Origin of the sequence: Pseudomonas anguilliseptica (genome assembly GCF_021375795.1) — a bacterium.
Classification (GTDB): Bacteria; Pseudomonadota; Gammaproteobacteria; order Pseudomonadales; family Pseudomonadaceae; genus Aquipseudomonas; species Aquipseudomonas anguilliseptica_A.
Window position 1 is genome coordinate 902,237 of the sequence record NZ_JAEIOI010000001.1, and the last position, 113,655, is coordinate 1,015,891.

Below are 113,655 nucleotides of genomic sequence, written 5' to 3' on the forward strand. Positions count from 1 at the left end.
GCAGGACTTCGTCCTTTAGCTGATAGTCGATTCAACCCTGGTTTTGCGGGGTTCTTAGCCGGTGGCGTTGGTAACGTATCTCTTCTGAATGGCTCGCCTGGCGAAGATCTTCATGGTTATCGTCGAAAAGAAATTACTCAGTTCCAAACTACTTTCACCCATTTCTTTGATCAAGTGATGGGGGCTAGCCGTCTTACCTTAGTTGGTGAGATTGGTATCGCTCATGTAGGTGGTTTGGAAGATACCAGTGATGTTCGTTATGGTCGTGATCCTATTTATGGACCTGGGCCGCTTCCTGGGAATTACGCCATTGCTGGTGTAGGTGTGTTTGATGCATGTACTGGTCTTAACGTTGCTACCTTGGGGAATAACACTAAGGCTAAGAATGCTAGTAAGTATTGTGAAGATGACGGTTTTGTCACCTCTACTTCCTGGGGTTATCGCGCTCGTGCTATCTGGGACTATCCAGATGTATTCGCGGGTGTGAACCTGCGTCCAAGCGTTACATGGTCGCATGACGTAGACGGCTACGGCCCGAACGGTCTGTTCACTGAAGGTGCCAAGGCTGTCAGCCTGGGCCTGGATGCCGACTATCAGAACACCTACACCGCCAGCCTGGCTTATACCGATTTCTTCGGTGGCAAATACAACACTCTTGTTGACCGCGACTTCGTTGCGCTCAGCTTTGGCGTGAACTTCTAAGTAAGCGGACGAGATTTTGAGGACGACTATGACTATGAAAACAACAAAAAGTCTGCTGCAAACCGGTGCGCTGACACTCTCGCTGCTGGCTAGCGGTGTGATGGCAGCGGTATCGCCGGATGAGGCTGCCAAACTGGGAACCACTTTGACGCCGCTGGGCGCAGAGATGGCGGGTAATGCTGACGGTTCGATTCCGGCCTGGACGGGCGGTCTGCCGGCCAATGCGGGTACTGTGGATGGCGCAGGTTTCCTTTCGGATCCGTTCCCGAGTGAGCAACCGCTGTTCACCATCACTGCCCAGAACGTGGATCAGTACAAAGACAAGCTGACCCCTGGCCAGCTGGCGATGTTCAAGCGTTATCCGGAAAGCTACAAAATGCCGGTATTCGCGACTCATCGTTCGGCCAGCGTGCCAGACTTCATCATCGCGGCTACCAAGAACAACGCCACCAACACCAAGCTGGTCGAGGGCGGTAACGGTCTGGAAAACTTCGAGCAGGCTAACCCCTTCCCGATTCCAAAAGACGGTCTGGAAGCCATCTGGAACCACATCACCCGCTACCGTGGTGGCAGCGTGAAGCGTCTGGTAACCCAGGCTACTCCGCAGCCGAATGGCTCTTACAGCCTGGTTTACTTCCAGGATGAGTTCACCTTCCGTGGTGCACTGAAAGATGCCGATACCAGCAAGCCAAGCAACGTACTGTTCTACTTCAAACAGCGCGTAACCGCTCCTTCGCGTCTGGCAGGTAACGTACTGCTGGTACACGAAACCCTCAACCAGGTGAAAGAGCCGCGTCTGGCATGGCTGTATAACGCCGGTCAGCGTCGTGTGCGTCGTGCTCCGCAGGTTTCCTATGACGGTCCAGGTACCGCCGCTGACGGCCTGCGTACTTCCGACAACTTCGACATGTACAACGGTGCTCCTGACCGTTACGACTGGAAGCTGGAAGGTAAGAAGGAAATTTACATCCCTTACAACAGCTACCGTCTGGACTCGCCGAAGCTGAAGTATGATCAGATCATCAAGGCTGGCCACATCAACCAGGATCTGACTCGTTACGAGTTGCACCGCGTATGGCATGTGACCGCAACCCTGAAATCGGGCGAGCGTCATATCTATGCCAAGCGTGACTTCTACCTCGACGAGGACACCTGGCAAGCAGCTGCCATCGACCACTACGACGGTCGCGGTACCCTGTGGCGTGTGGCTGAAGCCCATGCTCAGTACTACTACGACAAGAAAGTGCCGTGGTACAGCGTAGAGACCCTGTATGACCTGCTGTCTGGTCGTTACCTGGCTCTGGGTATGAAGAACGAAGAGAAGAGCGCTTACGAGTTCGACTACCCGGCCAAGGAAAGCGATTACACCCCAGCGGCCCTGCGCCAGGCTGGCGTGCGCTAAACCTGAGTCATGCTGCATAAAGAACCGGCCCTTGTGGCCGGTTTTTTTATGCGCAGGCTTTTAGCGCGGTGGTTGGTCGTTGTCGCGTTTGCGACTTTGCCGATATGAAACCGCTAACCGTCAGTTTGTCTGGCTCGCGCCAGCACTATGCGGCAGATGGATAAGCAATCATTGCAGTTTGCTACCTGATGGCGGCAGGGGCTTCAAATGCGTGAGTCAAGGCGCTAGGCTGCGGGGCATTGGTAGTGCCTCTGCCTGACTACTACAAGAAACCGGCTGATGACTGATCTGTCCCGCATTCCTGGCTTGGTAGCCGCGCCCAACATACTGGGTGGGCACTTCTATCGGCCGCCGTTACCTGCCAGCTATGTGCCGCGTCCGCGTTTGTGTGAGCGTTTACTCGGTGGTTTGGCAGGGCGCTTGTTGCTGGTCAGCGCGCCGGCCGGGTTTGGCAAGAGTTCACTGGCTATCGAGTTCTGCGAGCACCTGCCGGAGCAGTGGCAAAGCCTGTGGTTGGGCCTTAGTCCGCGTGACAGTGATCCGGGGCGGTTTCTTGAGCGCTTGCTCAGCGGGCTGCAGCAGTTCTTCCCGGGCGTTGGCCAGGAGGCGCTTGGCCTGTTGCGCCTGCGTCAACGGCACCAGCCGTTTGCCTTTGAGGAGTGGCTTGATGGCCTGCTCGATGAGCTGGCTGTGCGCCTTGATCCGCAGCAGCCCTTGTTGCTGGTACTGGATGACTATCACCTGGCGCAGGGCGCGGTGCTGGATCGTTGTCTGCAGTTCTTTCTCAACCATCTGCCGCCGGGCCTGCTGATTCTGGTGACCAGTCGTCAGCGTCCGGACTGGCACCTGGCGCGTTTGCGCTTGTCGCGTCAGTTGCTGGAGTTGCACGAGCAGGACCTGCGCCTGACCGATGCTGAAAGCACTGCGTTGCTCCGCTTGCAGGGTGCCGAGCTGTCGGCAGATGCGCTGGCCGCGCTGTTGCAACGCAGTGAGGGCTGGGTCGCGGGGCTGCGCTTGTGGTCGCTGGCCGTCAGTGAGGCGCAGGAGTCAGCGGCGTTACCGGCGTTGGTGCAGGGTGGTGACGGGCTGATTCATGATTACCTGCTGGAAGAGGTGATCGAACGCCAGCCGGCTGATGTGCAGGCTTTTCTCTATGAGACGGCCAGCCAGGAGCGCTTCTGCGCTGAGCTGTGCGATGCCCTGCGTGATGCCCATGACAGCGCGGCGATTCTCCGTCACCTGCAGGCGCATCAGGTATTTCTGGTGCCGCTGGATGAGCAGGGCAAATGGTTTCGCTATCACCACCTGTTTTCCGATTTGCTGCGCAGTCGGCCTCAGCCAACCCCAGGCCTGCATTTGCGTGCGTGTCGCTGGTTCAGCGTCGAGGGCCTGCTGGATGAAGCCATCGAGCAGGCGTTGCGCGCGGGTCAGCCGGACGTAGCGGCGAATCTGGTGCAGAACCTCTCCGAAGAACAATTGCTGGCCGAGCAGAATGTCGCCACTTTGCTGCGCTGGAAGATGGACTTGCCGGACAGCCTGCTGACCAGTACGCCACGTCTGATTCTGCTCTACGGCTGGGCGTTGGCGCTGGCCTGTCAGCTGGATGCCGCCGAAGAACTGCTGGCTGAACTGGGGCGCTTTCTGCCGGCCCGCGAGCACAGTGAGCAGGAAGGTCTGCTGGCCCAGTGGCTGGCCCTGAGTGGCGTGATTGCTCGCGGTCGTGGTGACAGCAGCAAGGCTCAGGCCTATTGCAGTGAAGCGCTGAGTTGCTTGCCGCTGGATCGCTACGGGCAGCGCCTGATGTGCCTGTCCAGTCTGGCCAACCTGGCGATCGTGCACGGTGATCTGTGGCGGGCGCGTGGGCTTAATCGCGAAGCGTTGGAGCTGGCACAGCGGGTCGGTAACCCGCTGTTTGAGGCTCTGGCCCACTACGACCGCGCACGGGTGTTGCAAGCCCGTGGTGAGGTTCTGCGGGCGCTGGATGAGGTGCGCCAGGGCCTGCAGCGTTTGAGCAGTCTACCTGCCCAGCGGCAGTACGCTGCACGCGGACGACTAACCCTCTACGAAGGCTATCTGCTGAGCCTGCGCCTGCAATCACAACAGGCACGTCAGCGCCTGCTGGCCGGAATTGCCGAAGCGCGGGGTTGCCGCGATATCAGTGTGCTGATCGGTTATTGCGTGCTCGCCAGTTTGGAAGGGCGCAACGGTAACCTGCCAGAAGCTTTTGCCCAGTTGGCCGAGGCCGAGCGGTTGATGCATATCTGGGACATTCCGCCGATCTACTACCTGGCGATGATCACCCTTACCAAATGCGAGCTGTGGTTGCGTCAGGGGCAGACCGAGCTAGCCGGTGTCTGGCTGAGTCGTTTGCTGGATGCCTATGGCGGTGAACAGGCGGCTGCCGCGCCGGAGTTTCATCCACAGCTGCCGTTGCATGTGCTGCTGCACCTGGCCACTTACGAGCGTTTGCAGGGCGAGGATGAACAGGCCGAGCGACGTTTGCGCGGCTTGAGTCAGCTGGCGCAGAACGCTGGTGGACAGTTGCTTGGTGCGATTGCACAGATGCAACTGACGGAGCTGCTGCGTGACGTCGGGCGCGAACGCGAGGCCCAGCAGCAGTTGCGCAGTGCCCTGCAAGCGGCGGCCGGTGGTGGCTTGCTGCCGTTCCATGGCTTGCTCACGCGACAGCCCGAATGGCTACGTGAGCAGTTGCTGGGGCAGGAGGCCGGTCCGCTGATCGAGGCCCTGCAACAGCATTTGCCGCAGGCACAGCCGCTGGTCAGTCAGGATGATTATGCCGCTGTGGTCGATGCACTCAGCTCGCGGGAATTGGCTGTGTTGCAACTGATCGCCCAGGGCTGTTCCAACCAGGAGATCAGCGACAGCCTGTTTATCTCCCTGCACACGGTCAAGACTCACGCCCGCCATATCAACAGCAAGCTTGGGGTGGAGCGGCGCACCCAGGCCGTGGCGAGGGCCAAGAGCCTCGGCCTACTGCGCTGATTCCGCCGGCACTGACAGATCCAGACTGCGTGCCGGCGCTTTGCGTGGTTGCGCCGCTGCTGCGGCCAGTTTGGCCTGTACATCCTGCTGGATGCTCAGCAGCACCGGCTGCAGTTCGCGCATGTTCTGCTGCACCTCGGCATAAGCGTGCTGCTGCGCCAGTTGTTCGACGCGTTGCAGCAGGGTTTCACGCACCTCACCGCTCAAATGGATAAACAGCTCGGGCAGCTGCTTGCTCAGTTCGGCGCTATAGAGCACCAGTTCTTCACGGCCAAACTGTTTGGTCAGGCCCAGATAGTCCAGGGCGCTGGAGGTAAGCATGGCCGCGGCTGCCTTGGTTTCATGCAGGCCTTGCAGGCGCACCGGGTTACTTTGCTCGCTTTCCGAGAGGGTCATCCAGAATTCGGTGGTCAGGGTAAACAGCACGGCTTGCTGGCGCAGTGAATAACTCATCAGGCCCAATGCTTCGGCGGCATAGGGCTGTTGCACGGCGCGGAAATCAAAATACAGGCGCATCAACTCCTTGAGGCGGAATAACGCTTCGCGGGCTTCGTTCTGTCGCAGTTCCAGCGGGGCGTAGATGTTCAGCTGCGGGCGAAAATTCTCTTCGCTGACCATGCGCTGATAGATCGGCCCGGTGAACTCGCCACTGCGCCGGGGCAGGGCGTTGAGCTGAGTGTTGTCGACCTTGTTCAGCGCTTCCAGCAGTTGCTGGTAGTCGGCGCTGTTCCAGGGCTTGTGGATATCCGGAATCTTCTGCCCGAGGTAGAACAGTTCGGTGGCCTGCACGGGCGCAAGCAGAACCAGCAAAAGGATGGCCAGCGGTAGGGTACGGCGTGATGGTAGCGTGTGCGGCACAAGAACAATCCTGCGGAGTAGGCGTGGCCCAGCGTAACCAGCTTGGCGGCTCGCGTCACCCGCGCCTTGGTTGGGAAGTGTGCGATGCAGCAGGCGTTGGCAGAACTGGGTGCCGTTCGCGCGGTATTTGAAGACCTTGGCGGTTACGGCGCGGTGGCCCAGCAGCAAGAGCAGGATGGCGACGGGCCACTGATCGGCCACCTGCAGCGCACCAATATCCAGCTGGCGGCAATTCCGGTATTTGCCCGCAAGGGCCTGGCAGACACCACGGTCAATGACCTGCTGGCGGCGGCCAATGTGTCTCGGCGCACCTTCTACAAATACTTCGAGAACAAGATGCAGGTGCTCGAAGGCATCTACCAGACGGCGGTATCCCTGCTGCTGTCGCGCTTCAGTGAAATGCAGAGCATTGCCGGCAGCCCACAGGCCTGGTTAGAGGGCATGGTCGGGCGTTACTTCGACTATCACCTGGCGGTCGGGCCGATTATCCGCCTGATGCAGGAAGAAGCCCTGCGCGCCGATTCACCGCTGGCCGCACATCGGCAGCGTGCGCACACGGAGATGGCGCGGTTGCTGGCCGAGCGCCTGCATGGCGCGACCCGCGCGGCGGACCCACTGACCTACCGTGCACTGATCTGGGCCATGGAAGCGGCCTCGCTGGAGCTGCTTGGCCGCGCTGCCAAACGCGAAGAAATCGAACAGGCCAAGCGTGTGCTCAGTGAGCTGCTGATCGCCTCGCTGTGTCCTGCGTCCGGCTCAACCTAGGTTAGGCGTCAGCTCTAGGCGTACATGCTCTGATAGCCCGGATGTGTCTTTCTCATAACAACAATCTAGAGGTGCCTGCATGTCTGCTTCCAGTCTCTCGCTGACGCCACCGCTGGCGGCCGGTTTTGCCCGCCTGGGCTTCGGTGCCCTGCCGCTGGAACGTCTCAAAACGCGCTATGGCAATGCCGCCAACGGCTCGCGCTATATCGAACTCGACGGCTTCAACCTGCACTACCGCGACGAGGGCAGCCGCGACAAACCAGTGCTGGTCCTGATCCACGGCGTAGTCGCCTCGCTGCACACCTGGGATGACTGGCTACCAGCCTTTGCCGCTGATTACCGGGTGATTCGTTTCGATGTGCCGGGCTTCGGCCTCACCGGCCCGGCCCGTGATGGCGTGTATTCCGCCGAGCGGATGATCAAGGTATTCGGTCTGTTGCTCGACTACCTCGGCGTGAATAAAGCCTCGATTGTTGGCAATTCCCTGGGCGGCTATATCGCCTGGAACTTTGCCCTGGCACAGCCACAACGTGTGGAGAAGCTGGTGCTGATCGACCCGGCCGGTTATCACATGCACAAGGTGCCGTGGATGATTGCCGCCGCTGCTTTACCCGGTGCCACCGTGGCCATGCCGCTGTGGATGCCACGCGCGTTGATCGCCCAGGGCATCAAGGAAGTCTACGGCGAGCCGGCGCGGATCAAGCCGGGTGTGGTGGACCGTTACAACGATCTGACGCGTCGGCCGGGTAATCGTCGGGCGATGATGGATATCTTCCGCGTGCTGCTCAAGGTCAACAAGGAAGAGCTGCACACCACGCCAGCGCGGGTGGCGCAGATTCAGGCACCGACGCTGCTGCTGTGGGGCGAACGTGACCGCTGGATTTCGCCCAAGCATGTGCCGCTTTGGCAGCGCGACCTGCCGGGGATTCAGGTGAAAACCTATCCGGGTGTTGGGCACATTCCGATGGAAGAAATCCCGCAGCAAAGCGCGGCCGATACCCTGCGTTTTCTTCAGGGCTGATCGAACAGAAGTCGATTGCGGTGGCAACAGCTGCCGCAGTCGGTGAGCAACAGAGGAATAAAAAAGGGAGCCATCTGGCTCCCTTGTTGTTTGGCTGCAGCGCCCGCCTCAGGCCGCCTGGCTTTGTACAGGCAGATCGAACTCCGTACGGGTCTGGTAGAGCAACTCCAGGTTGTTGTGCTCCCAGGGGTGGAAGTTGGGCTTGAAGAAGTCGCGATAAGTGCTGATCAGCGGACGGAACACGCCTTCCTTGCCCCACATCCACTGAATGCCGTCGCGCCATACGCGCCAGTTCCACAGCAGGCCGTCCTGCTTCAGCATATGCGCCAGGCCGCGGGTGGTGTCGAGTACGAAGAAGAAGGTGCCCATCATCATGGCCCTGCGCAGCAGTTTGCGGCTGCCGCAGACCTGGTTGTACACGTCGAAGGCCACCGCCTTGTGCTCGGTTTCCTCCAGCGCGTGCCAGCGCCACAGCCGCACCATGGTGGGGTGTGCGCCCTCCAGATGTTTCGGGTCCTTGAGCAGGCCATCGGCCATGATCGCGGTGATGTGTTCCAGCGCGGCGGTGGCCGCCAGTTGCCTTTGCGGCGAGAACTTCTTCTGGGTGTAGCGAATCCGTGCCTGGGCGCGTTTTTCGATACGGGTGATGTTGTAACCCAGGTCTCGCAGACGATTGCTGTACTCCAGGTGCTCGCGGCTGTGGTGGCCTTCCTGACCGATAAAACCACGGATCTGCTCTTTCAGCACCGGGTCATCAATCTGGTCGCGGAAGTGCCGCACCGAGTCGATAAAGAAGCGCTCGCCATCGGGGAACAGCACCGACATGGCATCAAACAAATGGGTCTTGAAGGCATCGCCGCTGTGCCAGTGGCGGGGCAGCGGATTGGGAAAATCGAAATCCATATGCCGTGGACGAATCTGCAAACCTTCCGGGGTAGTGCTAACCATGCTGACTCCCTGAGTCTGTGACTGAAGCGTGGTCTCACTATGGATTCACCAGGCGGCTCGGCAAAGGTTCACAACAGCCAATGTTTCGGTCATATATGGCCAATTTTGCACGAGTGTACCAAGCGCTGTGAGGCTTTCTGAGCACCATCGGCATGCTCTATTGCCCAGGCTAGAGCCATGCCTCAGCGAAAATCAGCTCCTGTGACGGCCGCGCCCTGCATGCGCCCAACCTTCGGTTGTGGTGATTGCCTGAACAAGCCCCGAGTATGGAGCGGGCCATGCAGCGACTGCACAGACTGAATAAGGCGATGGCTGTGCCGCAGGGCGGCCCTTGTCGGTTTTTGTCGAACAGGGTTATCGTCGCTGTCGGTGGTCATATCTGGCCAGATAATAAGAAAACCATGAAGCCATCACTGAATTTCTCTGCCGAACTGGTTCCTGTTGCCTACGCCGCTGCCTTGCTCGACCTGGTCGAGGAACTTGGCGTACCGCGTGCGCAGCTGTTTGCCGAGGCGCGGGTGCGCCCCGAAGTGCTGGGCAATCCGCAGGGGCGTTTGTCCTTTATCGATTTCACCCAGCTCACCAGTAGCGCTCTGCGCCTGTGTGACGAGCCGGCGCTGGGCCTGCTGCTCGGGCAGCGGCTGAATGTCTCGACTCACGGCATCCTCGGTTATGCGGTGCTGTCCAGCGCCAACCTGGGCAAGGCCATGCAGTTCGCCCTCAAGTATTACCGTGTACTGGGCCTGACCTATGAACTGGAAATGGTCGAACTGGGTGCGCGCATCGAGTTGCGCGCCAGCGAGTCGATGCCGCTGGGGCCGCTCAGTCGTTTTGCAGCCGAGGGTTTGCTGACCAGCCTCTACACCATCGCGCGCTTTCTGGTGGGCGAGCGCTTGCAAGAGGTGGAGGTGGGCTTTGCCCATGCCGCACCGCACTACGCCGAACGCTACGAGCGTCTGTTTGGTGTACCGGTGGCGTTTGAGCAGCCTTACCACCGCCTGAGCATGCCGATCAGCTATCTGGACCGGCCCATGGCCCTGGCTAACCCGGCCACGGTGCAGATGTGCGAGCAACAATGCGAAGCGCTGTTGGCCAGCCTGGATGTACAGGATGGTCTGCTGACCCGCGTGCGTCGCTTACTGCTGGCGCGGCCCGGTGACTTCCCCGACCTGGCCAGCGCCGCCGATGCCTTGCACACCAGTGGTCGCAGCCTGCGCCGGCACCTGTCGAGCATGGGCACCAGCTACCAGCAAGTGCTTGATGAAGTACGCAAGAGCCTGGCCTTGCAATACCTCACCACCACCCACTTGCCGCTCTACGAAATCGCTTATCTGCTGGGCTTCAGCGACCCGTCGAATTTTCGCCGTGCGTTCAAGAAATGGACGGGTAAACTGCCCAGCGATTACCGCGCTGAGGAATAACCATGAGTTCTGCCGCATCCCCGACCCTGATCCGCGAAACCTTCCCCGTCGGGCCTTTGCAGTGCAACTGCACGATCATCGGCGACCCTGTGACCAAGAAGGCCATCGTGGTCGATCCGGGTGGTAATCCTGATCTGATCATGGCGCGTCTTGAGGCCCATGGGTTGAAGGTGGTGAGCATCATTCATACCCATGCCCATCTGGATCACTTCCTCGCCTCCGGGCAGATGAAGGAGAAGACCGGGGCGACGCTGCATCTGCATAAAGAGGATCAGTTCCTCTGGGACAGCCTGGAAATGCAGTGCCGCATGTTCGGTGTGCCTTACACGCCGGTGCCGGCGCCGGATCAGTGGTTGAGTGATGACGAGGAGCTGGCCTGCGGTTGCGGCGTGGCCTTGCATACACCGGGGCATACGCCGGGTTCGATGAGCTTCTGGTTCCCCCAGGACAAGCTGCTGATCGCTGGTGACACGCTGTTCAAGCGCGGTATCGGCCGCACGGATTTGTGGGGCGGTGATTACTCGACCATTGAGCGCTCGATCAAGCAGCGCCTCTATAGCCTGGACGAAGATGCCACGGTGGTCACCGGCCACGGCCCGGATACCCGCCTGGGTGATGAAATGCGCGAAAACCCGTTTATCCGCGCCTGATTACACTGGGTTGCCAGGCGTTACTGCAGCCAGAAAAGGAACTTCATGGTGGGTTTTCGTTCGAAACCACAGGTGAAAACCTCTGTATTCGAATTGAAAAAGGAAGTGCGCATGAACCTGTGGCGAAATCTTGCAGTTGTAATCCTCGGTGTCAGCGTCCTGGCTGGTTGTACCACCAACCCTTATACCGGTGAGCGTGAGACGGGTAAGGCGGGCATCTACGGGGGTGTCGGAGCGGTGACTGGCGCGGTGGTCGGTGCAGCCACGTCGAGCAAGAAGGACCGTGCCAAGGGTGCCCTGATTGGCGCTGCAGTCGGTGGTGCGGCCGGTGGTGGTTACGGTTATTACGTCGACACCCAGGAAGCCAAGTTGCGCCAGACCCTACAGGGCACGGGCGTGCAGGTGCAGCGCAACGGTGATGACTTGAAACTGATCATGCCGGGCAATATCACCTTCGCCAGCAACTCGGCGGATATTTCCAGCAGCTTCTACCCGACGCTCAACTCGCTGGTCACCGTATTCAAGGAGTTCAACAAGAACGGCGTGGACATCGTTGGCCATACGGACAGCACCGGCTCGTTCGAGTTGAACCAGAACCTCTCCAACCGCCGGGCGCAGAGCGTGGCGTCCTACCTGAGCGCCAATGGTGTAGCCGCCTCGCGCTTGTCGTCCTACGGTGCAGGCCCGAGCCAGCCGATTGCCAGCAATGCCAATGAAGCTGGCCGTGCGCAGAACCGTCGCGTCGAGATCAACCTGCGTCCGCTGTAAACCGCAGCACAACACAAGCCGCGCATTTGCCCGAATGCGCGGCTTTTTTATGCCGACGATTTACCTCCGGCCACCTGTGAAAATCGTGACTAGACTGCTGGCAGTGGTTCACCTCAACCCTGCTGTTCCGGCACGCTCGTCTGCGCCGGACATGGATGATGACTGGAGATCGCATGGACGAACGGCTCGCCTTTCTCGCCCGTAAACCCTGGTTACCGTTGTGGGTCACCCTGATTCTGCTGATCGGCCTGGGCGGTCTCTCGCTCTGGCAGTGGCAGGCGCTGGAACGACGTGAGCATGAGCAGCGCCAGCAACGTTTCGAGCAGGAAGCGCAGGACATCAGTCAGCGGGTGGTCAGCCGCATGCAGGCCTATGAGATGGTCCTGCGTGGCACCTCGGGGCTGATGACAGGCAGCGAGCATGTGTCCCGCGAGGAGTGGGAGCGGGCGCTCGATCAGCTGCAATTGCAGGATCGTTACCCCGGTATTCAGGCCCTGGCCTGGTCGCGTTATATGCAGGCGGATCAGCTTCAGGCGTTTGTGGCCGAGGAGCAGGCTCGCGGTCGCACGGATTTTCGTCTGTTCCCGCCGGGAGCGCGCGAGCACTATCTGCTGATCGATTACATCAGCCCGTTGGATTGGCGTAACCGCCGCGTGCTGGGCTACGACATGCTCAGCGAGCCGGTGCGTCGTGCCGCCGTGCAGCAGGCCATCGACAGCGGGGTAGCGACCCTCAGTGCCCCCGTCACCCTGCGTCAGGAAACCGAGGAGAACGTGCAGGCCGGGGTCTTGCTGTATCTGCCGGTGTATCAGCCAGGTCGACCGCTGAGCACGGTTGAGGAGCGGCGAGCGGCCTTGTTTGGGGTGGTGCATGCCGCTTTTCGCAGCTATGACCTGATGGAAGGCATTCTCGGTGCACAGACCAGCCGCTTCGATATCACCCTCAAGGATCAACAGACCCCGGATACCCCTCTGCTCCATGGCGAGTCGCATGGCGCGGCGATGAACCCGGCATTTCGCCATGTGCTGGAACTGCCGCTTTACGGCCGCAACTGGCTGTTGGAAGTCAGCAGCACGGCGGTCTATGAGGCCGCACAGTTTAACCGTGGCAGCAGTTTCAGCCTGTGGCTTGGCTTGGTGGCTGCGGCTCTGCTGGCATTACTGGTTGGCGGTTACCTGTACCTGCGTGAGCGCGAGCTGCACACCAACCAGCTGGCCACCGACAAGCTGCGTGAGCGTGAAGAGCGTTTCCGCCTGCTGATTGAGCGTCTGCCTGTGGCCACGTTGTTGTGCAATGCCCAGGGGCGGATCGAGATGGCCAATCGCAGCGCCGCCGAGCTGCTTGATTGCACCGTCGAGGGCTTGGTGGGCGAGCGGGTCAAACGCTTTCTGCCGGCGGTCGAACAGCTCAGTGAGCTGGTGATTGGTGAGGAAAGTGCCGAGCTGGCCAGCGAGTACCAGGCTCGCCGCGACCTCGGTGAGGAAGTGCCGGTCGCGCTGAGCCTGAGCGTGCTGGCCGACTCTTCCGGGGTCAATTACCTGCTCAACCTGGTCGACCTACGCGCGCGCAAGGGCGCCGAGGAACGCTTCCGGCTGGTGGTTGAGGCGTCGCCCAATGCCATCGTGCTGGTGGACCGCAAGGGCTGCATTGCCATGGTCAACCGTCAGACCGAGCAGATGTTCGGTTACCCCCGCGATCAGCTGCTGGCGCAGCCGGTGGAGGTGCTTTTGCCGACCGCCTTGCGCGGCAGCCATGTACCGATGCGCTCGGCTTACCAGAGCAACCCTGAGCCGCGTCGGATGGGCAGTAACCGCGAGCTGTTCGGCCAGCACCGCGACGGGCGGCTGATTCCGTTGGAGGTGGGCTTGTCACCGATCAAGGGTGGCGACGATGCGCTGGTACAGGCGGTGATCATCGATATCAGTGAGCGCAAGGCGGCCGAGCAGCGCCTGCGTGACCAGGCCGAGCAACTGATTCTGGCCAACCGCTACAAGTCGGAATTTCTCGCCAACATGTCCCATGAGCTGCGCACGCCGCTCAACAGCATCCTGATTCTCAGCGATCAGCTGCGGCAGAACAGCGCTGGCAACCTGACCGAGAAACAGACCAAGCATGCCGACATCGTGCATCGGGCCGGCAGTGACCTGCTTCAACTGATCAACGATGTACTGGACCTGGCCAAGGTCGAGTCCGGGCGCATGCAGCTCAAGCTTGAACCGCTGAGCATGCAGGACATTCTCGTGGAGCTGGATGCCAGCCTGCGGCCGATGGCCGAGATCAAGGGCTTGCGTCTGCACACGCAACTGGAAGCGGGCGTGCCGCGCGTGATCCACAGTGACCGCATCCGTCTGCATCAGATCCTGCGCAACCTGCTGTCGAATGCCCTGAAGTTTACCGAGCATGGCGAGGTCAGCCTGACGGTGGCCTGTGCCAGCGGTGAGTCGCAGGAGGGCCATGAACTGCTCGACTTCAGTGTGCGTGACAGTGGCATCGGCATCGCGGCTGATCAGCATGAGCAGATCTTCCAAGCCTTCCAGCAGATCGATGGCTCCACCAGCCGGCGCTTTGGCGGCACCGGACTGGGCTTGGCTATTACCCGTCAGCTGGTTCTGGCAATGGATGGCGAGATCAGCTTGCAGAGCGCCCCGGGCGAAGGTTCCTGTTTCAGCGTGCGCCTGCCGGTGCGAGTGGTGCCCCAGGCTCAGGACGAACCGACAGAGGAAGGGCCACAGCGCAGTGGCGAAGGCCCGGCCGTGCTGATCGTTGAAGACGATGCGAACTTTGCCGCCGTGCTGGCTGAAGAGGCGCATGCCCATGGCTTTGCCAGCGTGCACTGCCGCAGCGGTGTGCAGGCGCTCAACCTGTTGCAGAACGAGCGCTTCAGTGCGGTGATCCTGGATATCCTGCTGCCGGATATCAGCGGCTGGCAGCTGTTCCGCCGCCTGCGCGGCAACGCCAGCCATCGCCTGACGCCGGTGCATATCATTTCCTGCGTACCGCAGCCGGTGGATTGGAATGACGATGGCACGCGCTACCTGGTCAAGCCCATCCAGCGCGCCGATCTGGAACAGGTGTTTGTCGACCTCCAGCAGCAGGACGCGCAACCGGCCCAGCGGCTGTTGCTGGTGGAGGACGTCGAGGTCGAGCGTGAGCATTACCGCGAACACCTGCAGCAACTGGGCTTTACCGTGCGGGCCTGCTCCCGCGCGGATGAGGCGCTCAGCGCCTACGCTGATGAAGCATTCAACGCCCTGGTGATTGATCTTGATCTGCCGGATCAGGATGGCTTTGAACTGCTCGAAAGCCTGGATCGCCAGCGCCCCTTGAACGGCACGCGGGTGGTGATCAACACCGGTGTCGATGTCACCCGCCAGGCGCTGCAACGCCTGCGCCGCTACAGCGCGGTGGTGGTGCATAAGCATGGTGAAGATATGCAGGGGCTCAGCGAGGCCGTACAGGGTTTTCTCGGTGGCGTACGCGACCCCGGCCGCCAGGCAGCCGGTCGGCTGGACAATCCGCTGGAAGGTCGCCGCGTGCTGCTGGTCGATGATGACGTGCGCAACGTCTACGCCATGAGCGCGCTGCTCGATGAGGTCGGGCTGATCATCAGCTCCGCCAAGGACGGGCTCGAGGCCATTGCCTGCTATACGCGTGAGCCGTTCGACCTGATCCTGATGGACATGTCCATGCCCACCATGGATGGCTACACCGCCACCCGGATACTCAAGACCGAACATGCTTGCAGCATCCCGATCATCGCCCTGACGGCCCATGCCATGAAGGGCGATCGTGAGAAATGCATGACTGCCGGCGCCGATGACTACCTGGCTAAACCGGTCACCCGCGACGCCTTGCTGGATATGCTGATGCGCTGGTTGCCCCATGCCTCTGGGGCAGCCACTGTGCCAACACCGCCGCGTGCGACGCCCCGGTAGTTTTGCCGAGTGCTGCTAACCTGAACTTCAGCAGGGGTAAGACGGCCAGGGACAAGGGAGGAAACATGGCACATGTGCAGATGAAGGTCGCCGCCACGACCCAGACGCTTCTGGTGGTTGATGATCGCCCTGAGAACCTTGCGGCCATGGAGGCCTTGCTCGACGAGGGCGATTGGCGGCTACGCTGCGTAGATTCCGGCGAGGCGGCATTGCAGTGTCTGCTGGAGGAGGATGTTGGGCTGGTGCTGTTGGATGTGCAGATGCCGCACATGGACGGTTTTGAAGTGGCCCGCCTGATGCGCGGCAACCCGCGCACCCGCTACACCCCGATCATCTTCGTTTCCGCCATCGCGCAGACCCAGGATTCGGTGCTCAAGGGCTACGCCACCGGGGCGGTGGACTTCATGCTCAAACCATTCGACCCCAGTGTGCTGCGCCACAAGATTCACGCCCTGCTTGAACATGAGCGCAACCGCAGCGAGCTGCTGCAACTCAGCCAGCAACTGGACAGCGCACGTGCCTTCAATGCCTCGGTGCTGGATAACGCTGCCGAAGGCATCATGGTGGTAGGGGAGGACGGTCGCATCAGTTTCGCCAACCCGGCCATGGCTCGCATGCTCGACGGCTCCGTGAGTGATCTGGAAGGCAGTGAAATGCTGTCCTACCTAGTCACCCCGCAGGTGACCTGCGAGTGGCGTCTGTCCGAGTTTTACCAGCAGTGGCGGCGTGGCGAGGCCTACCGTCTGCACGATGCCAACCTGCGCACCCTGAGCGGTGGCCAGGTGCCGGTGGCGCTGTCCTGCTCGCCCTTGCAGCGTCTGCAGCATGCCATGGTGGTCATGGCGCTGGATATGTCGGTGGTGCGCAACCTGCATCAGCAGCTGGAGTCGCAAGCCATCACTGATGCGCTGACGGGGTTGCTCAATCGCCGAGGGTTTTACCAAGCGCTGGACTCGGCGCTGGCGCGGATTGATCGCAGTGGCCAGCGCATGGCCGTGCTCTACCTCGATCTGGATGGTTTCAAGAGGATCAATGATTCTCTCGGCCACGATGCTGGCGACCAGTTGCTCAAACGTGTGGGTGAGCAACTGAAGACCAGTCTGCGTCCTTATGACAGCCTGGCGCGCATCGGCGGCGATGAATTCACTGCATTGCTCGACAGCCTGGAACACCCGGAGGATGCCGCGCGGATTGCCGAGAAGCTGATCGAGCAGGTTTCGGTGCGGCATACCATCGACGGCATGGACGTGACCCTGGGGGCGAGCGTCGGGATTGCCTGCTTCCCCGAGTGCGGACAGAACGTCGAGGGCCTGCTGCGCGCGGCGGATATGGCCATGTACGAGGCCAAGCGAGCAGGGCGTCAGCAGTACCGCTTCTTCTCGCCGGAAATGAATGGTCGTGCGCGTTCGCGGCTGATGCTTGAGGAAAGCCTGCGCAACGCCATCGACAATGATGACTTTGTGCTGGTCTACCAGCCTCAGATCTACCTCGACAGCGGACGCTTGCGCGGCTTTGAAGCCTTGCTGCGCTGGCAGCACCGGGTGGCCGGGACCGTGGCGCCGGGGGTGTTTATTCCGCTGCTGGAGGAAACCCGGCTGATCAACCGCCTGGGCAGCTGGATCTTTCAGGCCGGAGTCGAGCAGTGCCGGCAGATGAGCCAGCAGTACGGCAGTGATTTGGTGATCAGCCTGAATGTCAGCCCGGTGCAGTTCGGTATGCCGCAGTTGGTCGAGGACCTGCGCCGGGTGCTGGATGAACAGCAGCTGGCACCCCAGCAGCTGGAAGTGGAGGTCACCGAAAGTGCGCTGATGCAGGACCTGGACACCAGCCGCGAACAGCTGCGCCAGTTGCGCCAGCTGGGGGTGAAAATCGCCATCGATGACTTCGGCACCGGCTACTCGTCCCTGGCCTATCTGCGCCATTTTGAACTGGACACGCTGAAGATCGACCGCCTGTTTATCTCCAATATGCTCTACTCGCCGCGCGATGCTGCGGTGGTTAGCACCATCATCGACCTGGGACGCAACCTGGGGTTGGAAGTGATCGCCGAGGGTGTGGAAACCATGGCCCAGCGCGATTGGTTGGCGGCACATGACTGCGCAATCATGCAGGGTTTTCTGGTCGCGCCAGGGTTGAGCGTGGAACAGGCCAGGGCGTTTCCTGCGCAACTGGACTGGCATAATCTGCCGCTGCGTAATGAAAAGCCGGCCGGATAGACGGGCTTGGGTGCTGCGCAGACCAGCCTACGGTTCAGCACCTAAGAAAAAAGCCGCTGGCCTGTAACAGGGCAGCGGCTTTTTGCTTAACCAAAGGGTATTAGGCTGGCTTGCCGGGATAACGCTGCTTCAGCTCTTCGAGCTGCGCATCCTTGTCCAGCCACAACTGGTTGACCCACTGCTGGAACTGCAGGCGATAGGCTTCGTCCTGGTCGTAGTTGCCGCCGATGAATTCGGTGGGAATCTGCAACTCCTCGAAACGCACCACCACCTGATTGACCCGGCCACACAGCAGGTCCCAGAAGCCGGGATTGCCCTGTGGGTAGTGGATGGTGACGTTGATCAGGCTGTGCAATTGCTCGCCCATGGCGTCGAGTACAAAGGCGATCCCGCCAGCCTTGGGTTTGAGCAGGTGCTTGAACGGTGACTGCTGTTGCGCGTGCTTGGCCGGCGACAGGCGCGTGCCTTCGAGGAAGTTGAATACCGAGACCGGGTTGGTCTTGTAGCGTTCGCAGGCTTTGCGCGTGGTGGCCAGGTCCTGACCGCGTTTTTCCGGGTGTTTGGCCAGGTATTCCTTGCTGAAACGCTTCATAAACGGGAATTCCAGCGCCCACCAGCACAGGCCGATCACCGGCACCCAGATCAGTTCCTGCTTGAGGAAGAACTTCAACAACGGCATGCGCCGGTTGAGTAGGTACTGCAGCACCAGAATGTCCACCCAGCTCTGGTGGTTGCTGGTCACCAGATAGGAGTGCTGTTTATCGAAACCGCTTAGTCCTGCGACATCCCAGTGGGTTTGGCCGACCAGCTTCATCCAGAACTTGTTGGTGCTGATCCAGAACTCGGCAAGGCCATGCATGACAAAGCGCAGCGCCCGTTGGATCGGGGCAATTGGCAGCAGCAGCTTGAGCAACGCCACAGCGAACAGCGGCCAGCAGCAGATCAGGGTGTTCAGGGCGAGGAGCAAGCCGGCAAGTAGGCCGCGCAGCGGAGCAGGCAGAAAATGCAGCATTGGGGCAGGTGCCTCCAGCAAATGGGGCAGGCTGCCTGTGGCCACTGCCGTGGCGTTCAAGCGGCCTGATCCCGACTTATCTACGCCTGCGGTTTTGTACCGCAGATCGGTCGGCGCACAGGTTAACGTCTGTACACCGAACTGCAACCCCCTCGAAACGCTGGTGATCGCTGCGTTTCGCGGATTTTTACCGCTGATCCATGGCCTGTGCGGCTTCTGCTGCCGGTTATTGCGGCAGATTGGCGGCCTGAATGGCGGTCAGGGCGATGGTGTAGACGATGTCATCGACCAGCGCGCCGCGTGACAGGTCATTCACTGGCTTGCGCAGGCCTTGCAGCATCGGCCCGACGCTGACGCAGTCGGCACTGCGTTGCACCGCCTTGTAAGTGGTGTTGCCGGTGTTCAGGTCAGGGAAGATAAACACCGTGGCGCGCCCGGCCACCGGACTGTTGGGAGCCTTCTGCCGGCCGACACTTTCAATCGCTGCGGCGTCGTATTGCAGTGGGCCGTCGAGCAGCAGTTGTGGGTCGAGGGTGCGTGCCAGACGGGTGGCCTCACGGACTTTCTCGACTTCTTCGCCGCTGCCGGAGTCACCGGTGGAGTAACTGAGCATGGCCACCCGTGGGGTGATGCCAAAGGCGCTGGCCGAGGCCGCGCTCTGCAGGGCGATTTCCGCCAGCTCCACCGCGCTTGGATCAGGGTTTACCGCGCAGTCGCCATACACCAGCACCTGGTCGGGCAGCAGCATGAAAAATACCGACGACACCAGCTTGTAACCCGGTGCAGTCTTGATCAGCTGCAGGGCCGGGCGGATGGTGTTGGCCGTGGTGTTGATCGCCCCGGAGACCAGGCCATCGACTTCATCCAGGGCGAGCATCATGGTGCCCAGCACCACGGTGTCTTCCAGCTGCGCTGCAGCCATTGGTGCGTTCAACCCTTTGCCCTTGCGTAACTCGACCATGGGCTCGACATAGCGCTCGCGGATCAGATCCGGGTCGAGGATTTCCAGCCCTTCTGGCAGCTCGATGCCATGGACGCGGGCCACCGCGTGGACATCTTCCGGCTTGGCCAGCAGCACACAGCGGGCAATCCCGCGAGCCTGGCAGATGGCCGCCGCCTGCACGGTGCGCGGTTCGCTGCCTTCGGGCAGGACGATACGCTTATTGGCGGCCTTGGCGCGTTGCACCAGTTGGTAGCGAAACGCTGGCGGTGACAGGCGCAGCTCGCGGGGACGGCCGCAGCGGGCGAACAGCCACTCGTGATCGATATGACTGGCGACGAAGTCGGCAACCTTCTCCGCGCGCTCTTTGTCATCAACCGGGATTTCCTTGTTCAGGCGGTTGAGGTTGGTCGCGGTGTCGTAGGAGCCGGTGCTGACGGTCATCACCGGCAGGCCGCCCTGCAACGCCCCCCGGCAAAGCTCCATGATCCGTGGGTCGGGGGCGAAGTCGCTGCACAGCAACAAGCCGGCCAACGGCATGCCGTTCATCGCGGCCAGGCTGGCAGCGAGGATGATGTCGTCGCGGTCCCCCGGCGTCACCACCAGGGTGCCGGGCTTGAGCAGCTGCACGGTGTTGGCCACCGCGCGGGCACAGAGCACGATCTTCAGCATGCGCCGCTGCTCGTAATCACCGGCGTTCAGCACCCGCGCGCCGAGCAGGTCGGCGATGTCGCGGGTGCGTGGCGCGTTCAGCTCGTCTTGCCAGGGGATGCAGCCCAGCAGGCGGAAATCATCGGTCTTGAGCAGCGGGGAGAGTTCCTTCAGGCGGCTGGCGAACGCCTCGGTGCCGTCTTCACTGCGCACTTTATTGAGGATAACGCCGAGTACTTTTTCGTCTTTCGGCCCGCCGAACAGCTGCGCCTGGATTTCCACCCGGTCACTCAGTTCGCTGAGGCTTTCCTGCTCTGGCGCGGAGACCAGAATCACTTCGGCATCCAGGCTCTTGGCCAGGTGAAAGTTGACCCGCGCGGCATAGCTGGCCTGACGGGTCGGAACCATGCCCTCGACGATCACCACGTCTTTGCCTTCACCGGCCTGCTGATAGAGGCTGATGATTTCTTCCAGCAGCTCATCCAGCTGGCCGTCGCCAAGCATGCGCTCGACATGGGCCAGAGGCAGCGGTTTGGGCGAGTGCAGGCCATGGGTGCGGGCAATCAGCTCGCTGGAGCGTTCCGGGCCCATGTCGCCTTGGTGCGGCTGGGCGATGGGTTTGAAAAAACCGACCTTGAGCCCAGAGCGCTCCAGGGCGCCGACCAGACCCAGGCTGATCGAAGTCAGGCCGACACCGAAGCCGGTAGGGGCAATAAAGAAGGTGTGCATGGGGCTTCCTTTATAACTGGGGCGGGCATGCCCGTGAAAATCGTGGTGCAGGTCGTTGGTTATTCAGACGTCGAGTAGGGCCAGGGTGTCGAGGGCGATCTGGCGCTCCTCGTTGGTTGGTACCACCATGACCCGTGGATGGCCCGCTGCCTGGATAGGGCCAGATGCGCCGCGCACGGTGCGGGCGTTGGCCGGCTCGTCGAGGGTCAGGTTGAGCAGTTTCAGGTGAGCCACGGTCTTGCTGCGAATCAGCGCCGAGTTCTCGCCGATGCCGCCGGTAAAGACCAGACCGTCAAGCTGCTGCAGACCGCAGCTCATGGCTGCCAGGGATTTGGCCAGGCGGTAACAGAACACTTCGATGGCCAGGGTGGCGCCGGCATGGCCCTGCTCACGGGCTTGCTCCAGGGTGCGCATGTCGTTGGATAGGCCAGACAGGCCCAGTAGGCCGCTGTCTTTATTGAGCATGGCTTCGATCTGCTCCAGGTTCCAGCCCAGGGTGCGTGCCAGGTGGCTGTGCAGGTTGGGGTCGACATCGCCGCTGCGTGTGCCCATCACCAGGCCTTCCAGCGGGGTCAGGCCCATGCTGGTGTCGCGGCTTTGTCCATCGACAATGGCGCAGGTCGAACAGCCATTGCCCAGGTGGGCCACCAGCCAGCTACTGGCATTCACCGGCAGGCCGGCCAGTTCGGCGGCACGCTGGCTGACATAACGGTGACTGGTGCCGTGGAAGCCATAACGGCGCACACCGTGTTCGCGGTACAGGGCATCGGGCAGGGCGTAGCGGTAGGCGTGCTCGGGCAGCGTCTGGTGAAACGCGGTGTCGAATACCGCCACCTGGGTCAACTCAGGAAACAGCTTGATTGCGGCTTCGATGCCTAACAGGTTGGCCGGGTTGTGCAGTGGCGCCAGTGGTGCAGTGGCGCGAATCGCCGCCAAGCTAGCTGTATCCAGGCGACAGGCTGCAGTGAAATGTTCGCCGCCATGCACCACGCGGTGGCCAATGCCATGCAGTTGACCACCTGCGGCGGTTTGCACCAGAGGTAACACCTGGGCGAGGGCGGCGCGGTGATCGGCATGGGGCAGGATCAGGCTGTCTTTGTTGTCGCCGTGTTGCCAGTGCACTTGCGCATCCGGGCTGCCCAGGCGTTCGGCCAGGCCGCTGAGGATAAAGGCATCTTGCGTTTCGTTGATCAGGGCAAACTTGATCGATGAGCTGCCGCAGTTGATCACCAGAATATTGCGTGCCGGCATTTACCGCTCCTTGTTCAAATCGTGGTGCGCGTGCTCTATCTGCGCCGCGCGTGCGTCATGTTCGGCGGTGCACCAGCCGCAGAGGAAGGCTTTGCCCAGCTGCGCCTGGCGCAGCTGGGCGTCCAGCACCCAGGCACGATTTTGCCAGGGCGGCTGGTGGCGCAGGTGCTGGGTATGGCCGCAGGACAATACTGCCACCCAATCGCCATGCTCATCCTGACGAAAATCAAGCAGGCGCACGTAGACGGAGTCTGCCCGTCCGTCTGCACCCGGTTCGCTTTCGCGCGTGCCCTTGGGTAAACTTGCCCGCTCTTTATTTCCAAGCAAAGGTCTCGCCCCATGCTGATCGCCGCCAATAAGGCTGTCTCCATCGACTATACCCTGACTAACGATGCCGGTGAGGTGATCGACAGTTCCGCAGGCGGCGCGCCGCTGGTTTATCTGCACGGCGCCGGTAACATCATTGGCGGCCTGGAAAAGGCCCTGCTGGGCAAGCAGGTTGGCGACGAGCTGGACGTTTCCGTTGAACCGGAAGATGCCTACGGCGAATACAGCGCTGAGCTGGTAGCCACCCTCAACCGTTCGATGTTCGAAGGTGTGGATGAGCTGGAAGTTGGCATGCAGTTCCACGCTTCCGGCCCGGACGGTGGTATGCAGATCGTGACCATCCGCGAACTGGACGGCGACGACGTAATCGTTGACGGCAACCACCCGCTGGCCGGTCAGCGTCTGAACTTCAAGGTCAAGGTTGTCAACGTGCGTGATGCCAGCGAAGAAGAAGTCGCGCATGGCCATATCCATGGCGAAGGCGGTCACCATCATTGATGGTTTAGCCTTATGTGGTAGCCGCGAGTCGACTTATGGTCGTATCAACCGCTGGTTCCACTGCTAAGCTGCAACAGAAGAAAGGCGCCTTCAGATAGGCGCCTTTTTTATGAGCCACCATCCTTGGCGGCTCAGCCAGCGGGCCGTCGCGGTGCGACGTTAAAAATGGCTCCTGGCCACTTTTTTGCCCGCTACACGTAACCTGTGTGTTCTCAAGGAGTTCGCCATGAGTGCCTTTCACGACCTCAACCTGCGTGCACTGGATGGCCAGGATTTGCCGCTGGCACCCTTCAAGGGGCAGGTGTTGCTGGTGGTCAATGTGGCCTCCAAGTGTGGTCTGACGCCGCAGTACGCCGGGCTTGAGCGGCTCTATCAGCAATACAAGGATCAGGGTTTCAGCGTGCTGGGGTTGCCGTGCAACCAGTTTGCCGAGCAGGAGCCGGACAGTGAGGAGGCGATCCGTGCGTTTTGCAGCCTCAACTACGGTGTGACCTTCCCATTGGGCAGCAAGCTTGAGGTGAATGGGCCGGAGCGTCATCCGTTGTACCGTTTGCTGGCGGGTGAGGGCGCCGAGTTTCCGGGGGATATCACCTGGAATTTCGAGAAATTTCTGGTTGGCCACGACGGCCGCGTGCTGGCGCGTTTCTCCCCGCGCACCACGCCGGATGACCCGAGCCTGATCCAGGCGATCGAAAAGGCGCTCGGTTAAGGCCATTTGCGCCAAGGCTGCGGACTAAGCCGGTACACGGCTTGTTCGTGGCTGGGCATCGCGGCTTAATCGGGCAACCTGCCGAGGATGCCCCCGATGAGCCTGTTTCCTGCTGATCCCGCCATTTCCCCTGCCACCCCCGCTGCACTGCGTAAGCTGATCGAGAGCCGCCGTGCGGTACGCCGTTTTACCGCCGATCCAGTACCTGATGAGGTGGTGCGTGATTGCCTGGAGCTGGCGGTGCTCGCGCCCAATTCCTGCAACCTGCAGCCCTGGAGTTTCCAGGTGATTCGCGATCCGGCGTTGCTGGCGCGGCTGCACCCGGTGTGCATGAGCCAGAATGCCGCCAAAGCGCCGCTGATTATTGCTGTACTGGCGCGTCCGGACACCTGGAAGCAGGCCTGCCAGAACATCATCGATTACTGGCCGGAACCTGAGGTTCCAGCGCGGATTCGCAGCTTCTACAACAAGACCGCACCCTTTCAGTACAACCAGGGACCATTCGGCCTGCTAGGGCTGTTCAAGCGTCAGTTATTGCGCGTGGCTGCCTGGCGCAAACCGTTGATGCGCGCGCCTAACAGTAAGGCGCAGATGCGTATCTGGGCGGTGAAGTCCACGGCGCTGGCGGCGCAAAATCTGATGCTGGCCTTCCAGAGCCATGGCTATGCCACCTGCCCGATGGAAGGCTTCGATGAGGTGCGCTTGCGCAAGACTCTGGATATTCCGCGTCAGGCGTTACCGATCATGCTGCTGGCGGTGGGCAAGCAGGATGAGAAGGGCGTGTATAACCCGCGCCTGCGCTTTCCGCTGGAGCAGCATGTGACGTGGTTATAGCTGTAGGTTGGGTCGGGGCGCGTAGCCAGAGGAGCAGCGCGACGAAGCCCAACGTTACATGCCAATGTCTGTTGGGCTTCGCTGCGCTCAACGCCAACCTACGTCGGCATAGCCAGCGCTAGAGAACGCCGGCCTTTTTCCAGGCCAGATAATTGCTCACCAGCTGCGGGCCCAGCTCGCTCGGGCGTGCATCAAGCACCGGCACCTTGTGGGCAATCAGGCGTTCATGCAAGCCAGCGCGGGCGTTCAGGTAGTCCAGGGTGCCGCAGTAATCCAGGGCGCTGGAGAGGTCCTGTACCGGGGCGTGGCGCAGGGTATCCAGCACTTCTTCACGCAGGCTGGCGACCAGTACGCGGTGCTGGCGGCTCAGACGTTTGACCGCGCCGAGCAGGGCCTGATCATCCTCATCCCGCAGGTTGGTCACCAGCACCACCAGGGCGCGACGGCGCTGACGGCTGAGCAGGTTTTCCACCGCGGCGGTGAAGTCCGCCGGCTGCTGGGTGCTGCGCAGGTCGTACAGCGCATTGAGCAACACATTCAGCTGCGCCTGGCCTTTGACCGGGGCGAGGAAGCGGTTCTGCTCGCCGGCAAAGGTCGACAGGCCCACCGCATCGCCCTGGCGCAATGCCACGTAGCTGAGCAGCAGCGAGGCGTTAAGGGCGTGATCGAAGTGCGACAGCTCACCGTCCTGGCTGCGCATGCGGCGGCCGCAGTCGAGCAGGAAGACGATCTGCTGGTCGCGCTCGTCCTGATACTCGCGGGCAATCGGCGTGCGTTTGCGCGCGGTGGCCTTCCAGTCGATCTGCCGCAGGGTATCGCCGTCGCGAAATTCGCGCAGTTGGTGAAATTCCTGACCCAGGCCGCGGCGTTGCTGCTGGCGTACGCCTAGCTGGCTAAGCCAGTCATCCACCGCCATCAGTTGCGCGCCGTAAAGCCGGGCGAAATCCGGGTAGACGCGGGTTTCACCAGCCACGGGCAGATAACGCCGGGCGCGCCACAGGCCCATGGGGCTGGGCAGGCTGACTTCGCACTGCGGGAAATGGAAATGCCCGCGCAGCAGTGGGCGCACGCGGTAACTGACCTGGGTCTGTTCGCCGGGGTGCAGATCAACCTTGAGCGGCAGGTGCTCGAAGGCCATATCGCCGGGCAGATGGTCGAACACCTCCACCTGCAGCGCACGGGTGTAATTGTGGTGCAGGCTCAGCCGCACATCGCTCCAGCGCCCCAGCGGCAGGTTGCCGGGTAGCTGGCGTTCGATGCGCGGCGAAGGTACTTGGCGCAGCAGCAGGGCGTCGATCAGCGTCAGGCCGAGCAGTACCAGCAGCAGGCCCCAGTAAATCGGCGTGAAGCTGCGCGGCACGGCAACGCCCAGGGCGCTGCAGATACCCAGGGCGATACCGAGCACGAACAGACCGGCGAGCAGCGCCAACAGCGCGCGCGAGGGCTTCATGCGGGAGCGCCTTTAAGTGCGGGCTTTTGCCAGGTACGGGTCATAGGCGCGGTGCCGGAACCTGGTCGAGCAGCTGTTGCAGCACCTGATCCACCGACAGGCCTTCGATATCCAGCTCCGGCGACAGGCGTACGCGGTGGCGCAGTACAGCCAGGGCGCAGCCCTTGATGTCATCTGGCAGCACAAAATCGCCGCCGCGCAGCAGTGCGCGGGCGCGGCCGCAGCGTACCAGGGCAATCGAAGCGCGTGGCCCGGCGCCGATGGCCAGGCCAGGCCAGGTACGGGTGGCACGAGCAATACGCACGGCGTAGTCGAGTACCTGCTCATCAATCGGCAGGTCGCTGGCAATCTTCTGCAACGCGAGTACATCGCGGGCCTGCAACAGGGTGCGCAGCGGGGTGACTTCGAGCATGTCGGCTTTGCTTGAGCGCGCCACCTGGCGAACCATGTTCAGCTCTTCGCTCTGCTCGGGGTAATCCATGCGCAGCTTGAGCATAAAGCGGTCGAGCTCGGCTTCCGGCAGCGGGTAGGTACCCTCCTGCTCAATCGGGTTCTGCGTGGCCAGCACCATAAACGGCAGCGGCACATTCAGGGCGCGGCCTTCCAGGGTGACCTGGCGTTCCTGCATGACTTCCAGCAGCGCAGCCTGGGTCTTGGCCGGGGCGCGGTTGATTTCATCCGCCAGCAGCAGGTTGGTGAATACCGGGCCCTTGCGTAGTTTGAACTGCTCGCTCTGCAGGTCGTACACGGCGTGGCCGGTGACGTCGCTGGGCATCAGATCCGGGGTGAACTGGATGCGTGCGAATTCGCCGCCGAAGCAGCGCGCCAGGGCACGCACCAGCAGGGTCTTGCCGAGGCCGGGAACGCCTTCGACCAGCACATGGCCGCCGGCGATCAGGGCGCTGAGTACGTCGTCGATCACCGCCGTCTGGCCGATCAGGGCTTTCTGCAGTTCACCACGCAGGGCCTGAGCCAACTGGCTGGCGCGCTGGCGCTGCGCGTTCGGATTCGCCGCTGCGGCTGCCGGGGCAGCTGGTGCTGGGGCCGGTAGAGGCGTTTCGCTAGCCGCCGCTTCGACGGTTTCAGCGCCGACAGGGGCTGATTCGATCTCGCTTTCCGACTGTTCGGGGGTGTGTTCGCTCGTCATAGGGCATTCCTGAGGGTTTGCAGGTTGGCGACCTGGCGGGTGAAGTCGGCGGCGGCCAGACGCTGCTTGGGCAGCGGCCGCATGGCTTGGCTGATAACGCTGGAAGGCTGGCGGGTCAGGCGGCTCAGCACCTGCCACTGCTCGGCCACGGCGAGGCGTTCGAAACCGGGGTGACGATGGCGGGCGCGGCGCTGAATATCCTGCTGCAGGCCTTGCAACAGGCTGTGCTGGCCGTTGTGGCGCAACAGAAAATCGGCACTGCCGCGCAGGTGTTCCTGCAACTGCCGGCGATTGCGGCTGGCGGGCAGCAGCAGCGGGCCCTGGCGCATGCCCAGGTGCCACAGGCCGAATGCCAGCAACAGTGCCAGGGCGACCAGCGCCTGAGGGAAGTGTTCGAGCAGCAGGCTGAACAGATCATTGCGGTCAGCGCGGTAGAGCAGGGTGACTTGGCTGTCCTGGGTCATGTACCAGAGCAGCCAGGCATTGTCGTATTCGCCGATACCCTGGTTCTGCCAGATCCAGCTGTCGCTGACCACGCTGATCAGGCCGTCGCCATGGTAGAGCTGTAACAGATGGGTGGCGGCGTCGCTGTTGGCCCAGGCGTGGGCGCGGTTTTCGGAGTCGTAGAGGTGGAAGTCGGTGTCGAAGTTGAAGTAGGCCGGCGCCTCTTCATTTTCCAGGTACAGCTGGGTCAGCTCCGGGTAGGCGTTGTCTGAGCCTGTGGTTGCCTCTGCCGTAGCCTCTGGTTCGGTTTGTGGCTCCGCGTCGGTCGTGTCTTCTGCAGAGGCGTCTTCTTCCGCTGCTTCGCTGGCGTCTTCGTCGAGTTCTTCGCTCTCGTATTGCTGGATGCCCAGGCTGTCGAGCAGCAGATCGCCGCTTTTGCCTTCTTCTTCATCCCACAGGCGCTCGGCAACAAACAGCAGGTGGCCGCCTTTGGCGGTCCAGGCCAGCAGGCGTTCGGCCTGTTTGGGCGTCATGCGGTTGCGGTCACCGAGTAGCAGCAGGGTTTGTCCGGCGCTCGGTAGGTCCTTCATGACCTCCAGGCCATCGGCGCGTTGCACCTGCAGGCCCTGTTTGCGCAGGAAATGTTCGGCAGCCAGATAAGGGTTGGCCCGGGCCTCGGGTGCGGGGCCATGCTCGAGTGTTTCCTCATAGGGCGTGAGTTTACCCAGCAGGTAGATGCCGAGCAGGCCGAGTAGCAACAGCAGGCCGGCACCGAGAAGGAACTGGAAACGCCGGTTCATGCCTGCGCTCCCTGTTCGAACAGGCGTCGCCAGGCATTGCACAGGCCCTGTTTAAGTGCCGCTGGTGGCAGTCGATGGCCGTAGGCGAGGTTCTGCCAGTGGCGGGTCAGGGCCTGGCTGAAGTGACTGAGGTCTTTCTGCTGCAACGCCTGCACCAGTTGCAGCACTTCGGCTTCGGTGTGCGAGCTTTTCAGCGGCAGGCGCTGTTCGTGCAGCATGCGACTGAGCAGGGCGCGGTAAAGCAAGCCGAGGGCTGCGCGTGGCTGCTCATCCCAAAGCCGCTCAACCTCGCCGGGAATATCCGCTGGCAGGCTTTGTGGCGCCACTTCCAGGCCGAACAGTTGTTCAGGTGGCTGATAGGTGCGCCCCTGCGGCAAACGTAAGCGTCCAGCAAAGGCATTCAGCCAGTCGCGGTAACGCCACAGTAACCAGGCGATCAGGCTGAACAGTAGTGCCCACAGCAGCACCTCGAAGAACAGTGCCACAGCATCGACGCTCTTCCAGAACTCGGTGAGTTTGAAGAACTTTTCCAGCAGTTCGAGCAGGGCCTTGGCGTCTTCCTCGCTCGGCTCCTTGGGTTCTTCGCCGAAGCGCCAGCGAGTGACGGTTTCGCGGTGCTCGAAGGGCGGTTGATCGAGCAGTTGGCCAATGCTCTTTTGCGCTTCGGCACTGTTCAGCGGTTGTTTGAGCAGGCGTTCTGCTTGCGGTCCTATGGGGTCTTCAACCGGCAGCGGGCAGCTGTTTACGGATGTGGCTGCCATGGCGCTGCTTGGCATCTGCATTAGCAGAACGCCGCAGCCCAGTAGCAGGGCATAGGCTACGCCCGTCAGGCGCTGGCGTAGCTGACGGAAGACCAGTTCGATGTCCCAGGCTTCCAGAGCGGTGCGGCGATTCAGGTAAAGGGTAAAGCCGCAGGCGACGTAGATCGGTTCCCAGAGAATCAGCAGCAGAACGTAGGTCAGGTTGGACAGGTGCTCCAGCCACAGCCATTCGCCCGACGCTGCATTCACCAAGCTGTCCCAGCTCCAGTCCAGTTCCATCTGTGCCGGCAGGAGCATGTAGAAGAAGCTGATGATGCCGAACCACAGCGCCATTTCCAGGTGTACGCCGACGATGGTGAGCCAGCTGGCTCCGCCGGCATCGCGTTGGCCGAGGACGATCAGGCGTTGGCTGCGCGCCTTGCCGGACAGTCCTTCCAGCTGCATCACCGGTAGGTCGAAGCTGCGTGTGGGGCTCAATCGGCGCCAGGTCAGGCTGGCCAGCAGTTGCGGTTTGAGCAGGCCGGGCAGGGCTTTTAGCGCCTGCTTGAGGCTCGGTGTGGCGCCGAACAGGGCATGCGAGAGGATATACAGCGGCAGGCGCTCAAAGGCCGGTTTCAGCCACCAGAAAATCAGCACGGCGATGCTTGGGTAATCCCACAGCAGCAGGCATAGCAGGGCAAAGACCGGCACCGTTACCAGCGCCCAGCTGAGCATCAACAGGCCGGCATGCTGCTTGGCGAGCAAGACGCCGAGATCCATCGCTTCCCAGGCACTACGCGGGCGTATGGCCACGCTGGCATCAGTCAGGCGCATGTGCACCTCGCCCGGCCAACAGCAGATAGGCCAGTACCAGCAGCCAGAGTGCCGCGCCGACCGCATACTTGATGGTCGGGCTGGCCAGGCTCATGGAAGACCAGTAAGCCTCGATAAAAGCGGCCAGCAGGAGAAACACAATCACCCCGCCGATCAGCCGTACGCTGCTGCCCGCCGCTACCCGCAGGGCTTCACCGCGTGGTAGGCGTCCCGGTACCAGCAGTGCCCAGCCGAGCTTGAGACCGGCGGCACCGGCCAGGGCAATGGCGGTGAGTTCAAATGCGCCATGACCGACGACGAACGACCAGAAGGTTTCGCCATAACCGATCTGCGTTAGGTGGCCGGCCACCGCGCCAATCATCAGGCCGTTGAACAGCAGGTAGAACAGGCTGCCCAGGCCAAACAGCAAGCCGCTGGCAAAGGTCTGAAAAGCAATGCCGATGTTGTTCATGATGTAGTAGCCGAACATCATCCAGTCATCACCGGAGTCGCGCTCGCTGAAGCGGCCGATGCGCCTGGCGTCGGGGTCATACATCTTTTCCATCTCGGCCACCTGATCGGGCGCCATTACGCCGTAGACCAGGTCGGGGAAGTGATACACCAGCGTGCCCATCAGCAGCAGGCTGCCGAAAAACAACAGGCTGGCGGTGAAGACAAAGCGCCATTCGGCGCGAACCAGGCGTGGGAAACCGGCCAGGATAAACCCGAGCAGCTGTGCCCCCAGCGGGCTGCGGTGGCGATAGAACTGCTGATGGCCACGCATGGCCAGTTGTTGCAACTGCTCGATCAGATGGCTGCTGTAACCGCGGCTCTGCGCCAGTGCCAGGTGTTGGCACAAGCGCCGGTAAGAGGCAGCAAAACCTTTGCACTGCTGGCTGTCGGCCTTGCCGCGCTCAAGGCTTTCGAGCTGGCTGGCAAAGGCTTGCCATTCGGCTTGGTGCTGGTGCTCAAACAGGCTCTGTTTCATGTCGGCCCCAACAAGCCACGGGCGATGCCGTTGATCTGTTGTTCGGCCTGTGCGGCAGGCACCTGCAGAGGTTCTGCAAGGATGCTCGCCAGTTCCTGGCGACGTGCAGTGGACAGGCTTTGTGCGCGCTCGGCAAAACCAAGCAGGGCGCGTTGTTCATTAAGACTCAGGCTGAACGGTGCCCGCAGGGCGTCTGCCGGCGGCAGTTCGGGAGCGGCTGGCGTGCTGTCGCGGTAGACCACCAAGGTGCCGGCGGCGATATCGCCCAGGCGTTTGAATGCTGGGTGATTCAGACAGCTGAGAATTCCCAGGGTGTAACCAAAAGGCAGGATGTCGACGAAGCGCAGCAGGTTGCGGGTCAATGAAGCAGCCCAACCCACTGGTGTGCCATCGTCATGCACTACCCGCAGTCCCATCATCTGCTTGCCGGGCGAACGGCCCTGGTTGAGCACCTCAAACAACACCATGTACCACCAGGTCACCAGGAACAGCAGGATGGTACCCAGACCCATGCCGAATTGGCCGAGTAGCGCCAGTACTGTGAACAGCGCACCTAGCAGCGCACCGCGAATCAGCAGGTCGATGGCGAAAGCCAGGGCGCGTGGCACTACGCCTGCCGGACGCAGGATCAGGTCGATGCCTTCCGGTGTTTCCACCTGATAACGGGTATCCAGCAGCGGGCGGGCAGCGGCTGAATCGGGGGTTGGCGTGAGCGGCATCGGCAGACTGCGTCGAGGAAAGCCCGATGCTAGCCAGCAGCAGGCAGGGAAGCAACCGGCTCAATCGCTTGAGCCGGTAAGCACGGCGTTAATTTATTGCGGTACCGGTAGTACGCCGAAGATGGTGCGATAGAGCACACCGATAGCAATGGTGAACAACGGGATGGTCCAGACCAGGCCGATGCCCAGCGGGATGGCGCTGATACCAGTGATCAGGCCAAGCAGCAGAAACAGGCCGAAGACCTTGAACCAGTGTTGGCTAATCGCCTTGCGCGAGGCTTCCAGGGCTTGCCAGGGGCTAAGACCGCGCTCGACCACCAGAGGAATGGCCAGCATGTAGGCGATGGCCAGATACAGGCCGGGGATGATCAGCAGGATCATGCCGAGGTAGATCAACACCATGCTGATAATGGCGGTGATCACCAGCGGTACAGTGCGGCCGAAGTGGCTGAAGATGTCGTTGAAACTGATCGGCTGGTCGGCGGCGCGACGGATGCCGACCATGTTGATCCCGGCCATAAAGGGGTAGGCCAGCGCCGAGGCGAAAATGCCGACGACCATCTCGACCACGACACTCAGCATTGGGCTGTCACTGACCATGCCCAGGATGCCGAAGAAGCCACCAATCAGAAAGGATGCTACGAGGAGTACAGCGTAGAACACCAGAAAGCCACCGATGATGATGCCCTTGGTGCCTTTTACCCGTTGCCAGGCTTCGCTGAGCAGGTCACTGATGGTGAAGTCGTAACCGCGACTCAGGGCTTCCTCAATGCTTGGTACCTGACTATCGCGGGGCGTTTCCTGCAAGGCACTGGCGGGGGCGGCATAGGGGTTGCTGGAGCTGATATCACTCATGGGGCGTCCTTGATCATGGAGTGGTGGCTGACGTTGCACACTTTAGTCGGCGGCCAGACGCCCGACAAGGCGCGCCGGGTGCTGCGGGCGTGAGCTGGTGCAAGGTTCTGCGTTTGAATGTGCGGCAGCAGCAGGGTGTTAGACTGCCAGCGCCCCAGCATCAGGATGCCACTGTGACTTCCAGCCTTTTTTGGTACGACTACGAAACCACAGGTATTGACCCGCGCCGCGACCGCCCGCTGCAGGTTGCCGGAATCCGTACCGATGAACAGCTCAATGAAATAGGCGAGCCGTTGAATATCTATTGTCAGCCCAGTGACGACATCCTGCCGCATCCGGCTGCGTGTCTGGTGACTGGCATTACCCCGAGCATCCTGGCGCAGCGTGGGCTGGATGAGGCCGAATTTATGAGCCGCGTGCATGCCGAGCTGTCGCAGCCAGGCACATGTGGAGTGGGCTACAACAGCCTGCGTTTCGACGATGAAGTGACGCGCTACAGCCTGTACCGTAACTTCTATGACCCCTATGCCCGTGAGTGGCAAGGGGGCAACAGCCGTTGGGATCTGATTGATCTGGTGCGTACGGCTTATGCATTACGTCCGGAAGGCATCGTTTGGCCTGAAGAGGACGGGCGGGTGACGCTCAAGCTGGAACGCCTGACCGCTGCCAATGGTATTGAGCATGGCCAGGCCCACGATGCGTTATCCGATGTGCGGGCGACCATTGCTCTGGCGCGCTTGCTGCGTAGTAAACAACCCAAGCTGTACGACTACTTGTATCAACTGCGCAGCAAGCAGCGCGTGCAGGATCAAATACGCTTGTTGCAGCCACTGGTACATATCTCCGGGCGTTACGCCGGCGCGCGTCACTACCTGGCGGTGGTTTTGCCCCTGGCCTGGCACCCGCGCAATCGTAATGCACTGATTGTCTGTGATCTGCAGGCCGACTGCGCACCGTTACTCAATGAGTCCGCCGAAACGTTGCGTACGCGCCTTTACACACGCCGCGAACAGTTGGCTGAGGGTGAATTACCAGTGCCGCTGAAGTTGCTGCATATCAACCGCTGTCCGGTTGTGGCGCCCATGAATGTATTGCGTGTGCAGGATATTCAGCGGCTGCAACTGGATCTTCCTGCGTATCAGGCGCAGGCCGAGCAGTTACAGGTTAATGCGGCGGTTTGGCAGAACAAACTGGTGCAGGTATATGGCGAAGAACAATTCGCGCCGAACGAAGATCCTGAGCAGCAGTTGTACGATGGTTTTATTGGTGACCGTGACCGGCGTTTGTGCGAACAGGTGCGGCGTGCCGAGCCACAGCGTCTGGCTGATGCAGCCTGGGCATTTGATGATGGGCGTTTGCCTGAGTTGCTGTTTCGTTACCGTGCGCGCAACTTTCCCGCGACCTTGAATGCTGATGAGCAGCAGCGTTGGAGAACATTTTGCCAACAGCGCCTGAGTCATCCGCACTATGGTGCACCCAATACCCTTGAACAATTTGAGCAAGCGCTGGTTGATGCGCTGGCCGGAGTGGATGCCGCGCAGCATGCAGTATTACTGGAGTGGCGTGAATATGCCGAGCGCCTGCGCCAGCAATATGCCCTCTGATATGTAAGGGTAATAGTGCGCTATTGCTATGCGATGTGCCTGGGCCGATAACAGTGCATGTATAGCGTGGCGCGAAGAGCGGCTGCCATGAATGGCCGATCATAAAAAACGCCAGCAAAGCTGGCGTTTTTAGGTGTGGCAAATGTGGCGTGTGCGGCTTAGCCCAGCAGGGTAGCCCAGCCTTCAACAACGTCACCGCCCCACTTGGCTTTCCACTCTTTCAGCGTTTTGTGGTTGCCGCCTTTGGTTTCGATAACTTCGCCAGTGTTCGGATTTTTATACTGCTTAACTTTGCGGGCACGCTTGCTGCCAGCAGGTTTGGCGGCACGAGTGGCTTTGCTGCTTTTGGCTTCTGGGTCAAACATGGCAATGATGTCGCGCAGGGACTTCTGATATTCGCCCATCAGTGCGCGCAGTTTGCCTTCGAACTCCAGTTCTTTTTTCAGCTTGTCGTCTTGCGACAGATTTTTCAGGCGCTCTTGCAGCTCTTTGATGGCTTCTTCGGTGGCGCGGTATTCGTTGATCAACGACATGTGAGTTACCTGTATTCGGGGTTGACGATAAAGTGATAGCAATAGTAGTCAGGCACTTTTCACAAGTAAACCGCTTTATCAATATTTTTCATGAATTGTATTGTTAAGTTACGCATACATACGCTGGCTTAATTCTGGATTGCTGATTGTTACCGTCATTCGGATTAGTTTTGCGCAGACGCTTAGTTGCAGGTCTTTACATATTTTGAGCGCTGAATGGCGCTGCCACGGCCCTGGCGGGTACTGCAGTTTTTCTGCGCAGTGACTAGAATGGCCGACTTTATTTGTGTGCTGGAGCCGCTGATGCGTACTTTTCGATTGGTCATTGCCTGTCCGGACCGGGTCGGGATCGTGGCCAAGGTCAGTAATTTTCTGGCCACTTACAACGGCTGGATTACGGAAGCGAGCCACCATTCGGATAATCAGAGTGGCTGGTTCTTTATGCGCCACGAGATTCGCGCCGATTCCTTGCCCTTTGATCTGGATGGCTTTCGCCAGGCCTTCGCGCCGATTGCTCGCGAGTTCTCCATGGAGTGGCGAGTAACCGACTCCGCGCAGAAAAAACGCGTGGTGTTGATGGCCAGTCGCGAATCACATTGCCTGGCCGATCTGTTGCACCGCTGGCACAGCGATGAACTCGATTGCGATATCCCCTGCGTGATCTCCAACCATGATGACCTGCGCAGCATGGTCGAGTGGCATGACATCCCGTATTTCCATGTGCCGGTTGATTCGCAGAACAAGCAGCCGGCGTTTGATGAGGTCGAGCGGCTGGTCAAGGCACACGATGCCGATGTGATTGTTCTGGCGCGTTACATGCAAATTCTCCCCGCGCAGTTGTGCGCCGAGTTTTCCCAGCGGGTGATCAACATTCACCACAGCTTCCTGCCGTCCTTCGTTGGTGCCAAGCCCTACCATCAGGCCTCGCTGCGTGGGGTCAAACTCATCGGTGCAACCTCGCACTATGTCACCGAGGAACTGGACGCCGGGCCTATCATTGAGCAGGACGTGGTACGCGTCAGTCACCGCGACAGTATCGAGGAGATGGTGCGCCTGGGTAAGGATGTCGAGAAGATGGTGTTGTCCCGTGGTCTACGCTATCACTTGGAAGACCGAGTGCTGGTGCACGACAACAAGACCGTAGTATTCGACTGAGGTGCAGGCTGCGGTTCGGCTCAGGACACGCCAAGAGGATTTGCCGATGCTCAAGTCAATCAAGGTACGTGATTACATGACCCGTAACCTGGTGACCTTTCGTCCCGATATGAACCTGTTCACTGCCATCAATCGCATGCTGGAACACCGTATTTCCGGTGCGCCGGTGGTCGATGGGCAGGGCCACCTGGTGGGGTTGCTGTCGGAGGGTGATTGTTTGCGCGGCATTCTTTCCGGTGCTTATTACGAGTCGGCTGGCGGTGATGTCAGCGCTTACATGACCAGGGATGTCGAAGTGATCTCGCCCGAAGCCGACATCATCGAGATATCCGAGCGTTTTCTGCGCGGTCGCCGCCGGCGCTTGCCGGTGGTTGAGGGCGGTCGTCTGATTGGCCAGGTCAGCCGTAGTGATGTGCTGCGAGCGGTCAAGGAGTTTGCCCAGCATGATCAGGGGCGCATGGGGCTCAATTGATGGTTGGAGGGGTGAAGCATGAGTGATCCGCACGAGCGTGGTACCGCTACGGCACCGCCGATAGTCGGCGAGGGCTGTACGCAACGTTATGATCCCCAGGCCCTGGACCCGGAAGATGGCACCGAGTTTGCCGATGCTGCCGAGTTATGGCGTCAGTTGCAGCAAACACCGGCGGCAACCGATCCACAGAAATGAAAACGGGGCGCTCACTGAGCGCCCCGTTGCTTTTATGTTCAGCACGTCCATGTGCTTTACCCCTCAGGGCCGCCGCTATAAGACGTTAAAGTCGATCAGATGCGGAAGCTGTCAACTAGGTGCTTGAGGCGCAGCGCCTGTTGCTCCAGATCACCGCAGGCCCGCAGAGTGGCATTGAGGTTTTCCACGCCTTCCTGGTTGAGGGTGTTGATTTCGGTGATGTCCATGTTCAGCGCCTCGATCACCGAGGTCTGTTCTTCGGTGGCGGTGGCTACCGATTGGTTCATGCCATCGATCTCGCCAATGCGCTCCGTGACGCTGCTCAGGCGGGAGCCGGCCTGGTTGGCGATTTCCACGCTTTCTTCGCTGTAGCGCTGGCTCTCCGTCATGGTGGTCACCGACTCGCGCGAGCCAACTTGCAGCTCCTCGATCATCTTCTCGATTTCCTGGGCCGACTCTTGAGTGCGGTGCGCCAGGTTGCGCACTTCATCGGCCACCACGGCAAAGCCACGACCTGCTTCACCGGCGCGCGCCGCTTCGATGGCGGCGTTGAGTGCCAGCAGGTTGGTCTGTTGGGAGATGCTCTTGATCACTTCAAGAATCTGCCCAATGTTCACCGTCTTGCTGTTGAGGGTTTCGATATTGCCGCAGGACGCGCTGATTTTGCCGGACAACTCATTCATCGCCTGGATGGTTTTTTCCACCACCTGGCGGCCGTCTTCGGCCAGTTGGCGCGCATCGGAAGCCTGGTTGGACGCGTCGGCGGCGTTGCGGGCAATTTCCTGGGCGGCGGCGCCCAGCTCATTGATGGCAGCCGCCACGCTGTTGGTGCGACTGGCCTGTTCATCCGAGTTGATCATCGACGAGTTGGAGGCGCCGACTACCAGCTTGGCGACTTCGTTGACCTGGCTGGTGGCTGACGATACTTCGCGAATCGAGCTGTGAATCCGTTCGACAAAGCGGTTGAAGGCATTGGCCAAACGGCCGAATTCGTCATTGGACTGGATGCTCAGGCGCTTGGTCAGATCGCCTTCGCCCTGAGCGATGTCCTCCATGGCCTTACCCATGACATTCAGCGGTTGCATCAGCACGCTGATCAGCATGCTCAGCAGCAACATGATCAACACCACCGCAATGATGGTGGCGATGATCGCCGAGGCACGGAACTCGCTGAGCATTGAGTAAGCTTTGCTCTTGTCGACCGACAGGCCCACGTGCCAGCTCACCGAAGGCAGGCCTTTGACCGGGGCGAAGGTGAGAATACGGGTTTCGCCATTGAGCTCGGCTTCGCTGAACTCGCCGCTGATCCGTGGCGTGTTTTGTGGATAGACCTCGCGGAGGTTCTTCATCACCAGAGACTTGTCCGGGTGCACCAGAATCTTGCCGTCAGCACTGACCAGAAAGGCATAACCCATACCGGCAAAGTCCAGCGAGTTGATGATGTCGACCAGTGTGGTGAGGCTTAGGTCGCCACCGACGACCCCAGCCGCTTTGGCGGGTGTCGCAATGGTAATGATCAGCTCGCCAGTGGCGGCATCGACGTAGGGTTCGGTGAGGGTGCTACCCCCTGCGGCCATGGCGTCCTTGTACCAGGGGCGTTGGCGCGGATCGTAGCCATCCGGCATCTTTTCGTCCGGACGCATGGTGAAGCCGCCGTCGGCGCTGCCCAGATAGGTGAAAGCGAAGGTGGAGGCCAGCACCTTCTGCTCCAGCAGGCCGGTCAGGGCTTCACCGGAAGCGTCGCGGGCGACCGATTGAGCAACGTTTTCCACCAGCAGGATTCGTCCGGATAGCCAGTTAGAGATGTTGCTGGCGGTAACATTGCCCATTTCCTGCAGATAGCTTTCCAAGTCTTCCCGGATCGCATTGCGTTGCAGGTAGTCGTTATAGAGGGTGAACAGGGAAAAGGCTGCGATGACCACCAGCGCGGCGGCGAGCAGAATCTTGTGGCTGAACTTGAGGTTGTTGGTCATGGCTTCTTGCGTCCGGTGAGTTCTGGCATCAGTCTTGTGCTGATGTACGGCAATCGCTGTCGCAGAGGCTGCGGCAATGCTGATTATGTCGGCCTGATTGCAGTAAAGCTTTAACCACGGAGATAACAAGATGGCAGAACTCGACCCGTTTGTTGTGGGGGCCGATCCACAGGGCCTGCCGGTGGGGCAGCCGCTGCGCCTGGCGAACCGCCACGGGCTGATTGCCGGTGCAACGGGCACCGGTAAAACCGTGACCTTGCAGCGCCTGATCGAAACCTTCAGCGATGCCGGTGTGGCGGTGTTTGCCGCTGATGTCAAAGGCGATCTCTGTGGTCTGGGCGCCGCCGGTGCACCGCAAGGCAAGGTGGCTGAGCGGATCGCCAGCATGCCCTGGCTCAACCATCAGCCGTGCGCTTACCCGGTAACCCTGTGGGATGTGCATGGCAAGAGTGGCCATCCGCTGCGTACCACGCTGAGCGAGATGGGCCCATTGTTGCTGGGCGCGCTGCTGGAGTTGACTGACAGCCAGCAGGCGGCGCTGTATGCAGCGTTTAAGGTGGCGGACCGTGAAGGTTTGCTGCTGCTTGATCTGAAAGACCTCAAGGCATTGCTTGCGCACCTGAAAAACCACCCTGAAGTGCTAGGTGAAGACAGTGCGCTGTTTACTTCGACGTCTTCACAGGCCCTGCTGCGCAAGCTGGCCGGGCTGGAACAGCAGGGTGCCGAGGCGCTGTTTGGCGAGCCGGCACTGCAACTGGAAGATATTCTGCATCCTGACCGAGATGGTCGCGGGCGCATTCACCTGCTGGATGCCAGCCGTTTGGTGCATGAGGCACCGAAGGTTTATGCGACTTTCCTGCTCTGGCTGCTGGCGGAGCTGTTCGAGCAATTGCCGGAGCGTGGCGATGCGGACAAGCCACTGCTGGCGCTGTTCTTCGATGAAGCACATCTGCTGTTCGCCGATACGCCCAAGGCCTTGCAGGAGCGCCTTGAGCAGGTGGTGCGTTTGATCCGCTCGAAGGGTGTGGGGGTCTACTTCGTCACCCAGTCGCCGGGCGATCTGCCGGATGCCGTGCTGGCCCAGTTGGGCCTGCGTATTCAGCATGGTCTGCGTGCCTTTACCGCGAAAGAGCAGAAATCGCTGCGTGCAGTGGCAGATGGTTTTCGCCCCAACCCGAGTATCGACACGCTGGCAGTGTTGACCGAACTGGGTATTGGCGAAGCGCTGGTCGGTACGCTGGAAATCAAGGGCACCCCGGCCATGGTGCAGCGAGTTGCAGTGGCACCGCCGCAGTCGCGGATCGGGCCGCTGAGTGAAGCCGAGCGCGCGGCGCTGATCCGCCAATCACCGCTGCTGGGGCGCTATGACAAACCGATTGACCGCGAGTCAGCCTATGAGTTGTTGATGGCACGCGCCGAGCAGGCTGCTGCGCAGCAGGCCGAACAGGCCAAGCCCAGTGCGACCGGCAAGAAGGCTGAGGGCAGTAGCCTGGGCAGTGCGGCGGGCGAACTGCTCGGTGGTTTGGCCAGCCAGGTGGTGAAAACCGCCATGCGCCAAGCCGCCAATCAGATCGGTCGGCAGTTGGTACGCGGCCTGCTGGGCTCGCTGATGGGCGGTAAAGGACGTTGAATGCCAGGCCATCCCCGTGCGGGGATGGCCTGTAGACCTCGCGTCAGCTGGCGGCCTCGTCGGCTTTGCTGCGCAGTTCCTTTTCGATTTTTTCCAGTTCTTTTTCAAACGCTTGATCAAGAAGGTTGGCCTTCTTGCGCCACGGCTTGCGCTCGGGGTCCGGTTGAGCGGCGTAGGTGATGACTTCCCCGCCGTAAACATCCTTGTAACGCTGCGCCTGGCGCTCGAGTTCAGCGCGCAGTTCGTCTTTCGTCACGTAGTTACCCATGGTCTTGAAGCAGAAGTGTTGGCTGAATGTCAGGTGGTTGCCTGAGCATTTGAGGCGGCCAATCAGGTTCAATTTGCACGCTTATTGAGGCGGGGTGAATAGTTTTAGGGGCTATTGCCGCCGTATGTAAACCCTTCAATAGGTTATTGAAAGGGCTGCTTAGTACGCGCCGGGTAATTATGGCGATGCCAGGTTAAATGTCCAGCCCGCCAAGGGCTGGCATAACGCCGCAGCGCTTTTTGTTGTGAGGCGGCTTAGGCAGCATTATTCGATATGGCTTTTCTGTTTTGTTACATATCTGTTTGATTATTATGAACTTTAAATAGGATTAATTTGGCGCCAATTTTGCGGCGTGCTCGCCGCATTAATTCGACACCACCCGCTTCCGCAATGCTTATACACAAGGGCGTTAGATGTCGGCTGAGCAGTGAGGCATTAGCCAATAGATCGGGTAATGGATTATTTCGCTATGCGGGGTTGTGGCGGCCATAAACTCTGATGCATCTGCTTATCTGCGGTTCATATTGGCCTGCTTGGGGTATATGCCGCCATTTACTGCTGGCATGTTCGCAGAGTACGTGTGCTGTGGTCTTGAAATACCTTGCAACCTCTGCGCGATTGAGGAAATCCATGCGCCTCTCTACATTTGCGCCCGCAACGCCGGGCCCCTCTGACAGCTAACCGCTGCCATGTCGGAGTTGCAGTTTGTACAACTTCGACACTTAGAGGAGGGGCTCATGACTGCCCTAGAACCGTTCTTCCTGGCCGAATTTCTCGGCACTGCCACCTGGTTGTGGTTGGTCTTTATCACCATCGTCGTCAGCCTGCTGGTCTTTGACCTCGGGGTGCTGCACCGTGAGCATCGAGAAATCGGCGTTCGCGAAAGCCTGTTGCTGTCCGCTGGCTACATCACCGCAGGCTTGCTGTTTGGCCTCTGGGTCTGGCAGGTCAAGGGCGGTGACGCCGGGATGGATTTCTACACCGGCTTTCTGATTGAGAAATCGTTGTCGATGGACAACGTATTCCTCATGGCGATGATCTTCAGCTTTCTGGCCATCCCGCGTAAGTACCAGCACGAGGTGCTGTTCTGGGGCATTCTCGGGGTTATCGTGCTGCGCGCGATCATGATTGGCTTGGGGGCGGCGCTAATCGCCGAGTTCAGCTGGATTCTCTACGTGTTTGGCATCTTCCTGCTGCTGACCGGGGTGAAGATGTTGTTCAGCAAGGTCGATGCCCACCCTGACCTCAGCGAAAACGCGCTGGTGAAGTTCCTGCGTAAACACATGCGGGTGACTGATCGTCTGCATGAAGGGCGCTTCTTCGTCCGTCAGGCGGATGCCAGCGGTAAATCCGTGCTATGGGCGACGCCGTTGTTCCTGGCCCTGGTGCTGATCGAGTGTGCCGACCTGGTATTCGCGGTGGACAGCGTGCCGGCGATCTTCGCCATTACTCAGGACCCCTTCATCGTCTACACCTCGAACATCTTCGCCATCCTGGGCCTGCGGGCACTGTATTTCGCCCTGGCGGCGATGATTCACCGCTTCGCCTACCTCAAGTACGCCCTGGCATTGGTGCTGGTATTTATCGGCGGCAAGATCTTCCTGGTGGGCATCATCGGCAAGATTCCGGCTGTGATTTCCCTGAGTGTGACCCTGGGCCTACTGCTTGGCGGTGTGCTGCTGTCGTTGTGGAAAACCCGTGGTCAGGCCCCGGCTGAGCCGCAGGCCTGAATGCAAACCGGTGGCGGTCGCAGTCGGCAGCCACCGATCAAATCGGCAACATTGAGCAATGGAGACAGTGATGAGCAAAACGCTGCAGATGACGGCCCTGGGGCTGGTGATGATTGGCCTGGTCGGCTGTGAGGCCGCCGAACAATCGGCGCAGAAACTCGCCGAGAAAGCAGAACAGGCGGTGCAGGATGTAGCCCGCGAAGCGGTCGACGAGACCTTGCAACAACTCAACAAACAGGTGGATGAGGTTCAGCAGTCGACCAATGAATGGCTGGGCAAGCCGTCCGAGGACGCGCAGCCGGATGATGCGGCGAAAGAGCAGCCTCCGGCCCGCGAGTCAGCGGAGCCGATCGACAACACGGCGGTTGAAACCTGAGGCCGCTCAGGGTGTCTTGCTGAGCGCCTCACAGCTGGGCGTGTAGTTCTGCTGGCAGGCACTCTGGAATAAGGCCCTGGCCTGCAGTGGATCGCGCGGTACGCCTTGCTCACCCGTCAGGTAGAGGTTGCCGAGGATGTGCTGAGCCATCGGGTTGCCCCCCGCCGCCGACTGATTCAGGTATTTGAGCATCTGCTGCGGGTTGTGGAACTGCGGGTTGTCGCGGCCGGTGTACAGGTAGGCCAGGCTCACCGCGGCCATGGCGTGGCCCTTGTCGGCGGCCTGTTTCCACCAGTGTTCGGCTTGCTTGAGGTCTTTGGGCTGGCGGACGAAATACAGGCTGCCGAGCTGGAACTGGCTGTCGAGGTCGCCACGGTTAGCCTGACGCTGCAAGTCAGCCTGGGCCGCGGCGGCATCGTGCTGCCCGGTATCGGTCTGGGTTGCTGGCGGCTGAGAGGGTGGTGTGCTGGCACAACCGCCGAGCAACAGCCCGCTGCACAGCAGCGTTGCGAATAGATAACGAAGCACCATGCGTGGTGTTCTCCTGTGCTGAGTGGGGCGTTAGCAGCAGACTGCCTGTGCGCCAGCAAGTTGCGCCTAGATGCAATTCATATCAGTTTGTCGCTTGCAGCGTTTCCCTGTGTGCAGAGAGCTGCGATTCTTGCAGCCAGTCGCCACCATCGGCCTGCGAGGCACCCATGCAGATCAGCTCCAACTTCGACAGCGGCAATATCGAGGTCATCGACGCCAGTAACCCAAAACAGGTGTTGTTGGCCATTCGCCCTGACCTCAATAGCGCGCATTTTCAGTGGTTTCACTTCAAGGTCGAGGGCGTGCAGCCGGGCCAGCGCTATGGCTTCAGTCTGAGCAACGCTGGCCTGTCGTCCTATAAAAATGCCTGGAGCGGCTATCACGCCGTGGCGTCCTATGATCAGGTCAACTGGTTCCGTGTGCCCAGTCGTTTCGAGGACGGTGCGCTGAATTTCGACATCGAGACGCAGCAGGCGCAGGTCTGGTTTGCCTATTTCGAGCCATATAGCCGTGCGCGACATGACCAACTGATCGAGGACGCACAGCGCTTGGCCGGCGCCGAGTTGTTTGCCACGGGGCGCAGTATTGAAGGGCGCGCCATCGAGTTGCTGCGCATCAGTCGCAACCCTCAGGCGCAGCGCAAGATTTGGCTGATTGCCCAGCAGCATCCAGGCGAGCATATGGCCGAGTGGTTTATGCAGGGGCTGATCGAGCGCCTGCAACAGACTGATGACGCCGAGCTGAGCGCGCTGCTGGAACAGGCCGATCTGTACCTGGTGCCAAACATGAATCCAGATGGCGCGTTCCGTGGCCACCTGCGCACCAACTATGCCGGTCGCGACCTCAACCGCGCCTGGCAGTCGGCGAGTGAGGCGGACAGCCCCGAGGTGTATTTCGTCCTGCAGCAGATGCGCGCGGTGGGCGTGGATCTGTTTCTGGATATCCATGGCGACGAGGAAATTCCTCATGTCTTCGCCGCTGGTTGTGAGGGTAACCCCGGCTACAGCCCACGCCTGGAAAGACTGGAAGAACAGTTCAAGCAGTTGCTTGTGCAGCACGGGGCCGAGTTCCAGACGGTCTTTGGCTACCCGCGTGACGAACCCGGCCAGGCCAATACCACCCTGGCCTGCAATGCGGTGGGGCTGGAGTTCGACTGTCTGGCATTCACCATCGAGATGCCGTTCAAGGACCACGGTGACCGACCTGATCCGAGCACGGGCTGGAACGGTGCGCGCTCCAGGCAGCTGGGTAAGGATGTGCTCAGCGTGGCTGCTGCGATGGTCGGGCAGTTGCGCGAATAACAAACCCTGGCGGGCAGGGCGCTTGTCCTGTCCGCCAGGGTTGTCGCTAAGGTCGCTTTAGCCGCGGTAATAACGCTGCGGTACAAACGGGGTCTTGGCCACTTTCATCGCCACGCGTTTGCCGCGCACCATGGCCCATACTTCGGTATCCAGGGCGATATGGCTGTTCTGCAGATAGCCCATGGCCACCGGGGCAGCCAGGGTTGGGCCGAAGCCACCGCTGCACACGCTGCCGATCACATTGCCGTCGGCATCGACGATTTCCGCGCCTTCACGCACCGGCACACGTTCCTGCGGCAGCAGGCCGACGCGCTTGCTGGCAATGCCTTCTTGTTGCTGGGCGAAGATGCGCTCGGCACCGGGGAAGCCGCCCGCACGGGCGCCATCGGCGCGGCGTGGTTTGGACATGGCCCACAGCAAGCTGGCCTCGATCGGCGTGGTGCTGGTGCTCATGTCGTGGCCGTACAGGCACAGGCCTGCTTCCAGGCGCAGCGAGTCACGCGCGCCAAGGCCGATAGCGGCTACTTCCGGTTCAGCCAGCAGGCTGCGCGCCAGGGTTTCACAGTGTTCGGCCGGCACCGAAATCTCGAAACCGTCCTCGCCGGTGTAGCCGGAGCGGCTGACGTAGCAATCGACGCCGAGCAGACGCACCGGGGCGAATTGCATAAAAGTCATCTTCGCCACTTCCGGGGCCAGGCGGGCCAGCACGTCGACTGCTTTAGGGCCTTGCAGCGCCAACAGTGCGCGTGCTTCGAACAGGCTTTCGATCTCACACTGGCTGCCGATGTGCTTGTGAAGGTGGGCCAGGTCCTGCTCCTTGCAGGCGGCGTTGACCACCAGGAACAGCGTGTCGTTACCCAGGTTAGCGACCATCAGGTCGTCGAGGATGCCGCCGTTCTCATCGGTGAACATGGCGTAGCGCTGCATGCCCACGGGCAGGTCGATGATGTCCACCGGTACCAGGGTTTCCAGGGCCTTGGCGGCATTCGCGCCGCGCAGGACGATCTGGCCCATGTGCGAGACATCGAACAGGCCTGCAGCGTCGCGGGTGTGCAGGTGTTCCTTCATCACGCCCAGCGGATATTGCACTGGCATGTCGTAGCCGGCGAACGGCACCATGCGTGCGCCCAGTTCAAGGTGCAGGGCGTGTAGTGGGGTTTTCGCCAGGGTTTCAGTGGTCATGCGGTTCTCCAGTAGGGTGCGCCATGCGCACCGTTGCAAGGGTTTGGTGCGCACGGCGCACCCTACAAATCAGCATTCGACAATATTGACGGCCAGGCCGCCGCGGGCGGTTTCCTTGTACTTGTTGTTCATATCGGCACCGGTCTGGCGCATGGTGCGGATGACTTTATCCAGCGAGACGAAGTGCTGACCGTCGCCGCGCAGGGCCATGCGGGCGGCGTTGATCGCCTTGACCGAGCCCATGGCGTTGCGTTCGATGCAGGGCACCTGGACCAGGCCGCCGATGGGGTCACAGGTCAGGCCAAGGTTGTGTTCCATTCCGATCTCGGCGGCGTTTTCCACCTGGTTGACGCTGCCGCCCAGCACCTCGCACAAGGCGCCGGCGGCCATCGAACAGGCCACGCCGACCTCGCCCTGGCAGCCGACTTCGGCACCGGAGATCGAGGCGTTCTCTTTATAGAGGATGCCGATGGCGGCAGCGGTGAGCAGAAAGCGCACTACGCCGTCGTCGTTGGATCCCGGGATAAAGCGGCTGTAGTAATGCAGCACGGCGGGCACGATACCGGCCGCGCCATTGGTGGGCGCGGTGACCACGCGCCCGCCTGTGGCGTTTTCCTCGTTCACCGCCAGGGCGTAGAGGTTGACCCAATCGAGCACGCTCAGGGCGTCGCGCAGGCTGGCCTCCGGGTGTTTGCACAGCTGGCGGTGTAGGGCGGCGGCACGGCGTTTGACCTTGAGCCCGCCGGGCATGATGCCTTCATTGCGGCAACCGGCTTCGACGCAATCCTGCATCACTTGCCAGATATGCAGCAGGCGCGCGCGGGTTTCCGCTTCCGAGCGCCAGGCGGCCTCGTTGGCCAGCATCACCTGGCTGATCGACAGATTGTGTTCGGCGCAGTGCGCCAGCAACTGTTTGCCGGTGGTAAAGGGATACGGCAGGGCAGTGGTGTCTTCGACGATACGGTCGGCCCCGGCGGCCTGTTCATCGACGACAAAACCGCCGCCCACCGAGTAGTACTCGCGCGCGCGGATCTGCAAACCGGCGGCGTCGAAGGCGCGGAAGATCATGCCGTTGGGGTGAAAGGGCAGCGGCTTGCGAATCATCGCCAGGTGCTGCTTTTCGACAAAGCGAATGGTTTTCTCGCCGAGCAGTTTGAGCTCGCCACTGCTGCGAATCGCTGCCAGGCGGGCGTCAACGGTATTGGTGTCGACCGTGTCCGGCTGTTCGCCTTCCAGGCCGAGCAGCACGGCTTTGTCGCTGCCATGGCCCTTGCCAGTCGCGCCGAGGGAGCCGTACAGCTCGACCTTGAGGCTGTCGGTAGTGGCCAATAGATCATCGCGGCGCAGGCCTTCGGCAAAGCGCACGGCGGCGCGCATCGGGCCCACCGTGTGCGAGCTGGACGGGCCGATGCCGATCTTGAATAGGTCAAAAACGCTAAGTGACATGCTGTCTCCGGCTTTAAGCCAACCTCGTAAGTCGGCGTTGATGCAGCGCGGTCTGTAACCGCGTCTGCGTTGCGCAAAAGAAGCTGCTGTTAGTCAGCGTAGACCGGGAAGCTGGCGCATAGGTCGGCGACCTGACCACGGACGCGTTCAATTACCGCCGGGTTTTCCAGGTCATCGAGGATGTCGCAGATCCAGCCGGCCAGGGTGCGGCACTCGCCCTGCTTGAAGCCGCGGGTGGTGACGGCCGGGGTGCCGATACGGATGCCCGAGGTGACAAACGGCGACTGCGGATCGTTCGGCACGGCGTTCTTGTTCACCGTGATATGCGCCGCGCCCAGGGCTGCATCGGCAGCTTTGCCGGTGAGGCCCTGTCTGATCAGGCTGACCAGCATCAGGTGGTTGTCGGTGCCGCCGGAGACCACGTTATAGCCGCGCGCAACGAACACTTCGGCCATGGCCTGGGCGTTGTTGATCACCTGCTGCTGGTAAGTCTTGAAGCTTGGCTCCAGGGCTTCCTTGAAGCACACGGCCTTGGCTGCGATCACATGCATCAGCGGGCCGCCCTGGGCGCCGGGAAATACGGCGGAGTTGAGCTTTTTCTCGATCTCTTCATTGGCCTTGGCCAGGATCAAACCGCCACGCGGGCCGCGCAGAGTCTTGTGGGTGGTGGTGGTGACCACATCGGCGAAGGGCACCGGGTTGGGGTACAGGCCGGCGGCCACCAAGCCGGCGACGTGGGCCATGTCGACAAACAGCAGCGCACCGACTTTATCGGCGATGGCGCGGAAGCGGGCGAAGTCCAGGGTGCGCGAATAGGCGCTGAAACCGGCGACGATCATTTTCGGCTTGTGCTCGATAGCCAGGCGCTCGACCTCGGCGTAATCGATCAGGCCCTGCTCGTCGATGCCGTATTGCACCGCGTTGTACAGCTTGCCGGAGGACGAAACCTTGGCGCCGTGGGTCAGGTGGCCGCCGTGGGCCAGACTCATGCCGAGGATGGTATCGCCAGCATTGAGCAAGGCCAGGTACACCGCGCTGTTGGCTGAAGAGCCGGAGTGCGGCTGCACGTTGGCGTAGTCGGCACCGAACAACTGTTTGGCGCGTTCGATGGCCAGCGCCTCGACCTTGTCGACATGCTCGCAGCCGCCGTAATAGCGCTTGCCCGGATAGCCTTCGGCGTACTTGTTGGTCAGGCCGCTGCCCTGAGCCTGCATCACGCGCTGGCTGCAATAGTTTTCCGAGGCGATCAGCTCGATATGGTCTTCCTGGCGCTGCTCTTCGGCGTTGATCGCGGCGAGCAGGGCGTCATCGTAGCCTTGCAGTTGGTCGTGCTTGCTGAACATGGTGAGGCCCTCTGGTTTTTATATGAGGTGCAGCTAACCCGCCTCGGGTAGAGGTGAGTCGAAATTCTTGGGTGAAGCTGAACGTTGAACCATCCCCTCTCCCTACTGGGGAGAGGGCTAGGGAGAGGGGTTGCCTAACAACCGCATTACCCTCTCCCCCGGCCCCTCTCCCAGAGGGAGAGGGGAGGTTCTTTACGCGTCCTGGTACGCCTCGATGGACGGGCAGGCGCAGATCAGGTTGCGGTCGCCGAACACGTTGTCCACGCGGCCGACCGGCGGCCAGTACTTGGCCTCGATCAGGCTGGCCACCGGGTACACGGCCTGCTCGCGGCTGTAGCCGTGAGTCCATTCGCCGGTCAGTTCCAGGGCGGTGTGCGGGGCGTTTTTCAGCGGGTTGTCGTTGGCATCCAGCTGACCGGCTTCCACCGCACGAATCTCGTTGCGGATGGCGATCATGGCGTCGCAGAAGCGGTCCAGCTCTTCCTTGGATTCGCTTTCGGTTGGCTCGATCATCAGGGTGCCGGCGACCGGGAAGGACATGGTCGGGGCGTGGAAGCCGAAGTCGATCAGGCGCTTGGCCACATCGTCAACGCTGATGCCGCTGCTGTCCTTGATCGGGCGGATATCCAGAATGCACTCGTGCGCCACCAGGCCGTTGCTGCCCGAATACAGCACGGGGTAGTGCTCTTCCAGGCGGCGGGCGATGTAGTTGGCGTTGAGAATGGCCATCTGCGAAGCGCGCTTGAGGCCTTCGCCGCCCATCATGCTGATGTACATCCAGGTGATCGGCAGGATGCTGGCGCTGCCGAACGGCGCGGCGCTGACAGCACCTTCCTTGCGGGCCATATGGCCGTGGCCGGGCAGGAACGGAATCAGGTGCTCTTTCACGCCAATCGGGCCAACACCTGGGCCGCCACCGCCGTGCGGGATGCAGAAGGTCTTGTGCAGGTTCAGGTGCGAGACGTCGCCGCCGAACTTGCCTGGGGCGCACAGGCCGACCATGGCGTTCATGTTGGCACCGTCGATATACACCTGACCGCCGTTGTCGTGGACGATCTGGGCGATCTCGCGGATGCCTTCCTCGAACACGCCGTGGGTCGATGGGTAGGTGATCATGATCGCGGCCAGGCGATCCTTGTGTTCTTCGGCCTTGGCCTTGAGGTCGGCGATGTCGACGTTGCCGCTGCTGTCGCAGGCGGTGACCACTACGCGCATACCGACCATGCTGGCGGTCGCTGGGTTGGTGCCGTGGGCCGATTGCGGAATCAGACAGATATCGCGCTGATCGTCGCCACGGCTCAGGTGGTAAGCACGAATGGCCAGCAGGCCGGCGTACTCGCCCTGGGAACCGGCGTTCGGCTGCAGGGAGATGCCGTCGTAACCGGTGGCCGCGCAGAGCATGGCTTCCAGTTCAGTGGTCAGCTGGGTGTAACCCTGGCTCTGTTCGGCCGGGGCGAAGGGGTGCAGGTTGCCGAACTCGGCCCAGGTCACCGGGATCATTTCGCTGGCAGCGTTGAGCTTCATGGTGCAGGAGCCCAACGGGATCATGCTGCGGTCCAGCGCCAGGTCCTTGTCGGCCAGCTTGCGCAGGTAGCGCATCAGCTCGGTTTCGCTGTGGTAGCGATTGAATACCGGGTGGCTGAGGATTTCGCTTTCGCGCAGCAGGCCTTTTGGCAGCTGAGCGATTACCCCGGCAGCCAGTTCAGCAAAGGCGGGTACAGCCTTACCGTCGGCGAAGACCGCCAGCAGCGCTTCGATGGCCGCCTGGTCGGTGGTTTCATCCAGGGATAGACCCAGGCGCTCGCCGTCGATTTCACGCAGGTTGATACCAGCAGCGCGTGCAGCAGCGTGCAGGGCAGCGGTCTTGCCGCCGGTGGCCAGGGTCAGGGTGTCGAAGAAGAATTCCTGCTCGACGCTGTAACCCAGAGCGCGCAGGCCCTTGGCCAGAATGGCGGTGAACTGGTGCACGCGCTGAGCGATTTGCACCAGGCCTTTCGGGCCGTGGTAGACGGCGTACATGCTGGCGATGTTGGCCAGCAGCACCTGGGCGGTACAGATGTTACTGGTGGCCTTCTCGCGGCGGATATGTTGCTCGCGGGTCTGCATGGCCAGGCGCAGGGCCGGCTTGCCGAAACGGTCGATCGACATGCCGACCAGGCGGCCCGGCATATCGCGCTTGAATGCATCGCGGGTGGCGAAGTAGGCGGCGTGTGGGCCACCGAAGCCCAGCGGCACACCAAAGCGCTGTGCACTGCCCAGGGCCACGTCGGCACCGAATTCGCCCGGCGCGGTCAGCAGGGTCAGGGCCAGCAGATCGGCAGCGACGGCTACCAAGGCGTTGGCGGCGTGGAAACGCTCAACCAGCGCGCGGTAGTCGAAGATATCGCCATTGCTCGCCGGGTATTGCAGCAGCGCGCCGAAGTAGGCGCTGGCGTCGGTGATGGTGGCTTCGTCACCGATGACCACTTCAATGCCCAGCGGCTCGGCACGGGTGCGCAGCACGTCGAGGGTCTGCGGGTGGCAATGCTGCGAGGCGAAGAAGGCGTTGCTGGCCTTGTTCTTCGACAGACGCTTGCAGAAGGTCATGGCTTCGGCAGCGGCGGTGGCTTCGTCCAGCAGCGAGGCGTTGGCGATCTGCATACCAGTAAGGTCGCTGATCAGGGTCTGGAAGTTCAGCAAGGATTCCAGGCGGCCCTGGGAGATTTCTGGCTGATACGGGGTGTAGGCGGTGTACCAGGCCGGGTTTTCCAGCAGGTTGCGCAGGATCGGGCTCGGCGTCAGGGTGCCGTAGTAGCCCTGACCGATATAGGTCTTGAACTGCTGGTTCTTGGCCGCGATGGTCTTGATCTTGGCCAGGGCGTCGGCTTCCGACAGGCCCGGTTGAGAGCCCAGTACGCTGGAACCCTTGATGCTGTCAGGGATGACGTTATCGGTCAGTGCGTCGATGCTGGCGTAGCCGAGCAGTTCGAGCATGGCCGCGGTATCGGCGTCACGTGGGCCGATATGGCGGGCGATAAATTCGTTCTGGGTGGTCAGCTTGGTCATTGCAATCTCTCAGGCGTCAGCATTGGCGTTGAGCAGGCGCTCGTAGGCGGCCTGGTCGAGCAGGTCGGCTACCGCGCTGGCATTGGCCGGACGGAAACGGAAGAACCAACCCTTGCCCAGGGGATCTTCGTTGACCAGCTCAGGGCTGGATTCTAGCTCGCCATTGACCTCTACCACCTCACCGTCCAGCGGCATGGCGATATTGCTTGCGGCTTTTACCGATTCCAGCACCGCCACTTCGTCACCCTCGGCATAGCTCTGCACTTCCGGCAGCTGAACGAATACCACGTCACCCAGGGCTTCCTGGGCATAGGCGGTGATGCCCACGGTAACCAGACCATCGGCATCCTGACGCAGCCATTCGTGCTCGACGGTAAAACGCAATTCGCTCATGTGTACTCCTCAAGGGTGGTGACTCGCCCTTTCTGCTGGGGGCGATGTGCTGGACGCGCGTGCTGGGCACGCGCTGAAGGTGAAAAGACCATAGCAAGGGTGGTGCCATTGTTATTTTTATCAATAAAAACAATAGCTTAGTGTGTTTTTAGGGCTTTATTTGTTGTTGTCCGTATCGATTTCGATACGGATTGGCGCGGTTTATCCAGAGTGCGCAGCGCAAAGGCTCAGGTGTCGCGGGCTGAATGATTTGTGTCGCTTTCATTACGCTGTATTCAAATCAATACATATGCGGCGAGCTTGGTAATGGCATCGGTGCCGAGGCGGTTAGGCACCTGGATTACTCGGCTGATGGCGGTCAATCCCTCTGCTCAATCGCCCGTGCCATTCATCCGCCCTATAAAGCGCTATTGAACGGGTCGATGGGCCGGCTGTAGAGCGGCTTTCCAGAGGTGTATTCACTCTTTCGGCTGACAGGGCAAATACCTCTTTCGGGCGCTTATCCCGCTCAAGGCGGCTGAGTAGCGTGGGGCCTCAACACGAAACCCCGCTTTCCAGGAGAGCCGCATGAGAACAACAACAAGACATGCCATCTTCCAGCCCAGCGTTTTGGCGATTGCCATTGCTGTCGGCTGTGTCGCGCCTGTCCAGGCTATTACATTCAATATCGGTGAGGTCGAAGCGCAGTTCGACTCATCGCTTTCTGTGGGGGCCAGTTGGAGCGTGCGCGGTGCCGATCCTGACTTTATCGGCACGCGCAACGGCGGCAAGGCGTCCTCTCAGACCAACGATGACGGGCGCTTGAACTTCAAGAAAGGTGAGACCTTTTCGAAGATCTTCAAAGGTATCCACGACCTTGAGTTGAAGTACGGCGATACCGGCGTGTTCATCCGCGGCAAGTACTGGTACGACTTCGAGACCAAGGACGAAAGCCGCCTGCTGTATGACATCGATGACCGCAACCGCAAGACCGCGGCTCAGGCCGCCGGTGCGGAAATTCTCGATGCCTTCATCTACCACAACTACAACCTCGGCAGCCTGCCGGGCAGTGTGCGGGTTGGTAAGCAAGTGGTCAGCTGGGGCGAGAGCACCTTTATCGGCAACTCGATCAACTCGATCAACCCGGTGGACGCCGCCGCCTTTCGCCGCCCCGGTGCGGAGGTCAAGGAGGGGCTGATCCCGGTCAATATGTTCTATGTCTCCCAGAGCCTGACTGACAGCCTGTCCATGGAGGCCTTCTACCAGCTGGAATGGGATCAGACGGTCGTCGACAACTGCGGCACCTTCTTTGCCCCCAGCGATACCGCCGCCGATGGCTGTAATGACCGCCTGGTGGTAGCCGGTGCCGATGTGGCCCCAGGCCAGTCGAACAACAGCGGCGCGCCGGGCAACCCTGTCTTTATTCCCCGGGCCGGTGACCGTGATGCTCGCGACAGCGGCCAGTACGGTGTGGCGCTGCGCTGGTTTGCCGAGCAGCTCAACAACAGCGAGTTTGGCCTGTACGCCTTGAACTATCACAGCCGCTCGCCCAGCGGCAGCTTTGTAATCACCGCCGACGGAACGCCGCAGACGGCCCGCTATTTCCTCGAGTATCCCGAAGATATCCGACTGTATGGCCTGAGCATGCAGACCACGGTGGGGTCGACTTCGGTAGCCGGTGAAATCAGCTACCGGCCGAATATGCCCCTCAGCATCAACTCAACCGATATGACCCTGGGCGCGCTGGGTGTCGGGGTGTCTCCGGTCTTTACCAGCGGCCATGCACAGCTGGCGCTGGGCGGCGATATCAAGGGCTATGTGCGCAAACCCGTGACCCAGGCCCAGGTCAGCGCCACCCATTTCTTCGACCGGGTGCTCGGCGCCAGCCGTCTGACCCTGGTGGGGGAGGTGGGTTACAACCATATCAGCGGCATCAGCAATGACCTGGGCGCCCTGCGCTTTGGCCGCGATCCGGTCTATGGCCTGGGTGAAGTCGCCGCACCGGCAGGGACGTGCGAGCAGGCGTTGAATCGTGACAACCCCGATCTATGCAACAACGATGGCTTCTTTACCAGCAGCTCCTGGGGCTATCGCGTGCGGGCCATCGCCGATTACAGCAACGTGTTTGCCGGCATCAATCTGTCGCCGAGCATTGCCTGGTCCCATGACGTGGATGGCTATGGGCCGAACTTCAACGAAGGCAGCAAGGCCATCAGCCTGGCGCTGAACGCCGACTACCAGAATACCTACACCGCCAGCCTCAGTTACACCGACTTCTTTGGTGGTGATTACAACACTAACGTCGACCGTGACTTTGTTGCCCTGAGCTTCGGTGTGAACTTCTGATCAACGCAGTGCAAAAGGATCCGTACACCATGAAAAACACAAGAATCCTGCAAGCGGGTGCGCTGCTGCTGACGTTGTTAGCCAGCAGCGTGATGGCCGCGGTCTCCGAACAAGAAGCGGCTCAGCTGGGTGCCAGCCTGACGCCGCTGGGTGGGGAAATGGCCGGCAATGCCGATGGCAGTATCCCGGCCTGGGATGGCGGTCTGTCTACCAGTGCCGCGGCTGTCGATGGCAAGGGCTTTCTCGCTGACCCCTTTGCCGGTGAACAAGCGCTTTTCACGATTACCGCAGCCAATGCCGAGCAGTACAAAGACAAGCTGTCAGCCGGTCAGCTGGCCATGTTCAAGCGCTACCCGGAGAGTTACAAGATTCCGGTTTACCCCTCGCATCGAACCACCGCTGTGCCGGCCGCGATTGCCGAAGCGGCCAAGCTCAGCGCAGTCAATACCACGCCCGTAGACGGTGGTAACGGCCTGCAGAACTTCAATGCCAGCCGTTACTACGCCTTCCCCATTCCCAAGACGGGCGTTGAGGTGATCTGGAACCACATCACCCGTTATCGTGGCGGTAACACCCGCCGGGTGGTGACTCAGGCAACGCCGCAGACCAATGGCTCCTACAGCCTGGTCAAGTTCGAGGATGAAGTGGCCTTCCCGGCGGATATGCCCGACCTTGATCCGGCCAAGGGCAGCAATGTCCTGCTGTATTTCAAGCAGCGGGTGACTGCACCGTCGCGCCTGGCCGGTAACGTGCTGCTGGTTCACGAGACCATCGATCAGGTCAAGGAACCGCGTCTGGCGTGGATCTACAACGCCGGTCAGCGTCGTGTGCGGCGTGCGCCGCAGGTGGCATACGATGGGCCGGGTACGGCCGCTGATGGCATGCGTACGGCCGATAACTTCGACATGTTCTCCGGGGCGCCTGATCGCTACGACTGGCAACTGGTCGGCAAGAAGGAGATGTACATCCCCTACAACAGCTACAAGCTGGATTCGCCGTCACTGAAGTACGACGACGTGCTCAAAGCCGGGCATATTAATCAGGACCTGACACGTTACGAGCTGCACCGGGTCTGGGAAGTGGTGGCCACGCTGAAGAGCGGTGAGCGGCATATCTATGCCAAGCGCCACATGTACGTCGACGAGGACAGCTGGCAGATCGCGCTGGTTGATCATTACGACGGCCGTGGTCAGCTTTGGCGTGTTGCCGAAGGTCATGCGCAGCACTACTACAACCATCAGGTGCCGGGCTACACCCTGGAAGCGCTGTATGACCTGGTGGCGGGTCGCTATTTGGCTCTGGGGATGAAGAACGAAGAAAAATCGGCTTATAACTTCGGCTTCAAGGCGACCGCTGCCGACTACACGCCAGCCGCGCTGCGCAGCTCCGGCGTTCGTTAGGCCAATAACCAGCACGTGTGACTCCGTAATTGGGCGGCCTGCGGGCCGCCTTTTTTATCGCCCGCCATCACCTCTCGTGATGGAACTGTGAGCTATAGGCATTGAGGGTTAGCCTGCAATGATCCGGTTCCTGTAAAAACAATAAATCGAGCCGTCATGCACGCATTAGCGCCTTTCCCGCAAAGCGCCGCAGCGTCGTCCTGCGGCAGCGTACAGCGTCCACCGCCTGGACATATCTTCCGGCTATCTGTGCAACAGCGGCTGCTGGCGCACGACTGTCGCCTGCGTTTACTGGTTGGCCCGGCCGGCTTTGGTAAGACAGTGTTGTTGGCCGACTGCGCCCGTGAGTGTCCGGCCAATTACCGCCTGCTCTGGCTGACTTGCGCCGGTCAGGGCCTGTGTGCCGAGCAGCTTGCTCAGCAGTTGGGCAAGCTGCTCGACTACCCCGCAGGCCTCAGCAGTAGCGAGCTGCTGGCGGCCCTGGCGCAGGAGTCGCGGCAGTTGTGGATCATGCTCAATGACTACCCGGCGCACCCGAATCACGCCCTCGATGACTTTCTCAATCAACTGCTGATGGTCACCCCACCGGGCATCTGCTGGTGGCTGGGCAGCCGCCGGCGGCCAGCGTGCAACCTTTCGCGTCTGTTGCTGGAAGGCGAGCTGCTCGAACTGGGGGCCAGCGAACTGGCCTTCAGCGCAGCGGAGGTGTTGGCCTGGCTGCAGCAACTGGACCCAAGCCGCAGCGCCTGGGCGCACGACCTGCATGAGTTGACCCAGGGCTGGCCGGCGGCCTTGCGCCTGCACCTGTTGGCGGCTCAGGCCGAACCGACTGCGCTGGGCGCGTTGCAGGAAGGTGAGCATGATCAGTTGCTCGCCGAATATGTCGAACGCGAAGTACTGCAAGGGTTGCCGGATGAGCTGTTGCAGATGCTCCAGCAACTGGCCCAGCTGCCGCGCTTCAATCCAGCGCTGTGTGATCACCTGTTTGGTGTAGGCGAAGGCGCGCAGTGGTTACGTGCGCTGATTGAGCGCGGCGTGTTTATCCAGGAACTGGAAGCGGCCAAGGGTTGGTATGGGCTGTTCCCGCCGCTGGCTCGGTTGCTCCAGCGACAGGCGCACCACCTGCCCAGCAGCGCTCTGCATGTGCATGCCAGCCAGTGGTTTGCCGGCCATGGTGATATTCCTGCGGCGGTGGAGCACGCCTTGCTGGCCGGGCAACCGGAGGTGGCGGGGAGTTTTCTTGAGCGTTTTACCGAGGAGCAGGTGCTGCAAGGCCAGGACCTGGCGCTGATCCTGCGTTGGCGCAGCGAGCTGCCGGAGAGCCTGTTATGCAGCACACCGCGGCTGATTCTGCTCAACGCCTGGGTGTTGTTGCTGGTCGGCCGTTTGGACGAGGCGCAGAGCTGCATCAACGAATTGGCGCGGTTTCAACCGCGCAGCGATGGTGCGCGAACCCGGGAGCTGTTCGCTCACTGGCAAGCCATTCAGGGCATCATCGCCTATGGCCGTGTCTGTGCCGTGGATGCTCGCACTCACCTGCATGATGCCTTGCAGGGGTTGCCGCAAAGCGCGTGGTCGCAGGCGTTGCTGTGTCGTTCGGCGTTGACTCTGGTGGCAATTGGCGAAGGTCAACTGGAGGCGGCACAGAAGCTCAGTTTTGAAGCCTTGAAGCAGGCACGTCTGCATGGCAATCCGGTATTTGAAGCCCTGCTGGAACTGGACCATGCCCTGCTGCTGGAGGCGCGAGGTGAATTTGCTCGCGCTGAAGCCTTGCTGCAGCGGGTGTTGAGCGCAACTGCGCCGACGGCCTTGCACAACACGCCGGTACTGGCGCGGCTTGAGCTGCGCCTGGGGCGTCTGCAACTGCGCCAGGGCCGTGTGGATGAAGCCCAGGCAGCGTTGCAGTGCGGGCTTGAGCATGCGCTCGCTTGCGGCGATCCGGCGGCGTTTCATGGTTACCTCGGCCTGGCCGAATTGGCGATGGGGCAGGACGATATGGCCGCCGCCTTTGCGCAACTGGGGCAGGCCGAACGGCAGATGCAGCGTCAGCGCGTCAATGAAACCCTGTACCGCGGCACCCTGTTGTTGGCCAGCTGTCATCTGTGGATTGCCCAGGGTCACTATGCGCGGGCGCGTATCGCCGCGACGCGGGTATTGGGTTATGAGCAGCGGGTTAAAGCGGTGCTGCCAACGCCGAACTTTCCCGAGCTGATCCCACGGTTCAAGGCACTCCTGCTGCAACTCGATCGTCTGCAGGGCGAGGATGGGGATGTGCGCGAGCCTCTACGGCAGTTGCTGGAACAGGTGGCAGATCAGGGCCGGCAGGCGTTGGTCAGCGACTTGTGGCTGAACTATGCCGACGCCTGCGCCGCCTGTGACGACAAGGTGGGCGCCGAACAGGCTCGCCAGACCGGCCAGGCGCTGCAGCGGCGTTTGGGGTATCTGCGCCCGTGGTTTTGCGTCGCCAGCCAAGGTGACGGCGCGCCGAATGCTGCATCTGTCACCAGCGCCAATGCGCTGAGCAGTCGCGAACTGGCGGTGCTTGGCTTGATCGCACAGGGGCTGTCCAATCAGGAAGTGGCCGAGCAGCTGTTTATTTCCCTGCACACGGTGAAGACCCACGCACGACGGATCAACGGCAAACTGGGTGTGGCGCGGCGTACTCAGGCGGTGGCCAAGGCTAAGGCGTTGGGCTTTTTCTAAGCGATGTAGTTGTGGCGCTCGAATTGCCTGGCGCCCCATATCCCCTGCGCCGCTAACCCACCCTACCAAGCGGCCCGCACCCAGAATCAGTACTGAGCCTTTGTTAATGCAGTGCCGGGCTGGCGCTGAGTTGGCGCAGGCGCTGGCTGAGGTGCAGGCGCTGTGCCGGGTCATCACAGAGCAGCAGGGCACGTTCAAGGTCGAAGCGCTCGCCCTGTGGGCAGTCGAGCAACTGGTAGATGTCGGCACGGGCTAGGTGATCTAGCAGGCTTGGCGGGCCGAGCAGCAGTACGCGCTCGGCATCCAGCAGCGCTGCCATGGGATCGTCGGCCAGTTGATGCAGGTAGCGCAGGTTGCGTGACAGGCGCTGCAACATGCTCGGCGCATCGCAGGGCAACAGGTGGCTGGCCCTCAGCTCGGCGTCGGCACCCTGTTGGCGTTGCAGCAACTCGCGGCATTCGCGGGTATACAAGCGCCGGCCGCTGCACGGGTCCAGCAAGTGATCGGCGCCGGGAACCCGCAGCAGAAAATGCCCGGGGAAATTGACGCCTTGCAGGGGAATTGCCAGGCGCCGGGCCAGTTCCAGGGCGAGCAGGGCCAGCATCAACGGTTGACCGCGGCGCCGTCGCAGCACGCAGTTGAGCAGTGCGGCCTGCGGGCGCAGCGGGTGTTCATCGTCTTCATGAAAGTCCAACTCACTGAGCCGGCGCAGCAGTGGTTGTGCCAGCTCCTGGGCAGGCAGGTTGGGCAGCCCTTGGCTGACCTGCTGTTGCAGGCTGTCGAGTTGGCGCAACACCTGCTCCGGCTGCAGTTGAGGCTGATGTTCCACAGCAATCCACACGGCCGCCTCGAACAGCGCGGGCGGTTGTTGCTCCAGGCAGGCAAGGCAGGCAGCGCGTGGGGTCATGGGTCTGCTCCGGGTTGTTTAGGTTTTGTAGCCAAGCGCAGCGTCTGCGTCCAGTGCCTTGTGCGGGCAACTGTGCAACTGACCATCGGGCGCTTGCCATCGGGGCGACTGCCTATACTGATGGGCAAATCAGTACGGGAGCCACAGCATGTTCGCCATGATGGAAACCGCCCGGCTGGAGTCGCTGCACTTCGCCGAGGATCCGCTGACCGGTCTCAAGGCGATTATCGCCATCCACAACACCCGCCTCGGCCCGGCGCTGGGCGGTTGCCGTTACCTGAGCTATGCCGACGAGGCGAGTGCCATCGAGGATGCTCTGCGTCTGGCCAAAGGCATGAGCTACAAGGCTGCATTGGCGGGCCTGCGCCAGGGCGGCGGCAAGGCGGTGATCATCCGTCCCGCGCATGTCGATAATCGCGCTGCCGTGTTCGAAGCCTTCGGCCGCTTTATCGAAACCCTCAACGGCCACTACATCACCGCGATGGACAGCGGCACGTCCAGCGCCGACATGGACTGCATCGCCCAGCACACCCAGCATGTCACCAGTACCACGGCTGAGGGCGACCCATCACCGCACACCGCCATGGGGGTGTTTACCGGGATTCGTGCCACCGCTCTGGCGCGTCTTGGCAGTGACAACCTGGAAGGCTTGCGGGTGGCGATTCAGGGTTTGGGCAATGTCGGTTATGCGCTGGCCGAGCAGTTGCATGCAGTCGGTGCCGAATTGCTGGTCAGTGACCTGGACTCTGTTCGGGTGCAGCGGGCGGTCGAGCAACTGGGCGCACGGCCGGTGGCCAGTGACGCCTTACTCGCCACGCCCTGCGACATCCTCGCGCCTTGCGGCCTGGGCGGGGTGTTGAATGCCAGCAGCGTCGCGCAGTTGCGCTGCTCGGCGGTGGCGGGGGCGGCGAATAACCAGCTGGCCAGCGCCGATATTTCCGACAGCCTGCAGGCGCGGGGAATTCTTTACGCGCCGGATTATGTGATCAACGCCGGTGGTCTGATCTACGTGGCCTTGAAGCATCAGGGAGAAAGCCTGATGGCAATCACCGCGCACCTGACGCAGATCAGCCGGCGCCTGACCGAGATTTTCGGCCATGCCCAGGCCGACAAGCGCTCACCGGCACGGGTTGCCGATGCCATTGCCGAGCGTTTGTTATATGGCTGAACAAGCGCACCACCGTGTGGGAGGGGCTTTAGCCGCGAGCCTGCGATTAAAACCAGCGATTAAAACTCGCCGCTAAAGCGCCTCCACGGCGCAGTTGATAGTGGCCAGAAACACAAAACCCCAGTCACTGACTGGGGTTTTGTTTATCACCGCTCGGGCTACTCGGCGGCAGGCTCGCTCAGCTCGCTCAAGGCATCGGGCTGGTTCTTGAACGCCTTGGCGAAGATCTCACGGTTCTTCGCCATGTAGATGCCCAGTTCTTCACCCTGGGCCTCATTCAACGATGGCACGGCTTTCTGCAGCACCTCGGTGAGCAGCTCGGCCAGTTCGAGCATTTTGTCATGACGATCGGCTTCGGCTTTATCCATGAACAAACGCTCCAAATCCCGGCTGCTGCGGTACACCACTTCGACGGCCATTCATCACCTCTACGCCTTCACGCTGGTAGGTTGCAATTAACTGTGTATTTGTACAGTGCGTGCGAGCATAAAGAACTCGCCAGCATTTGGCCAGCAGCAATTGCCATGCCGGTTAACAACATAGCTGATTGTGGACGTCACAGCCGTTCAGCGGTCGTTGCGCAGTGGGCCGAATTCGGCCGGTACCCAGGCGTAACCGGCACCTTCTTTACGCACATGGCCCAACCCTGGGAAGGGCATGTGTGCGCCTGCTACCCAGAGCTTGTCGCGGCTGGCATCGGCGAAGATCTGCTGGCGCGTGGCTTTTGCCTGAGTGCTGTCGATGTCGAATTCGATCACCACTTCCGGTTTAGCGAATTGCACGGCGTGGCTGTGCACAATATCGCCCCAGACCAGCAGACTCTGGTTCTGTGAGGTGAACAGGTAGGAGCTGTGACCCGGTGTGTGGCCGTTGCTCGGCACCAGGCTGACGCCCGGGATAAGTGCGCTGTCCGGGGCGTACAGTTTGAGACGCTGCTGAGCGTCGTAGGGTGCTACGGACTGCTTGGCCATCTGGAACATGCCGCGCATGGGCTCCGGCGCGTTGGCGGCTGCTGCATCACTGAGCCAGAAATCCGCTTCTGCCTGAGGCACATAAACACTGGCATTTGGGTAGGCCACTGCACCGTCACTGTTGAGCAGCCCGCAGGCATGATCGGGGTGCAGGTGGGTGAGCAGCACGGTATCCACTTGCTCTGGGGTGTAACCAGAGGCTTTAAGGTTGTTCTGCACCACGCCCAGGGTTGGCCCGAAGCATTGTGCGGCCCCGGTGTCGACCAGCACCAGGTGGCTGCCTGTATTGATCAAGTAAGCGTTGACGGCGGTTTGCACGCCCTTGCTGGCGTCAACGAACATGCGCGCCAGCAGGCTCTGGATATCCTCGGCGCTGGCGCCGGTGAGGATCTTGCTGTCGAGGTCGACATAACCGTCATACAGCGCGGTCACCTCGAAATCGCCCAAGGCCATACGATAGAAACCCGCAACCTGCTCCTGTTGCTTGGCCACCGGTGTTGCGTTGGCCATCAGGGGCAAGGTGCAGCCCAGAACCAGGGTTTGTGCTGCAAATAGGGCGCTAAACAGCCGGGTGCGGGTAGATGAGCTTGGCATGCTTGTGTCCTCATAGGTTATAAGCTTGTACTTAACTTATACAGCGATGGTGAAATGCTTGTACATTGGCGCTAGGAGCTATCGCGGGTCGCCGTGACTGAACTCTAGTATCCGGCCGCCATCGGCTCTCTGCGAGGTGCACCATGTTGCTGTCTGCCGGTCGAGTCGAGCGCAAACTGCTGGCCTTGCTGGCCATCGCCTACCTCAGTCTGTTTGTCATTGCTGGTGCCATCTGGGGCAGCCGTGCCTACCTGCTCGACGGTCAGCGTGTTGAGGTGCTGCACACTTCGCTGTACCAGCTCAGCGAAACCCTGTCCTTGCTCAAGGATGCCGAAACAGGCCAGCGCGGCTTTCTGCTGACGGGCGAGGATTCATTTCTACAACCCTACAATGTGGCGGTGCAGCATCTGCACAGCCAGTTCCAGGCGTTGCGCTCAATACCCTTGATGGCGATGTACGCCGACGACATCGCGCAGATCGAGCAGCTCACCGAGCTGAAAATGACCGAGTTGAGCGAAACCATCGCACTGCGTCGTTTGGCTGGCGATGAGGCTGCCCGCCAGCGGGTGATGGACAACCAGGGCCGGCACTACATGGATGAGCTGCGTCAGCGCATTCACATCCTGGAACGCCGCGTCAGCGATGAGCTTGACGCGCTGAATGAGGGCACCGATGCGCGTGCGCAAGTCGCCATCTGGGGCGGCAGTGCGGTGGCGTTACTGATGCTGGTGCTACTCGGTATGACCTACCGCGACCTGCGCCGCGACCTGCGTGAGCGTGAGGACCTGCTCAAGCGCCTGGCGTTCGAATCGCAGCATGATGCTCTGACGCAGCTGCCGAATCGCCGTGCCTTCAACGACAGCCTCGATCAGGCCCTTGCCTTGGCCCGACGTGCCGAACGGCCACTGGCACTGATCTACCTGGATCTCGATGGCTTTAAACCCGTCAACGATGAACACGGTCACGCCACTGGCGACCGAGTGCTCAAGGCCATTGCTCTGCGCTGGCGGGCGCTGCTGCGCGAGGGTGAGGTGCTGGCGCGGTTGGGCGGTGATGAATTTGCCGTGGTGGCCGAGGGTGACTCAGCGTCCATCGAGTGCCTGGCTGCCCGCATGATCACCGCACTGGACGGCCCGCTGCTGGCTGAGTTACCGCATGTGCGGGTGGGCGTAAGCATCGGTATGGCGCAGTTTCCCCAGCATGGTGAAGACCGGCGTCGCCTGGTGGCGTCGGCTGACACCGCCATGTACCGGGCCAAGGACGCCGGTAAACACTGCTTCGCCTGGCCTGAGTCAACCACAGCGGTTCCTGCTGCGGCGCTCTGACGCGCCCCGGGGCGTGTCCTGCGGCGTACAGCGATCATCTCCTGATGGCTGGTCTTGTTCCTGCATGGTGCAGGCACTTTACGCTGATGGAGCGGACCGGCGATGTGGGGAGTGCAAGAATCGTGAAGGACAATCTGGCTGAACGCGCCCGTGAGCGCATGCATGGTCTGGCGGAGTCGCTGGGCAATCTGTTGATGGAGGCATTCCACTACCTGGCGCTGTTTGCCATCGGCGCGATCACGGCCTGGGCGGCGGTGATGGCCTTTCTCGGTATGCTGGAAAAGGGTCATATCACGGTCGATGACATCCTGCTGCTGTTCATTTATCTGGAATTGGCGGCAATGGTCGGGATCTATTTCAAGACCAACCATATGCCGATCCGCTTCATGATCTATGTAGCGATCACTGCGTTGACCCGGTTGATGATTTCCGACATCTCACACAACCACAAACCCGACATGGGCGTGGTTATGATCTCCGGCGCAATTCTGCTGCTGGCGCTGGCGATTTTTGTGGTGCGTTACGCCTCGTCGCGCTTTCCGGCGGTGCAGGCTGGCGGGACGCGGAAAAAGACTAATCCGGCGGATGAAGCGGCAGAACGTGATGATGCGCAGAGTGATGACTAAGGCGTAGGGCCGGTCAGTCACTCAGCGGCGCAAACAGCGCCTGAAGGTCGTCTTCGCTAAGTTGTAGCTGGCTCTGGCTGCCGCCTTCCAGCACGCCACGGGCCAGGCTGGCCTTGGCCTGTTGCAGTTGCTGGATTTTCTCTTCCACGCTGCCACGGGCGATCAGTTTGTAGACGAACACCGGCTTGTCCTGGCCGATACGGTAGGCGCGGTCGCTGGCCTGGGCTTCGGCGGCCGGGTTCCACCAGGGGTCGAAGTGGATCACCGTATCGGCGGCAGTCAGGTTAAGCCCCGCGCCGCCGGCTTTCAGGCTGATCAGAAAGATCGGCAATTCGCCGGCCTGGAACTGCTGCACCGGGGTGCGGCGGTCCTGGGTGCTGCCGGTGAGCTTGGCGTAGGGAATATTGCGCGTCTTCAATTCGGCTTCGATCAGCGCCAGCATCGAGGTGAACTGTGAGAACAGCAGCACCCGCCGGCCTTCGGCGAACAACTCCTCGAGCATGTCCAACAATCCGCTGAGCTTGCCGGAGTCGGCGCTGGTCAGGCTGTTGTCGCCGTCATCACCGAGCAGGCGCAAGTCGCAGCAGGCCTGGCGCAGGCGCAGCAGCGCTTCGAGAATCACGATCTGGCTGCGTGCCAGACCCTGGCGGGCGATTTCCGCGCGGACTTTCTGGTCCATGGCCAGGCGCAGGGTTTCGTAGCGGTCGCGCTGCGCTGCGCTGAGCTCGACCCAGTGGGTGATTTCGGTTTTCGGCGGCAGCTCGCTGGCCACTTGCTCCTTGGTGCGGCGCAGAACGAAAGGCTTGATCCGTCCGGTGAGGTGGGCCAGGCGCTGCTCGTTGGCGTTTTTTTCGATGGGCGTGCGGTAGTCGCGGGTAAAGCTTTTGCTGTCGCCCAGCCAGCCCGGCATGAGGAAATTGAACAGTGACCACAACTCGCCCAGGTGATTCTCCAGCGGCGTGCCGGTCAGGCACAGGCGTTGCCCGGCCTGCAGTTGCCCGGCGGCGACGGCCGCCTTGCTGCGCGGGTTCTTGATGTTCTGTGCTTCATCCAGAATCAGCAGGCGATAGCGGTAGGCACTCAGGGCCTTGAGGTCGCGCGGCAGCAGGGCATAGGTGGTAAGGATGATCTGGTGCTGGTCGATCAACTTGAACAGCGCCCGACGTTTCGGCCCGTGCAGGGCCAGCACCTTGAGTTGCGGGGTGAAGCGCGCAGCTTCGTCCTGCCAGTTGGGGATCAGGCTGGTGGGCATGACGATCAGCGCCGGCTGAGTCAGGCGTCCGGCGTTGAGCTCGCAGAGGATATGGCCGAGGGTCTGCAAGGTTTTGCCCAGGCCCATGTCATCGGCCAGCAGGCCGCCAATGTCCAGCTCGGCCAGCCCCTGCATCCAGGCCAGACCCTGCAGTTGGTAGGGGCGCAGCTCTGCGTGCAGCCCCGCTGGCGCTTGCAGGGTAGCGTTGTCCAGCTGCTGCAGACGTTGGGCAAACTCACGCAGCTGACCGCCACCTTGCCAGCTGATGGCTGGACCTTCTTGCAGATGATTGAGGCGGGATGCATCCAGGCGCGACAGGCGCAGGCGCTGGCTGGATTCGCCCGGCTCGCGCACAAACAGCTCGCCCAGGGTGGCCAGCAACGGCTTCAGCCGCGCCAGCGGTAATGCTGCGCGTTTGTGGTTGTGCGGCAGGCTGACCAGGATCACCTCGTCATCGTCGCGTTTACTCAGGGCTTCGCCGTTGAGCAGCCAGGGCTTCTGGCGGATTGCTTGCAGCAGAATTGGCAGCAGGCTGATGCGTTGCCCCTCGACCTCGATGCCCAGCTCCAGGTCGAACCAGGTTTGCTCGGGGTCTTCTTCGACCTCGGCATACCAGTCATCGACCTGCGCCAGGTTGTACTGAAAGTCCGGCTGCATGCGAATCTGCCAGCCTTCCTCTCGCAGCTGCGGCAGCTGCTCGCGGATAAACACTAGCCAGGCGGCCTCGTTGGGCTGCTCGTACGCTTCGCCGGCGCTTTCCGGCAGCGCTTCGCTCTGCCGCAGGGCCACTTGCAGGCCGGTTTGCTCCAGGCGCTTGCGCAGCTGGGTTTCACTGCTGAGGTTACGCACGATGCGCAGGCTGAGGCCGGGGCCCTGCTTGATCAGCAGATCCTTGCCCTGTTTGCCGGAGGCCAGGTGGCCTTGGTAGTCGAAGGCCAGGGCGGCGCGGTGCTGGGTCTGTTCCTGCATGCGGCCCTTGCGCGCATCGAAGTGCACCCGCACCAGGCTGCCGAGGCTCAGCACCGGCGCCGGTTGCAGATTCTCCAGGCATTCTTCTCGCACCTGCGGGTTGCTGACGATCAGCGGCGACAGATCGACGCCCTGTTCCTGCTGCTGTTGCAGGGTGAGCAGGGCGCTGGCCACGTGTTTGCAGTTGAAGCCCACCGGGCAGCTGCAATGGCCGGTCACGCCCCAGCCCTGGCCGTAATGATGCAGGGTGATGCGCTGCTGGTAGGTTTGGCTGCCCGAGCCACGGCAGCTGGCCAGCAGGGTGTTGTCCTTGAGGCTGAGCAGGCGGCTGCGGCCTTGGGCGGCATAGCCCTGACCGCGTTGCAGATCGCCCGCGCCGAATTCCGCACGCCAGTCTTCCTGGCGCAGATGCAGGATATCGAGGGCCATTAGCGGCACCGGGCAGGCGTGTGAGTGAGTCGTGACATGAGCAGCTTTCTCGAAGGCAGCCGATGATTCTTGCACAGCCTGCGCGGGATTAGCAGGCTGTTTTCAGCTGCTGAGTGCGCAAGTGGCAGGGCCTGATAGGCAGGTATGCGGCAGATTGATGCGGCTGGCGTGGGATCAGGGCTGTTGCAGGGCGGCGCGGAACTGTCCCGGCGTGGCGCTAAAGGCCTGGCGGAAGCGGTTATTGAAGTGGCTGGCACTGGCAAAGCCACAGGCCAGCGCCACCTCGGCCAGAGGTTGGGCCGTGTGTTGCAGCAGGTGCTGGGCTTGGCGCAGGCGCTGAGCCAGCACATAGCGGTGTGGTGGCAGGCCGAAGCTGAGCTGGAACATCCGCGCGAAATGGTATTCGGAGAGCGCACACAACCCGGCTAACTGGCCCAGGCTGAGCGCCTCACTGAGGTTGGCCTGGATAAACTCGCGCACCAGTCGTCGTTGGCTGGGCGCCAGGCCGCCGGTCAGGCGCAGCCCCTCGCGGCGGCCAACCTGGGACAGCAGGGCGTGGTTGATCAGGCCATGGGCCAGGCTGCTACTGAGCAGGCGTTCGGCGGGTTCCTGCCAGTCCAGCTGGCTGAGCTGACGAAAGCGCTGGGCCTGCTGCGGGTCATCGAGAAAGGTGCCTTCACGCAGTTCCAGTTCCCGTGGTTCACGGTCCAGCAGATTGACGGCCGCCAGGGCGAATTGCTCCTGGCTGATGTACAGGTGGGCCAGCTGGATTTCACCGTTGATCACCCACTCCGACTGATGCCCGGCCGGCAGGATGCACAGCTTGTCCGGCGCGCCTTTGCTGTGCGGGCTCTCGCGGCGGAAGGTGCCGGTGCCGCCGGCCAGGTAGCAGGACAGGGTGTGGTGGCTGGGAGCCTGGTAGTCGCGGGCATCATGGCGGTTGCTCCATACAGCAGCCGCCAGCCCGTCACCCAACTCGGCGCTGCGATGCAGGCGGGTATTGGGCGAGCTGTGCATGCTCTGGAAAACCTGTAGGTGCTCAAGTTGCGACATAAATCCTCCGTCGCCCCATGCTACGCCCAGCATGCCGGCGTGCCAGCCCCCATCGGCAGAAAACCGCAAGATTATGCAAGGCGCGGTTATTTGTAGCTGTCGAGAATCTGCTGGTAGCGCGGCTGTTGTTTCAGCGCATTCAGGCCGTTCTGCAAGCGGGTCAGTTGCACGGCGTCGGTGTCCAGGCTGAAGGCGTAATACATGGCGCTTTCCTTGAGCACATGCACAGGGGCAAAGTCGGCGCTGTGCATGTCCAGATTCCGGATAAACCAGTAGGCGGTGGTTTCGTCGTAGGTCCACAGGTCAATGCGGCTGTTGTGCAGCAGATTGGCCAGCTGAATTGCGCTGGCGGAGATATGCAGGTTGTTGTCGCTGATGCCCAGGTTGTTGAGCAGATGATGACCGACGTCATCGCGAATCACGCCGATGCGGTAGGCGCTCAGATCAGCCGGGCGAGCCACGCTCAGTTGGCGATCTCGGCGCGCCAGCAGCACGATGCGGCTGGGCATGATCGGTCCGACCCACTTGAACTGCGGGCCACGTTCATCGGTACGGGCCATGGAAAACAGCAGCACCCCAGGCCCCCTGCGCGCCATCTGGTAGCCGCGTGCCCAGGGCAGCGAGCGAATATCCCGGCGCTCGATAGGCAGGCCGGCGATGGTGGCAGCTTCCAGCAGAATATCCACGGTGATACCGCGGGCGATGCCGCTTTCGGTGTAGTTGTAGGGTGGAAATTCCTCGGTGATGAAGTCCAGTGACTCCCACTTGGCGTCGGCATGCAGCACCGACGGCGTGAGCAAACAGAGGAAAACCAGCGCAAGCGCGTTGCTCAAGCGAGAAAACATGCGGCGTACCTCGGGTTACAGATGCCGGCCAGGCCGGTGGTGCACAAGGGCCGCGATGGCCCCTTCGTTATTGACGCTAGCTTGCCCGGCAGGGGCTGTCGAATGCCGCGATAGACCGCTCGGCGCATGGCTGTGCAGGTGACTTATTTACCCTTGTGGCCTCGGCTGTCGACGGGGGAGTGCTTGACGATGGGCGTGCGGGCTACTGTATATTCGGTAATTCGTATATATGGAATTTAAGATGTGTTGCCGATAACCCCGACCGAGTTGTTCAAAGCCCTGGCCGATGAAACCCGCGTGCGCCTGATCCAGCTGCTGGTGCGTGAAGGTGAGCTGTGTGTCTGTGAACTGACTGCGGCGCTGGATGAAAACCAGCCGAAGATTTCCCGCCACCTGGCATTGTTGCGCAGCAGTGGGCTGTTGGCGGATCGGCGTGCTGGTCAGTGGGTGTATTACCGCGTGCACCCTCAGCTGCCTGATTGGGTTGCGCCGCTGTTGGCGCAGTTGCTGGTAGCGGATGCGCCATCGCTGTCGCTCGACAGCCAGCGTTTGCAGGGCATGCGTAACCGCCCCGCACGGCTCTCGCCCTGTAGTTGAGCGGATGTTATCGGTTCTTGGTGCCCCGTTGTCTTTCAATCCTGTGAGGTGAGTATGTTGAATACCCTGGGGCTGTTCGCCCTGACTGCATTGGCCGAGATCATCGGCTGTTACCTGCCGTACCTGTGGCTCAAACAGGGCAAGAGCATCTGGTTGCTGGTGCCGGCTGCCGCCGCACTGGCGCTGTTCGCCTGGCTGCTGACTTTGCACCCGACCGCTGCCGGGCGTGTGTATGCCGCCTACGGCGGGGTGTATGTGGCCATGGCGATTATCTGGCTTTGGCTGGTAGACGGCATTCGCCCGACCCATTGGGACCTGCTGGGCGCCGCTGTGGCCATGTTTGGCATGGCGATCATTATGTTTGCGCCGCGTAGCGCCTAATCACTTTGTAGAGGGAATTGGTTTATGGCTATCAAGGTAGGTATCAACGGTTTTGGTCGTATTGGTCGTCTGGCGCTGCGCGCTGCCTGGGGCTGGCCGGAGCTGGAATTCGTGCAGATCAATGATCCGGCCGGCGACGCGGCGACCCACGCGCACCTGATCAACTTTGATTCGGTGCACGGCCGCTGGCAGCGCGAGGCCAGCACTGAGGGCGAGTGCATCCTGATCGATGGCAAGCGAATCCAGGTCACGGCCAACAAGACCATTGCCGATACCGACTGGAGCGGTTGCGATCTGGTGATCGAGGCCAGCGGCAAGATGAAAACTGTGGCTGTGTTGCAGGCTTACCTCGACCAAGGCGTCAAACGCGTGGTGGTCTGCGCGCCGGTAAAAGAGCAGGGCGCGCTGAATATCGTGATGGGCGTCAACCAGCAGCTGTTCGACCCGGCGCAGCACCGCATCGTTACGGCGGCGTCCTGCACCACCAACTGCCTGGCCCCGGTGGTCAAGGTGATCCACGAAAACCTCGGCATCCGCCACGGCTCGATCACCACCATCCACGACCTGACCAACACCCAGAGCATCCTCGATACGCCGCACAAGGATCTGCGTCGGGCGCGCGCCTCGGGCATGAGCCTGATCCCCACCAGCACCGGTTCGGCCACGGCAATTGCCGAGATATTTCCCGAGCTGCGCGGCAAGCTGAATGGCCACGCCGTGCGTGTACCGCTGGCCAACGCCTCGCTCACCGATTGCGTATTTGAAGTGCAGCGCGCCACTACGGTAGAGGAGGTCAACGCACTGCTGAAAGCCGCCGCTGACGGCCCGCTCGCTGGGATTCTCGGTTATGAAGCGCGGCCGCTGGTGTCCATCGACTACCGCACCGACCCGCGATCTTCGATTATCGATGCGCTCTCGACCATGGTGGTGGGCGGCACCCAGGTGAAGCTCTACGCCTGGTACGACAACGAGTGGGGCTACGCCAACCGTGCGGTGGAATTGGCGCGGATGGTGGGTTTGGCAGATTAACCAGGCTTTGTGGGAGGGGCTTTAGCCGCGACTGACCCCAACTGCTGTCGCGGCTAAAGCCCCTCCCACGGTCTACATAGGATTTGTTATGCACGCCTTATCCCGCCTAGCCCCCGAAGTGCGCCAATACCTGCTGGTAACCGGCAACTACTGGGCCTTTACCCTCACTGACGGTGCGTTGCGCATGTTGGTGGTGCTGCATTTCCATAGCCTGGGTTACACGCCGCTGCAGATTGCCGCGCTGTTTCTGTTCTATGAGATTTTCGGCGTGGTCACCAACCTGGTCGGCGGCTACCTGGGCGCGCGGCTGGGCTTGAATCGCACCATGAATATCGGCCTGGGCCTGCAGGTGGCGGCCCTGCTGATGCTCACCGTGCCGGCGGCCTGGCTGACCATCCCCTGGGTGATGGGTGCGCAGGCACTGTCGGGTATCGCCAAAGACCTGAACAAGATGAGCGCGAAAAGCTCGATCAAGTTGCTGGTGCCGGATAGCCAGCAGGGCACGTTGTACAAGTGGGTGGCGATCCTCACCGGCTCGAAGAATGCGCTCAAGGGCGTGGGCTTCTTTATGGGCGGCGCGTTGCTGGCGTTGCTCGGCTTCACTGGCGCGGTATTGGCCATGGCCGCTGTGCTGGCGCTGATCTGGTTGGCCAGCCTGTTGCTGCTGAAGAAGGATCTGGGCAAGGCGAAAGCCAAGCCGAAGTTTCGCGACATGCTGTCAAAAAGCCGGGCGATCAATATCCTCTCGGCCGCACGCTTTTTCTTATTTGGCGCGCGCGATGTGTGGTTTGTGGTGGCGCTGCCGGTGTATCTGGCAAGCAGTTTTGGTTGGGATTTCTGGCTGGTCGGCGGCTTTCTCGCTGCGTGGGTGATTGGCTACGGCATGGTGCAGTCCTTCGCCCCAGCCATCACTGGCAAAGCCAGCGGCCAGTTGCCGGATGGCCGCGCGGCATTCGCCTGGGCTGTCGTGCTGGCCGGGTTGCCCGCCGCCATTGCCCTGGGTCTGAACAGCGAGTTGCCGGCGCAGTGGGTCTTGCTCGGCGGGTTGATGGTGTTCGGTACGCTGTTTGCGGTGAACTCCTCGCTGCACAGCTACCTGATTGTCAGCTACGCCAAGGCAGACGGCGTGTCGCTGGATGTCGGCTTCTACTACATGTCCAACGCCCTCGGCCGGCTGATCGGTACGCTGCTGTCGGGCTGGGTCTATCAGGCGTATGGCCTGGAGGCGTGCCTGTGGGTGTCCTCGGCTTTTGTCCTGCTGGCGGCGTTGATTTCCATCGGGCTGCCTCGGCACCGCGCGAGCAGCCTGATGGAGTAAAAAGCGCAAGTTTGTGCAAGAGCGCCAGGGCCGATCAGGTGCAGACTCTCACCCATCTACCGGGAGTCTGTTGATGAACCTGTCGCTCTATCTGTTGACTGTACTGATCTGGGGCACCACCTGGATCGCCCTCAAACTGCAGCTGGGTGAGGTGGCGATTGCGGCCTCTATCGCCTATCGCTTTGCCCTGGCCTCGCTGGTGCTGTTCGCCATCCTGCTGCTTAGCGGCCGTTTACAGAAACTCGACACGCGCGGTCAGCTGATCTGCCTGGTGCAGGGTTTGTGTCTGTTCTGCCTGAACTTTATGTGCTTTTACACCGCCAGCCAGTGGATCCCCAGCGGTCTGGTGGCGGTGATTTTCTCCACTGCCACATTGTGGAACGCGATCAACGCGCGGCTGTTCTTCAAGCAGCGAATCGCCGCCAATGTGCTGGCCGGTGGTGCGCTGGGTCTTGGCGGTCTGGCGCTGCTGTTCTGGCCGGAGCTGGCCGGGCAGGAAGCCAGCCATGAAACCCTGCTGGGCATCGGTCTGGCACTGCTCGGTACGCTGTGCTTCTCCGCCGGCAATATGCTTTCCAGCCTGCAACAGAAGGCTGGGCTAAAGCCGCTGACCACCAACGCCTGGGGCATGCTGTATGGCGCGCTGATGCTGGTGGCGATCTGCCTGGTCAGCGGTACGCCGTTCGGCTTCGAGTGGAACACGCGCTATATCGGCACCTTGCTGTACCTGGCGATTCCCGGCTCGGTGATCGGTTTTACCGCCTACCTGACCCTGGTCGGGCGCATGGGGCCGGAGCGCGCGGCCTACTGTACCGTGCTGTTCCCGGTGGTGGCGCTGAATATCTCGGTGTTTGCCGAGGGCTACCAGTGGACCGCGCCGGCGCTGCTGGGCCTGCTGCTGGTGATGTTGGGCAACGTGCTGGTGTTCCGTAAACCCAAGGCCGTACCGATGGCAGTGGTGCGCGAGGCATAGGGGGGGTCGCGAGGCTGGAGATTGGTGTGGGAGGGGCTTTAGTCGCGATTCAAGTGCAACTAAAGCCCCTCCCGCAAGGCATTTAAAACAAGCCCAACTGCCCACCAATCAGGGTGGCGAAGTCATCCTCGACAAACGGCAGGATGGCGTCGGCCACCGGTTGCAGTTGGCGGGTCAGGTAGTGGTCGTAGTCGATGGTGGCGTTGCGTGCTTCCAGCGGTTGCGGGCCGGCGGTGGTGATCACGTAGCTGATCCAGCCGCCGCGCTGGTATTGCAGCGGGCGGCCGTGGGCGGCGTTGAACTCGTCAGCCAGGCGTGCGGCGCGCACATGGGGCGGTACGTTGCGTTCGTAATCGGTGAGCAGGCGGCGCAGGCGTTTGCGGTAGACCAGTTGCTCATCCAGTTCGCCGCTTAGGGTGCGCTCGACATAGTCACGCACATAGTCCTGATAGGGTTGGCCGAGAAAGATGCGCTCATACAGCTCGCGTTGAAACTGCTGTGCCAGCGGTGACCAGTCGCTGCGCACGGTTTCCAGGCCTTTGTAGACCATCTCATGGCTACCGTCGGGGCGTGTCACAAGGCCGGCATAGCGCTTCTTGCTGCCTTCCTCGGTGCCTCTGATAGTCGGCATCAGAAAGCGCCGGTAATGGGTTTCAAACTGCAGTTCCAAGGCGCTTTCCAGGCCGTATTCATCATGCAAGTGATCGCGCCACCAGGCATTTACTTTAGCCACCAGCGCACGGCCGATCTGTGCGGCATCCTCTTCAGCATGCGGGCGTTTAAGCCAGACAAAGGTGGAGTCGGTATCGCCGTAGATCACCGTATAGCCTTCGGCCTCGATCAGCGCACGGGTGCGGGCCATGATCTCGTGGCCGCGCAGGGTGATGGAGGAGGCCAGGCGTGTATCGAAAAAGCGGCAACCGCTGGAGCCGAGCACGCCGTAGAAGGCGTTCATGATGATCTTCAGCGCCTGCGACAGTGGCGCGTTAGCCTCGCGTTTGGCCGCCTCACGGCCCCGCCATACGCGCTCGACAATCGCCGGTAGGCAGTGCTGGCTGCGGGAGAAGCGTGCGCCGCGAAAGCCCGGTACCGAGTGCGTGTCGTCCGGTTGGCGCAGGCCCTCGATCAGCCCCACCGGGTCGATCAGAAAGCTGCGGATAATCGACGGGTACAGGCTCTTGTAATCCAGCACCAGTACTGATTCATACAACCCCGGCTGCGACTCCATGACAAAACCGCCGGGGCTGGCTTGCGGTGGGTTGTCGCCGAGGTTCGGCGCAACAAAACCACGACGGTGCATCAGCGGCATATACAGGTGTTCGAAGGCCGCCACCGAGCCACCGCTGCGATCAGCCGGCAGGCCAGTGACCGTGGCGCGCTCCAGCAGGAAGTCGAGAATCGCGGTTTTGCCAAAGATGCGCGTGACCAGCTCGCAGTCGCGCAGGTTGTAGCGCGCCAGAGCGGGTTTGTCTTCGCGGAACATGCGGTCGATTTCGTCCATGCGCTGGTAGGGCGTGGAGATATCCTTGCCTTCGCCGAGCAGAGTTTGCGCGACGTTTTCCAGGCTGAACGAGGGAAAACTCCAGGTCGCCGAACGCAGCGCCTCGATGCCGTCGATGATCAAGCGGCCGGCGGCGTCGGCAAAGAAGTGACCGTTGCCGCTGCCATGCTCGCGCCACTGCATCTCGCTGCCATCGCGGCCCAAGCGCAAAGAAATGGCCAGGTTGCGGGCGTGTTCGTGGAGGATGCGTAGGTCGAACTGCACCAGGTTCCAGCCAATAAGCGCGTCCGGGTCATGCGCGGCCATCCACTGGTTCAGGCATTCGAGCAGCTCGCCACGGCTGGCGCAGTAGTGCAGCTGGAAATCCACCTGCGGCGGTTGTTCCGGCGTACGGCCGAGCATATAGACGTTGCGCTGGCCGCAGCCTTCAATGGCGATGGAGTACAGCTCACCAAAGGCATTGGTTTCGATGTCCAGCGAGGCCAGCTTGAGCGTGGGGCGGTAACCCTCGCAGGGCTTGATCTGCGCCTCCAGCAGCAGAGCGGGATTGGTCGCATCGGGCGTGCCGGTGAACTGCACCGGAGCGGTGATAAAGCGCTCCATCAGGTAGCGTTCGGGCGGGCGCACATCGGCCTCGTACACCTCGACGCCAGCGCGGCGCAGCAGCTTGCTGAGGTCGATCAGTTGGTGATGCTGCTGGCAATACAGCCCCAGCACCGGGCGCTGATGAAAGTCCTTGAGGCCCAGCGGGCGCAGCTCGACGCCACGTTCGTTGTTCAGCACTACTTCGGCCTGCTCGCGTTGCGCAGCCGGAATAAACGCCACCGAGGTTTGCAGCGGCAGACGCAGCAGGCGTGGGCCGTTATCGGTGGCCAACCAGAACTCCACCTGCGTGCCGGCCGGCGTATCACGCCAGTGTCGGGTTAGCAGAAAGCCCTGTTGTAACTTCACCCTGTTGCTCTCAAAGCCATTTTTGATTGGGCAATTCTACGCAGGCTTTTATCTGTATGCCTATACAGTTGTTGTGCGGCTGCCAAGCGGGCACAGACAAATCCGCTATTGCGAGTAAAATGCTCGCCCTGATTGACTGCCCGATACCCACGCCATGTCCCTGCCCAAGCACCACCTCGAACTGTTAAGCCCGGCGCGCGATACCGCGATTGCCAAGGAAGCCATCCTGCACGGCGCCGATGCCGTGTATATCGGCGGCCCCAGCTTCGGTGCGCGGCACAACGCCAGCAATAGCGTGGCGGACATTGCCGAGCTGGTGCAGTTTGCCCATCTGTTCCATGCGCGGGTGTTTGTCACCCTCAACACCATCCTGCATGAGGATGAGCTGGAGCCGGCGCGGCAGATGATCTGCCAGCTGTATGAGGCTGGCGTGGATGCGCTGATAGTGCAGGACATGGGCGTGATGGAAATGGACCTGCCGCCTATCGAGATCCACGCCAGCACCCAGTGCGATATCCGCACCCTGGAGAAAGCCCGCTTCCTCGACAACGCCGGCTTCTCCCAGCTGGTGCTGGCTCGCGAGCTGAACCTGCAAGAGATCAACACCATCTGCCGCAACGTCGATTCGGCGGTCGAGTTCTTTATCCACGGCGCGCTGTGCGTGGCCTTCTCCGGGCAGTGCAATATCTCCCATGCGCAGACCGGGCGCAGCGCCAACCGGGGCGACTGCTCGCAAGCCTGCCGCCTGCCCTACACCCTGAAAGATGATCAGGGCCGCGTGGTGGCCTATGACAAGCACCTGCTGTCGATGAAGGACAACAACCAGACCGATAACCTGATTCATCTGGTCGATGCTGGCGTGCGCTCGTTCAAGATCGAAGGGCGCTACAAGGACATGAGCTACGTGAAGAACATCACCGCGCACTACCGCCGCGAGCTGGATGCGATTCTCGAACAGCGCCCGCACCTGGCCCGCGCCGCCAGCGGGCGTACCGAGCACTTCTTCACCCCGGACACCGACAAGACCTTCCACCGCGGCAGCACCGATTATTTCGTCACCGACCGCAAGGTGGATATCGGCGCGTTCGACTCGCCGACCTTTACCGGGCTCTCGGTTGGCTATGTGGAGAAAGTCGGCAAACGCGACCTGATCGCCGTCACCGACACGCCGCTGTCCAACGGCGATGGCCTGAACGTGCTGATCAAGCGTGAAGTGGTAGGTTTTCGCGCCAATATCTGCGAGCTGAAAGGCAGCTTCACCGAAGACGGCGAAGAAGACGGCGAGAAGCGCTACCGCTACCGCGTCGAGCCCAACGAGATGCCCGAAGCCATGCACCGCGTGCGCCCGCAGCACCCGCTTAACCGCAACCTCGACCACAACTGGCAGCAGGCTCTGCTCAAGACCTCGGCCGAGCGGCGTATCGCCGTCAGCTGGCAGCTGGCCGTGCAGGGCGATCAGTTGAACCTGAGCGTCACCAGTGAAGAGGGCATCAGCGCCCGCATTAGCCTGGCCGGGCCGTTCGCCGCCGCCAAGGATGCCGAGCAAGCCCGTGAGCAACTGGCCGATGGCCTGAGCAAACTGGGCACCACCATCTACTTCAGCACCGGCGTGCAGATTGACTGTGAGGCCGTGCCGTTTGTGCCTGGCTCGCAACTCAAGGCCTTACGCCGCGAAGCCATCGAGGCGCTGACCCAGGCTCGCGTCGCCGCTCACCCGCGTGGCGGGCGCAAACCGGTCAGCGTGCCTGCGCCGGTGTACCCGGAGTCGCACCTGACCTTCCTCGCCAACGTCTACAACGACAAGGCGCGCACCTTCTACAAGCGTTATGGCGTGCAGCTGATCGACGCTGCCTACGAGGCCCATGAAGAGGCGGGAGACGTGCCGGTGATGATCACCAAGCACTGCCTGCGCTTCTCCTTCAAACTGTGCCCGAAACAGGCCAAGGGCGTCACCGGCGTACGCACTAAGGTCTCGGATATGCAGCTGATCCATCAGGACGAAGTGCTGACCCTGAAGTTCGATTGCAAACCCTGCGAGATGCACATCATCGGCAAGATGAAGGGCCATATCCTGCATCAGCCGCAACCGGGCAGCGCGGCAAGCCAGGGCGGTACGGTGGGCTATATCACTCCGGATGATCTGCTCAAGACCATCAAGCGCTAGGGCAGAACGGCACTCGTAGGATGGGGCGTGCCGCGCAGGTTAAGCGCAGCGATACCCATCCGATGGGCTGATAGCGAGATGCTCTGCAGCGTTACTGACGGCTGTGCAGTTTGCTGAGAAACAGCCAGGCCAATAACGGATAGCAGAAATAATGCAGGCCAAAGATCAGCAGCCCCATGGGGCTGGGGTCATCCTTCCACGCCATCATGGCCAGTAACCCCAGGTAGAGCAGCGCCAGGATGCCGCCATACAGCGCCACCAAGCGGCGACGTTCGCCTTGCAGGGGCGCGCGGCGGTTGCGCCAGGTAAACCACAGGGTCATGCCGCTGGCGACCAGGGCGGCGATCAGTACGGTGGTCAACAGCCCGCCGAGTTTGACGAAGGTGCGCAGCAGCAGGTTGAGCACGATAACCGCCAGCACGCCGCCAAGCGCCAGACGGGTGACCGCGACGCTGTTGGGGGTTGGCTCGTGCATCAGGTGTGCTCCTACAGGCTGCGATTAAGGCCGAAGCGTTTTTTCAGCACGGCCTCGAGCAGGCGTTTAGGCAGCAGCGCTGCGAGCAGCGGCAGGCTGCGGCTGCCATTGCCCAGGCGCAGCAGGTTCGGTCGGGATTTGCTCTGTACGGCGGCGAGCAGGTTGCGGGCGAAGTGGTTGGCTGGGGTGGGGTTGTCCTGCGAGGCGTTGGCGCGGGCGCGGATACCGTCGCGAATCGGCCACCAGGGCGAGGCTTCGTCGATCAGTTGCTCGGCCTGCTGGCTGGCGTTGGCGCCGAAGCTGGAAGCAATCGCGCCGGGCTGAACTTCCATCACCTCGATGGCGAAGGGCGCCAGCTCCAGGCGCAGGGCGTCAGTCAGGGCATGCACGGCGGCCTTGGAGGCACAGTAGGCGCCGGCAAACGGGGTGACCAGCACGCCGGAGACACTGCCGATATTCACCACCAGGCCTTTGTTCTGGCGCAGCAACGGGAACAGCGCGCGGGTCACGCCGATCAGCGAGAACACGTTGGTTTCAAACTGCTTGCGCATGGCCTCCACACCGCCATCGAGTAGCGGGCCCATGGCGCCGTAACCAGCGTTGTTGATCAACACGTCGAGGCCGCCGATTTCCGCTTTCAGGCGTTCGGCCAGTTGTCCCAGGCCCAGGCCATCGTTGACATCCAGTTGCACGGCGTTGAAGCCAGCTGCACTGAGGGCAGCCAGGTCATCGGCTTTGCGCGCGGTGGCCCAGACCTGATAACCGGCCTGCTGGAACACCTCGGCCAGGGCGCGGCCAATGCCGCTGGAACATCCGGTGATCAGTACGCTGGGCTGGGTCATGCAGCTTTCCTTGTTGTTCTAATGGGGGCAAATATCAGCGGCTAAAGCTGCCTTGTAGGCGTTCAGCGCGAAATTCTAATGTGCTGGCGCGATAACCGCTGCGCAGGGTTGGCAGTGGCAGGCAGGTTTGCCAGTCGGCGCCAGGCAGCAATTCGCCGGGGCCGCTGTAACGTGGGGCTTCATACAGACGTTCGGCCAGGTTAACGCTGTCGCCGGGGCGGTAGGCGGTGATCTGCCAGTGCAGCTCAAGCAGTGCAGCTTCACTGCCGTTCTTCAGGTTCAGGGCCAACGGACGATCTGCCGGGCAGCGCTGCGGGGCGTAATCGAGGCGCAGTTCGAGGTGAGCCAGGTGGCGATTCTCGCGGCTTTCCTGCCAGAGCACCCAACTGGCGACCAGGCCGAGGCCGATCAGCGCCGCGAGGGAGATCGGCAGCGCCTTGCTCGGGTAGCGGATCAGCAGGATCAACCAGCTCAGTACCAGAATTGCGCCTATCAGCATCACTCAGGCCTCGGGAGTGTCGCGTAGAAATACCAGACTATCAGCCTTGGAGTGCTCGGCCGAATAGCGATAGCCCTGGTAGTTGAAATCCTTGAGGCTGGCGGGGTCGGTCAGCCGCTCCTTGATCACATAGCGCGCCATCAGGCCACGGGCTTTTTTCGCGTAGAAACTGATGATCTTGTACTGGCCGTTTTTCAGGTCCTTGAACTCGGTGTCGATCACCCGCGCATTCAGCGCTTTGCGTTTTACCGCGCCGAAGTATTCGTTGGATGCCAGGTTGAGCAGCACGTCGTCGCCCTGCGCAGCCAGCGCCTCATTCAGCCAGCCGCTGATGCGTTCACCCCAGAAAGCATAGAGATCCTTGCCGCGCGGGTTGGCCAGTTTGCTGCCCATTTCCAGGCGATAGGCCTGCATCAGGTCGAGCGGGCGCAGTACGCCATACAGGCCGGAGAGCATGCGCAGGTGGGTTTGCGCGAAGTCAAAGTCGGCTTCGCTGAAATCCTCGGCGTTAAGCCCGGTGTACACGTCACCCTTGAACGCCAGCAGCGCCTGCTTGGCGTTGGACGGATTGAACGGCCGCTCCCAGCTGCCAAAGCGCGCGGCATTGAGGCCGGCGAGTTTGTCCGAGAGGTGCATCAGCTCTGCGATCTGCGCCGGGGTGAAGTCGCGCAGTTGCTGGATCAAGTCCTGGGCGTGGTCGAGGTGTTCCGGTTGGGTAAAGCGCGGGGTTACGGGCGGCGTCTCGTAATCGAGGGTCTTGGCCGGGGAAATCACCATCAACATAAAATTGTGCTCCTGAAAGTCTGCGGCGATTCTAGAAGCTGGCGGCGGCTGAGACTACCTATAAGGGTGATTAGCTCAGCCGATTCGAGCCCTGTTATTGCGCGTACTTGCACCGCGTTGGCGCAGCCTGAGGCTCATCAGCGATATATGCGGTGAGCCGGCCTGACTGCGAGCGTAAGGCGAATCAGCTGGCACCGTTACTGGGGCGTGCAGGCTTGTACTGAAAGGCTGTGCAGGGCAGAGCAAGAGAGGCTAGGGCGTTGCGGAAGGAAAAAACCGAACAGGCCGAAAACCGGTAGGACTTCCGACTTTAACGGCGCTCGGGCAGACCGCCAAGCGCTATTTGTCGCACCGATAAATAAACCTGCAAATCCTGAAAAAAACGTTTTTCTGTCATCTGAATTGGAGTAATTAAAAGGCAAGACCGCCGAACCCTGCAGACAGGTGGCGGCCATTGGCCCTCACCTTGCTTGCATCCTTCTCAGCCCCGGCACTGAGGAGTCGGCGGCCCCTCCGCGGCGCACTCGCCCCTGCGCCGCTTGGCTACTACAAGAAGGTGACCGAGTATGGATGACCACGGACGCTCCAAGCCCACCGCCCCAACCCTGTACGCCCTCGACACCAATGTGCTGATCCACGATCCCAACGCGCTGCTGAATTTTCAGGAGCATCACGTTGCCATTCCGATGACCGTACTGGAGGAACTGGACAAGCTTAAAACCGGCAAACAGGGCGTGGCCGCCGAGTGCCGCCAGGCCATCCGCCTGATCGACAAGATTCTCGGCAGCGCCAACCCGGAGGAAGTGGAGCACGGCGTCGCCATCCAGCGTGAGAAGAGCGGCCCTTGCGGCTTTCTCTCCATCCTTATGAGCAAAAGCGCCGCCCCGGTAACGTGGCTGCCGGAAGACCTCAACGACAACAAGATCATCAACCAGTTGGTCGAGCTGAAGTCCCGTCGCCCCGGCCTCAACGTGGTGCTGGTGACCAAAGACATCAACATGCGCCTCAAGGCGCGGGCCTGTGGCATCGATTCGGAGGATTACCACACCGACCAGCTGGTCGACGACGTGTCGCTGCTGTCGCAGGGTTATCACAACATGGACGGCTCCTTCTGGGACCGCGTGAACAAGGTGGAAACCCGCCAGGATCACGGCCGTACCTGGCACCGCGTGCAGCTCACCGACAACCTGCCGGCGGTGCACGTCAACGAGTTCATCCTCGACGAGCAGGGCTTTGTTGGCTGGATCAAGGGCATCAAACATGGCGAGCTGATGATTCTCGACATGCATCAGGAACCCCTGATGCACCAGGAAGCCTGGGGCCTGCGCCCTCGGGATATCTACCAGTCATTGGCGCTGTTTGCCCTGCTGGATCCGGACATCCATCTGGTCAACCTGTCCGGCGCAGCCGGCTCGGGGAAAACCATCCTGGCCCTGGCGGCGGCCATCGAACAGACCATGGTCAGCAAGCGTTACCGCCGGATTATCGCCACTCGTAGCGTGCAGGGGCTGGATCAGGAGATCGGCTTTCTGCCTGGCACCGAAGCCGAGAAGATGGAGCCCTGGCTCGGCGCGATTACCGACAACCTCGAAGCCCTGCATATGGACGACGAGAACACCCATGGTAGCGTCGACTACATCCTGCAAAAGGTCCCGCTGCAGTTCAAATCCCTCAACTACATCCGCGGTCGCAGCTTCCAGCAGAGCCTGATCCTTATCGACGAATGCCAGAACCTGACCCCGCACCAGATGAAAACCATCATCACCCGTGCCGGCAGCGGTTCCAAAGTGGTGTGCCTGGGTAACCTGGCGCAGATCGATACCCCTTACCTGTCAGCACCCAGTTCGGGCCTGACCTACCTGACGGAGCGCTTTAAAGACTTCGAGCATGGCGTGCATATCACCCTGCAGGGTGTGCCGCGCTCGATCCTCGCCGAGTACGCCGAAACCCATATGTAAACCTCACTTACACTCGCCCAGCAGGCTGTTACGGCTGCTGGGCCGGGTGTTCTCGTAACCTCCCGTCTGAATCCCCCGGCATTCACAGGTGCCGAAACCTGACCCGTGGGTTTACAATCGCCGGACACTTGCCCGGAGCCTGTCTGTGTTAACCCATCTCGATTCCCAAGGCCGCGCCAACATGGTCGACGTTAGCGACAAAGCGCAGACCGTCCGTGAGGCCGTGGCTGAAGCCCTGGTGCGCATGCGCCCGGAAACCCTGCAGATGATTGCCCAGGGTGATCACCCCAAGGGCGATGTGTTCGCTGTGGCTCGTATCGCCGGTATTCAGGCGGCGAAGAAAACCAGCGACCTGATTCCGCTGTGCCACCCGCTGATGCTCACCAGCGTCAAGGTCGAGCTGACGCCTGAGGGCGCGGATGCCGTGCGCATCACCGCGCGCTGCAAGCTGACCGGGCAGACCGGGGTGGAGATGGAAGCCCTGACCGCCGCCAGTGTTGCCGCGTTGACCATTTACGACATGTGCAAGGCGGTGGATCGCGGCATGGTGATCGAAAACGTGCGTCTGCTGGAGAAGGTCGGCGGCAAAAGTGGACACTTTGTAGCAGGGGAAGAAGCATGATTCGCGTGCAGTATTTCGCCCGTTACCGTGAAGCCCTCGGCCTGGACGGTGAGCAGCTGAACGCGGAGTTCGCCAGCCTCGATCAGTTGCGCCAACACCTGCTGGCGCGCGGAGGTGTGTGGGAAGTGCTGGCCGAGCAGAACCTGATGTGTGCGCGCAATCAGGAGCTGTGCAGCCTGGATGAGCCGCTGACAGCCGGTGATGAAGTGGCGTTCTTTCCTACCGTAACCGGCGGTTGAGCCGGTTGTCGTCGCGGCTAAAGCCCCTCCCACAGAGAGCCTCTGCATGAGCATTCGCGTTCAGTCGCAACCCTTCGATCCGGGCGTTGAGCTTAACGCCTTGCATGCCGCCAACCTGGGTATCGGCGCGGTGGTCAGTTTTGTCGGCTATGTGCGCGACTTCAACGAGGGGCGCGAAGTCGGCGGCATGTTTCTCGAACACTTTCCCGGTATGACCGAGAAGGCCCTGGGCAAGATTGCCGAGGAAGCCATGCAGCGCTGGCCGCTGCTGGGCATTGAGGTGATTCACCGCATTGGCCGTCTGGAACCGGGTGAGCCGATTGTCTTCGTTGGCACCACCAGCGCTCACCGTCAGGCGGCGTTCGATGCCTGCAACTTTGTCATGGACTACCTGAAAACCCGCGCGCCGTTCTGGAAGAAGGAAGACACCGCCGAAGGCCCGCGCTGGGTCGAAGGGCGCTGCTCCGATCAGGCTGCGGCTGAGCGCTGGAAACAGCAGTCCTAAACACCTTTTGCCCAGGTCGCCTGCACTGATTCTTCAGTCGCAGCGCTGACTGTTGCCCGGTTGACGATTTATACATATAAGTCCAGTATGGAATTTAAAGTATAAATCGAGACTGGCAAATGACCCGTCCACGCGTGCTACCCAGCCATCGCTTTTCGCTCAGGAGCACACCTGATGCGCCTTTCTTCTGTCTTGCAGCAACCGTCGTTGCCCGCTCAATCTGCGCAGCAATGCCAGGTGACGTGGGCCTGTCACTCCCTCAGCAGGAATCCGCACAATGAAGAAAATCGTTCTGGCGGGCGGCATCGCCCTGAGCCTGATTGCATCCAGCCTGTTCGCCGCAGACAAACCCCTGCGCCTGGGTATCGAGGCTGCCTATCCACCTTTTGCCTATAAAGAAGCCAGCGGGCAGATCGCCGGCTTTGATGTGGACATCGGCAACGCTCTGTGCGCTGAGATGAAGACCGAGTGCCAATGGGTCGAGCAGGAGTTCGATGGCCTGATCCCCTCGCTCAAGGTGAAAAAGGTCGACGCCATCCTGTCGTCCATGACCATCACCGATGACCGGCGTAAATCGGTGGACTTCACCGGCAAGTACTACTACAGCCCGGCACGCCTGGTGATGAAGGCCGGCAGTGAAGTCGCCGCTGATTTCAGCAACCTCAAAGGCAAGCGCATCGGTGTGCAACGCTCGACCACCACCGACCGCTTCGCCAGCGAAGTGCTGGCTGCGCAAGGGGTTGAAGTGGTGCGCTACAGCTCGCAGAACGAGATCTACCTGGACCTGATTTCCGCGCGCCTGGACGGCACCCTGGCCGACGCCATTCCGGTCGATGAGGGCTTTCTGAAAACCGCTAACGGCAAGGGATTTGCCTTCGTCGGCCCGGCGTTTACCGATCCGAAGTACTTCGGTGAAGGCGCCGGTATCGCCGTGCGCAAGGGCGACGCTGAACTGCTCGGCAAGCTGAATGCCGCCATCCAGGCTATTCGCGCCAGCGGCGAGTACCAGAAGATTCAGGACAAGTACTTCACCTTCGATATCTACGGCGACTGAGCCGCGACAGCGAAGGGAGCAAGGCCGCGCATTGCGCGGCCTTGCTGTTTTGCGCTGCGCTATTGGCCGGCAGTGCCATGGCGGTTGCGACTGGCCTGCACGATCCGCTGGGCCGGCACGCGCAGCTGGGTCAGCAGGTAGTCGGCAAATGCCGGATCGTAGGGCTGCAGGGCGATGGCCTGGGCCATGCAGTTCAGCCAGCTCTGGCTCAGGGCTTCGTCTATCGGCCACTGGGCGTGAAAGCTGGGGATGGCAATGGCGCCATACTGCTCGCTGAACAGCTTGGGCCCGCCGAGCCAGCCACTGAGAAAACAGGCCAGCTTGTCACTTGCCAGCGCCAGATTTTCGCCGTGCAACTGACGCAGCGCCCGGGCTTCGGGCAGTTCATTCATCAAACGGTAGAAGTCTGCCACCAGGCGCCGTAAGCCTTCGATGCCGCCCGCTGCCTGATAGGACGCATCGCCCACACCGTACACCGCTGTCTGTTGCATCGTCTGCGCCTCTGAGCAAAGCGCGCAGTATAACGGCGCGCCGGATCAGGGCCGCTTCGGCCAGGGTGATCAGTGGGCGAGAAAGCGGCGCAGGCTGCGAATTTCACTCTGGATCAGTGGCAGCTTGCTCTGCAACACCTGGCTGCTGTCTGGCAGCAGGCTGTCGTCAGCCTTGGTGGCTTGCAGGGCGGTAAAGCTGCCGCTGGTAAACGGCAGCACCACCTTGTACTGGTCGCCGAGGAAGGCCAGGCGATCCCAGTCGCCGGCCAGCAGCAGTCGGCCGGGTTTGGCATCGAACAGGCTGCGACCGATTGAGTAGTCCTGGTGTGGATTTTTCACCCCGAGCAGCGGCAGCAGGGTGGGTAGCAGGTCGCTGTGGCTGGTGCGCAGGCTTTCCTTGTGCGCCGCGCGGCCGGGCACCCAGAGTACCAGCGGCACCCGCACCTGCTCGTCGACGAAGGTGGAGTTGTGGCCCCAGCGGCCTTGCTCCATGAACTCCTCGCCATGGTCGCCGGTGATCACCACCAGGGTGTTGTCCAGCAGGCTATTCTTTTCCAGGTGTTCGGTGACGCGCGCCAACTGGCTGTCCAGGTGGTGCACCGCGTTGAGGTAGCGGTTGTAGATGCCGCCGATGTCACGCTGCAGGTCCATGCTGGCGTAGCTGAAATCCGGCAGATAGTCCGGTTTGATCACCGACTCTTGCGGGAAGTTGTAGTTGGCGTGCGGTGACTCGAAGAACAGGAAGGTCATAAACGGCTTGTTGGGATCGCGCTGGTCGACGAACTTCAGCAGCCGGTCCACGTTGCGCCGGTCGCGCTCCCAGGTATGGCCCTGGTCATCCTCGACCATCTGCTCACGCGGCACATTGACGAACAGGGTCTTGTCGAATTCCGGATAGCTGAAGCGGGCGCTGGTCAGCAGCTGGATCTGGTAGTTCTGCTGTTGCAGCACATCGATCAGCGGGCTGCCAACACGGGCGTCGAGCACCGGGAACCAGAGGTTCGCCGGCAGGCTGTAGAACTGGCTGAACATGCCGATGCGCGTGCCGTTGCCGCCGGAGTAGTGGCTGGCGAAATGCTGAGCGCGCTGGGCGAAGGCGTGCGTCTGCGGCATTACCTCAGGGTTGAGACTGTCGGCGCGCCAGGATTCGGCCACCAGCCAGACGATATTCAGCGGCTTGGCTGGTGGTTCGATGCGCAGCGGGGCTTGCGGGTAGTGCAGTTGACCTTGCAGGTCGGCACTGGCGACCTCCATGCGTTGTGGCCGCTGCAGGCCAAACTGCCGCTCCAGTACACGACGCATGGTCAGCGGTTGGTAGAAGGGCACGCGTTGGGCGTTTTCCAACAATGGGCTGTAGCCGTAGAAATGGCTGACGCCGTAGCTGATCCGTTCACCCAGGGTGAGCAGGATAAACAGCGGCAACACCCAGACCAGTCGTGGCAACGGCAGGCCCAGACGCGCCAGGCCATGGGCGGCGGCCAGCAGCAGCGCCTGCAGGGCAAAGATGCCTGCTGCCAGCAGGGCTACGTCGCGCTCAGTGGAGGCTGAGGAGCCCAGCGCCGCAATCCCGCCTGGCGTGGTGATGATGTTCCAGACAAAACCGTTGAGATGGAAGCCATAGAGCTGCCAGAGCAGATGGTCGCCATACAGCGCCAGTTGCACCATACCCGCCAGCACAATCGCCAGCACTGCGGCGGCTTTGCCTGAAACGCGCAGCAGCAGGCGCGTGATGGCCCAGGCGGGGGCGATAAACAGCAAGGCATAGCTGCCGATCAGCAGCAGTTGATAGAGCAGCAGCCATGACGGTGCGGCCAGATCAAAGAAGCGTCCCAGGTTCAGGGCGGCAGCCAGCCAGGTTAGAAGCCAATAGGCGGCATAAGGGCGACGCGATGCGGCGAGGGGCATGGACAGTCCTTGCAAGGGCAACAGGAAGAAAGGCGCACAAAGGCGGGGGCTAAGGAAAACAGCCTTGGCTTAACTGCGGCTTAAATGTTGCGCTGAGGTGGCAAGGGCGCCGTCGAGCAGCAGACCGTAAAGGGGGGGATCGAGTGCTGGGAGGGATGAATAGCGGGAATAGTGCTGCCCGGCAGTTTTTCCCGGATGGGCGGGCTCAGGCCTCGCCCTTGATCTCTTTGAGGTGTTTGTACACCGTTGCGCGGCCCATATTCAGTACGTTGGCCACATAGTTGGCGGCGCTTTTGCCTTTGAACGCGCCTTCGGCGTGCAGGGCTTCGACCAGTTCTCGTTTGTGTTCGCGGGTCAGCAGGTTGAGGCCGAGCTGGCGCTGGCGTAGCCAGCTGTGCAGGAAGGTGTTGATGCGCTCCTGCCAGTCGTCGCGAAACAGCGCGTCGGGCTGCGGCACCAGTTTGCTGGAGGAAAGAAACAGATCCAGCGCCTGCTTGGCGGTTTCGAACAGCGAAATATTCAGGTTGATGCACAGCACCGCGATGGGGGTGCCGGCGGCGTCGCGTAGCACGCTGCTGACCGAGCGAATCTTCTGGCCGTCCCAGTTGAGCTTTTCGTAAGGGCCGATGGTGCGTTCGTCGACGTCGCCGCTGAGCATGTCTTCCAGTGCCGCGTCATCGCCGATCACCCGTTTGGAGATGTTGTTGGCGATGTAGTCGACTTTCTGCGTGCGCAGGTCGTGCAGCACCACTTCGGCATGGGGGAAGAACAGCGTGGCGATAGCGTCGGCGATGGTGCGGTAGTTGTCCAGCTCGGGGGCAGGGCGGGGCGGCGTCATGCGGCTAACTCTTCGGGCTTGGGAGGCGTTGGAAGTGTGCCGCAAAGCGCCCGAGGCGTCACCTCGGGCGCTGCGGGCGGCTATTTAGCCAGGCGGGATGGTGAGAGCATGGCCTCGGTCAGGCCAAATTGGCGCAGGTGCTCGGGTAGCGGCTCACCACGGGCCAGAGCCGCACAGGCCATGCCCATGGCCGCCGAGGTCTGGATGCCGTAACCGCCTTGCGCGGCCACCCAGAAGAAGCCCGCCATCTGCGGGTCGAAGCCGCCGACCAGATCGCCATCGGCGACGAAGGAGCGTAGGCCAGCCCAGGTGTGCGCAGGGCGACGAATGCTCAGGCTGGTGTGTTCCTCGATCTGGTAGATACCTAAGGCGATATCCAGCTCTTCCGGCTGGACATCGTGGGGCTCGACCGGGTCGGCGTTGGCGGGTGAGCCGAGCAGCAGGCCGGCGTCGGGCTTGAAGTAGAAGGATTCGTCCAGGCTGACCACGCAGGGCCAGGCGTGGCAGTCGAGGCCTTCCGGTCCACTAAAAGTGAAAGCCGCACGACGTTTGGGGATCAAACCAATGGGCGCCACGCCAGCCAGGGCGGCAATCTGGTCGCACCAACCGCCGGCGGCGTTGATCAGCGTCTTGGCGCGGTATTGCGCGCTGCCGCAGTCCACTCGCCAGGCGTCACCATCGCGCTGGATGCGCAGCACTTCGCAACTAGTGTGGATTTCCCCGCCCTGCTGGCGAATGCCGCGCAGGTAGCCCTGGTGCAGGGCGTCGGTGTCGATATCGGCGGCGCTGGGGTCGAGCATGGCGGCCTGCACCTTGTCGTGGCGCAACACGGGCACCAGGGCGCAGGCTTCGTCGGCGCTGAGCAGGCGCATTTCCGCCACGCTGGCTTTGCCGCTGTCGAACTGGCGTTGCAGCTCGGCGGCATCACCCGTGAAGTCCACCACCAGCTCACCGCGCGGGGTCAGTAGCGGGTGCTCGGCAAAGCCGGCCGGCGGCGCGTCATAGAACGCGCGGCTGGCGGCGGTCAGGGCGCGCACCTGCGGCGTGCCGTAGGCCACGGTGTAGAGCGCGGCGGAGCGGCCGGTGGAGTGATAACCGGGCAGCTGCTCGCGCTCGAGCAGAATGGTTTTGCCATAGGCGGCGAGAAAGTAGCCGGTGGAGGCGCCGGCGATACCCGCGCCGATGATCAGGTAATCCGCCTGGTGCATCAGCAGGCCTCCTGCTTGAGCTGGTACAGCGCGTGGGCCAGGGCGACATCTTCCAGGCCCAGGCCGATCGAGCGGAAGAAAGCATGGCGCTGGTAGTCCGGGCGCTGGGCCTGGCCGCTGAGCAGTTCGGCCAGGTCGCCACGGATGTCCGCGCGGTTCCAGCCCAGCTCGCTGGCCAGGCACATTTCCCCGGCGCTGTTTGGTGTGGTGGCGCGGTAGTCGCAGTAGACATCCATATTCAACAGGCTGGCGGGCGTTACTTCATGGGCGCGCGGCGCGTTGGTGCTGATTGAGGTGATCAGCGCCGGTTTATCCAGCTCGGTGGGGTCGAGCAGCGGTTTTGCCGACGAGGTGCAGAGCATCACCACGTCGGCATCGCGCAGGGCCTCGGTCTGGCTGGCGCACAGCTGAACACGCAGATCGAGTTGCTGCAGTTGCAGCAGCTGCGCGCCGGTTTTGCCGGCCAGGCCTGGTGAGTAAAGGCGGATGCTCTGCCAGGGACGCAGGTGTTTGGCGTAGTGCACATGCGCTTGCGCTACGGCGCCGCTGCCGATCACCGCTAGGTGGCTGGCCTTGGGCGCGGCTAGAGCATCCACGGCCACTGCGGTAGTGGCAGCGGTGCGCGCGGTGGTCAGGCTGCCGGCATCACAGAGCAGCAATGGCTGGCCGCTTTGCATCGACATTAGCAGGGTCCACGCAGTAATCAGCGGGCCTTGCTCGCGGACGATATAGGGCGAGGTTTTCACCCCGTAAACGCCGGCCCCGGCGAGTACGCCCAGGTAGTTGATAAAGTCGCCAGCTCCGCTGGGGAACTCCACCAGCTGCTGCGCGGGCTGCACCGCATGGCCGGCGGCCAGCTCGCGGAACATCGCGACCATGGCCTGGTGCACATCAACCTGGGCCAGCAGCTGTTCGGCAGCGGTTTTATCCAGCACATAAGGGGTGGTCGGCATGGGCGGCTCCGCAACGAATTAAACAATTAAATCCATTTTGGACTTTATGGTATTTTTCGACAAGCGCTGACGCGGCATCTTGATACGCGGTGGCGACGTTCAGTGGGCCTGACGTAAGCGCTTGCGAAACGCCCCTGGGCTTTCCCCGCAGAGCTGTTTGAACAGCTTGGCAAAGGTGGCGCGGTCGGCATAACCGACCTGCTCGGCGATCTGCTCCAGCGACGCCGGGCTGCGCAGGGCGCGCTGCGCGGCGCTGATGCGCACGCGTTGCAGGTAGTCATTAGGTGTCAGCCCGGTGCTGGCCTTGAAGCGCCGCAGCAAAGTGCGCGATGAGCAGTTGGCTTCAGCGGCCAGGCGGTTGAGGTCGATGGCTTCGCTGTGATGACGGTGTAGCCACTGCAACACGGACGCGAGCTGGCAATCCTTGCTGGGCGCTGGCAGCAGCGGGGCAAAGCGTGACTGCTGGCCGCGCTGACTGTCGAACACCAACGTATTGGCTGCCTGTTGCGCCAGTGCGTCACCGGCATGCTGGCGGATCAGGTGCAGACACAGATCAAGCCCGGCGTGCGCCCCACCGGAGCTGAGCAGGCGGCCATCCTCGCAGACCAGTTGCTCGATCTGCAGATTGACCTGCGGGAAGCGCTGGCGGAACTGGCTGGCCAGTGCCCAGTGGGTAGTGGCGCTGCGACCGTCGAGCACGCCGGCAGCGGCCAGGAGAAAGGCGCTGCTGCACAGGCTGGCCAGTTGTTGGGTGGGCGCGCGTTGCGCCAGCCAGGGCAGCAGGGCGGCGTTATCGCTCAGGGTGGTGTCGATGGCGCTGCCGCTGGCGGCGAGCAGAATCAGGTCGGCCTCTTCAGCCAGGCTCAGATCGCCATCGACCTGAATCTGCGCAAAGCCCAGATCAACCGCGTTGCCGTCCAGGCTGACGCGCTGTAATTCAAACAGCCGTTGTCCGGCCAGGCGGTTGGCCAGGACAAACGCATCCATGGCCATGCTCAGGCTGGAACACACGGTTTGCGGGCAGACATACAGGGCAATCTTCAATATGACGTGCTCAGATGTGATGGGTTTTGGCGATTATTGACACAAAGTTGTCTTTTGCGCCAATCGCGCGATGGCGGTTTAGCGACAATACTGCTCGCACGTCCCCTACCGGAGTTCGCCCGATGACTCACCCCAACGCCGCCCTGATCACTCGTTTCTACCAGGCCTTCCAGCAGCTGGATGCCGAGACCATGGCCAGCTGTTACAGCGAGGATGTGCAGTTCAGCGACCCGGTGTTTACCGATCTGCGTGGTGCGGCGGCTGGTGATATGTGGCGCATGCTCTGTGCCAAAGCCCAGGGTTTTTCCCTGACCTTTGATGGCGTGACCGCCGATGAGCACTCCGGCAAGGCGCGCTGGGTGGCGACTTACACCTTCAGCCAGACCGGTAATCAGGTGGTCAACCACATCGAAGCCAGCTTCCGCTTCCGTGATGGCAAGATCGCTGAGCACCGCGATCATTTCGACCTGTGGCGCTGGGCCGGTCAGGCGCTGGGTATCAAGGGCCTGCTGCTGGGCTGGACACCCTTTGTGCAGAACGCCATTCGCCAGCAGGCCGGTAAAGGCTTAGCAGCTTTCCAGAAGAGTCGTTAAGCTCGGCGGCCTTCTCTGCCGGTTTACCTGCCTTCGTTATGCCTGACGCGACTCCTGTTGCAAGTTCCGTAGCCGACAAGCCCTGGTTCGTCTATCTGGTGCGTGCGGCCAATGGCGCGTTGTACTGCGGCATCAGCGATGATCCACACAAACGCTTTGCCAAGCATCAGAGCGGTAAGGGCGCGCGCTTTTTCCACGTAAGCCCGGCCCAGGCTTTGGTGTATATCGAGCCCTGTGCCGGCAAAGGCGCGGCGCTGCGCCGGGAGCGCGCGGTCAAGGCCCTGAGCAAGGCGGCCAAGGAAGCCCTGGTCGCCGCTGCTGTTATCGCTGCGACTGATAACGCACCATCAGCCTAAGCGGGTAGGCCGCTGCTGCCTGCGCGGTTAAGCTGCTGGTTTACCTGACCCCTTGCGGAGCCTGCCATGCACGAGTTGATCCTGCACCATTACCCGACCTCGCCCTTTGCCGAGAAGGCGCGGCTGATGCTCGGTTTCAAGCAGCTGTCCTGGCGCTCGGTGATGATCCCACCGATCATGCCCAAGCCGGATTTGACGGCCCTGACTGGCGGCTACCGCAAAACGCCAGTGCTGCAGGTGGGCGCGGATATCTACTGCGATACCGCGCTGATCGCCCGTCGCCTGGAAGCCGAAAAAGCCACCCCGGCGCTGTTCCCCGAAGGCCAGGAATTTAACGTTGCCTGCTTCGCCCAGTGGGCCGACTCCCAGGTCTTCCTGCATGCGGTGAGCTTGGTGTTCCAGCCGGAATCCATCGCGGCGCGTTTTGGCAAACTACCGCCAGAGTTTCTCAAGACCTTTATCGCTGACCGCTCGACACTGTTCAACGGCGGCCTTGCGACACGTATCCCGCTGGAAGTGGCCAAGCATCAGTGGCCCACGCTAATGACGCGCCTGCAGCAACAGCTGGCCCGCGAGCCGGGTGATTTCCTGTTTGGCGAGCCGTCGCTGGCTGATATCGCCATGGCTCATCCATTGTGGTTCCTGCGCGGCACCCCGGTAACTGCGCCGCTGGTCGATGCCTACCCGGACGTCGCTGCCTGGCTGGCGCGAGTGCTGGACTTCGGTCACGGCTCGTTCAGTGAAATGAGCGCTGCAGATGCCATCGAGGTGGCCCGTGAAGCCACTCCAGCGGCTCTGCCGAATACCGCGTTGGCTGATCCCAACGGTTTTGTCGTTGGTCAGCAGGTGGCGATTTCAGCCATCGATTACGGTGTGGATGCGGTTGAGGGTGAACTGGTGTTCAGCGGCAGCGAAGAACTCATCCTGCGTCGTGAAGATCCGCGTGCGGGAACGGTGCATGTGCACTTCCCGCGACTCGGGTTTGCCATCAAGGCGCTTTAAGCACCCGGTTATGATCTACTGTGCGCCGGGGTTTCAGTACGCGGCGCGCATCGCCTGTGGATCGTAACCGTGAATCAGCGTGCCCTTGATATCCAGTAGGGGCACGCCGCGCCCACCCAGCGCCTTGAAGGTTGCCTGGCCGGTGGGGTCTTTCTCGATATCGACTTCCCGGTAGGCAACCTGATCCTGCGCCAGTTGCTCACGGGTTTTTGCGCAGTAACCGCACCATTGCGTGGCATACAACACCACTTCGCCTGGTCGCTCAGCCAGCGGCGGTTGAAACCAGCGCTGCACCGTGTCCCAGTGTTGGAAGAGCGTCAGGGCGCTGAGCAGCAAAACAATCTTTTTCACAGGCAGTCCTTGCCGGTTGGCGGGCTCAGCCTTTGCGGCGCTTGAGTTGATCGGTGAGCTGCGTCGGCAGGTTGCGGATTACCAGAGTATCGGTGCCTTCGTCGTACTCGATTTTCGAGCCCAGCAGGTGTGCCTCGAAGCTGATCGACAAACCTTCGGCGCGCCCGGTAAAACGCTGGAACTGGCTCAAGGTGCGTTTATCCGCCGGAAACTCCGGGGCCATGCCGTAGTCCTTGTTGCGGATGTGATCAAAAAAGGCCTTGGGCCGTTCTTCGTCGATCAGTCCGGAGAGCTCGTCGAGGGTGATGGGCTCGCCTTGTTTGGCCTGGTTTGCGGCATAGCTGACCAAGGTCTTGGTCTTCTCGCGGGCTTGTTCTTCCGGCAGGTCTTCACTTTCCACGAAGTCGCTGAAGGCTTTCAGCAGGGTGCGGGTTTCGCCGGGGCCGTCGACGCCTTCCTGGCAGCCGATAAAGTCGCGGAAGTATTCCGAGACCTTTTTGCCGTTCTTGCCTTTGATAAAAGAGATGTATTGCTTGGAGTGGGCGTTGTTGCGCCACTCGGAGATGTTGATGCGCGCCGCCAGGTGCAGCTGGTTCAAGTCCAGGTGCTTGGCGGCGGTCACATCCAGCGCCTCGTTCACTGCCACGCCTTCGCTGTGGTGCAGCAGGGCGATGGCCAGGTAATCGGTCATGCCTTGCTGGTAATGGGCAAACAGCACATGACCGCCGGTGGACCGGTTGGATTCCTCCATCAGCTTCTGCAGTTGCTCGACCGCCTGGCGGCTAAATGCAGTGAAGTCCTGCTCATTATCCAGGTAACGCTTGAGCCAGCCGCTGAACGGGTACGCCCCGGATTCCTCATGGAAAAACCCCCAGGCCTTGCCCTGCTTGGCGTTATAGCTCTCGTTGAGGTCGGCGAGCATGTTCTCGATGGCCTGCGATGCAGCCAGCTCGGTGTCGCGAGCATGCAAAACAGCGGGGGTGCCATCGGGCTTTTTGTCGATCAGATGGACGATGCAGTGGCGGATCGGCATAGCGGCCTCGTGGTGCGTAAACGGAAAGCGCGCATGTTACCCGACCTGCTGTTCGAGCGTCGTGCGCCGCTTGTATGCGATCAGCCGTTCGATCATGTAACGCAGATGCATATGCAGCTCATACAGCTCGCTGGAGTAGGACAGCGGTACCTCGACCCGCGCCAGTTCGTCTTCCAGACGTTCTAGGCGAGCGATTTCGGCGTCCAGGTCGCTGGGTAGGCTGCCTTTGTAGAGCTGCTGATCGATTTCGCGCAGGTGTTTGTACCAGCGGTAGATCCGTGCGCGGATGCGCCATTGGTAGATCGGGCCGATGGCCTTGAACAGCGGGAACAGCAGTACCAGCAGCGGAATGGCCAGGATGATGTAGCGGTCAGCCAGAGAGGCAATGCGGAACGGCAAGTAGCGCTGCAGGATGGGCAGGCCCTTATCGTAGTAGTACTCGGCTTCGCTCAGGGTATTGAGTGACAGCGGCGGCTTGGCCGGATAGCTGCCGGCCGGGTCGAGCAGGCTGCCATTTTTCAGCACGGTTTTCGCCGCTTCAAGAATCAGCGGGGTGAGTGATGGGTGGAATTCCTCGCCGGCCACCAGCGTGGCGACTGGGCCGAGGGTGACGATGTCGCGGTCCGGGGTGTTGTGCTGCATGTTGAGCATGCCTTCGCCGACTTGCAAACGGCTCAGGTAGGGCAGGCGGGCCAGGTAGGCTTCGGTGCGGCGCAGGCTGACCAGCTGCACCTTGGACTCGGCCGCTAGGCGCTGGATCAGGGCATTTTCCGCCGGGCCGACGAAGAAGGCTGCGTCCAGTTCACCGGCGATCAGTGCATCGGCGGCCTTGCTGCCGCCCAATGCTTGCCAGCTTTGCGGATACTGCGCCGGTTCGATGCGGTTGGCGGCAAACAGGGCTGCCGTCACGGCCTGGGTGCCGCTGTTGGCGGCGCCGATGGCCAGGCGCAGTTTCATCAGATCGCTCAGGCGCTCGAACTTGACCTTGTTGCCGAGAAACAGCCACAGCGGCTCACGGTACATCACGCCCAGGCCAGCCAGTTTGTTGCGTTGCTCATCCGTCAGGGTCAGTTCCTGGCCGCTCTGCACCAGGGCCAGTTCCACCTCGCCACTGTCGAGTTTGCTCAGGTTGTCCTGTGAACCTGCGCTTTGTATCAGCTCCAGGGTGAAGCCCTGCAAGGCCAACTCGGCTTGCAGGCGCTCGCCGAACGCATGGTAGCCACCGCCTACAGCGCCCGTAGCCATGCGTGCGTGCATCGGCGGTGGCGGGGCGGCGAAGTAGAACAGCGCGCCAACCAGCCCGGCCAGCACCGGCACGATCCACAGGTTGGTGAGGATGAGGATTTTCAGGTCATGGAAAATGCGGCGCATGGTCAGTCCTTGTCATTACCTGAGCTGAGGATAGCCGCAATGACTGGCCAGCTAAATGCCCGCTTGCGATCTGCTACGCGTCGGCCTGCGGCGTTAAAAACAGGCCCTAGCTCGCGAAATCGTCAAGCTGATCCTAGAAGCCCTGGGTCTTCTGGTGTGTTAAGCCTGTGCTGCGCTGCTCGCGCCAGCGCTCCAACAACCCAAGTACCAGCAGCAAGCCCAGGGCATAGCCAGCATCGATTCCCAGCATCAGCAGCACCAGGCCGCACAGCAGTGCGCTAAAACCCGCCAGCACTCGCCAGATACCGCGCAACAGCACCACGCCGGCGGCCATGCTGAGCAGGTAGATCACCACGAAGTTGCCATTGGCGTAGCGGATCAGGTCGTCCACCGTCAGGTCGAGCAGCTGAGCCAGGCTGGCACACAAGGCGCAGCTCAGAATTACCAGCAGCAGTGCGCGGGCCGGGACGCCGTGTCTGTTGCGCTGGGCCAGGCTGGTCGGCAACTTGCCCTCGTCGGCCAGGCTCCAGATCAGTCGGGCAAAGCCCTGCATATAGACGTTCATCGAGGCAAAGCAGGCCAGGTAGCCCACCGTCGCGGCGATCCAGCGCGCATGGTCGCCCAGCAGCAGGTCGAGCATGCGTGGCAAGGATGCGGCATCGGTCTGCACATCGCCGTAGCTATGCAGGCTTAGCACGGCGACCGAACAGGCCCAGTACACCAGGCCGGCCAGCAGCACGCCAAATAGCAAGGCCAACGGGAAGTCGCGTTCAGGGTTTTTGAATTCTTCGCCCATATGGGTAAAGGCCTCGATGCCGACAAAACACCAGAACATCACCCCCAGCGCTGCCGGCAGCAGATGCCAGGAACCACTGATCTCAGGCAGCAGCGGCTGGCTGCTGACGGGCAGCTCACCGACCCACCAGATCAGCGCAATGGTGGCGATAATCGCCACGGCAATCACGCCCTGAATCATCCCGCTGGCCTTGGCCGGGCGCTGGCCGAGCAGCAACATGGCGGCCAGGGTCGCCAGTTGAATCGCCAGGGCCTGGCCACGACTGAGATCGAACAGCGCCTGCCAGAAGCCGTTGGCGATATTCAGCGCCGCCGGTAAACCCACCGGCAGCACGGCAAGAAACAGCAATGCGCTCAGGCGCTCCATGCGCGCACCAAATGCCCGGCCAATCAGATGCGGCGCGCCGCCGGCATGGGGAAAGCGGCGACCCAGTTGAGCAAAGGTAAAAGCCACCGGCAGTACCAGGGCGATCAGCAGCATCCAGGCCCACAGCGAGGCCTCACCGGCTGCCGTGGCAGCCAGCGCAGGGATCACGAAAATCCCGGTGCCCAGCAGTGAAGTGCTCAGCAGGCCAATGCCTTGCAGCAGGCCCAATTCCTGATTTAGACGACTCATGTTGTATGCTCTGCGGCTTCGTTCGCCATGTTAAATCGCCCGCCTGTTACAGGCTGCTGGCTAAGCGTCGGCATTGACCGACGATTTGGCGCATTTGGCCGTCAAGTTGCCTTTTCCGAGAGTCTCGAGTGGATAAGTTCGATCAGCAGATACTTGCCCTGTTGCGCGCCGATGCGCGTTTGCCCGTCAGCCAGATTGCCCGCGAGGTCAATCTGTCGCGCTCGGCGGTCAGCGAACGCATTCGTCAGCTGGAACACAGCGGCGTAATCAGCGGCTATCACGCCCAGGTGGCGTTGCCGGGTGAGGTGGCAATCAAGGCTTATCTGGAACTGTTCTATCAGGGTGGACGCTGCGAGCACTATGTCGAACTGATGCGCGTGTTCCCGGAAGTGCGCCGTTGCAGCGGGATCAGCGGTGAGACCGATATGCTGGTGGTCATCGAGGCTGCCTCGATGCAGCGTCTGAGCGAAATTCGCGGCGAGATCGAGAACTTCCCCGGCATGCAGAAAGTGAAGACTCATATGGTGGTCAAGGATTGGGTGTTCTGAGCATGCGCATCCTGCACACCTCTGACTGGCACCTCGGTCAGCACTTTATGGGCAAGACCCGCCAGGCCGAGCATCAGGCCTTCTGCGCCTGGCTGATCGAGCAGGTACGCGAGCAGGCGGTGGATGCCGTGCTAATTGCCGGCGATATCTTCGACACCGGCGCGCCGCCCAGCTATGCCCGCGAACAGTACAACCGTTTTATCGTTGAGCTGCGTGCCAGCGGCTGCGAGTTGGTGGTGCTGGGTGGTAATCATGATTCGGTGGCCATGCTCGGCGAGAGCAAGACGCTGTTGGCCCAGCTAGGTACGCGGGTGATTCCCGGCGTCTGTGAGCAGTTGGATGAACAGTTGCTGGTGCTGCACCAACGTGACGGCTCGCCGGGCGCGGTTCTCTGCGGCATCCCCTTTATCCGCCCGCGCGATGTGCTGCTCAGCCAGGCCGGGCAGAGTGCGCAGGACAAGCAACAGTCACTGCAGCAGGCAATCCAGCAGCACTACCAGGACCTCTATGCCCTGGCTGAGGCCAAGTGCGCCGAACTGGGCGGCGATCTGCCGATTATTGCCACGGGGCATCTGACCACGGTGGGCGCGAGTGCTAGCGATTCGGTGCGTGAGATCTATGTCGGCAGCCTGGAGGCTTTTCCCACCAGCGCCTTTCCGCCGGCGGCCTATATCGCCCTGGGGCATATCCACCGGCCGCAAAAGGTTGGCGGCCTGGAGCATATCCGCTACTGCGGCTCGCCGATTGCCCTGAGTTTCGATGAAGCCAAACAGCAGAAAGAGGTATTGCTGGTGGAGCTGGATAGCAGCGGTTTGCGCAGTATTCAGCCATTGCCAGTGCCGCGTTTTCAGCCGCTGCTGTCGCTGCGCGGCTCGCTTAAAGAGCTGGAAGGGCAGATTAAACAGGCAGCAGAACAGGGCAGCGCCGAGCAGCCGGTCTGGTTGGAGGTACTGGTCGGCACCGACGATTACCTGAGCGACTTGCAACAGCGTATCGCCGCGCTGTGCGAAGGGCTGCCGGTGGAGGTGCTGCGTATCCGCCGCGAACGCGGCAATGCAGTGGCCGGCCTGCAGGGCCAGGCCAGGGAAACCCTGGATGAACTGAGCGTGGAAGACGTGTTTGCTCAACGGCTGAGCAGCGAAAGTCTGGATGAAGGCGAACAGGCGCGCCTACTGGGGCTGTATCAGCAAGTGGTCAGCGAGTTGCGTGAGGGCGACGCATGAAGATCCTCAGCCTGCGCCTGAAAAACCTTAATTCGCTAAAAGGCGAATGGAAGATCGACTTCACTGCCGAGCCGTTCAAGGACAACGGCCTGTTCGCCATCACCGGGCCTACCGGCGCAGGCAAAACTACGCTGCTCGATGCCATCTGCCTGGCGCTGTACCACCGCACACCGCGTATGAGCACGGTGTCGGCCAGCGCCAATGAACTGATGAGCCGGCACACCGCCGACTGCCTGGCCGAGGTCGAATTCGAGGTCAAGGGTGTGGGCTATCGCGCCTTCTGGAGCCAGCGCCGCGCCCGTGATAAGACTGACGGTCAATTGCAAGCGCCCAAGGTCGAGCTGGCGGCTGCCGATGGGCAGATCATCACCGACAAGATCAATGAGAAGCTGCGTGAAACCGAACGTCTCACCGGCCTGGACTTCGAGCGCTTTACCAAATCCATGCTGCTGGCCCAGGGCGGGTTTGCCGCCTTTCTTGAAGCCAATGCCAATCAGCGCGCCGAGCTGCTGGAAGAGCTGACCGGCACCGATATCTATGGGCAGATTTCCCAGCGTGTGTTTGAGCAAACCCGCGAGGTCAAGGTCGCTCTCGATCAGCTACGGGCCAAGGCCGATGGCGTCGAGCTGCTTAGTGAAGAGCAGCGTGCTGAACTGCAAGCCCAAGCTGAACAGCTGGCTATTGATGAGGCCGCCCTCGGTACCCAGCAGGCCGAGTTGCAGCACCAGCGCCGCTGGTGTGAGGACCTGAGCAAGACCCAGGCGCAGCTGCATACTAGTCAGCAGGCCGAGCAGGTGGCGCAGGATGATTTACAGCAAGCCCAGCCTCAGCTGGCGCAACTGGCCGCCAGCGAGCCAGCCCTGCGTTTGCAGCCGCTGCACCATGATTGGCAACAAGCCCGCCACAGCCTGACGCAGACCGAGCACGGGCTGCAGCAGAATGCCGCAGAGCAGCGCCAGGTCGAGCAGACGATTGCCGAACAGACCTGGCAGGCCCGTGAACTTAGCGCCGCGCTGCTTGCCGACTGTCAGGCGCAGCGCCAGCAGCTGGCCGAGCGCCTGCAGCAGGTGCAGCAACAACTGGCTGCACAGCCACAGCATGGGTGGCTGGGTGAGCAACTGGGTAGCTGGGGCGAGCAGCTTAAGGCGCGGCAGCAACTGGCTGGGGACATCGCCGAGCTGCAACTCAGTCAACAGCAGCTGCAAGAAACCATCGCCGTGCTGCAAACGCAACTGAGCCAGCAGACTGAGCAACTGGGTGCCGAACAGCATCGCTTGCAGCAGGCGCGCGAGCAGGAAAGCGCCGCGCAGCAGCAGCGCGATGAGCTTCTGGTTGGGCGCAGCGAGGCGGCCCTACGTGAGCGCTGGCAGCAGCTGTATATCCAGGGTGGTGTACTGGCTCAGCTGGGGGAACTGGCAACGGCTCAGCAGCGCCTGAATACAGAGCAAACGCAACTGGCCAGCGCCATCACACTATTGCGCGAGCAGCATCAGGCCAAGGGCAGCGAAGTGGCGCAGTTGCGCCTGAGCTACAAGGACCTGCAGCAACAAGTGCAGGCCCAGGAAAAACTGCTGGAGCAGGAGCAACGCATCCAGGCCCTGGAAGCCCATCGCGCCCAGCTGCAACCCGGCGAGGCTTGCCCGCTGTGCGGTTCCGCGTCGCATCCGGCAATCAGTGCCTACCAGGCCCTGGATGTCTCGGCGACCAAGGCGCTGCTCCACGGCAAACGCAACGAGCTGGAGACCTTGGCCAAGCAAGGTCAGCAACTGGCCGGCGAGCTGGAAAAACTCGCTGCGCGCCTGGAGCAGCAACAGCAGCAGTTTGAGCGTGGCCAACAGACCCAGGCCGAGCAGGGTGAACGCTGGCAGGTGTTGAGTGCGCAGCTGGAAAACCCGCTGGCCGATGCCACCGCCTTGGCTGTACAGCAGGCGCAACAACACACTGAACTGCAGCAGTTGCAGCAGCAACTTGATCAACTGCAACAGCTTCATTCCACCCTTGAGCAGTGCCAGCAGGCGCGCTTGGTTCTGCAACAGCAGTGCGGTGATCTGGAACAGCAGCAGGCGCTTAATCGTCTGCAACTGCAGCAGCGTCAGGAGCAGGTGCAGCAAGGTCAGTTACGTCTGCAGCAGCTGCAGGACGTTGCGTGTGAGCGCAGTGAAGGGCTGAGCCAGGCCCTGGCCGGCTTCGGCTATCAGCTGCCGGACGACGCCAGCGCCTGGCTGGCCGAGCGCCAAACAGAATGGCAGCGCTGGCAGCACAATCAGCAACAAAGCCTGGATTTACAGCGCCAGCTCAGCGAACTGGAGCCTGGCCTGCAGAGTGCAATTCAGCAGGCGGAGCTTTGGCAACAACGCTGGATTGCGCTGGATTTGGCCGATCAATCGGCCCTGGCCAAGCCCGCCGATGCCCAGGCGGCTTTGCAGCAGGCGCAGGCTCAGCTGGAAGAGGCGCAGCGCCGTCAGCAGCAACTGGCCGGTAGCCGTCAGGCCCTGGCCAGCCGCTTGCAGGATGAGCAGGCGCGCGTGCAACAGGCCGAACAGCAGTGGATGGCCGCGCTAAGCGTCAGTCCCTTTAGCGATGAGGCGGGTTATCTGGCTGCCCTGCTCGATGAGGCGCAGCGCAGCACCTTGCAGCAGTTGCGTCAGCGCTTGGATAAAGCCCTGAGCGATGCCCAGGCCCTGGTCAATGCCGCCGCGCAGCAGCTTGAGGCTCTGCAGGCCAGCCCGGCTACCGACTTCAGCCTGGCGCAGTTGGATGAACAGCTGCTCGCCCTCAACGCCCAGCTGAAAACCCTGAGTGAGCGCCAGGGCGAAATCCGCGCCCAACTGCAGGGTGACGACGCGCGCAGGCAAGGCCAGCAAAGCCTGTTTGCCGCGATCCAGGCCAAGCAGGCTGAGTACGACCTATGGCAGCAACTTAACAGCCTGATCGGCTCGGCCGATGGTGCCAAATACCGCAAATTCGCCCAGGGCCTGACCCTGGATCATCTGGTCTACCTGGCCAATCAGCAGCTCGAACGCCTGCATGGCCGCTATCAGCTGGCGTGGCGCAGCAGCGGTGAGCTGGAGCTGGAAGTACTCGACACCTGGCAGGCCGATGCGGCGCGCGATACCAAAACCCTGTCCGGTGGCGAGAGCTTTCTGGTCAGCCTGGCCCTGGCCCTGGCGCTGTCCGATCTGGTCAGCCACAAGACCAGCATCGACTCGCTGTTTCTCGATGAAGGCTTCGGCACGCTGGACGGCGAAACCTTGGAGATTGCTCTCGACGCGCTGGATAACCTCAACGCCAGCGGCAAGATGATTGGTGTGATCAGCCATGTGGCTGCGCTCAAGGAGCGTATCCCGGTGCAGCTGAAGGTGCACAAGTCCGTGGGCATGGGTTACAGCACGCTGGACCGCCGCTTTGCCGCCAATCTTGCCGACGATTGATCTGCGCCAGGGGCGATTGCGCAATGCTTACCTATACTGGACGGCAGTGTGCGCTGTTAGCACCGTTGTCAGTTATGGATCTGCCGCTGGGTGAGTCGTGGAGCATTACCTTTGATCAAGTCGTTGTGTGGTCTGTTCTGTTGTCTGGCGCTCAATGTCCTGGCTGCTCCGCGCGAAGGCCCGGTGTTGACCCTGTGTTACGAGGATCAGGATTCCTACCCCTGGGTCATGGGGGACGGCAGCGGGCTCAACCTGCAGCTGCTGCGTCTGGTTGAGCAGGCCCTGCACGGGCAATTCACCTTTGTCGCTGTGCCCTGGAAACGTTGCCTGGCCGGTCTGGCCCAAGGTACCTATGACGGTGCCTTTGCTGCCAGTTTCAAGGCCGAGCGCCTGGGCCTGGGGCGTTATCCGCTGGACGCTGATGGTCGTCTGGATGAACGCAAGCGCCTGCACACCTCGATCTATTCCCTGTACCGGCGCAAGGGCAGTGCGGTCAGTTGGAATGGTCAGGAGTTTCGTCAGTTGCAAGGGCGTATCGGTTCGTTGAGCGGTTTTTCGATTGTCGACTTTATTCGCGCTCAGGGCGCCGAGGTCGATGAAACCAACCGCGACCCGCTGGCACTGCTGCGCATGCTCAGCCACAAACGCATTGAGGCCGCCGCCCTGCAAAGCCTGCGTGGTGATTTTGTCTTGCAGGCCAACCCGGACCTGGCCGCGAAACTGGAGAAAATCGAGTTACCGCTGGAGGACAAGGCCTACTACCTGATGTTGTCCAACAGCTATGTGGGCAGCAACCCAGGGCAGGCGGCTGCGCTCTGGGATGAGATCGAACAGCAGCGTGAATCACCGACCTATCAGCAGCAGGTGCAGGCATTCCTCGCTCGACCACAGCCTTGATGGCGAGCCCATCGGACTAGTCGTGCATCTTGTCCAGGGTCACCGCTTGACCGTTTTCGACGCGCGTCAGGTACACCGCCTCAGAGCCCTGATGGTCGGCGCGGGAGAAGCTCACCTGGAAGCCGCCGAGGTCGGTGTTGATGTGCTCCAGTGCTTCGACAAATTTCTCGCGGGTTGGCGCTGTGCCCGCATCGCGTAGGGCCTGAACGAAGACCATCGCGCCGATATATCCCTCCAGCGATGCATGGCCCAGGTACAGCGGGTTTACGTCAGTGCGATAGGCCTGCACCAGGGCCAATGAGGTGTCCTGCGGCGAGGGGACGACCTGGCTGATGTAGACGCCATCGGCATCGCTGCCGGCTTCGCGGATAAAACCTTCGGTACCGATAAAGGACACGGTGAGGAAGCGCGTGTTCAGGCCGACGGCCTTGGCCTGCTTGATTGCAGCCGTCAGTTGCCGGTAAGTGCCGACAAAGAACACCGCCTGCGGCTGGGTGCTGCGCAGCGTGTCGATGGCGTCGGCCACATCCTGCGAGTTGCGCTGGATGCGCGCTTGCGCGTCGATCTGCAAGCCGCGTTTGAACAGCGCCCCGCTCAGGCCGCCCTTGACCGCTTCGCCGAAGGAGTCGTCCTGCATCAGGAGGGCGATGCGTTGGATGCCGAGGTCCTGGACGGCGTGTTCGACCAACTGCTCGGTTTCCTCGATATAGGAGGCGCGAATGTTGAATACCCCGGGTTTGGCCGGGGTGCGTAAAAACTCTGCGCCGGTGAAGGGAAACAGATAAGGCACCTGGCCTTGCAGGGCAATCGGCAGGGCAGCTCTGGACGTAGGCGTGCCGACATAGCCAAGCAGGGCGAACACTTCATGGGCCTTTACCAGCGAACGGGTTTGCACGGCCGTACGGGCAGGCTCGTAGCCATCATCCTTGCTGATCAACACCAGCTTGCGGCCGTGCACACCGCCGGCGGCATTGACCCGTTGGAAATAGCCCAGGGCGCCGTGATACATGCCCAGGCCAAGGTCGGCGGCGGGGCCGCTCTGGGCGTTGACCATGCCGACGCGGATTTCCGTCGCGCTTACCCCGTCTTCCGCTACGGCGCTAAAGGGCATTAGCAGGCTGCTGAGCATGAGGCCGTAAAGCCACTGGCGAAGCATCATCCGTGGTTTCCTTGAGCACTGTGGCCGTTGCCGCTGGTTGCGGTGGCTGGGTGGGTATCAGGTGCCGGGTACATCGGGAACATGATCACCTCTGGGGGCAGGAATCGGTTGTCCATATAGATTGCCGCTAGTTCGCGCCAGAGGTGTTGGTGGTCGGCTCTGGTTGGTAGTAACCCTGCTGCAGGTCGTCAAAATAGCGCTGGTAGCGCCCCGTCTCGCGATAGAGCTGCAGACGTTTATTAAAGCGTTCGAGTAGGGCCGGGCTGCCTTCCAGGCTTTTCGGCAACATCAGGTAGCTGCGGTTGACCAGCAGCGGCTTGGGGTGATGGGTAATACGCGCCTGATCGGCCGGGCTGAAGTAGCTGCGCAGCGCGGCATAACCGACGTTCATCTCTTGCGGATAAAGCACCACCCGTTCCTTGAGTAGTTTCTCGAAGTTCTGCTGGTCACTGGAGACGCGCTCGATCTTCACCTTGCCCTCGGCGAGAAAGGCATCGAACTGCGGGCCATAGCTGTATTCCAGGCCGCCGCCGAGGGTCATGCCGGTGAGGTCGTCAAATTGCTGCCAGTCGAAGGGCAGGCTTTTCAGGTGGAAGAACACGAACTGTTCATCCAGCAGCGGCGCGCTGAACAGGAAATCCGCCTCGCGTTCGGCTTTGTGCATCCACACGGCCGTGGCATCGAAGCGCCCAGCCGCCGCCGCTGAATAGGCGCGTGGCCAGGGCAGAAACTGGAAGCTGACGCGATACCCCTCATCGGCCAGCAGGTCACTGATCAGGTGGGCCACCACGCCGTTGTGTTTCAGGTTGCTTGCCAGGTAGGGCGGCCAGTCGCCGACGCTGATCTTCAGTTCCGGCTGTTCGCTGGCCTGCGCGGGTAGCCCCAGCAGCAGGCACACTGCGACGAACAGGTTTTTCCACTTCATTGAAACCCCTCGGTGACGGATGCGCCGGCAATAGCCGCGTTTCATCAGGCTGTAATACCACTGTGCAGGATGGTGGAACATCCCTTGTGGGCTGGTTGCCTAGTTTCCTGATCGTTGCATAAGGATAGTTGCTGCGCTGCAACCCCCCTACACTCTGTACGTTATTTAGTGTGGTTTTATTGCGCATGGTCATGATTGACCCCAAGCAAACCGTGCGCCGAGCTCGTTGCTGCAGATGATCGGTGTGTAGAAGAACGGTATGTCACGTTGTTTGAGTGGCTCCCGTAAAACGGCTGGCCGGCCTGCTGTGCACTCCCTGCTTTTTTATGGGCCAGCGGTTTCCCGCAGGCGCTGACCCCTTTAGAGTGCTGCAGCGCAATCGTGCAGGTATGAGGGGATGGCTGACGCATGACCGTTTGGGTCGTTTCAATTCTGTTTGTATTGACCTACCTGGGCATGGCCGCAGGGGGCGTCCGTGGCTTGCGCATTGATCGTAGCTGGATTGCCGGCTGCGCAGCGGTGTTGCTGTTGGTCAGTGGTGCGCAGATGCCAGCCGAGGCGGCCAGCCATCTGGATGCCGGAGCACTGCTGCTGTTGCTGGCGCTGATGCTGATTAGCGCGCAGTTTGATTTTTCCGGCGTTTACGCCTGGCTCAACCAGCGTCTGGGGCATTCGGCCGAACGGCCGGCGCTGTTGCTGCTGGGTGTGGTGCTGCTGGGTGGGGTGATGTCGGCGCTGCTGGTCAATGACATTGTCGCGTTCGCCCTGACCCCGCTGTTGTGTCACAGCCTGCTGGCCCGTGGCCTCGACCCGCGGCCCTTTCTCCTGGCCCTGGCGCTGTCGTGCAACGCCGGCTCCAGCGCCAGCCTGATTGGTAACCCGCAGAACATTCTGATCGGCCAGGCCGGTGACCTGGACTTCTGGTCTTACACCTTTATCGCCGGGCCGCCTGCGCTGGCCGCATTGGCCATCACCTACGCGGTGATCTGGCTGCAATGGCGCAAGCGTTGGGGCACGGCCAAGCCGGCGGTGCAGGCGGAAACCCCGGTGCAGCATATCTACGGCGTGCGTAGTTACCTCAAGCCCCTGTTGGCCAGCCTGGTGCTGCTTGGGCTGTTTTCCACCAGCATGCCGCGGGAGATTTCCGCGCTGTTGATTGCCGCGCTGGTGATGATTTCGCGGCGGGTCGATAGCCGTGATTATGTGCAGAAGGTCGACTGGAACCTGTTGCTGCTGTTTGCCGGGCTGTTTGTGGTGACCGGTGCGGCGATGGGCCTGCCGCAGGTGTCGGCTGCGGCCAGCCAGTTGGCAGAGCTGGGTTTGCTGCCACATGGGGTGATTACCCTGGCAAGCCTGTCGCTGCTGGCCGGCAACTTGATCGGCAATGTGCCCTACGTGATGTTGCTGCTGGGCGTATTGCCGGAGGCCAGCGAGTCTTTGCTGGTGGGGCTGGCAATCATGTCGACGCTGGCCGGCAACCTGTTGCTGATCGGCAGCGTGGTCAATCTGATCGTTGCGGAAAGCGCGCGGCGGCAGGGCGTGCCGCTGGGTTTGGTTGATTTTGCCCGCAGTGGCGTGCCGGTCACCTTGCTGAGCATGGGCGTGGCCGGGCTATGGCTGGCGTTGGGTGGCTGGCTGCCCTGGTAGGTGATGACGTTTTGCGTGCAGTGGGTAGGTTGGCGTTGAGCGTAGCGAAGCCCAACGTGTAGCGGCATACCCTGTTGGGCTTCGTCGCGTGGCTCCTCAACCCAACCTACATTCGCCGTGTCATCGCGTTGCCAGCCTACGACCAGCGGGCTTTGCGCCAGCTTTGTTGCTGTTCCGGTGTCTGGAACGTCCAGGCGACAAAGCGGCTCTGCTTCTGGCCCTGCGCCATTTCCACGGTTTGTACCTGCAACGCGCCGGCTTTTTTCAGTGCGCTGTACACCCCTGGCAGGTTGCCGGCCTTGGAAATCAGGCTGCTGAACCACAGTACCTGCTGGCCGACAGCGACACTTTCCTTGATGAGCTGGCTGACAAACGCCGCTTCACCCCCCTTGCACCACAACTCTGCGGCCTGGCCGCCAAAGTTCAGCACTGGCAGTTTGCGCTTGGGGTCGAGCTTGCCGAGGTTGCGCCATTTGCGTTTGCTGCCGCTGCTGGCTTCTTCCGCACTGGCGTGGAAGGGCGGATTGCACAGGGTCAGGTCGAAACGCTCATCGGCATGCAGCAACCCCTGGAAGATATGCGCGCTGTCGCGCTGCTGGCGCAGCTCAATGGCTTCGCTCAAGCCTGGGTTGGACTGCACGATGGCCTTGGCCGAGGCAATGGCGCTGGCGGCAATGTCCGAGCCGAGAAACTGCCAGGCATATTCGCGGTGACCCAGCAGCGGGTAGATGCAGTTGGCCCCCACACCAATATCCAGCGCACGCACCTTGGCTCCGCGCGGGATCTCGCCACCGTTGCTGGTGGCCAGCAGGTCGGCCAGGTAATGCAGATAGTCGGCGCGGCCCGGGATCGGCGGGCACAGATAATCCGCCGGAATATCCCAGTGCGTAATGCCATAGAACTGCTTGAGCAGCGCGCGATTGAACACCTTGACCGCCGCCGGGTTGGCGAAGTCGATGCTCTCCTTGCCATAGGGGTTGATGATCACAAAGGCTGCCAGCTCGGGGCTGGCCTTGATCAGCGCGGGAAAGTCGTAACGGCCCTGATGGCGATTGCGTGGGTGCAACTGGCCCTTGCTCGCATCGGCTTGGTTGGCCGCAGGTTTACTGGACGCGGGGCGTGGTGCGGCAGGTTTACGGCTGGGACGTTTGGGCGGCAGGGACATGATTGGCGGATCGCGGACTTGGGGCGCGGGATTTTCCCACACTTGCTCCTCGCCCGCGATAAAACGCCGGCAGCCGGTTCAGGGGTAGCCGAGTACGGTTTTTATCTGCGTCAGGTGGGCGGCAATCCACTGCGGATTGACTGCGCCCCAGTCACGAATCTCGTAGTGCCCGGTGTTATTGCGCTCGCCGCTTTGTTGGGCAAAGGCGCAATCGATATCCAGCTCGGCCAGGGCGCTCAAGGTGTCCTGGGCGGTGCGCCGGGGCATGCCGGTGGCATCCATCAAGGCGGGTACGTTGGTGGCCGTACCGCTGTCGATCAGCCAGGCCACGTACAGGCGACGGTAGAAGCTGCTGCGGGTTTTGCTGACATCCATGGGCAGGTACCTGGCGTGGTGCCGTGCGCGGGGCGCACGGCCTGATGAAGGATCAGCTCAGGGTGGCAATCGCGATATAGGTCGCGGCACCGGAGATATAACCGAGGAAGGCCAGCAGGCTGATCTTCTTCAGGTACCAGATAAAGCTGATCTTCTCCATACCCATCGCCGCCACCCCTGCTGCGGAGCCGATGATCAAACAGCTACCGCCGGTGCCTGCGCAGTAAGCAAGCATTTCCCAGAAGGTGCCGTTGACCTGGAAGTTGCTCAGCCATGCGGTGTCGGCACCGGCCAGTGCCAGAGCCTCCGGAGTAACCAGTGGGTACATCTTCATGGCACCGGCTACCAGCGGCACGTTATCGACCACCGATGACAGCAGGCCGATGGCGATATTGATCGCATACACATTGCCCAGACTTTCACGCAGCGCGACGGCAACCTGGGTCAGGTGGCCAGCGGTGGCCAGGCTGGAGACCGCCAGCAGGATGCCGAGGAAGAACAGCACGCTGGTGGTGTCGATGCGCCGTAGCACGCCAACCACAGACAGCGGGTGCTTGTCTTCATCGTTTTTGCCGCGGTGAATCACCTCGGTAACCACCCAGAGCACGCCCAGGCCGAACAGGATGCCCATATAGGGCGGCAGGTGGGTCACGGTTTTGAAGATCGGCACGAATATCAGGGCGCCGATGCCGAGGGCAAACACCAGATTGCGCTCGAAGGGAGTGGTCGGGTCGCGGCGTTCCTCGTCCGATTCGCTGAGCAGAGGGCGTTGGATCTCGCCCTTCATGGTCATGCTCAGCACCAGCAGCGGTACCAGCAGGCAGACCACGCTGGGGATAAACAGGTTGGCGATGATGCCGCTGGTGGTGACCTGATTACCGATCCACAGCATGGTGGTGGTGACGTCACCAATCGGCGACCAGGCGCCGCCGGCGTTGGCGGCGATGACCACGATACCGACGTAGAACCAGCGCTCTTTCTGATCCGCCACCAATTTGCGCAGCAGCGAAACCATGACGATGGTGGTGGTCAGGTTGTCCAGCACGGCCGACAGGAAGAAGGTGATCAGCGCCACCACCCAGAGCAGGGTGACGCGCTTGTTGGTGCGGATGCGGTCGGTGATGACCTTGAAGCCTTCATGGGCGTCGATCAGTTCAACGATGGTCATGGCGCCCATCAGGAAGAACAGGATCTCGGAAATTTCGCCCAGATGATGGCGCAGTTCCTCGGTGACGTGATGGTCATTGCCCGTGGCGCCGGGCGTGGCGGCACCGATCAGCGGCAGAATGCTGTCCGCGCCCAGCACCAGCAGGGTCCAACAAATGACGGCAGTCAGAATCGCCGAGGCGGCTTTATCAATTTTCAGCGGGTGTTCGAGGGCGATGCACAGGTAACCGAGGACAAAGATCAATACCATCAACGCATACATGGTCAGAATTCCATTTGCAGGGCTTTTTTATTGAATTAGAGGTGCCGGAGGCTTTTGATGCGTCGACGAAGATGCCTGAAATGCTCGGAAATTGGGAGGCTATTTAGCGTCAGTGAGCCTGTCTGCGACTTGCGCAGACGTTTTCTGACTGATTGGTTAGCGCTGATGTGCTCGGACTGCGCGGGATACGCAGTCGCGGACGGGTTATGACTCAGGCCTGCGACAGGTCGTCGCGTTCGGCCTGGGCAGGCATGATGGCCTGCGGCGGGAAGATAAAGGCCAGCGTGATGGCCAGCAGTGGCATCAGCAGGTTGAAGAAGCAGTACGGCAGGTAGCTCAGGGTCGCCACGCCGAGGGTTGCGGCCATGTAGGCGCCGCAGGTGTTCCACGGCACCAGCACCGAAGTCAGAGTGCCGCCGTCTTCCAGGGCGCGCGACAGGTTGACCGGCGCCAGCCCGCGTTTCTCGTACTCAGCGCGGTACATGCGGCCCGGCAGTACCAGGGCGATGTACTGGTCGGCGGTGATGATGTTGGTGCCAATGGTGGTGGCAATGGTGCTGGCGATCAGGCTGCTGGTGCTTTTTGCCAGGTGCAGTGTACTTTGCAGCAGACGTTGCAGCAGGCCGAGTTTTTCCAGCACACCGCCAAAGCACATGGCGCAGATGATCAGCCATACGGTGGTGAGCATGCTGGCCATGCCGCCCTTGGACAGCAGGCCGTCCAGTGCCGGATTGCCGCTGCTGGATTCATAACCGGCGAACAGCGCGGTCCACACGGTTTTCAGCGGCGCCAGGCTGCCGGCTGCCGGATCGGCCAACCGCGCCATCACCTCGGGCTGAAAGACCACGGCAAACACACCGCCCAATAGAGCAGCCACAAACACCGCTGGAAAGGCCGCCCACTGACGCACCGCGAGAAACAGCAGCAGCGCCACCGGCAGCAGCAGGTGCCAACCCAGGCTGAACTGCGCTTCCAGTGCCGTCAGCACTTCGGCAATACGCGCGGTGTCATGGCTGCCGTCAGCACGCTGGCCGAGGATAAAGAACAGCACCAGGGCGATCAGCAGGGCCGGCACCGTGGTACGCAGCATCAGACGTATATGCGCAAACAGGTCCGCCCCGGCTGCGGCGGGCGCCAGGTTGGTGGTGTCCGACAGCGGCGAGAGTTTGTCGCCAAAGTAAGCGCCGGAAATGATCGCCCCGGCGGTGATCGCCGGGTCCAGCCCCAGGCCGGCGGCTACGCCCATCAGGCCGATGCCCAGGGTGCCGGCCACCGTCCAGGAGCTGCCGATGGACAGCGCAGTGAGCGCGCAGATCAGGCAACTGGTGACGTAGAAGTATTCCGCCGAAATCAGCTTGAGGCCGAGCCAGATCATGGTCGGCACGGTGCCGGCCAGAATCCAGGTGCCGATCAGCGCGCCGACCGCCAGCAGAATCAGGTTGGCCTTCATCGCCATATGGATGCCGGCAAGAATGCCTTCCTCGATCTGCGCCCACTGCAGGCCATTATTCAGGCCGACCAGGCCGGCGACAAAGGCCGCGCTCATCAGCGCGATCTGGTTCGGCCCGCTGGAGGAACTGTCGCCATACAGGTAAACGGAAAGGCCCAACAGCAGCACCAGCACGCCAATCGGCAGCAGGGCATCGAGCAGGGAAGGGGAGCGTGCATCAGTCATGGGTGTACCGGTCGATCAATGAATCTGTGGCGGAAACGTCCAGCCCAGAAAAAACGAAACCCGCGCCGATAAGGGCGCGGGCTGCGGGTGTTGCGGGGTGATTAGAGCGCGGCGATCTTGCCGCGCTGCTCAACCATCTTGCTCAGAGCTTGTTCGGCTTCGGCCAGCTTGGCGCGCTCCTTGTCGAGCACCTCGGCCGGCGCCTTGGCGACGAAGCCTTCGTTGCTCAGCTTGCCGCCGACCCGCTGCACTTCGCCCTGCAGGCGCTGGATTTCCTTGTCCAGGCGTGCCAGTTCGGCGTCCTTGTCGATCAGCCCGGCCATCGGCACCAGTACCTGCATCTCGCCGACCAGGGCGGTGGCGGACATCGGCGCTTCTTCGCCGGCTGCCAGCACGCGCACCGATTCCAGCTTGGCCAGCTTGCTCAGCAGCGGCTCGAAGTCGGCCAGGCGGCGCAGGTCTTCGGCGTTGGCGTTCTGCACGATGATGTCGATGCGCTTGGCCATGGAGATCTTCATCTCGCCACGGATCTGCCGCACGCCGAGCATCAGCTGCTTGACCCACTCGATATCGCCTTCGGCGCTCGCGTCGATGCGGCTCTCGTTCGCCACCGGCCAGGCCTGCAGCATGATGGTGTCGCCGCTGACGCCAGCCTGGGGCTTGATGCGCTGCCAGATTTCTTCGGTGATGAAGGGCATGAACGGGTGGGCCAGGCGCAGGATCACTTCCAGCACGCGCACCAGGGTGCGGCGGGTGCCGCGCTGGCGCTCGATCGGCGCGTTTTCGTCCCACAGCACCGGCTTGACCAGTTCGAGGTACCAGGCGCAGTACTCGTCCCAGATGAACTCGTAGAGGGCCTGTGCAGCCATGTCGAAGCGGAAGGCGTCGAGGTGGCGGGTGACGTCCTGCTCGCAGCGCTGAAGGGCGGAGATGATCCAGCGGTCCACCGGCGACAGGTCCACGGCTTCGCCATTGATGCCGGTGTCCTGACCATCGGTGTTCTCGATGACGAAGTTGGCGGCGTTCCACAGCTTGTTGCAGAAGTTGCGGTAACCCTCGACGCGGCCCATGTCGAACTTGATGTCACGACCGGTGGAGGCCAGCGCCAGGTTGGTGAAGCGCAGGGCGTCGGTGCCGTAGGCGGCGATGCCTTCGGAGAACTCGGCGCGGGTCTGCTTGGCGATCTTCTCGGCCAGCTTGGGCTGCATCATGCCGCTGGTGCGCTTGGCCACCAGGGCTTCGAGGTCGATGCCGTCGACGATGTCCAGCGGGTCGAGCACGTTGCCCTTGGATTTGGACATCTTCTGGCCCTGGCCGTCGCGCACCAGGCCGTGCACGTACACGGTCTTGAACGGGATCTGCCCGGTCAGGTGGGTGGACAGCATGATCATCCGGGCGACCCAGAAGAAGATGATGTCGAAGCCGGTGACCAGCACGTCGGTCGGGTGGAAGGTCTTGAGGAAGTCGGTCTGCTGCGGCCAGCCGAGGGTGGAGAAGGTCCACAGGCCGGAGCTGAACCAGGTGTCCAGCACGTCTTCGTCCTGGCGCAGGGCGATGTCACCCAGGTTGTGCTGGGCGCGCACTTCCGCCTCGTCGCGGCCGACGTAGACGTTGCCGGCGTCGTCGTACCAGGCCGGGATGCGGTGGCCCCACCACAGCTGACGGCTGATGCACCAGTCCTGGATATCGCGCATCCAGCTGAAGTACATGTTCTCGTACTGCTTGGGCACGAACTGGATTTCGCCGCTCTCGACCACGGCGATGGCTTTCTCGGCCAGCGGCTTGGTGGAGACGTACCACTGGTCGGTCAGCCACGGCTCGATCACGGTGCCGGAGCGGTCGCCCTTTGGCACTTTCAGGGCGTGGTCGTCGATGCTCTGCAGTAGGCCGGCGGCTTCGAAAGCGGCAACGATCTGCTTACGGGCGACGAAGCGGTCGAGGCCGGCGTACTCGGCCGGCAGGCTGCCGTCGATCTCGGCATTGACGCTACCGTCGATATTGAACACTTGGGCCTGAGCCAGCACGGCGGCGTTCTTGTCGAAGATGTTGATCAGCGGCAGGTTGTGGCGCTTGCCGACTTCATAGTCGTTGAAGTCGTGGGCCGGGGTGATCTTCACGCAGCCGGTGCCGAACTCGGGGTCGCAGTAGTCGTCGGCGATGATCGGGATACGGCGGCCCACCAGCGGCAGCTCGATGTAGCTGCCGATCAGCGCCTTGTAGCGCTCGTCTTCCGGGTGCACGGCCACGGCGGAGTCGCCGAGCATGGTTTCCGGGCGGGTGGTGGCGACAATCAGGTAGTCCAGGCCCTCGGCGGTCTTCTTGCCGTCTGCCAGCGGGTAGCGCAGGTTCCACAGGTGGCCCTTCTCGTCGTGGTTTTCCACTTCGAGGTCGGAG

95 protein-coding genes and 2 pseudogenes (2 of these 97 only partly in view) are annotated in these 113,655 nt (G+C 61.6%); 47 read left to right on the forward strand and 50 right to left on the reverse strand.

The features are described from left to right. The 3 genes from IOD17_RS04150 to IOD17_RS04160 form a co-directional block, all read left to right on the forward strand. On the forward strand, positions 1-702 hold the 3' end of the coding sequence (locus IOD17_RS04150) for a DUF1302 domain-containing protein (protein ID WP_233683822.1). It extends 1,233 nt beyond the left edge of the window; 702 of the gene's 1,935 nt are visible here — the last part of the coding sequence; the start codon falls outside the window, past its left edge; the stop codon is at positions 700-702. Positions 703-736: 34 nt separating this feature from the next. Then, positions 737-2,104, forward strand: a complete 1,368-nt coding sequence (locus tag IOD17_RS04155) for a DUF1329 domain-containing protein (RefSeq protein WP_233683823.1) — start codon at positions 737-739, stop codon at positions 2,102-2,104. A gap of 279 nt (positions 2,105-2,383) precedes the next feature. Then, on the forward strand, positions 2,384-5,107 hold the full coding sequence (locus IOD17_RS04160) for a LuxR C-terminal-related transcriptional regulator (RefSeq protein ID WP_233683824.1): 2,724 nt from the start codon (positions 2,384-2,386) through the stop codon (positions 5,105-5,107). Here the strand turns inward: IOD17_RS04160 and IOD17_RS04165 are convergent. After that, the gene (locus IOD17_RS04165) at positions 5,096-5,965 is read right to left on the reverse strand and encodes a hypothetical protein (RefSeq protein ID WP_233683825.1); all 870 of its coding nucleotides are present in this window, start codon (positions 5,963-5,965) and stop codon (positions 5,096-5,098) included. The genes IOD17_RS04160 and IOD17_RS04165 overlap by 12 nt on opposite strands. Positions 5,966-6,049: 84 nt before the next feature. On the opposite strand from IOD17_RS04165, the gene IOD17_RS04170 reads away from it, so the two are divergent. Then, entirely contained in the window at positions 6,050-6,730 is a 681-nt protein-coding gene (locus IOD17_RS04170; RefSeq protein ID WP_090382661.1) for a TetR/AcrR family transcriptional regulator, read from the forward strand. 79 nt (positions 6,731-6,809) lie between these two features. Then, positions 6,810-7,751 (forward strand): alpha/beta fold hydrolase, encoded by a 942-nt coding sequence (locus IOD17_RS04175; RefSeq protein ID WP_233683826.1) that lies wholly within the window; start codon positions 6,810-6,812, stop codon positions 7,749-7,751. 108 nt (positions 7,752-7,859) lie between these two features. Here IOD17_RS04175 and IOD17_RS04180 read toward each other — a convergent pair whose 3' ends face one another. Next, positions 7,860-8,699: a metal-dependent hydrolase gene (locus IOD17_RS04180; protein ID WP_233683827.1), complete on the reverse strand. Its 840-nt coding sequence runs from the start codon at positions 8,697-8,699 to the stop codon at positions 7,860-7,862. Between the two features lie 401 nt (positions 8,700-9,100). Between IOD17_RS04180 and IOD17_RS04185 the strand changes: the two genes are divergently transcribed. From IOD17_RS04185 to IOD17_RS04205, 5 genes are all read left to right on the forward strand, one after another. After that, positions 9,101-10,120 (forward strand): AraC family transcriptional regulator, encoded by a 1,020-nt coding sequence (locus tag IOD17_RS04185; protein WP_233683828.1) that lies wholly within the window; start codon positions 9,101-9,103, stop codon positions 10,118-10,120. Positions 10,121-10,122: 2 nt separating this feature from the next. Next, a complete protein-coding gene (locus tag IOD17_RS04190) occupies positions 10,123-10,770 on the forward strand; it encodes an MBL fold metallo-hydrolase (RefSeq protein ID WP_233683829.1) in 648 nt (215 codons plus the stop codon). Positions 10,771-10,881: 111 nt separating this feature from the next. Continuing rightward, entirely contained in the window at positions 10,882-11,538 is a 657-nt protein-coding gene (locus IOD17_RS04195) for an OmpA family protein (protein ID WP_233683830.1), read from the forward strand. 173 nt (positions 11,539-11,711) lie between these two features. After that, positions 11,712-15,473 carry a CHASE domain-containing protein gene (locus IOD17_RS04200; RefSeq protein ID WP_233683831.1) on the forward strand — a complete coding sequence of 1,254 codons (3,762 nt, stop codon included), beginning with the start codon at positions 11,712-11,714 and terminating at the stop codon, positions 15,471-15,473. Between the two features lie 65 nt (positions 15,474-15,538). After that, positions 15,539-17,689 carry a putative bifunctional diguanylate cyclase/phosphodiesterase gene (locus tag IOD17_RS04205; RefSeq protein ID WP_233683832.1) on the forward strand — a complete coding sequence of 717 codons (2,151 nt, stop codon included), beginning with the start codon at positions 15,539-15,541 and terminating at the stop codon, positions 17,687-17,689. 100 nt (positions 17,690-17,789) lie between these two features. Here IOD17_RS04205 and IOD17_RS04210 read toward each other — a convergent pair whose 3' ends face one another. From IOD17_RS04210 to IOD17_RS04225, 4 genes are all read right to left on the reverse strand, one after another. Next, positions 17,790-18,701: an acyltransferase gene (locus IOD17_RS04210; protein WP_233683833.1), complete on the reverse strand. Its 912-nt coding sequence runs from the start codon at positions 18,699-18,701 to the stop codon at positions 17,790-17,792. Positions 18,702-18,927: 226 nt separating this feature from the next. Continuing rightward, positions 18,928-21,021, reverse strand: a complete 2,094-nt coding sequence (gene pta, locus IOD17_RS04215; protein WP_233683834.1) for a phosphate acetyltransferase — start codon at positions 21,019-21,021, stop codon at positions 18,928-18,930. 63 nt (positions 21,022-21,084) lie between these two features. Continuing rightward, a complete protein-coding gene (locus tag IOD17_RS04220) occupies positions 21,085-22,272 on the reverse strand; it encodes an acetate kinase (protein WP_233683835.1) in 1,188 nt (395 codons plus the stop codon). After that, entirely contained in the window at positions 22,273-22,512 is a 240-nt protein-coding gene (locus tag IOD17_RS04225) for a DUF3565 domain-containing protein (protein WP_325175656.1), read from the reverse strand. A 99-nt stretch (positions 22,513-22,611) separates the two neighbouring features. On the opposite strand from IOD17_RS04225, the gene IOD17_RS04230 reads away from it, so the two are divergent. From IOD17_RS04230 to IOD17_RS04240, 3 genes are all read left to right on the forward strand, one after another. Next, the gene (locus IOD17_RS04230) at positions 22,612-23,097 is read left to right on the forward strand and encodes an FKBP-type peptidyl-prolyl cis-trans isomerase (protein WP_233683837.1); all 486 of its coding nucleotides are present in this window, start codon (positions 22,612-22,614) and stop codon (positions 23,095-23,097) included. 226 nt (positions 23,098-23,323) lie between these two features. Then, a complete protein-coding gene (locus tag IOD17_RS04235; protein WP_233683838.1) occupies positions 23,324-23,806 on the forward strand; it encodes a glutathione peroxidase in 483 nt (160 codons plus the stop codon). A 96-nt stretch (positions 23,807-23,902) separates the two neighbouring features. Then, positions 23,903-24,640 (forward strand): nitroreductase family protein, encoded by a 738-nt coding sequence (locus IOD17_RS04240; protein WP_233683839.1) that lies wholly within the window; start codon positions 23,903-23,905, stop codon positions 24,638-24,640. A gap of 118 nt (positions 24,641-24,758) precedes the next feature. Here the strand turns inward: IOD17_RS04240 and IOD17_RS04245 are convergent, their stop codons facing one another. The 7 genes from IOD17_RS04245 to IOD17_RS04275 all read right to left on the reverse strand — a co-directional run bounded on the left by IOD17_RS04245 (position 24,759) and on the right by IOD17_RS04275 (position 32,596). Further along, positions 24,759-26,090: a DUF58 domain-containing protein gene (locus IOD17_RS04245; protein ID WP_233683840.1), complete on the reverse strand. Its 1,332-nt coding sequence runs from the start codon at positions 26,088-26,090 to the stop codon at positions 24,759-24,761. Between the two features lie 40 nt (positions 26,091-26,130). After that, positions 26,131-27,237 carry an AAA family ATPase gene (locus IOD17_RS04250; RefSeq protein WP_233683841.1) on the reverse strand — a complete coding sequence of 369 codons (1,107 nt, stop codon included), beginning with the start codon at positions 27,235-27,237 and terminating at the stop codon, positions 26,131-26,133. Beyond that, positions 27,234-28,481, reverse strand: coding sequence for a DUF4350 domain-containing protein (locus IOD17_RS04255; protein WP_233683842.1), 1,248 nt, complete (start codon positions 28,479-28,481; stop codon positions 27,234-27,236). Before IOD17_RS04255 ends, IOD17_RS04250 begins: the two co-directional genes overlap by 4 nt. After that, positions 28,478-30,055: a DUF4129 domain-containing protein gene (locus IOD17_RS04260; protein ID WP_233683843.1), complete on the reverse strand. Its 1,578-nt coding sequence runs from the start codon at positions 30,053-30,055 to the stop codon at positions 28,478-28,480. Before IOD17_RS04260 ends, IOD17_RS04255 begins: the two co-directional genes overlap by 4 nt. After that, positions 30,042-31,022 (reverse strand): stage II sporulation protein M, encoded by a 981-nt coding sequence (locus tag IOD17_RS04265; protein ID WP_233683844.1) that lies wholly within the window; start codon positions 31,020-31,022, stop codon positions 30,042-30,044. The genes IOD17_RS04260 and IOD17_RS04265 overlap by 14 nt, the downstream gene beginning before the upstream one ends. After that, positions 31,019-31,741 carry an RDD family protein gene (locus IOD17_RS04270; RefSeq protein ID WP_233683845.1) on the reverse strand — a complete coding sequence of 241 codons (723 nt, stop codon included), beginning with the start codon at positions 31,739-31,741 and terminating at the stop codon, positions 31,019-31,021. Before IOD17_RS04270 ends, IOD17_RS04265 begins: the two co-directional genes overlap by 4 nt. A gap of 93 nt (positions 31,742-31,834) precedes the next feature. Beyond that, entirely contained in the window at positions 31,835-32,596 is a 762-nt protein-coding gene (locus IOD17_RS04275; RefSeq protein WP_233683846.1) for a DUF975 family protein, read from the reverse strand. A gap of 173 nt (positions 32,597-32,769) precedes the next feature. On the opposite strand from IOD17_RS04275, the gene sbcB reads away from it, so the two are divergent. After that, positions 32,770-34,200, forward strand: coding sequence for an exodeoxyribonuclease I (gene sbcB / locus IOD17_RS04280; protein ID WP_233683847.1), 1,431 nt, complete (start codon positions 32,770-32,772; stop codon positions 34,198-34,200). A 158-nt stretch (positions 34,201-34,358) separates the two neighbouring features. Here the strand turns inward: sbcB and mvaT are convergent, their stop codons facing one another. Continuing rightward, the gene (gene mvaT / locus IOD17_RS04285) at positions 34,359-34,733 is read right to left on the reverse strand and encodes a histone-like nucleoid-structuring protein MvaT (RefSeq protein WP_233683848.1); all 375 of its coding nucleotides are present in this window, start codon (positions 34,731-34,733) and stop codon (positions 34,359-34,361) included. Between the two features lie 303 nt (positions 34,734-35,036). On the opposite strand from mvaT, the gene purU reads away from it, so the two are divergent. The 3 genes from purU to IOD17_RS04300 are packed head-to-tail and all read left to right on the forward strand — an operon-like array spanning position 35,037 to position 36,555. After that, positions 35,037-35,888 (forward strand): formyltetrahydrofolate deformylase, encoded by an 852-nt coding sequence (gene purU / locus IOD17_RS04290; RefSeq protein WP_233683849.1) that lies wholly within the window; start codon positions 35,037-35,039, stop codon positions 35,886-35,888. 46 nt (positions 35,889-35,934) lie between these two features. Then, entirely contained in the window at positions 35,935-36,360 is a 426-nt protein-coding gene (locus tag IOD17_RS04295) for a CBS domain-containing protein (protein WP_233683850.1), read from the forward strand. An 18-nt stretch (positions 36,361-36,378) separates the two neighbouring features. After that, positions 36,379-36,555, forward strand: a complete 177-nt coding sequence (locus IOD17_RS04300) for a hypothetical protein (protein ID WP_233683851.1) — start codon at positions 36,379-36,381, stop codon at positions 36,553-36,555. 95 nt (positions 36,556-36,650) lie between these two features. On the opposite strand, the gene IOD17_RS04305 is transcribed toward IOD17_RS04300, so the two are convergent. Further along, positions 36,651-38,528 (reverse strand): methyl-accepting chemotaxis protein, encoded by a 1,878-nt coding sequence (locus IOD17_RS04305; protein WP_233683852.1) that lies wholly within the window; start codon positions 38,526-38,528, stop codon positions 36,651-36,653. Between the two features lie 130 nt (positions 38,529-38,658). Between IOD17_RS04305 and IOD17_RS04310 the strand changes: the two genes are divergently transcribed. Next, positions 38,659-40,158 carry a helicase HerA-like domain-containing protein gene (locus tag IOD17_RS04310; RefSeq protein WP_233683853.1) on the forward strand — a complete coding sequence of 500 codons (1,500 nt, stop codon included), beginning with the start codon at positions 38,659-38,661 and terminating at the stop codon, positions 40,156-40,158. A 43-nt stretch (positions 40,159-40,201) separates the two neighbouring features. On the opposite strand, the gene IOD17_RS04315 is transcribed toward IOD17_RS04310, so the two are convergent. Beyond that, a complete protein-coding gene (locus tag IOD17_RS04315) occupies positions 40,202-40,414 on the reverse strand; it encodes a hypothetical protein (RefSeq protein ID WP_233684514.1) in 213 nt (70 codons plus the stop codon). Between the two features lie 749 nt (positions 40,415-41,163). Between IOD17_RS04315 and IOD17_RS04320 the strand changes: the two genes are divergently transcribed. Together IOD17_RS04320 and IOD17_RS04325 are read left to right on the forward strand one after the other, a co-directional pair. Continuing rightward, positions 41,164-42,156, forward strand: a complete 993-nt coding sequence (locus IOD17_RS04320) for a TerC family protein (RefSeq protein WP_233683854.1) — start codon at positions 41,164-41,166, stop codon at positions 42,154-42,156. 70 nt (positions 42,157-42,226) lie between these two features. Beyond that, positions 42,227-42,532, forward strand: coding sequence for a hypothetical protein (locus tag IOD17_RS04325; RefSeq protein ID WP_233683855.1), 306 nt, complete (start codon positions 42,227-42,229; stop codon positions 42,530-42,532). 6 nt (positions 42,533-42,538) lie between these two features. On the opposite strand, the gene IOD17_RS04330 is transcribed toward IOD17_RS04325, so the two are convergent. Further along, positions 42,539-43,063 carry a tetratricopeptide repeat protein gene (locus tag IOD17_RS04330; protein WP_233683856.1) on the reverse strand — a complete coding sequence of 175 codons (525 nt, stop codon included), beginning with the start codon at positions 43,061-43,063 and terminating at the stop codon, positions 42,539-42,541. A gap of 167 nt (positions 43,064-43,230) precedes the next feature. On the opposite strand from IOD17_RS04330, the gene IOD17_RS04335 reads away from it, so the two are divergent. Further along, the gene (locus IOD17_RS04335; RefSeq protein ID WP_233683857.1) at positions 43,231-44,364 is read left to right on the forward strand and encodes a M14 family metallopeptidase; all 1,134 of its coding nucleotides are present in this window, start codon (positions 43,231-43,233) and stop codon (positions 44,362-44,364) included. 57 nt (positions 44,365-44,421) lie between these two features. Here IOD17_RS04335 and gcvT read toward each other — a convergent pair whose 3' ends face one another. The 5 genes from gcvT to gcvH form a co-directional block, all read right to left on the reverse strand. Continuing rightward, on the reverse strand, positions 44,422-45,546 hold the full coding sequence (gene gcvT / locus IOD17_RS04340) for a glycine cleavage system aminomethyltransferase GcvT (RefSeq protein ID WP_233683858.1): 1,125 nt from the start codon (positions 45,544-45,546) through the stop codon (positions 44,422-44,424). 69 nt (positions 45,547-45,615) lie between these two features. Beyond that, positions 45,616-46,992: an L-serine ammonia-lyase gene (locus IOD17_RS04345; protein WP_233683859.1), complete on the reverse strand. Its 1,377-nt coding sequence runs from the start codon at positions 46,990-46,992 to the stop codon at positions 45,616-45,618. Positions 46,993-47,081: 89 nt separating this feature from the next. Beyond that, positions 47,082-48,335, reverse strand: a complete 1,254-nt coding sequence (gene glyA / locus IOD17_RS04350; RefSeq protein ID WP_233683860.1) for a serine hydroxymethyltransferase — start codon at positions 48,333-48,335, stop codon at positions 47,082-47,084. Positions 48,336-48,527: 192 nt separating this feature from the next. Beyond that, positions 48,528-51,380: an aminomethyl-transferring glycine dehydrogenase gene (gcvP, locus tag IOD17_RS04355; protein ID WP_233683861.1), complete on the reverse strand. Its 2,853-nt coding sequence runs from the start codon at positions 51,378-51,380 to the stop codon at positions 48,528-48,530. A gap of 9 nt (positions 51,381-51,389) precedes the next feature. Beyond that, positions 51,390-51,773: a glycine cleavage system protein GcvH gene (gene gcvH / locus IOD17_RS04360; protein WP_233683862.1), complete on the reverse strand. Its 384-nt coding sequence runs from the start codon at positions 51,771-51,773 to the stop codon at positions 51,390-51,392. Between the two features lie 567 nt (positions 51,774-52,340). Between gcvH and IOD17_RS04365 the strand changes: the two genes are divergently transcribed. From IOD17_RS04365 to IOD17_RS19460, 4 genes and pseudogenes are all read left to right on the forward strand, one after another. Next, complete coding sequence (locus IOD17_RS04365; RefSeq protein WP_233683863.1) at positions 52,341-54,098, forward strand: DUF1302 domain-containing protein; 1,758 nt, start codon at positions 52,341-52,343, stop codon at positions 54,096-54,098. A gap of 29 nt (positions 54,099-54,127) precedes the next feature. Further along, a complete protein-coding gene (locus tag IOD17_RS04370) occupies positions 54,128-55,498 on the forward strand; it encodes a DUF1329 domain-containing protein (RefSeq protein WP_233683864.1) in 1,371 nt (456 codons plus the stop codon). A 927-nt stretch (positions 55,499-56,425) separates the two neighbouring features. Then, positions 56,426-57,880: pseudogene (locus IOD17_RS19455) on the forward strand (helix-turn-helix transcriptional regulator); the annotation flags it as partial. Positions 57,881-58,015: 135 nt separating this feature from the next. Then, positions 58,016-58,201, forward strand: a pseudogene (locus tag IOD17_RS19460) (response regulator transcription factor); the annotation flags it as partial. A 103-nt stretch (positions 58,202-58,304) separates the two neighbouring features. Here the strand turns inward: IOD17_RS19460 and IOD17_RS04380 are convergent. Continuing rightward, on the reverse strand, positions 58,305-59,108 hold the full coding sequence (locus tag IOD17_RS04380) for a SirB1 family protein (protein ID WP_233683866.1): 804 nt from the start codon (positions 59,106-59,108) through the stop codon (positions 58,305-58,307). 148 nt (positions 59,109-59,256) lie between these two features. Between IOD17_RS04380 and IOD17_RS04385 the strand changes: the two genes are divergently transcribed. Further along, complete coding sequence (locus tag IOD17_RS04385) at positions 59,257-60,276, forward strand: Leu/Phe/Val dehydrogenase (protein WP_233683867.1); 1,020 nt, start codon at positions 59,257-59,259, stop codon at positions 60,274-60,276. Positions 60,277-60,434: 158 nt separating this feature from the next. Here the strand turns inward: IOD17_RS04385 and IOD17_RS04390 are convergent, their stop codons facing one another. Beyond that, positions 60,435-60,695, reverse strand: coding sequence for a YebG family protein (locus IOD17_RS04390; protein WP_090380848.1), 261 nt, complete (start codon positions 60,693-60,695; stop codon positions 60,435-60,437). Positions 60,696-60,842: 147 nt separating this feature from the next. Next, a complete protein-coding gene (locus IOD17_RS04395; protein ID WP_418904254.1) occupies positions 60,843-61,757 on the reverse strand; it encodes an MBL fold metallo-hydrolase in 915 nt (304 codons plus the stop codon). Positions 61,758-61,984: 227 nt separating this feature from the next. On the opposite strand from IOD17_RS04395, the gene IOD17_RS04400 reads away from it, so the two are divergent. Both IOD17_RS04400 and IOD17_RS04405 read left to right on the forward strand, forming a co-directional pair. Continuing rightward, entirely contained in the window at positions 61,985-63,166 is a 1,182-nt protein-coding gene (locus IOD17_RS04400) for a diguanylate cyclase domain-containing protein (RefSeq protein ID WP_233683869.1), read from the forward strand. A gap of 122 nt (positions 63,167-63,288) precedes the next feature. After that, positions 63,289-63,792 carry a phosphate-starvation-inducible protein PsiE gene (locus IOD17_RS04405; protein WP_418904255.1) on the forward strand — a complete coding sequence of 168 codons (504 nt, stop codon included), beginning with the start codon at positions 63,289-63,291 and terminating at the stop codon, positions 63,790-63,792. 13 nt (positions 63,793-63,805) lie between these two features. Here the strand turns inward: IOD17_RS04405 and IOD17_RS04410 are convergent, their stop codons facing one another. From IOD17_RS04410 to IOD17_RS04420, 3 genes are all read right to left on the reverse strand, one after another. Next, complete coding sequence (locus tag IOD17_RS04410) at positions 63,806-66,442, reverse strand: DEAD/DEAH box helicase (protein ID WP_233683870.1); 2,637 nt, start codon at positions 66,440-66,442, stop codon at positions 63,806-63,808. Positions 66,443-66,616: 174 nt separating this feature from the next. Beyond that, positions 66,617-67,495 (reverse strand): AraC family transcriptional regulator, encoded by an 879-nt coding sequence (locus IOD17_RS04415; protein ID WP_233683871.1) that lies wholly within the window; start codon positions 67,493-67,495, stop codon positions 66,617-66,619. A gap of 86 nt (positions 67,496-67,581) precedes the next feature. After that, positions 67,582-68,340 carry a substrate-binding periplasmic protein gene (locus tag IOD17_RS04420; RefSeq protein WP_233683872.1) on the reverse strand — a complete coding sequence of 253 codons (759 nt, stop codon included), beginning with the start codon at positions 68,338-68,340 and terminating at the stop codon, positions 67,582-67,584. Positions 68,341-68,583: 243 nt separating this feature from the next. On the opposite strand from IOD17_RS04420, the gene IOD17_RS04425 reads away from it, so the two are divergent. From IOD17_RS04425 to IOD17_RS04445, 5 genes are all read left to right on the forward strand, one after another. Then, positions 68,584-68,937, forward strand: a complete 354-nt coding sequence (locus IOD17_RS04425) for a metalloregulator ArsR/SmtB family transcription factor (RefSeq protein WP_233683873.1) — start codon at positions 68,584-68,586, stop codon at positions 68,935-68,937. Between the two features lie 54 nt (positions 68,938-68,991). Further along, positions 68,992-69,318, forward strand: coding sequence for a YnfA family protein (locus IOD17_RS04430; protein ID WP_267925252.1), 327 nt, complete (start codon positions 68,992-68,994; stop codon positions 69,316-69,318). A 24-nt stretch (positions 69,319-69,342) separates the two neighbouring features. Next, positions 69,343-70,347, forward strand: a complete 1,005-nt coding sequence (locus IOD17_RS04435) for an ArsJ-associated glyceraldehyde-3-phosphate dehydrogenase (RefSeq protein WP_233683875.1) — start codon at positions 69,343-69,345, stop codon at positions 70,345-70,347. A gap of 88 nt (positions 70,348-70,435) precedes the next feature. Further along, a complete protein-coding gene (gene arsJ / locus IOD17_RS04440) occupies positions 70,436-71,665 on the forward strand; it encodes an organoarsenical effux MFS transporter ArsJ (protein ID WP_233683876.1) in 1,230 nt (409 codons plus the stop codon). 73 nt (positions 71,666-71,738) lie between these two features. Beyond that, a complete protein-coding gene (locus IOD17_RS04445; RefSeq protein ID WP_233683877.1) occupies positions 71,739-72,638 on the forward strand; it encodes a DMT family transporter in 900 nt (299 codons plus the stop codon). A gap of 82 nt (positions 72,639-72,720) precedes the next feature. Here the strand turns inward: IOD17_RS04445 and IOD17_RS04450 are convergent, their stop codons facing one another. After that, positions 72,721-75,090: a DNA polymerase II gene (locus IOD17_RS04450; protein WP_233683878.1), complete on the reverse strand. Its 2,370-nt coding sequence runs from the start codon at positions 75,088-75,090 to the stop codon at positions 72,721-72,723. Positions 75,091-75,244: 154 nt separating this feature from the next. Between IOD17_RS04450 and IOD17_RS04455 the strand changes: the two genes are divergently transcribed. After that, the gene (locus IOD17_RS04455; protein WP_233683879.1) at positions 75,245-77,254 is read left to right on the forward strand and encodes a peptidase U32 family protein; all 2,010 of its coding nucleotides are present in this window, start codon (positions 75,245-75,247) and stop codon (positions 77,252-77,254) included. Positions 77,255-77,345: 91 nt separating this feature from the next. On the opposite strand, the gene IOD17_RS04460 is transcribed toward IOD17_RS04455, so the two are convergent. Genes IOD17_RS04460 through yaaA form a run of 4 tightly spaced genes read right to left on the reverse strand, consistent with a single transcriptional unit; the run spans position 77,346 to position 79,853 of the window. Beyond that, the gene (locus IOD17_RS04460; RefSeq protein ID WP_233683880.1) at positions 77,346-77,729 is read right to left on the reverse strand and encodes a hypothetical protein; all 384 of its coding nucleotides are present in this window, start codon (positions 77,727-77,729) and stop codon (positions 77,346-77,348) included. An 11-nt stretch (positions 77,730-77,740) separates the two neighbouring features. Then, positions 77,741-78,571 carry an SDR family oxidoreductase gene (locus IOD17_RS04465; RefSeq protein WP_233683881.1) on the reverse strand — a complete coding sequence of 277 codons (831 nt, stop codon included), beginning with the start codon at positions 78,569-78,571 and terminating at the stop codon, positions 77,741-77,743. Positions 78,572-78,605: 34 nt separating this feature from the next. Continuing rightward, a complete protein-coding gene (locus IOD17_RS04470) occupies positions 78,606-79,070 on the reverse strand; it encodes a multidrug transporter (protein ID WP_233683882.1) in 465 nt (154 codons plus the stop codon). Positions 79,071-79,073: 3 nt separating this feature from the next. Further along, complete coding sequence (gene yaaA / locus IOD17_RS04475; RefSeq protein WP_233683883.1) at positions 79,074-79,853, reverse strand: peroxide stress protein YaaA; 780 nt, start codon at positions 79,851-79,853, stop codon at positions 79,074-79,076. Positions 79,854-80,419: 566 nt separating this feature from the next. Between yaaA and IOD17_RS04480 the strand changes: the two genes are divergently transcribed. The 5 genes from IOD17_RS04480 (at position 80,420) to IOD17_RS04500 (ending at position 84,231) form a co-directional block, all read left to right on the forward strand. Further along, positions 80,420-81,811: a PhoH family protein gene (locus IOD17_RS04480; protein ID WP_233683884.1), complete on the forward strand. Its 1,392-nt coding sequence runs from the start codon at positions 80,420-80,422 to the stop codon at positions 81,809-81,811. A 145-nt stretch (positions 81,812-81,956) separates the two neighbouring features. Continuing rightward, positions 81,957-82,433, forward strand: a complete 477-nt coding sequence (moaC, locus tag IOD17_RS04485; RefSeq protein ID WP_233683885.1) for a cyclic pyranopterin monophosphate synthase MoaC — start codon at positions 81,957-81,959, stop codon at positions 82,431-82,433. Further along, the gene (locus IOD17_RS04490) at positions 82,430-82,672 is read left to right on the forward strand and encodes a MoaD/ThiS family protein (protein WP_233683886.1); all 243 of its coding nucleotides are present in this window, start codon (positions 82,430-82,432) and stop codon (positions 82,670-82,672) included. The genes moaC and IOD17_RS04490 overlap by 4 nt, the downstream gene beginning before the upstream one ends. A 46-nt stretch (positions 82,673-82,718) precedes the next feature. Then, positions 82,719-83,177: a molybdopterin synthase catalytic subunit MoaE gene (gene moaE, locus IOD17_RS04495; protein WP_233683887.1), complete on the forward strand. Its 459-nt coding sequence runs from the start codon at positions 82,719-82,721 to the stop codon at positions 83,175-83,177. A gap of 277 nt (positions 83,178-83,454) precedes the next feature. Beyond that, positions 83,455-84,231: an ABC transporter substrate-binding protein gene (locus IOD17_RS04500; RefSeq protein WP_233683888.1), complete on the forward strand. Its 777-nt coding sequence runs from the start codon at positions 83,455-83,457 to the stop codon at positions 84,229-84,231. Between the two features lie 59 nt (positions 84,232-84,290). On the opposite strand, the gene IOD17_RS04505 is transcribed toward IOD17_RS04500, so the two are convergent. The 6 genes from IOD17_RS04505 to IOD17_RS04530 form a co-directional block, all read right to left on the reverse strand. Then, complete coding sequence (locus tag IOD17_RS04505; protein WP_233683889.1) at positions 84,291-84,722, reverse strand: group II truncated hemoglobin; 432 nt, start codon at positions 84,720-84,722, stop codon at positions 84,291-84,293. Positions 84,723-84,791: 69 nt separating this feature from the next. Next, positions 84,792-86,627, reverse strand: a complete 1,836-nt coding sequence (locus tag IOD17_RS04510; protein ID WP_233683890.1) for a sulfatase-like hydrolase/transferase — start codon at positions 86,625-86,627, stop codon at positions 84,792-84,794. Between the two features lie 205 nt (positions 86,628-86,832). Beyond that, entirely contained in the window at positions 86,833-87,465 is a 633-nt protein-coding gene (locus tag IOD17_RS04515) for a helix-turn-helix transcriptional regulator (RefSeq protein ID WP_233683891.1), read from the reverse strand. Positions 87,466-87,545: 80 nt separating this feature from the next. Further along, complete coding sequence (locus IOD17_RS04520) at positions 87,546-88,673, reverse strand: NAD(P)/FAD-dependent oxidoreductase (protein ID WP_233683892.1); 1,128 nt, start codon at positions 88,671-88,673, stop codon at positions 87,546-87,548. Then, entirely contained in the window at positions 88,673-89,626 is a 954-nt protein-coding gene (locus IOD17_RS04525; RefSeq protein WP_233683893.1) for an ornithine cyclodeaminase family protein, read from the reverse strand. The genes IOD17_RS04520 and IOD17_RS04525 overlap by 1 nt, the downstream gene beginning before the upstream one ends. A gap of 99 nt (positions 89,627-89,725) precedes the next feature. Continuing rightward, positions 89,726-90,673 carry a GlxA family transcriptional regulator gene (locus IOD17_RS04530; RefSeq protein WP_233684516.1) on the reverse strand — a complete coding sequence of 316 codons (948 nt, stop codon included), beginning with the start codon at positions 90,671-90,673 and terminating at the stop codon, positions 89,726-89,728. Between the two features lie 119 nt (positions 90,674-90,792). Here IOD17_RS04530 and IOD17_RS04535 point away from each other — a divergent pair, with 119 nt between their 5' ends. From IOD17_RS04535 to IOD17_RS04545, 3 genes are all read left to right on the forward strand, one after another. Next, the gene (locus tag IOD17_RS04535; RefSeq protein WP_233683894.1) at positions 90,793-91,263 is read left to right on the forward strand and encodes a nuclear transport factor 2 family protein; all 471 of its coding nucleotides are present in this window, start codon (positions 90,793-90,795) and stop codon (positions 91,261-91,263) included. Positions 91,264-91,301: 38 nt separating this feature from the next. Beyond that, positions 91,302-91,619 (forward strand): GIY-YIG nuclease family protein, encoded by a 318-nt coding sequence (locus IOD17_RS04540; protein WP_233683895.1) that lies wholly within the window; start codon positions 91,302-91,304, stop codon positions 91,617-91,619. 66 nt (positions 91,620-91,685) lie between these two features. Then, positions 91,686-92,621 (forward strand): glutathione S-transferase family protein, encoded by a 936-nt coding sequence (locus IOD17_RS04545; RefSeq protein WP_233683896.1) that lies wholly within the window; start codon positions 91,686-91,688, stop codon positions 92,619-92,621. A gap of 33 nt (positions 92,622-92,654) precedes the next feature. On the opposite strand, the gene IOD17_RS04550 is transcribed toward IOD17_RS04545, so the two are convergent. The 4 genes from IOD17_RS04550 to yjeH form a co-directional block, all read right to left on the reverse strand. After that, entirely contained in the window at positions 92,655-92,972 is a 318-nt protein-coding gene (locus IOD17_RS04550) for a glutaredoxin family protein (protein ID WP_233683897.1), read from the reverse strand. Positions 92,973-92,997: 25 nt separating this feature from the next. After that, complete coding sequence (gene yejK / locus IOD17_RS04555; protein ID WP_233683898.1) at positions 92,998-94,005, reverse strand: nucleoid-associated protein YejK; 1,008 nt, start codon at positions 94,003-94,005, stop codon at positions 92,998-93,000. 36 nt (positions 94,006-94,041) lie between these two features. Next, a complete protein-coding gene (locus tag IOD17_RS04560; RefSeq protein ID WP_233683899.1) occupies positions 94,042-95,376 on the reverse strand; it encodes a TAXI family TRAP transporter solute-binding subunit in 1,335 nt (444 codons plus the stop codon). A gap of 133 nt (positions 95,377-95,509) precedes the next feature. Beyond that, positions 95,510-96,787, reverse strand: a complete 1,278-nt coding sequence (gene yjeH / locus IOD17_RS04565; protein WP_233683900.1) for an L-methionine/branched-chain amino acid transporter — start codon at positions 96,785-96,787, stop codon at positions 95,510-95,512. A gap of 128 nt (positions 96,788-96,915) precedes the next feature. Here yjeH and IOD17_RS04570 point away from each other — a divergent pair, with 128 nt between their 5' ends. The 4 genes from IOD17_RS04570 to IOD17_RS04585 all read left to right on the forward strand — a co-directional run bounded on the left by IOD17_RS04570 (position 96,916) and on the right by IOD17_RS04585 (position 102,886). Next, on the forward strand, positions 96,916-97,335 hold the full coding sequence (locus IOD17_RS04570) for an Lrp/AsnC family transcriptional regulator (protein WP_233683901.1): 420 nt from the start codon (positions 96,916-96,918) through the stop codon (positions 97,333-97,335). A gap of 2 nt (positions 97,336-97,337) precedes the next feature. Then, entirely contained in the window at positions 97,338-98,558 is a 1,221-nt protein-coding gene (gene sbcD, locus IOD17_RS04575) for an exonuclease subunit SbcD (RefSeq protein WP_233683902.1), read from the forward strand. After that, a complete protein-coding gene (locus tag IOD17_RS04580) occupies positions 98,555-101,989 on the forward strand; it encodes an AAA family ATPase (protein ID WP_233683903.1) in 3,435 nt (1,144 codons plus the stop codon). Before sbcD ends, IOD17_RS04580 begins: the two co-directional genes overlap by 4 nt. 111 nt (positions 101,990-102,100) lie before the next feature. Further along, the gene (locus tag IOD17_RS04585) at positions 102,101-102,886 is read left to right on the forward strand and encodes a substrate-binding periplasmic protein (RefSeq protein WP_233683904.1); all 786 of its coding nucleotides are present in this window, start codon (positions 102,101-102,103) and stop codon (positions 102,884-102,886) included. Positions 102,887-102,902: 16 nt separating this feature from the next. Here the strand turns inward: IOD17_RS04585 and IOD17_RS04590 are convergent, their stop codons facing one another. Both IOD17_RS04590 and IOD17_RS04595 read right to left on the reverse strand, forming a co-directional pair. Beyond that, on the reverse strand, positions 102,903-104,045 hold the full coding sequence (locus tag IOD17_RS04590) for an ABC transporter substrate-binding protein (RefSeq protein ID WP_233683905.1): 1,143 nt from the start codon (positions 104,043-104,045) through the stop codon (positions 102,903-102,905). A 127-nt stretch (positions 104,046-104,172) separates the two neighbouring features. After that, positions 104,173-104,970, reverse strand: coding sequence for a substrate-binding periplasmic protein (locus IOD17_RS04595; RefSeq protein ID WP_233683906.1), 798 nt, complete (start codon positions 104,968-104,970; stop codon positions 104,173-104,175). 408 nt (positions 104,971-105,378) lie between these two features. Between IOD17_RS04595 and IOD17_RS04600 the strand changes: the two genes are divergently transcribed. Further along, a complete protein-coding gene (locus tag IOD17_RS04600; protein WP_233683907.1) occupies positions 105,379-106,617 on the forward strand; it encodes an SLC13 family permease in 1,239 nt (412 codons plus the stop codon). Positions 106,618-106,753: 136 nt separating this feature from the next. On the opposite strand, the gene rlmF is transcribed toward IOD17_RS04600, so the two are convergent. From rlmF to IOD17_RS04625, 5 genes are all read right to left on the reverse strand, one after another. Then, positions 106,754-107,782, reverse strand: a complete 1,029-nt coding sequence (gene rlmF / locus IOD17_RS04605) for a 23S rRNA (adenine(1618)-N(6))-methyltransferase RlmF (protein WP_233683908.1) — start codon at positions 107,780-107,782, stop codon at positions 106,754-106,756. Between the two features lie 78 nt (positions 107,783-107,860). Beyond that, complete coding sequence (locus tag IOD17_RS04610) at positions 107,861-108,157, reverse strand: winged helix-turn-helix domain-containing protein (RefSeq protein WP_233683909.1); 297 nt, start codon at positions 108,155-108,157, stop codon at positions 107,861-107,863. A gap of 52 nt (positions 108,158-108,209) precedes the next feature. Further along, positions 108,210-109,586, reverse strand: a complete 1,377-nt coding sequence (nhaD, locus tag IOD17_RS04615) for a sodium:proton antiporter NhaD (RefSeq protein ID WP_233683910.1) — start codon at positions 109,584-109,586, stop codon at positions 108,210-108,212. 211 nt (positions 109,587-109,797) lie between these two features. After that, positions 109,798-111,261, reverse strand: a complete 1,464-nt coding sequence (gene nhaC, locus IOD17_RS04620; protein ID WP_233683911.1) for a Na+/H+ antiporter NhaC — start codon at positions 111,259-111,261, stop codon at positions 109,798-109,800. Between the two features lie 101 nt (positions 111,262-111,362). Then, positions 111,363-113,655, reverse strand: the 3' portion of a protein-coding gene (locus IOD17_RS04625; protein ID WP_233683912.1) for a valine--tRNA ligase. It continues 539 nt past the right edge of the window; only the last 2,293 of its 2,832 coding nucleotides appear in the window; the start codon falls outside the window, past its right edge — the gene reads right to left on this strand; it ends in the stop codon at positions 111,363-111,365.

What these genes read in the sequence shown, in the direction of transcription:
- IOD17_RS04205 (WP_233683832.1), top strand. Translation starts at nt 15,539, where the DNA reads ATGGCACATGTGCAGATGAAGGTCGCCGCCACGACCCAGACGCTTCTG.
- sbcD (WP_233683902.1), top strand. Translation starts at nt 97,338, where the DNA reads ATGCGCATCCTGCACACCTCTGACTGGCACCTCGGTCAGCACTTTATG.
- IOD17_RS04395 (WP_418904254.1), bottom strand. Translation starts at nt 61,757, where the DNA reads ATGGCCAACGCAACACCGGTGGCCAAGCAACAGGAGCAGGTTGCGGGT.
- IOD17_RS04505 (WP_233683889.1), bottom strand. Translation starts at nt 84,722, where the DNA reads ATGCAACAGACAGCGGTGTACGGTGTGGGCGATGCGTCCTATCAGGCA.
- IOD17_RS04300 (WP_233683851.1), top strand. Translation starts at nt 36,379, where the DNA reads ATGAGTGATCCGCACGAGCGTGGTACCGCTACGGCACCGCCGATAGTC.
- IOD17_RS04325 (WP_233683855.1), top strand. Translation starts at nt 42,227, where the DNA reads ATGAGCAAAACGCTGCAGATGACGGCCCTGGGGCTGGTGATGATTGGC.
- purU (WP_233683849.1), top strand. Translation starts at nt 35,037, where the DNA reads ATGCGTACTTTTCGATTGGTCATTGCCTGTCCGGACCGGGTCGGGATC.
- IOD17_RS04305 (WP_233683852.1), bottom strand. Translation starts at nt 38,528, where the DNA reads ATGACCAACAACCTCAAGTTCAGCCACAAGATTCTGCTCGCCGCCGCG.
- gcvT (WP_233683858.1), bottom strand. Translation starts at nt 45,546, where the DNA reads ATGACCACTGAAACCCTGGCGAAAACCCCACTACACGCCCTGCACCTT.
- IOD17_RS04160 (WP_233683824.1), top strand. Translation starts at nt 2,384, where the DNA reads ATGACTGATCTGTCCCGCATTCCTGGCTTGGTAGCCGCGCCCAACATA.
- IOD17_RS04240 (WP_233683839.1), top strand. Translation starts at nt 23,903, where the DNA reads ATGAGCCTGTTTCCTGCTGATCCCGCCATTTCCCCTGCCACCCCCGCT.
- IOD17_RS04295 (WP_233683850.1), top strand. Translation starts at nt 35,935, where the DNA reads ATGCTCAAGTCAATCAAGGTACGTGATTACATGACCCGTAACCTGGTG.
- IOD17_RS04545 (WP_233683896.1), top strand. Translation starts at nt 91,686, where the DNA reads ATGCACGAGTTGATCCTGCACCATTACCCGACCTCGCCCTTTGCCGAG.
- IOD17_RS04415 (WP_233683871.1), bottom strand. Translation starts at nt 67,495, where the DNA reads ATGTCGCAACTTGAGCACCTACAGGTTTTCCAGAGCATGCACAGCTCG.
- IOD17_RS04455 (WP_233683879.1), top strand. Translation starts at nt 75,245, where the DNA reads ATGTCCCTGCCCAAGCACCACCTCGAACTGTTAAGCCCGGCGCGCGAT.
- IOD17_RS04265 (WP_233683844.1), bottom strand. Translation starts at nt 31,022, where the DNA reads ATGAAACAGAGCCTGTTTGAGCACCAGCACCAAGCCGAATGGCAAGCC.
- IOD17_RS04365 (WP_233683863.1), top strand. Translation starts at nt 52,341, where the DNA reads ATGAGAACAACAACAAGACATGCCATCTTCCAGCCCAGCGTTTTGGCG.
- yaaA (WP_233683883.1), bottom strand. Translation starts at nt 79,853, where the DNA reads ATGTTGATGGTGATTTCCCCGGCCAAGACCCTCGATTACGAGACGCCG.
- gcvH (WP_233683862.1), bottom strand. Translation starts at nt 51,773, where the DNA reads ATGAGCGAATTGCGTTTTACCGTCGAGCACGAATGGCTGCGTCAGGAT.
- IOD17_RS04190 (WP_233683829.1), top strand. Translation starts at nt 10,123, where the DNA reads ATGAGTTCTGCCGCATCCCCGACCCTGATCCGCGAAACCTTCCCCGTC.
- IOD17_RS04235 (WP_233683838.1), top strand. Translation starts at nt 23,324, where the DNA reads ATGAGTGCCTTTCACGACCTCAACCTGCGTGCACTGGATGGCCAGGAT.
- moaE (WP_233683887.1), top strand. Translation starts at nt 82,719, where the DNA reads ATGAGCATTCGCGTTCAGTCGCAACCCTTCGATCCGGGCGTTGAGCTT.
- IOD17_RS04255 (WP_233683842.1), bottom strand. Translation starts at nt 28,481, where the DNA reads ATGAACCGGCGTTTCCAGTTCCTTCTCGGTGCCGGCCTGCTGTTGCTA.
- IOD17_RS04170 (WP_090382661.1), top strand. Translation starts at nt 6,050, where the DNA reads ATGCAGCAGGCGTTGGCAGAACTGGGTGCCGTTCGCGCGGTATTTGAA.
- IOD17_RS04175 (WP_233683826.1), top strand. Translation starts at nt 6,810, where the DNA reads ATGTCTGCTTCCAGTCTCTCGCTGACGCCACCGCTGGCGGCCGGTTTT.
- IOD17_RS04525 (WP_233683893.1), bottom strand. Translation starts at nt 89,626, where the DNA reads ATGCCGACCACCCCTTATGTGCTGGATAAAACCGCTGCCGAACAGCTG.
- IOD17_RS04245 (WP_233683840.1), bottom strand. Translation starts at nt 26,090, where the DNA reads ATGAAGCCCTCGCGCGCGCTGTTGGCGCTGCTCGCCGGTCTGTTCGTG.
- gcvP (WP_233683861.1), bottom strand. Translation starts at nt 51,380, where the DNA reads ATGACCAAGCTGACCACCCAGAACGAATTTATCGCCCGCCATATCGGC.
- nhaC (WP_233683911.1), bottom strand. Translation starts at nt 111,261, where the DNA reads ATGACTGATGCACGCTCCCCTTCCCTGCTCGATGCCCTGCTGCCGATT.
- IOD17_RS04200 (WP_233683831.1), top strand. Translation starts at nt 11,712, where the DNA reads ATGGACGAACGGCTCGCCTTTCTCGCCCGTAAACCCTGGTTACCGTTG.
- IOD17_RS04540 (WP_233683895.1), top strand. Translation starts at nt 91,302, where the DNA reads ATGCCTGACGCGACTCCTGTTGCAAGTTCCGTAGCCGACAAGCCCTGG.
- IOD17_RS04510 (WP_233683890.1), bottom strand. Translation starts at nt 86,627, where the DNA reads ATGCCCCTCGCCGCATCGCGTCGCCCTTATGCCGCCTATTGGCTTCTA.
- IOD17_RS04580 (WP_233683903.1), top strand. Translation starts at nt 98,555, where the DNA reads ATGAAGATCCTCAGCCTGCGCCTGAAAAACCTTAATTCGCTAAAAGGC.
- IOD17_RS04535 (WP_233683894.1), top strand. Translation starts at nt 90,793, where the DNA reads ATGACTCACCCCAACGCCGCCCTGATCACTCGTTTCTACCAGGCCTTC.
- IOD17_RS04195 (WP_233683830.1), top strand. Translation starts at nt 10,882, where the DNA reads ATGAACCTGTGGCGAAATCTTGCAGTTGTAATCCTCGGTGTCAGCGTC.
- IOD17_RS04250 (WP_233683841.1), bottom strand. Translation starts at nt 27,237, where the DNA reads ATGACGAGCGAACACACCCCCGAACAGTCGGAAAGCGAGATCGAATCA.
- IOD17_RS04320 (WP_233683854.1), top strand. Translation starts at nt 41,164, where the DNA reads ATGACTGCCCTAGAACCGTTCTTCCTGGCCGAATTTCTCGGCACTGCC.
- IOD17_RS04330 (WP_233683856.1), bottom strand. Translation starts at nt 43,063, where the DNA reads ATGGTGCTTCGTTATCTATTCGCAACGCTGCTGTGCAGCGGGCTGTTG.
- glyA (WP_233683860.1), bottom strand. Translation starts at nt 48,335, where the DNA reads ATGTTCAGCAAGCACGACCAACTGCAAGGCTACGATGACGCCCTGCTC.
- IOD17_RS04390 (WP_090380848.1), bottom strand. Translation starts at nt 60,695, where the DNA reads ATGGCCGTCGAAGTGGTGTACCGCAGCAGCCGGGATTTGGAGCGTTTG.
- IOD17_RS04595 (WP_233683906.1), bottom strand. Translation starts at nt 104,970, where the DNA reads ATGAAGTGGAAAAACCTGTTCGTCGCAGTGTGCCTGCTGCTGGGGCTA.
- IOD17_RS04480 (WP_233683884.1), top strand. Translation starts at nt 80,420, where the DNA reads ATGGATGACCACGGACGCTCCAAGCCCACCGCCCCAACCCTGTACGCC.
- IOD17_RS04210 (WP_233683833.1), bottom strand. Translation starts at nt 18,701, where the DNA reads ATGCTGCATTTTCTGCCTGCTCCGCTGCGCGGCCTACTTGCCGGCTTG.
- IOD17_RS04270 (WP_233683845.1), bottom strand. Translation starts at nt 31,741, where the DNA reads ATGCCGCTCACGCCAACCCCCGATTCAGCCGCTGCCCGCCCGCTGCTG.
- IOD17_RS04370 (WP_233683864.1), top strand. Translation starts at nt 54,128, where the DNA reads ATGAAAAACACAAGAATCCTGCAAGCGGGTGCGCTGCTGCTGACGTTG.
- arsJ (WP_233683876.1), top strand. Translation starts at nt 70,436, where the DNA reads ATGCACGCCTTATCCCGCCTAGCCCCCGAAGTGCGCCAATACCTGCTG.
- IOD17_RS04345 (WP_233683859.1), bottom strand. Translation starts at nt 46,992, where the DNA reads ATGTCACTTAGCGTTTTTGACCTATTCAAGATCGGCATCGGCCCGTCC.
- IOD17_RS04260 (WP_233683843.1), bottom strand. Translation starts at nt 30,055, where the DNA reads ATGCGCCTGACTGATGCCAGCGTGGCCATACGCCCGCGTAGTGCCTGG.
- yjeH (WP_233683900.1), bottom strand. Translation starts at nt 96,787, where the DNA reads ATGAGTCGTCTAAATCAGGAATTGGGCCTGCTGCAAGGCATTGGCCTG.
- IOD17_RS04335 (WP_233683857.1), top strand. Translation starts at nt 43,231, where the DNA reads ATGCAGATCAGCTCCAACTTCGACAGCGGCAATATCGAGGTCATCGAC.
- IOD17_RS04310 (WP_233683853.1), top strand. Translation starts at nt 38,659, where the DNA reads ATGGCAGAACTCGACCCGTTTGTTGTGGGGGCCGATCCACAGGGCCTG.
- rlmF (WP_233683908.1), bottom strand. Translation starts at nt 107,782, where the DNA reads ATGTCCCTGCCGCCCAAACGTCCCAGCCGTAAACCTGCCGCACCACGC.
- IOD17_RS04400 (WP_233683869.1), top strand. Translation starts at nt 61,985, where the DNA reads ATGTTGCTGTCTGCCGGTCGAGTCGAGCGCAAACTGCTGGCCTTGCTG.
- yejK (WP_233683898.1), bottom strand. Translation starts at nt 94,005, where the DNA reads ATGCCGATCCGCCACTGCATCGTCCATCTGATCGACAAAAAGCCCGAT.
- nhaD (WP_233683910.1), bottom strand. Translation starts at nt 109,586, where the DNA reads ATGTATGCGTTGATGGTATTGATCTTTGTCCTCGGTTACCTGTGCATC.
- IOD17_RS04600 (WP_233683907.1), top strand. Translation starts at nt 105,379, where the DNA reads ATGACCGTTTGGGTCGTTTCAATTCTGTTTGTATTGACCTACCTGGGC.
- IOD17_RS04460 (WP_233683880.1), bottom strand. Translation starts at nt 77,729, where the DNA reads ATGCACGAGCCAACCCCCAACAGCGTCGCGGTCACCCGTCTGGCGCTT.
- IOD17_RS04230 (WP_233683837.1), top strand. Translation starts at nt 22,612, where the DNA reads ATGCTGATCGCCGCCAATAAGGCTGTCTCCATCGACTATACCCTGACT.
- IOD17_RS04155 (WP_233683823.1), top strand. Translation starts at nt 737, where the DNA reads ATGAAAACAACAAAAAGTCTGCTGCAAACCGGTGCGCTGACACTCTCG.
- IOD17_RS04385 (WP_233683867.1), top strand. Translation starts at nt 59,257, where the DNA reads ATGTTCGCCATGATGGAAACCGCCCGGCTGGAGTCGCTGCACTTCGCC.
- IOD17_RS04275 (WP_233683846.1), bottom strand. Translation starts at nt 32,596, where the DNA reads ATGAGTGATATCAGCTCCAGCAACCCCTATGCCGCCCCCGCCAGTGCC.
- IOD17_RS04515 (WP_233683891.1), bottom strand. Translation starts at nt 87,465, where the DNA reads ATGACGCCGCCCCGCCCTGCCCCCGAGCTGGACAACTACCGCACCATC.
- IOD17_RS04465 (WP_233683881.1), bottom strand. Translation starts at nt 78,571, where the DNA reads ATGACCCAGCCCAGCGTACTGATCACCGGATGTTCCAGCGGCATTGGC.
- IOD17_RS04410 (WP_233683870.1), bottom strand. Translation starts at nt 66,442, where the DNA reads ATGGCCCTCGATATCCTGCATCTGCGCCAGGAAGACTGGCGTGCGGAA.
- IOD17_RS04500 (WP_233683888.1), top strand. Translation starts at nt 83,455, where the DNA reads ATGAAGAAAATCGTTCTGGCGGGCGGCATCGCCCTGAGCCTGATTGCA.
- IOD17_RS04185 (WP_233683828.1), top strand. Translation starts at nt 9,101, where the DNA reads ATGAAGCCATCACTGAATTTCTCTGCCGAACTGGTTCCTGTTGCCTAC.
- IOD17_RS04610 (WP_233683909.1), bottom strand. Translation starts at nt 108,157, where the DNA reads ATGGATGTCAGCAAAACCCGCAGCAGCTTCTACCGTCGCCTGTACGTG.
- IOD17_RS04380 (WP_233683866.1), bottom strand. Translation starts at nt 59,108, where the DNA reads ATGACCCCACGCGCTGCCTGCCTTGCCTGCCTGGAGCAACAACCGCCC.
- mvaT (WP_233683848.1), bottom strand. Translation starts at nt 34,733, where the DNA reads ATGTCGTTGATCAACGAATACCGCGCCACCGAAGAAGCCATCAAAGAG.
- IOD17_RS04180 (WP_233683827.1), bottom strand. Translation starts at nt 8,699, where the DNA reads ATGGTTAGCACTACCCCGGAAGGTTTGCAGATTCGTCCACGGCATATG.
- IOD17_RS04520 (WP_233683892.1), bottom strand. Translation starts at nt 88,673, where the DNA reads ATGCACCAGGCGGATTACCTGATCATCGGCGCGGGTATCGCCGGCGCC.
- IOD17_RS04435 (WP_233683875.1), top strand. Translation starts at nt 69,343, where the DNA reads ATGGCTATCAAGGTAGGTATCAACGGTTTTGGTCGTATTGGTCGTCTG.
- IOD17_RS04430 (WP_267925252.1), top strand. Translation starts at nt 68,992, where the DNA reads ATGTTGAATACCCTGGGGCTGTTCGCCCTGACTGCATTGGCCGAGATC.
- IOD17_RS04490 (WP_233683886.1), top strand. Translation starts at nt 82,430, where the DNA reads ATGATTCGCGTGCAGTATTTCGCCCGTTACCGTGAAGCCCTCGGCCTG.
- IOD17_RS04445 (WP_233683877.1), top strand. Translation starts at nt 71,739, where the DNA reads ATGAACCTGTCGCTCTATCTGTTGACTGTACTGATCTGGGGCACCACC.
- IOD17_RS04470 (WP_233683882.1), bottom strand. Translation starts at nt 79,070, where the DNA reads ATGCTGATAGGCGCAATTCTGGTACTGAGCTGGTTGATCCTGCTGATC.
- IOD17_RS04220 (WP_233683835.1), bottom strand. Translation starts at nt 22,272, where the DNA reads ATGCCGGCACGCAATATTCTGGTGATCAACTGCGGCAGCTCATCGATC.
- IOD17_RS04420 (WP_233683872.1), bottom strand. Translation starts at nt 68,340, where the DNA reads ATGTTTTCTCGCTTGAGCAACGCGCTTGCGCTGGTTTTCCTCTGTTTG.
- pta (WP_233683834.1), bottom strand. Translation starts at nt 21,021, where the DNA reads ATGCACACCTTCTTTATTGCCCCTACCGGCTTCGGTGTCGGCCTGACT.
- IOD17_RS04590 (WP_233683905.1), bottom strand. Translation starts at nt 104,045, where the DNA reads ATGATGCTTCGCCAGTGGCTTTACGGCCTCATGCTCAGCAGCCTGCTA.
- IOD17_RS04560 (WP_233683899.1), bottom strand. Translation starts at nt 95,376, where the DNA reads ATGCGCCGCATTTTCCATGACCTGAAAATCCTCATCCTCACCAACCTG.